The organism is Kitasatospora sp. NPDC058218 (assembly GCF_042882445.1).
In the GTDB taxonomy this organism is placed as follows: Bacteria; Actinomycetota; Actinomycetes; order Streptomycetales; family Streptomycetaceae; genus Kitasatospora.
The window spans coordinates 1-86512 of the sequence record NZ_JBHVWC010000046.1; the positions used below are offsets into that span (position 1 = coordinate 1).

The following is an 86512-nucleotide window of genomic DNA, read 5'->3' on the forward strand; positions in this document are numbered from 1 at the left end:
GTGCGGGCAGGTGACCTTCCTGGCGTCCCGATCGACGTTGAAGGCGCTCTGGGGGATGTGCTCGCCCTCATGTCGTTCGTGGACCGTGTCCAGGCCGACCGGCCCGAGCAGGTCGATGCCATGCTCGTCGCGGGCGGTGACGATGTGCGTGGCGGTGACGTAGCCGGCGTCCACAATGTGCTCATCCGGCAGTAACTCCCGTGCAGCCAGACTCTGATGGACCTCTTCGGTCACCTCGGTATCGCCGACCGCCGCGTCCGTGGTGACGACATGCGTGATCACATGAGGGGCGTGCGCCTCGCAGGTTTCGCTCAGATGGGTCTTGTAGCCGCACCAGCCCGAGCCCCGCTTCACGCTGTAGCGGGCATCCACGTCGTAGGGCGAGGCCAGGCGATGTCTGCCCGGCGGGAGGTCCTTCGCCTCCCGCCAGCGCACCCCCTCACCGTCGCAGTGGTACTGCTCGACCCAGGCCCTGCGCAGGACCTGGAGGCCGGAACCTCCCGCAGCCAGCCCGGGGCTCCTGGCCTGAAAGCCGCTTCCAGAAGAGCGAAGCCGTCCCGGCCGACCTCCTCGGACCACTCCTGCCGGACGTTCTCCCCCTTGGGGAAGCGGTAGGAGTCGATCCGGGCTCCGTAGCGCTCGACCCAGGCAGCGGGCTCCCGGCTCTCGCCGCCGGGCCGGCCACCGCGGAGCGCTACGCCTGGACCGCCGCCGTCGGACTCCCCGGCCGCGGGCTCGCCGCGGCCGTCGGCTACGGCCTCGACCTCCACCGCCTGGTCGCCGCCGACCACCCCGGCGACCACTACGCCGAGGTCCTCACCGCACTCGCCGCCGCCTGCCCCGTCGTTCCCGCCGGAAACCGGTAGGTCCCGGAATGCCCGGAGTGCCTGTGGTGCGAACCCACAGGTGGACCGGGGGCGGGAGGCTTTTCGCCCATCTGGTCGGCGGCTTCGCGCAAGATCAGCGGCCGATGCGGTGACGTGGTGAGCCGACAGCACGCGCCCCCGACATGCGTTCGCATGGGGTGCCGAAGATCCCCCCTTCGGGTGGAGATCGAAATCGGAGCCCGTTCGTTGGACCGCCCATCGCTGATGATGCATCAGGGCGTGGTCTCGCGAGGTGTCCCGATGGCGGCCGGGCGCGCGGTTTCCCGCCCCGGAGCATCCTCGCGGAAGCCCCCAACGGCCGCGCGGTCGCGCCGTTGAGCGGCTGGCACCTGACTGGAGGAGGAGCAGATGGAGAAGAGGCTGAAGGCATGGGGCAACAACCGTGCCGGCCAGCTCGGTGACGGTACGTGGACCGGCATCCGTACGACGGCCACCACGGTGCTCGGGCTGACCAGCGCGGAGGTGGTGAAGATCGCCGCCGGCGGGGTCGGTCCGGCGACCGGCCACGGCCTGGCGCTGCTGACGGACCGCACCGTGCAGTCCTGGGGCGCCAACGGCTCCGGCCAGCTCGGCGACGGTTCGGTGTTCAGTCACAACGCGCCCGGCCAGGTCGTCAACCTGAGCAACGCCACCGACATCGCCGCCGGCGGCACGCACAGCCTCGCCCTGCTCGCCGACCAGACCGTGGCGGCCTGGGGACACAACAACTACGGGCAGCTCGGTAACGGCACCAACATGGACAGCAGCGTCCCGGTCCGGGTCGAGGGCCTGAACAAGGTGATCGCGATCGCGGCCGGCCTCAACCACAGCCTTGCGCTGCGCGAGGACGGCACCGTGTGGGCGTGGGGCCACAACATCAACGGCCAGCTCGGCGACGGGACATCGGCCAGCCGGAACGTGCCCTCCCCGGTCACCAACCTCACCGGGGTCAGCCGGATCGCCGCCGGTGCCAACCACAACCTCGCCCTGGTCGGCCGGCCGAGCAGCACCACGAGGTCCACCAGCAGGAGCGCGGTGAAGGCCTGGGGCAACAACGCCACCGGCCAGCTCGGCGACAACAGCACCATCAACCGCTTCACCCCGGTCGACGCCCAGGGCATCTGGCTGGGCGGGGTCTCGCTGATTGCGGCCGGTGCCAACCACAGCCTGGCCGTCACCGACAGCGACAACAAGCTCAAGGCCTGGGGCCAGAACACCTCCGGCCAGCTCGGCGACGGCACCACCGACTACCGGATCACCCCGGTCCCGGTCCCGGGCCTGACCGGCATCCAGCTGCTGGCCGGCGGCCGCGAGCACACGGTGGCCCTTTTGGGGGACAACACCGTGCGCTCGTGGGGCAACAACGGCTCCGGCCAACTCGGCAACGGCACCACCAGCGACAGCAGCACCCCGGTGACCACGCTCACCGCGCTGACCGGCGTCGACAAGATCGCCGCGTCGCTCGGCGGCGACTTCAGCCTGGCCAACTGAGCCACCCCGCGCGGTCCCTGCCCGACAGGGCCGGGGCCGCGCGGCGCTCGGGCCGCGGGGGTGGTCTCGCTGACGAAGGTCGCGGCGATGTGGCCTCCACTGTGGTGCGGACGGCCGGTGTCCGCCGGGCCACGTGTCCGCTGGACTACGCCCGGGCCGGGTCGATGCCGAAGCGTTCCGGGTGGGTGGCCCGGGTGTAGGCGACGGCCGTGGCCACGGAGATTCCGAGCAGGTGCACGAGGTGGACGGGGTCGGCGGTGTGGCGGGCTTCGTCGAGGATTCGGTCTCTGCGCAGCCGCTGGGCGGGGACGCCCGCCGCGGTACCGACACGGTCCAGCAGGCCGGCGAGCCGGTCGGACGGCAGCGGGCGGGGAAGACGGGTCGGGGCGGGCGGCGTGAGCGAGCGGGCCGGGTGCGAGGCTCCATACGAACCCGTCGGGGCTCCACCGCCCCACCCGCCGGCCTCGCGCCCCGTGCCCTGGAGCGCCTCGCCGCGCAGCTGCGCCGCAACGGCACCGTCCTCCTGGCGTTGGTGAGATGACGTGGTGTCAGGCCGGCCGGTATCGGTGACGCAGAGAATTCTTCCGGGGGTGCCATGACTGTGCGCGTTCCGTGTGTCCACCGGCTCCCGGGTCCCTCGAAGGGTGCGCGGCCGGGTTCGACGACCTCCTCGGCTCGCCGGCCCAACGACGGGGATTTCGCGAGTACCTGACCGCCTGTTGCTGCCGCGGGGGTGTTGGACGCCGTAGGCGAGGATCTCCGTCCCCGCACGGTACCGAGACGCCAGCGGCCGACGCCGCACGGCGGGCCGACGGATCGACAGATGCCTGCGCGGTGACCACACTTCGGCCACCGGCGGCCGGACGGAGGCCGTCGCATCGCGCCATCCTGCCCGGGTGAGGCCGGTCACCGCCGTTGGGTCGGGGGCGAAGGATCTTCGGCCCGGGATCTGCACAGCGTGAAGATCCATCTGACTCTGACGATCTTTCAGTGGAGAAACGGGAGATCTTCCTGGGGCGTCCGAGGCGTGGTCCATCGATGGATGGCTGAATCCGTGCCAACCGTACGTACCCCCGCCGATCGGCAGTTCTCTAGGTCGACTTGCCCTGAAAGCATCGAAACAGCGAGCGCGATCATGGAATCGCCTCGCATTAACGTTTCTGCAAGCCTTTCTGAACGGCGCCCCAACACCAGGCGGGGTGCTCAAGGGGGTACCACCATGTCCGAAGACACCCATGCCTCGGAGCTGACCCGACGCCGGATGCTGCAGGGGGCCGCCGTGGCCCTGACCGCGGCGGCCGGCACCGTCGTGCTCGGCGTCGCCGGGCCGACCAGCAAGTCGGCGACGGCGGCGGACCCGGGGGCGTCCGACACCTTCGACGAGGTCTTCCAGGGCCGCCGCATCCAGGGCCGCCCGGTCACCGACGGCAGCAGCCACCACCACGGCGGCGCCGCCTACTCGGTGCGGATCGACGGCGACGAGCTGCACATGATGCGCAACGCCGACGGCACCTGGATCAGCGTCGTCAACCACTACCAGACCTTCGCCACGCCGCGCGCGCTCGCCCGCGCGGCCGTCACCGAGCTGCAGGGCGCCACGCTCGTGCCGATCGTGACGGTCTGAGCCACGAGTCCGAACACCCGGACCCGGAACACCACTTCACACCCAAGGGGGGACTCATGGCAGTCCGCAAGAACCAGGCTACCCTGACGGCCCAGGAGAAGCGCGCCTTCGTCAACGCCGTGCTCGAACTCAAGCGCAGCGGCGGGTACGACTCCTTCGTCACGACCCACAACAACTTCATCACCAGCGACACCGACAACGGCGAGCGGGTCGGCCACCGTTCGCCGTCCTTCCTGCCCTGGCACCGGCGCTACCTGCTGCAGTTCGAGGAGGCCCTGCAGGCGATCGACCCGACCGTCACCCTCCCGTACTGGGACTGGACGGCGGACCGCACCACCACCGCCTCGATCTGGGGCGCGGACTTCATGGGCGGCAACGGCCGCAGCAGCGACGGCCAGGTGACCACCGGGCCGTTCGCCTACTCCGCCGGCAACTGGACGCTGAACGTGCGGCCGGACAGCCGCAACTTCCTGCGCCGTCAGTTCGGGGCCTCGGTCGCCCAGCTGCCGACCCGCTCCGAGGCCACCGGCGTGCTCGCGATCGCCACGTACGACGCCGCGCCGTGGAACAGCGCCTCGGACGGCTTCCGCAACAACCTGGAGGGTTGGCGCGGGGTCAACCTGCACAACCGGGTGCACGTCTGGGTCGGCGGTCACATGACCACGGGCATGTCGCCCAACGACCCGGTGTTCTGGCTGCACCACTGTTTCATCGACAAGCTCTGGTCGGAGTGGCAGAAGCTGCACCCGACCTCGGGCTACCTGCCGACCGCCGGCACGGCGAACGTGGTCGACCTCAACGAGACCATGAAGCCGTGGAACAACGTCACCCCGGCGGACATGCTCGACCACAGCGCCCGGTACACCTACGACACCGGGTTCTGATCCGAGCGCCTGATTCGGGTCCGCCCTCCCGGGATCCGAACCGCCGACGGCCCCCGAGCACACGCTCGGGGGCCGTCGGTCGGGGCGGGGAGGGTCAGATGACCGTCTCCGCCTCCAGGTAGCGCTCCTGCGGCACGGTCTTGAGCTCGGCGACGGCCTCGCCGAGCGGCACCAGGTTGATGTTGGTGCCCTGCAGGGCGGTGATGTGGCCGAAGGCGCCCTTGTGGACGGCCTCCACGGCGTGCCAGCCGAACCGGGTGGCGAGCACCCGGTCGTACGCGGTCGGGGTGCCGCCGCGCTGGGTGTGGCCGAGGATCACCGGGCGGGCCTCCTTGCCGAGCCGGTGCTCCAGCTCGCGGGAGAGTTGGGTGGCGATGCCGGTGAACCGCTCGTGGCCGTAGATGTCCTTGCTGCCCTCTTCCCAGTGCATGGTGCCGGGCTCGGGCTTGGCGCCCTCGGCGCAGACCACGATCGCGAACTTCTTCTGCCGGTCGAAGCGCTCGCGGACGACGGCGGTGAGCTTGTCGATGTGGAACGGGCGCTCCGGGACGACGATCGCGTGGGCGCCGGCGGCCATGCCCGCGTTGAGCGCGATCCAGCCGGTGTGCCGGCCCATGACCTCGACGACCATGACCCGCTGGTGCGACTCGGCGGTGGTCTTCAGCCGGTCCAGCGCCTCGGTGGCGACCGAGACGGCGGTGTCGAAGCCGAAGGTGACATCGGTGGCGGCGATGTCGTTGTCGATGGTCTTCGGCACGCCGACGATCGGCAGACCCGCGTCGCTCATCAGCTTGGCGGCCTTGAGGGTGCCCTCGCCGCCGATCGGGATGACCGCGTCCAGGCCGAGGTCCGCGCAGTACCGCTTGGCGCGTTCGACACCGTCCCGCAGGTGGCTCGGCTGCACTCGCGAGGAGCCGAGGATGGTGCCGCCCTGGGCGAGGATGCCGCTCACCGAGTCCAGGGTCAGGGGGCGGTGGACGCCCTCCAGGAAACCTCGCCAGCCGTCCTCGAACCCGATGATCTCGTCGCCGTGGTCGACCACCCCCCGGTGGACCACGGAGCGGATCACCGCATTCAGGCCGGGGCAGTCACCGCCGCTGGTCAGCACTCCAATACGCATTGCTTTGCAACTCCCGAGCAGAACCGAGGAACGGCCGGACTACAGGCTGGGACGACGAACCGTCACCGTAGCGGTCTGCTCCCACGCCGTGATGGCGGGGAGATGACCGTGGAGTGAAGGACCGACCGATCCGGACAGAACGCCCGAAAACGGCCGTGCAGTCGAGCATACGACCCCTGCGTCCGGCCGGGCAGGAGCCGACGCGGGAGCGGCGCCGTCGGCGCCCCCGCGCGGAAGTGCAGCCTGCTGCCGAGGAGGGTGTGCAGCCGGCAGCCCCATTGTCGTACGTCCCGGCCCGTCCGTGGACCGGGTGACCGCATCGCGGGCACCCGGTCGGAGCGGGCCGGCGTACTACGCGGGGCGCGAAGTGGCCGCGATGCGCTCGGCGCGCAGCGCGTCGTACCAGGTGGTGTCGGCCGGCGGCAGGGCGTTCACGTCCAGCGCCAGCTTGATCAGCATGTCCGCGACGGCGGGGTTGCGGGCCATCACCGGGCCGTGCAGGTACGTCCCGAAGACGGTGTCCCGCCAGGCGCCCTCGGTGCCGTCCCCGGTGCCGTTGCCCCGGCCGGCGGTGACGTTGGCCAGCGGCTGGACGCCCTGGCCGAGGTGGGTGACGCCCTGGTGGTTCTCGAAGCCGGTCAGCTGCGGCAGGCCCAGGCGCGGGTCGACGTCGGCGAGCACGTCGCCGACGCAGCGGGCGCCCTCGCCACGGGTGGTCCAGACGTCGAGCAGGCCGAGGCCCGGCTCGCGCTCGCCGAGGTCGTTGACGAACTCGTGGCCGAGGATCTGGTAGCCGGCGCAGACGGCGAAGATGATCGCGCCGTTCTCGGCGGCCCGGACCAGCCCGCTGTCGCCCCGCAGGCGCTCGGCGGCCAGCCGCTGCGGGCGGTCCTCGCCGCCGCCGATCAGGTAGATGTCGCCACTGGTGGGCACCGCCTGGTCGGAGCGGACGTCGATCCTGGTCACGTTGAGGTGGCGCTGGCGGGCCCGGCGCTCCACGACCAGGGCGTTGCCCCGGTCACCGTAGGTGCTGAGCAGGTCGGGGTAGACCCAGACCACGCGCAGGCTGCTCTCACTCATCCTCGAAGGCCTTCCATCGTGAAGTGGGCTGCTGGGTTCGTCCGACAGGAGTGGTCGGACGAGCCCCCGGGGCCGGACATCAGCCGGCCACGACCTTCCGCAGCTGCTGGAAGGCGGTGTAGTTGGCGATCGCCTCGATCCGGCCGGGCGGGGCCATCCGGACGGCCTGCTCCAGCGAGTCCACCACGTGGAACTGCAGCCCGGCGACCTCCAGGCGGACGGCGAGGTCCAGCTTGCGCTGGCCCATCACGAAGACGGGGTGCCCGGCGAGGCGCTCGTAGTCGACGTCCCAGAGCCACGAGGTGTCGGTGCCGTCGGCGTCGAGCGCGTTGACGGAGAGGATGACCGGCGCCGGCGGGCCGTCGATCAGCGAGAAGGTCTCCAGCCAGCCGGCCGGGTTCTTGGCCAGCAGCAGCCGGATGTCGCGGCCCTGGTACTGGACCACGTCGTAGCGGCCGGCCACGGCCGTCACCGACTGCATCCGCTCCAGCGCGACCTGCGGCGGGACCCCGAAGACGGCGGCGACGGCGGCGGAGCTGGTGGCGTTGGCCAGGTTGGCGCGACCGGGCAGCTGGAGCTGGATCGGCCAGGCGCCGCGCTGCGGGTCGATCACGTGGGTGCCCTGGAGCGCCCAGTGCGGGTTGGGGCGCCGGAAGCCGCAGTCCTGGCAGAACCAGTCGTCGCCGGGGCGCTGCATCACGCCGCCGCAGGCGGGGCAGGACCAGGCGTCCTCCTTCCAGGCCTGTCCGGCGGCCACCCAGACCACCTTCTTGCAGGAGGAGGCGGCCCAGGTCACCAGCGGGTCGTCGGCGTTGGCGATGACCACGGCCTCGGTGTCCTGGAGGCCCTCGCGCCACTTCTCGGCCATCATCCGGGTCTCGGCGGCGCGGTCCAGCTGGTCGCGCGAGAGGTTGAGCAGCGCGATCGCCTTCGGGTTGGTGTCGCGGGCGACCCCGGCCAGGTACTTCTCGTCCACCTCGATGACGCCGAAGCGGGCGTCCGAGCCGCCGGCCAGGGCGGAGGTGATGCCGGCCGGCATGTTGGCGCCCAGGGCGTTGGAGACCACCGGGCCGGCGGCGCGCAGCGCCTCGGCGATCAGCCGGGTGGTCGTGGTCTTCCCGTTGGTGGCGCTGACCAGCACCACGTCCAGGTGGTCGGCGAGGGTGGCGAGCAGATCGGGGTCGAGCCTGAGGGCGATCTTGCCGCCGATCACCGAGCCGCTGCCTCGGCCCGCCTTCTGGGAGAGGGCGGCGGCCACCTTGCCGGCCGTGACCGCGATCTTGGCGCGGGCGGGCAGCGAGGCGTCGCGTGCGCCTGTGGGCTCCGATTCGGTGCCTGCCATGCTCAGTGGTTCCTCCTTGCTGCGGCACCGCCCGGGGCCGGATAACGGGCCGTCGGGCGGCGGGGACGGGGCCAGCCTACCGACTCCGCCGCTCGGCTCGACGCTCCGGACCCCGTGCCGCCTGCTGCGACGGCGCCGGTCGCCTCGCCGGCGCCGCCCTGACGCGACGTCAGAACGGGCGGTGTACGGAGGGGCCTTTCACTGCGGGGGACGCCTCTCCCGGGCCGGTCGGTTCCCCTCGGGGGCGGCCGGCGGGCGGGCCCGCGGAGGTGTCCCGCGGGCTCGCCGGGGCGTGCCCCGGGCCGGGGGGGCCCGGGGCCCGGGGGGTGGGGGCGGGCGGGGGGCGGGGCGGCCCGCCGCGCGGGGGGGGGGTGTTTGTTTTTGACCAACAAAACCAACGCCCGGGGGGGGGGCGGGGCGGGCGCCCCCCCCCCCCGGGGGTCGGGGCGGCGCGCCGTCAACGCGCGGACGGCAGCCCGATGGTGGCCACCATGTAGGTCTCCCCGGGCCCCGGCGGCCGCGTCCAGGAGCGGGTGGTGAAGGTGTGCAGCCGACCCTCGGTGAGGGCGAACCGGGGCAGGCTCACCCCGAACTCGGCGGCCACCGCCGCCAGGGCGCGCCGCTCGCCCTGCGGGCCGGTTTCGAGCTCTGACTCGTGCTGCGACTCGTGCTGCGACTCGTGCAGCGACTCGTGCTGAGACCCGCGCACGGACGGGCCGAAGAGGCCCTCCGGGTCGAGCACGGGCGGTATCGCGCCGCCGCTGCGCCGGATCTCCTCGCCCTGGACGGTGAAGGCGTAGCACTCCGCCCCGCCGTCGGCGACGGAGAGGTGGAACACGCCGCCGGCCGGCTCCGACCAGACCACCACCGCCCGGCCACCGCCCCGCGAGGCGGCCGCCGCCGGGGACTCGAACCGCGGCCCGTGGTACGGGGCCGGGTCCGCGTCGAAGGCGAAGCTCCAGCCGGAACCGCCCGCACGGCCGACCGCGGCCAGTGCGCGGTCGTCGTAGCTCGAACTCACCCCGCTGCCGTGCCGGTGCTGCCAGGCCTCCCGGCTCCCCATCGGGGCGTTCAGGGCAGTGTCCTGGGCACCCTCGGCTGCCTCGGCTGCCTCGGCACCGAGGCGGGCGGGCAGCTCGTCCGGCGCCACGCCCTCGACCAGCACGAAGCGGTACGACGCCCGGCGGCCACCGCCCGGCCGGCCCTCGGCCAGCCACGCGAGGCCGTCCTCGTCGTGCCGCCGCCCGACCGGCCCGGCGGCCGGGTCCGTTCCCTGCCCGGGCACGCCGCCGCCCCTCGGGGTGGCCAGCAGCTCGCGCCCGCGCTCCGGGGTGATCAGCGGCCCGAGTACGGCATCGGCGAGCAGGCCGATCGGCGCCAGGTGGTCCGGCCCGAGCGGCGTCCACTGCGGGAGCGCGGCGAGCAGCGTGTGCCAGGCGGCCTCCGAGCCGCCCCAGCGCGCCAGCTCGCGCGCGCGGTCGACGGCCGCGCCGAACGGGCCGGGGACGGTGTAGCGGAACGTCAGCTCCGCCACCTCCCGCAGGACCACGTCGGCCGCGGCGCGCGCCTCGTCGGAGGCGGGCCGCACGCGGTAGCCCCAGACCGCCGCGTCGTGCTGCGAGCCCACCTGCTCCAGAGCCAGCACGGGCACCACCTCAAGGGCGTAGAGCGGGTCGGGCGGCAGCTCGCCGTAGCTCACCGTGTAGGTCTCGCCCTGGAGTCGGCGCAGCTGGTCGAGCATGCCGACGGCCCGCGGCCGCCCGAAGTCCACGGCCTCCGCCAGCGCCGCTGCCGCCTGCTCGTACGCCCCGCGCAGGGCGTCCAGCCGGGCGGCCTCGACGGCGGCGTCCAGCCGGCGGGTGGTGTCGTTCTCGAACACCCCGCCGGTGCGGTGGACGGCGAGCTGGTGGAACTCGCGGTGCATCGCGACCATGAACTCCCGGAACGAGCCGTACCGGGTGGGCACGCTGTGCGACCAGACCTTGTGGAGGTGGACGGCCCACTCGCCGGCCTCGTCCACGTCCAGCGGATCCAGCAGGACGTACGTCATGTCCGACTCGACGTCCAGTTGGAGCGCGCGCTCCCAGAGCCCTTCGTGCTCGCCCTCGTCGAAGTACTCGCTGAACCCCGCGGAGTCCTCGTGCCAGCGGGCGCCCTCGGTGCCGGCCAGCCGGTAGACGAAGCCGCCCGCGTGCCGCCACCCGTCGGTGACCTCCAGGAACGCCCGGTACGACGGCGGCAGCCGCCGCCCCAGCCGCTGCTCGGCCGCCGCCAGCCGCTCCGCGGTGGCCGGCGCGAAGCCCAACCAGCCCGCGCTCCGGGCCAGTTCGTCATCCGGCTGCAGATCGGCGGAATCGCCGCACGCACCGGCCCACTCCTCGCTCCACCGGGCGAGGAAGGGGCGCCATTCGAAGGTCTCCTCGGTCATGGCGGTGATCCTTGCACGCACCACTGACAACGCCGACGCCGCGTCAGCCACCCGTCGGCGAAACGCCGCGCCCCGGATCACCGGAGCAGCGCGCGCACCCCGAGGACGATCAACAGGACCGGCACAGCACCGATCACCGCGGCGAGCGGGCCGAGGCAGAACACCATGAAGCCGTCGGCCCCGGCCTCGCCGCGCCACGCCGAGTAGAGCAACCAGCTCGCCAGCGCCCCGCCCATGGCGAGCAGGATGACCGCGAAGGTGCCGTACTTGAACAGCGTGAACGGCGAATCCTCGAAGGCGCGACCGGCCGCCAGCCGAACGTCGACCTCGTGGCCGGCGGGGTAGGACGTCTTGGCATCGCTCAAGGTGATCGTCCGCTCGGGCCGGGCCGCGCCCGCCGGCGTGTACCAGCCCTGGCAGTCGATGCCGGTGCCGTTGCCCTCGAAGTCCGTCGTGTAGTAGCACCTGGAAACGGCCACCACACCGTCGACGGGCCCGATGCCGGCCGCCGCCACGATGCGCGCGCCCGTCAGGCACCACACCAGCCAGAACGTCCCGGCCAGCACCGCCAGCCCGACCAGCAGGACGACGGCGCTGAACACCCACCGCTCGGCTCGCCGCACCATGGCGCCCTCCCCCGATGCCGACCGCGATGGGGCCAACGTACCCGACCGTCGGCCGAGTTGACCCGGATCGAGCGATCAGGAGCGGGTGGTCAGAAACGGGTGGTCAGACCGCGCGCCGGCCATGGACGAGGAGCGGGAGAGCACGACCGAGGCCGGCGAGGGCCTGGTGGACGCGGGCGTTCTGGGCGGGGCTCAGGAAGGCGGACAGGTGGGCGGGGTCGGCGAACAGGGCGTGGCCGGCCAAGTTGCGCAGGAGGACGAGGCAGCCGAGACGGCAGACGGGGGCCTGGACTTGGGCTTTGCCTCGGCCGGGGTACGTACAGCAATGATGCCCGTACGTGATTCCAAAGATCCCGATGCCCCCGCCCTCCTCTTCCCCGCCGACGCCTGGCGGTCCTTCCTCACCGCCATCCACGCGGGCGAGTTCGACACCGCCTGAGCATGCCCACCTGGCCCCGCCGCCCCCGTCGAGGGGCGGCGGGGCTTTCCGGGGCACGGTCACACCCAGCGGGTCTGCGCCCAGTCGTAGAGGCGGTGGGCGCTGTCACCGAGGCGGGTGGCGTAGAGCGTGCTGGTCGGCCCGCCCGCGAGTTCGTCGCTGGTGGTGGTGACGCCGACGACGGTGCCGATGCCGGTCCGGGTGTCGAACTGTGCGAGGTGGGGGCCGCCGCTCGCCCCGTGCCCCATGTCGCAGGGCTCACCCCACAGGAGAGGGGCCTTGGGGCCGGGCCGGGCCGGTCCCGCGCAGTGGATCATGCGCGATCCGGCGTACTTGGCCTCGAAGTTGTTGAGCCGGTCCTTCGGGTACCCGAAGGTGTGGACGAACTCGCCCTTCACGGGCTTGGTGAACGCGATCCGCTGGCTCCCCGTGACGTCCGCGACCCGTCGTCCCCCGGCCGAGGGGTTCGCGACGAGGATCCCCGTGTCGTACCCGGCGACGGCGACCACGTCCGAGGTCGTCGTCGCCGGATCCGCGTCCCAATGGGACGAGGTGGCCGCGTACTTGATGCTGAAGCCGCCGAGCGGTTTCGTTCCGTTGCGGTAGCCGGGCACGAAGTAGAGGTTGTTGTTCCACGTCCCCTCCGCCGTGGGATTCCCGACGGACCTCAGACAGTGCGCCGCCGTGATGACGGTGCTTCGGTTCGCACTGGTGACGACCGTCGCGGTGCAACTGCCGTCGTAGCCGTCGGAGAAGGTGAAGAAGAGTCGGCCGACGCTCTCGTTCACCGCTCCGCCGTGCGTCCACACGGCCCCGGGATCCGGTGTGTTCGCGGGGAGCGGGCGCGGATCGTCCGGCGTGTTGTCGTCCTCGGGGACGGGGGTGATCTCGGGGACCATGGCGCCGGCCAGCTTCATCCGGGCGGGGGTCCAGTAGGTGTCGATCCGGGTGCGCTCCTGCTCGGTCGTGGCACCGGCGTGCGTGGTGATCGGCGCCGGTTCGGCCGCGAAGGCGGCGGTCGGCAGCAGCACTGCCGCCGTGGCCGTACTCAGTAGGAGGGCTCCTGCCGTGGCGGTGCGGCGGGCGAACGTCCGGGGCGTCGTTGTAGGCATGTCCGGCACGGTAGGAGCGCGACGTCAGGTTCCCGTCCAGGGAGCGTCTCGTCCCTTCATCGATCACATCAGGATCCTGCAAAGAACGTCTCGTTCCCGTATCGGTCACCCGTGCCGCCCCGTGTCGACCAGTGGAACGCCCCCTCCCTCTGCGCCGGTTGGCGTGTGCGCGAGGTCGCCGCCCACCTGATCCTGGGATTTCGGGGTGGTGTGGGCCGACATCGGTGGAACAACGGCGCCGATTCTTCCCTGCCGGCCCCTCCGACCCGAGCTCACCACCGAGGAGCGGGTGGCGGTCGCGGGCGACCTCGACGTCCGGTGACCTCCGGGCCCGGTGAACCCCCGGAGCGGGAAGTCGACCTGGCCGACTTCCCACTCCGGGAGCGTCCCGGGTCCGCGTCCGCTCAGAGCGCGCGCTTCAGCAGCGCCAGCAGGGCCGCCCAGTGCCGGGCGTCCGCCTCGGCGTGGTACGCGGTGGAGTCGGCCTGGGTGAAGCCGTGCGGCGCGCCCTCGTACACCTCGCAGGTGTGGCGGACGCCGGCCTCCGTCAGGGCCTTCGCCAGGAGCTCGATCTGCTCGACGGGCAGCGTCGGGTCCTGGTCGGCGTGGCCGAAGTACAGCTCGGCGGTGACGCGGTGGGCGGCCAGGTGCGGGCTGTCCGCGGCCCCGGTGGCGAGGAGGCCGCCGTGGAAGCCGGCCGCTGCCGCGACGCGGTCCGGGTGGGCGGCGGCCGTGCGCAGCGCCAGGATGGCGCCGAGGCAGTAGCCCGTGATGCCCACCGGCCCGTCGACGGTCAGCGGGGAGTCGGCCAGCCAGCGGAGGTAGGCGTCGGCGTCGCGCACCGCGTCCTGGGCGGTGTGCGCCCGCATGAGCGCGCCCAGCCGCTCCAGCAGCGCGGGGTCGGCGGCCGGGTCGATCGGCGCGGGCGGTGCGGGCAGCTCGACCAGCGGAGCGCGGCCCTGCCGGTAGAACACGTTGGGCAGCAGCACGGTGTAGCCCTCGGCCGCGATCCGGTCCGCCATCGACTCCAGGAACGGGCGCAGCCCGAACGCGTTCATGTACAGCAGGACGGCGGGGTGGGCCAGGCCGTCGTCCGGGTGGGCCAGGTAGGCGTCGGCGATGCCGTCGGCCGTCGGGATGTCCACGGAGGTGCCGCGCACGGGGGTGCTCACGATCGGTGCTCCTCAGCTCGTCGTGCGGTCGTCGCCCCGCAGGCTACCGACCGCGCCCCGGGCCCGACACGGCATCAGGCCATCGGCCGGGCACGGGGGCCGCCTTCGAACCGGGCCCGGGCCGGCCCCCGGATCAGGCGTTCCAGCTGCGGCTGCAGAGCACCAGCCGGTACCCGTCCGGGTCGGCGACGGTCACGCCGAACTCGTCCCAGTACGGGTTGTGCGCGGTGACCCGGATGCCACCGGCGGCCTCCAGCCGGGCCACGGCGGCCTCGTCGACCGGCGCGCCCAGGTAGACGACGAAGAGGTCGTCGACGGTCGGCGTCGGCTCCAGCGGGTGCTCCGGGTCGTGGGTGAGCTCGAAGTGCCAGCTGCCGCCGGCCGGGCCGACCATGAGCAGGTCGTGCTCACCGGGGACGCGCTCGGTGCTGCGCCACAGGATGTCGAGACCCAGGCCGTCGACGTAGAACCGCTCGGCGGCGGCGAGGTCCCGGGAGGGGCGGGCGACCCGCACCCGCATCGTCGAATCGATCATGCGGGCGAGCGTACCCGTCCGCCGCAGGCGCCCCGACGCCGCCCCGACGGAGCATCAGAACCGCTGCCTCAGAGCTGCCTCAGAGCTGCCTCAGGGCTGCCGCAGAGCCACCCCGGAGCCGCCTCAGAGCCGCCGCAGGCGCTCCTCGTCCGGCGTCCGGGGGCAGGTGATGCAGGCGGAGTCCGGCCGGATCGCGTAGTAGAGGCAGCAGCCGAGCCGGGTGCGGGTCGGGTGGCTGCGCCCGTCCTCGCCGCGCAGGTGGCGGAAGTCGGCGGCACCGGGCAGCGGCTGGGTGCCCCCGGGCAGGACGGCCCCGGCGGCGGCGACGGCGGCGGACTCCTCGCCGAGCATCCGGCCGAGGTACCAGATGGCGGAGGCCAGGTCGTCCGTCACCATGCCCCACAGGGCCCGGGTGCCGCGCCGGGTGGCGCCGGAGAAGGCGGTGAGCAGTGGCTCGACGTGGGTGACGACGGAGGCGCGCAACTCGGCGCGCAGCTCGTCGTCGCCCGGGAGGGTGCTGTGGGCGCGCGGGCGGAGCGCGAAGTCACCGGTGGGGGCGTGCAGCCAGATGTCCGCGCGGTCGATGACGGGCACCCGCCGGGCGAGGTGCCAGGGGCCGGCGATCAGGACGCAGACCGACCAGAGGTAGTGGTGCAGCAGCCGGGAGGCCGTGACGTGGGGGCGCGGGGCGCTGCCGTGTTCGGCGGCGATCCGGGCCTCCTCGCCGGCCAGCGCGTCGGCCAGGGCGGCCGGGTCGGCCGCCAGTTCGACGGCGGAGTACCAGCCCCGGGCGCGCTCGGGGGTCGGTGCGCCGTCCGCGAGGACGTCGACCCGCAGGACCGGGCTGAGGTCCAGCAGCCGCCGGTAGTCCGCATAGAGAGGACACGGGGCGCAAGGGGCGGCGGGCATGGGTGTGGCCCCCAAGATCATCGGTACTCCCCGAGATCGGCTAAGGTGAGGCTCACCTTATACGTGGCATGCCCACTCTCGGGACCAGGAGACGCCCGGTCCAGGCCAAGTCGACCGGGACTTGACGGAATAAGGCATGCCTAACCTAATATTTCGCCTTGTGCTGAAAACCGAACCGCCGGCCGCCACGGCTCCGGTGGTCCCCCGACCCTCGACGGCGCGGCGACCGCTGCTGCTGGCCGCCGGCGTCTGTGCGCTCGTACTGTGCGCCGCGCTGAGCCTCGCGCTCGGCTCCCGCTCCATCCCGCTGTCCACCGTGATCGACGCCCTGACCGGCACCGGACACGGCGGCGACGCCGACGTGGTGACGGGCCTTCGGCTCCCCCGGACGATCATCGGGCTGGCGATCGGCGCGGCGCTCGGCGCAGCCGGGGCGGTCGCCCAGGGCGTCACCCGCAACCCGCTCGCCTCGCCCGTCACGCTCGGGATCAACGCCGGGGCGGGCTTCGCCGTGGTCGCCGCGATCTACACCTTCGGGCTCACCCGGCCGATCGAGTACCTCTGGTTCGCCTTCGCCGGCGCCTCCGTCGCGGCGGTGGCCGCCTACGCGATGTCCCGCCGGGGCGGCGACCTCGACCCGGTCCGGCTGGCCCTCGGCGGCACCGTGCTCACCGTGGTGCTCACCTCCTGGACCTCGGCGCTGATGCTGGCCAGTCACCGCACGCTGGACGAGGCGCGGTTCTGGCTGGCCGGCTCCATCGCCGGGCGGCACCTGGACACCCTGGCGCCCCTGCTGCCGTTCCTCGTGCTCGGGCTGGTCGGCGCGTTCGCCGTCGCCCCCTCGCTCAACGCGCTCGCCCTCGGCGACGAGGCCGCGCAGTCGCTCGGTGTGCCGGTGGCCCGAATCCGGGTGGTCGGCGGTCTGAGCGTCGTCCTGCTGGCCGGCAGCGCGGTCGCCGTCGCGGGGCCGATCGCCTTCATCGGGCTGGCCGCCCCGCACCTGGTGCGGCCGCTGCTCGGCAACGACCACCGCTGGCTGCTGCCGGGCTGCCTGATCACCGGTCCGCTGCTGCTGCTCTCGGCCGACGTGCTGGGCCGCCTGGTGGCCCGGCCGTCGGAGATCGAGGTCGGCATCGTGACGGCCTTCCTCGGCGCGCCGCTGCTCGCGGTGCTGGCCCGGAAGGTGGCCCGATGAGCGCCCTGACCTCCGCGGTGCCCACCGCCGCCGTGAGCACGGCGGCCCGCCGCCGGGCCCGCACCGCCGCGTGGTCGCTGCTGGCCGCCGCGCTGCTGGTGCTGCTGACCGGTGTCGCGCTCGGCACCGGCCAGGTGAAGATGTCGGTCTGGGAGGCGCTGCGCGCCCTGGTCGGGCTCGGCGACGCCGGGAACGTGCTGGTGGTGCAGGAGTTCCGCGCACCCCGGGTGGTCTCCGCGCTGATCGCGGGCGCCGGCCTGGCGGTGGCCGGCTCGATGCTGCAGCGGCTCTTCCGCAACCCGCTGGCCTCGCCCGACACCATCGGCGTCACCGGCGGCGCGTCCTTCGGCGCGGTGCTGATGCTCGCCACCGGCGCCTCGCAGGAGCTGATCCCGCTCGCCGCGCTCGGCGGCGGACTGCTCGCCGCGCTGCTGCTCGGCGGCTTCGCCTGGCGCTCGCGGATGGCCGTCACCCGGCTGGTGCTGGTCGGTCTGGCGGTCCAGCAGGGCCTGGCCGCCGCCGTGAACCTGATGATCGTCCGCTTCCCCGCCGAACTCGCCTCCTCCGCGATGCAGTGGACCACCGGCTCGCTGTACGGGCGGGACTGGACCGAGGTCTGGATCGGCGGCACCGCCATCGCGCTCACCACCGCCGCCGTGGTGCTCTGTCAGCGCAGGGTCGCCGTGCTCGACCTCGGCGACGACTCGGCCGGCGGGCTCGGCCTGAGCCCGAACCGCGACCGGCTCCTGCTGCTGCTGCTCTCCATCGCGCTGGCCTCGCTGGCCGCCGCGCTCACCGGACCGGTCGCCTTCGTGGCGCTCGCCGTGCCGCACCTGGTCCGCCTGCTGGCCGGACCGCCCACGCTGGGCACGCTCGGCCTCACCGCGCTCACCGGAGCCGTGCTGCTGCTCTCCGCCGACCTCCTCGTGCTCCATGTGATCCCCGTCCACGGCCTGCCGGTCGGTGCCGTCACCGCCACCCTCGGCGCGCCCTGGCTCCTGGTGCTGATGATCCGCCAGGGCCGGCTTCCCCAGAGGAGCAACCGATGACCCTCGACGTGGCGACCGCCTCCACCGCCCTCGACCCGGCGGCCAACCGCCTGGCCGCCCACGGCCTGCACCTGCGCTACGGCAACCGGGTGATCGTGGACGACCTCGACCTGGAGCTGCCCGGCGGCGCCGTGACCGCGATCGTGGGCCCGAACGCCTGCGGCAAGTCCACCCTGCTGCGCGGCCTGGTCCGGCTGCTCGACCCGGCCGCCGGCAGCGTCACCCTGGACGGCTCCGACATCCACCGGATGCCCGCCCGGGCGCTCGCCAAGCGGATGGGCCTGCTCCCGCAGCAGCCCGTCACCCCCGAGGCGATCACCGTCGAGTCGCTGGTCCGGCTCGGCCGCTTCCCGCACCAGCGGATGCTCAGCCCCTGGTCCAAGGCCGACCAGGCGGCCGTCGAGGACGCGCTGGCCCGCACCGGCACCGCCGAGCTGCGCGAGCAGCAGGTGGACCGGCTCTCCGGCGGCCAGCGCCAGCGCGCCTGGATCGCGCTCGCGCTCGCCCAGGACACCGAACTGCTGCTGCTCGACGAGCCGACCACCTTCCTGGACCTCCGGCACCAGCTGGACGTCCTCGACCTGGTCGCCGACCTGCACGCCGAGGCCGGGCGCACCGTCGTCATGGTGCTGCACGACCTCGGGCAGGCCGCCCGGTACGCGGACCACCTGGTCGTCCTCAAGGACGGCCGGCTGGCCGCCGCCGGGCCCCCCGCCGAGGTCCTGACCGCCGACCTGGTGGAGGCCGTCTTCCAGGTGCCCTGTCAGGTCGTGCCCGACCCGGAGACCGGCACCCCGCTGGTCGTCCCGAGAGCCCGGACGGGACGGGCCGCCGCCGCCCGCTGATCCCGCCCCACCGCCTCGCGGCCGGCCCCGCTCACCCGTGGACCGCGCCGCCGCCCCGCCCTGCCCGGAACCGTCCGGAACCCCCGCACCAGAGACAAGGAACCGTCATGACCCGCTCCGCCCGCGCCCGCAGACTCCCCGCCGCCGTCCTCGCCGCCGCGCTCTCCACCACGCTCCTCGCCGCCTGCGGCAGCAGCGGCGGCGACAGCGCCAAGCCCGCCGGGGACGCCGCCTCCGCGCCCGCCGCGGCCGGGTTCCCGCGCAGCGTCACGCACGCCGCCGGCACCGCCGAGATCAAGGCCCAGCCCAAGCGCGTCGTGGTCCTGGACAGCGGCGAGCTGGACGACGTCACCCTGCTCGGCATCACCCCGGTCGGCGCGGTCTCCCCGCACATGAAGACCGAGGGCGGCTTCCCGAACTACCTCAAGGACAAGATCAAGGACACCAAGGACGTCGGCCCGATGAACGAGCCGAACCTGGAGCTGATCGCCTCCCTGAAGCCCGACCTGATCCTCTCCTCGAAGGTCCGGCACGCCAAGGTCTACGACAAGCTCAACGCCATCGCGCCGACCGTGCTCGCCGAGACCACCGGCTTCCCCTGGAAGGCGAACCTCGCCCTCTACGCCCAGGCGCTCGGCAAGGAGGCCGAGGCCAAGAAGGCGCTGACCGACTACGAGGCCCGCGCGGCCAGGCTCGGCGAGGCGATCAAGGCCAAGAACGGCGGCACGGAGCCCACCGCCTCGGTCGTCCGCTTCGTGGCCGGCCCGACCCGCCTGTACGCCAAGGCCTCCTACAGCGGCGTCGTGCTGAAGGACGTCGGCCTGGGCCGCCCCGCCTCCCAGGACGTGGACCAGAACATCATCGAGGTCAGCGCCGAGCAGATCAACCAGGCCGACGCCGACCTGGTCTTCGTCACCGTCGCCGACGACCCGACCAAGACCAAGCAGAGCGAGGTCCAGGGCACGCCGGTCTGGCAGGGCCTGAACGCCGTCAAGAACAACAAGGTCTTCAACGTGCCGGACGAGACCTGGATGTCCGGCATCGGCGTCCAGGCCGCCGAGGCCATGCTCGGCGACATCGCCAAGGCCGCCGGCGTCGACGCGCCCAAGTAGCCCCACCCCCGGGCGCGAGGGGGCGGGCACCCACCGCCCCGCCCCCTCGTTCCCCGCCCCTCGCACCCTCGTGGCCGGCCTCCCCGCCCGGCTCCCAGCCCCCTCGTCCCCAGTCACGGAGAGGCCCGACATGCGGCTCTACCTGCTCGCCCTCAACCCGACCGACTCGGTCACCCAGGGTTTCCTGCCGGCCGCCGCGCGGCTCGGACTCGACGTCACGGTGCTCACCGACCACGCCGAGCCCCACCGCCGCGCCTACGCCGCGCTGGCGTCCGCGCCGGACGTGGTGGAGTGCGACGTCCGGGACTTCCGCGAGGTGATCGGGCTGATCTCCCGGCGGGACGCGCCCGACGCGGTGTTCAGCAACAGCGACCACCTGCAGACCCAGACCGCCCTGGCCGCCGAGTACTTCGGTCTCGCGGCCAAGGACTGGAAGGCGACCCTGCGGGCCAAGAACAAGGGCGAGCTGCGCCGTCACCTGGCCGCCGCCGGCCTGGACGCCGTCCGCTCCTTCGAGCTCGACCCCGGCCAGGACCCGGCCGTGCTGCGGGAGTTCGCCATCCCGTTCCCGGTCGTGGTCAAGCCGCGCGAGGGCGTCGCCAGCGAGGACGTCTCGCTGGTCGCCGACGCCGAGGAGCTGGAGCGGCGCTGCACGCAGATCCAGCACCGGCGCCCCGGCGCGGCCCTGGTCGTCGAGGAGTTCCTGGACGGGCAGTTGTGCACCCTGGAGACGCTCGGCGACGCCAAGCGGCGCCACGTCCTCGGCGGCTTCCGGACCAGGCTCTCCCCTCCCCCGGACTTCATCGAGGAGATGCTGGAGTTCGTCCCCGCCCACCCGCGGCCGGTGGTCGAGCAGGTCCTCGCCCAGCTCGACGCCGTGGGCGTCGGGCTCGGCGCCTGCCACACCGAGTTCGTCGTGCAGCCGGACGGCCGGGCCCGGATCATCGAGGTCAACTACCGTGCCATCGGCGACCAGTGCGACCTGATGCTCGCCGAGATCCTCGACATCCCGCTGTTCGAGCTCATCCTCGCCGCGCACCTCGGCCAGGAGCTGCCCGAGGACCTCGCCGAGCGCTGCGCGGCCACCCGGCGACGAGCCCGCAACGAGGCGGTCTGCGCGGACCGGCCGGGCACCCTCACCGCCGCACCCGGCCCCCACGACGAGGAGCGCGACGGCGTCCGGCTCGCCTACTCGCCGATGCGCCCGCTCGGCGAGCGCCACGAGCACTACCGCACCAACCGGGACTACCTCGGTGTGATCTGGGCCGTCGGCACCGACCAGGGCGCCGTGGACGCCGCCGTCGCCCGCTTCGTCGCGGCCAACCGCTGGGAGATCACCCCGTGAGCGCCGCCACCGGCCCCGACGCGCCGCCCGACACCCGGCCCGTCGCCGAGCAGTTGACCCTGCGGGTGCTCTCCGCGCTGCTGCGCGAGGACGTGCTCGGGCTGCGCACCCGCAGCACCCCGCAGGACCGGGCCGACGGCCGGTGGCTGGTGCTGACGGACACCGCGCTCGCCCTGCCCGTCGCCGCGGAGGGCTTCCAGAGCGAGTACGCGGCCCGGCTCCCGCTGCTGGAGCTGGACGGCACCCCGCTGCTCGGGCTGGACGCCGTCCTGACGGCCCTGACCGCTCTCGCCGAGGCCGAGGACCGGCCCGGCTGGGCGGCCTTCACCGAGGAGTGCCGGCAGACCCTCGCCACCATGGAGCTGCACGAACGCGCCCGCACCGAGGTGCACACCGCCCTCACCGACCTGTACGGCGCGGACCCGGCGAACTGGAGCGGCCCCGCCGCCACCCTGGGGCACGACGCCCTGGCCGCCCACCTCGACCACCCGGTCTACCCCACCGCGCGCGGCCGCTCCGGCCTCACCGAGCCCCAGCTGCGCGCCTACGCACCGGAGTTCCACCCGGCCTTCGAGCTGCGCTGGCTCGCCGTCCCGGCCGGCACCCTCACCGTGCACGGCGACCGGCCGCTGCCCAGCTGGTGGCCCACCCCGAGCTGGCTCGGCCTCGACCTGGCGGGCGGCGACGACGCCTGGACCACCCTGCCCGTGCACCCGCTCACCGTGGGCGAGCCGCTCACCGAGGCACTGCGCGCCGCCGGCCTGGAAGGCCGCGCCGTCCTCGCCGACCGCCCGTACCTGACCGTCGTGCCCACCCTCTCCATGCGGACGGTGGCCGTCGCCGACGACCCCGCGCACCACCTCAAGCTCCCGCTCGCGACCGCCACCCTGGGCCGACTCAACCGCCGCACCATCAAGCCCGGCACGCTGCTCGACGGCGCGGCCGGCCAGCGGCTGATCGAGGCCGTACTGGCCCGCGAGCCCCGCTTCGCCGACCGGATCCTGCACGCCGACGAGCAGAGCTGGGCGCACGCCGATCACGAACTGCTCGCCGTCCTGCTGCGCCGCTACCCCGCCGACGCCGGCCTGGAGAGCGCCGTCACCGTCCCGCTGGCCGCCCTGCTGGCCACCGCTCCCGGCGGACGCCTGGTGATCGACCACCTCGCCGACCGCTTCCACGGCGGCGACCCGGTCGCGCTCTTCGACGCCCTGCTGGAGCTGCTGCTCGACTGGCAGGCCACCCTCTTCGGCTACGGCATCGCGCTGGAGTCCCACCAGCAGAACACCTCCCTGGTGTTCGACCGGGACGGCGGCCTGCGGCTGCTCTACAAGGACGACGACGGGCCGCGGGTCCACACCGGCCGGCTCGCCGCCACCCTGGGCGACAGCGCGCCCGACCGTGCGGAGTTCGACGACGCCCGGATCTTCGGCGACGGCGACGGGCCGCTGACCGATGTCTTCGCCACCATCACCGGCCACCTCTGCACCGGCGCGCTGGCGTTCGGCCTCGCCACCCACGGCCGCGCCGAACTCGACGACCTGCTCGCCCTGTTGCGCAAGCGCCTGACCGAGGCCACCGACCGGATCGGGCCGGCCGGCGAGCCGCTGCGCGCGGCCCTGCTGGACGCCGAACGGCTGCCGGTCAAGGCGATGGTGACGGCCGGGACGCTGCTCACCAAGCAGCGTTCGGGCGCCGCCGACATCAACAAGCACTACACCGACGGGCCCAACTACCTCCGCACCGGCGCCACGGGCACCGCCGGAGCCACCCGATGAGCGTCGACACCCTGCCGCAGCACCCCGCCAGCACCACCGCACGCCCCGAAGGGCTCGGCCGGCGCCAGGTGCACGCGGTGGCCGCCTGCTACTTCGTCGCCTCCTTCGCCGCCCTCGGCCTGCCGCCGTACCTGACCGCCATCCTGCCCGCCCTGGGCGACCCGCAGGGCCGGTGGGCGGGCGTGCTCTACATCGTCCCGACCGTCTTCAGCGCCCTCGGCGGCCCGCTCTGGGGCCGGCTCGCCGACCGCTTCGGCCGCAAGCGGCTGCTACTGCGCGCCCAACTCGGGCTCACCGTCTCGTTCCTGCTCGCCGGCGCCGCCGACAGCCTGCCCGCGTTCACGCTCGCCCTCGTCCTCCAGGGCTTCCTCGGCGGCACCTTCGCCGCCACCAACGGCTACCTCGCGGCCGCCCTCGACGGCTCGAAGCTCTCCCTCGCGCTGACCCTGATGCAGGGCAGCGCCCGCGCCGCGCTGGTCGCCGCGCCGATCCTGGTCGGCGCGCTCTCCCCGTGGATCGACCCGCACCGGCAGTACCTGCTGATGGCCGTACTGCCGCTGACCGCCGCCGTGTTCCTGTCGCTCCTGCCGGAGCCGACCCGCACCGCCGGGAGCGGCGGCGAGGGCGCCGACACCGACACCCGCGCCGGCGACGCGACGACCCCCGCCGTCGAGGCCCCCCAACCGGCCCCGATCGGCCTGCTCTACACCTTCGAGTTCGCGTTCGTCTTCGCCACCATCATCTCCTTCCCCTATCTGATATCCCTGGCGCAGGAGCGGCTCCCCGGAGTCTCCGGCACCACCACCGGCATCCTGTTCGCCCTGCCGCACCTGTGCTACCTGGCGTTCGCCGCCCGCACCCACGCCGCCTTCCTCACCCGCCCGCACACCGGCATCGCGCTGGGCTTCGGCTTCGTCGCCCTCGGCCTGGCCGGGCACGCCCTCGCCCACTCACTGGCGGCGTTCGTCGCCGTCCGCCTGCTGCTCGGCGCAGGGCTCACCCTCGGCCTGGTCTGCCTCTCGGTGCTGGCCGCCGAGGCCGCCCGGGGCCGGGCACCGGGGCGGATGTTCGGCACCCTCGAATTCATCTCCAAGGGCGGCGCCGTGGCCGCCGGCGCCGTGGCCGCGCTGGTCAACGGCCGCTTCGGCGCCGCCGCCCCCGTGCTGGTCGGCACCGCCGCCGCACTGCTCGCCGCCGCCGCGGCCACCGCACTCGTCCTCCCGTCCCGCACGCGCTGGAGTAGTCGCCGATGAATCACGAACTGCCCACCCCCGACCACGCGGTGGCCCACACCCTGCTCAACTGCCTGCTGCGCGAGGTCTCCGGCCCGGAACACCAGAGCGCCGTCACGGACGGCCGGCTGCTGCTGCGCCTGCCCCGGCGCGGCGTCCTGCTCCGGGTCGCCCTGCGCCGCACCTCGCTGCTCGGCGCGCACCGCTTCACCGGCCCGGTGGAGGAGGAACGGGCCACGGGCTGGGCGCCGTTGGCCTGGCAGGAGCTCGCCGGGCACGTCCAGGACGAGCTGGAGCTGCGCACCGGCACGGTGAACGAGGAGTTCCTGGACCAGCTGGCGTCCAGTCACGCGGGCGTGCGGGCCGGACTGGAGGACCGGCCGGCGCCGGGCCCGGACCGCTACCTGGAGTCCGAGCAGGCCCTGCTGTTCGGCCACCGCTTCCACCCCGCGCCCAAGTCCCGCTCGGCCGAACGCGGCGACTGGCGCTCCTACGCTCCCGAGTCGCGCGCCGAATTCCGGCTGCGCCACCTCGCCGTGCGGCAGGAACTGATCGCGCAGTCCTCACTGGACGCCTCGGCGACGGCGCTGCTGGACGGCCTGGGCGAGGTCCCCGCCGGCTACCGGCTGCTGCCCGCCCACCCCTGGCAGTACGAGCTCCTCGCCGACCACCCGCTGCTGCGCGGCGCCCTGGAGAGCGGGGACGTCCTCGACCTCGGGCCGGGCGGTGAGCCGTTCGCCGCGACCGCCTCGGTGCGCACCCTGTACGGCGCGGGCGCGTTCCTGAAGTTCAGCCTCAACGTGCGGATCACCAACTGCCTGCGCAAGAACGCCGCCTACGAGCTGACCGGAGCCGTCGCGCTGACCCGGCTGCTGGCCCCCGCGCTGGGCGACCTCGCCGAGCGCTACCCGGACGCCGCGGTGCTGCGCGAGCCGGCCTTCCGCACGCTGGCCCTGCCGGGCGCGGACGGCCTCCCGGACCGGTCCCTGTTCGAGGGCTTCGGCCTGATCGTCCGCGAGGGCTTCGCCGGCGTGCTGCGCCCCGGCGTCACCCCGCTGCTGGCCGCCGCCGTCGCCGACGAGCACCCGACCAGCTCCGCGCACATCTCGCGGCTGCTCGGCCCGGACGCCGGCGCCGAGGAGGCGCTCGACTGGTGGACGGACTACCTGCGGCTGCTCGTCCCCCCGGTGCTCGCCGCCTACTTCGACCACGGCGTGGTGCTGGAGCCGCACCTGCAGAACGTGCTGATCGGCGTCGACGACGCCGGGCGGCCCGCCCAGGTGCTCTTCCGCGACCTGGAGGGCACCAAGCTCGTCCCCGAGCGGAACGCCGCGCTGCTCGCCGCCCTGCCGCCCGAGGTGGCCGGCCCGATGGCCTACGACGCCGAGCGCGGCTGGGACCGGGTGGTCTACTGCCTGCTGGTCAACCACGTCGCCGAACTGCTGGCCGCGCTCGCCGACCGCCACCCGGCCGCGGAGGCCGCCCTGTGGGAGGCCGTCCGGGGCGCCCTGGAGGAGTACGCCGACGCGCACGGCCGCCCGCCCCGGCTGCGCGCCCTGCTGGCCGGGGTCCCGCTGCCGGCCAAGGCCAACCTGCTCACCCGCTGGGAGCGCCGGCCCGACCGCGAGGCGGGCTACGTCCGCCTGCCGTCCCCGCTGGCCGGCTGCGTCCTGGCCGAGGCGGAGGCGGCGCGGCTGCCCCTGCAGGCCGGCCGCACGCCGGCCTGGAGCAGCCGGTGAGCACCGCCGTCCCCGCCGTCCACCCGCACGGGCCCGCCCCGGCGCCGACCGCCCCCGCCCCCGCCCCCGCCCCCGCCCCCACCTGGAGTACCCGATGACCGACGCCGTACGCCGGCACGTCGCCACGCTCGCCCCGGAGGCGCTGCCCGCGTACGTCTACGACCTGGCGGCGTTGCGCGCGCACGCCGCCGCCGTCCGGGCCGCGCTGCCGGCACGCGTCGAGCTGTACTACGCCGCCAAGGCGAACCCGGAGGCGCCCGTGCTGGCCGCGCTGCGCGCCGCGGTCGACGGCTACGAGGTCTCCAGCGGCGGCGAGCTGGCCCACGTCCGGCAGGCCGTTCCGGACGCGCCGCTGGCCTTCGGCGGGCCGGGCAAGACGCCCGCCGAGATCGCGGCCGCCCTCGACGCCGGGGTGCACCGCTGGCACGTCGAGAGCGAGCAGGAGCTGCACCGGCTCGCCGCCGCCCTGACCGACCGCCCGGACGCCGGGGTGGACGTCCTGCTGCGGGTCAACCTGCCGGTGGGCGCGGGCGCCCTGGACGCGGTGGCGCTCGCGATGGGCGGCCGCCCGACCCCGTTCGGGCTGGACCCGGACCGCGCCGAGGCCTGCGCCCGCCTGCTGACCGACCCGCTCGGGCCGCTCGGCCCGCTGCTCCCGCGGCTGCGCCTGCGCGGCGTGCACGCCCACCTGGCGAGCGGCCTGGCGGCGGCGGAGCAGCTGGCCGTCGCCGAGCAGATCGTCGACTGGTCGGCCCGGACGGCGGACCGGCACGGATTCGCCCTGACGGAGGTCAACGTGGGCGGCGGCATGGCCGTCGACTACGCCGACCCGGACGCGCGCTTCGACTGGACGGCCTTCGGCGAGGGCCTGGCGAAGCTGCTCGACCGCCACCCCGGGCTGACCCTGCGGATCGAGCCCGGCCGCGCGCTGACCGCCCACGGCGGCTGGTACGCCACCGAGGTGCTGGACGTGAAGCAGAGCCACGGCGAGGACTTCGCGGTCGTCCGCGGCGGCACCCACCACCTGCGCACACCGGCCACCCGGGGGCACGACCAGCCGTTCGCCGTCCTGCCGGTCGACGCCTGGCCGCACCCGTGGCCGCGCCCGGCCGTCACCACCGGCCGCGCCACCCTGGCCGGCCAGCTCTGCACCCCGAAGGACGTCCTCGCGCACGCCGCCCCGGCGGCGCGGGGCCTGCGGACGGCGGACCGGGTGCTCTTCGCGATGGCCGGCGCCTACGCGTGGAACATCTCCCACCACGAGTTCCTGATGCACCCCCGCCCGGGCTTCCACTACCTGGACGAGGACGGCGCGGCGGACCGGCGCACCGACGGCTGACCGCCGCGAACGGCCGGGCCGGGCGGCGCCGCCCGGAGCCCCCGGCGGCGGGCGCTCCAGGGGCTGGCGAAGGTCCACACCGCACTGACGTGCGAAAGTGGTAGCCAGCGAAGGGAGCGCGCAACGTGCTGATGGACAGGGTGGCGGAGATTCTCGCCGAGACGTCGGCCGAGGTGGTGGAGCCGCGGTTCCGCGCGCTGGCCGCCGGCGAGGTGATGGAGAAGGCCCCCGGCGAGGTCGTGACCATCGCCGACCGCGAGGCCGAGGTGATCATCGAACGCCGGCTGCGCGAGCTGCTGCCCGTCCCGGTGGTCGGCGAGGAGGCCGTCGCCGCCGACCCGGACCTCGCACGGGCGCTGCACTCGGAGCCCGCCGCCTGGCTGGTCGACCCGGTCGACGGCACCTCGAACTTCATCGCCGGCCGCCCCGACTACGCCGTGATGGCCTCGCTGGTCCGCTCCGGGCAGACCGTCGCCTCCTGGATCTGGCAGCCGGCCACCGCCACCTGCTACACCGCCGAGCTGGGCTCCGGCGCCTGGCGCAACGGCCACCGCCTGACCCGGACCCCCGCGGCCGGCGCGCCCACCCGGTGGCGCGGCGCGCTGAAGAGCCGCTTCCTGGAGCCGGAGCTGCGCCGGAGCCTGGAGGCGAACGCGGCGGCCGGCCTCGGCGAGATCACCCCCGGCCGCAACGCCGCCGGGGTCGAGTACCCGGACGTCGCCGAGGGCGCACTGGACTTCATCCTCTACTGGCGCACCCTGCCCTGGGACCACGCGCCCGGCTCGCTGCTGGTCACCGAGGCCGGCGGGGTCTCCGCCCGGCTCGACGGCACCCCCTACCGGCCGGAGGCGCCGGGCTGCCAGGACGGCCTGCTGGTCGCCGCCGACCCGGAGAGCTGGGAGCGCACCCGCGCCGTCCTGCTCGGCCACTGAGGCCCGTCCGACAGGTCCGAGGCGTCCGGCAGGCGCGGCCCGTCCGGCAGGCGCCCCGACAGGCCCTCCGGCAGGCGGGCCCGGCTACCAGAGCACCGGGAGCCGCTCCGGCAGGCGCTTGATGAAGCCGGGCCGCCAGGCCAGCTGCTCGACCGGCAGCGCGAGCCGCAGGCCCGGCAGGCGCTCGACCAGCGCCGTGATCGCGATCTCGGCGTGCGTGCGGCCGAGCGCCGAGGCCGGGCAGAAGTGGCGGCCCGCGCCGAAGGCCAGGTGCGGGTTGTCGGCCCGGTCGAAGTCGATCCGCTCCGGCTCCGGGAAGACGGCCGGGTCGTGGTTCGCCCCCTCGACCAGGACCAGCACCAGCTCGCCCGTCTTCACCAGCACCTCGCCGACCTCGACGTCCGCCAGCGCGATCCGGGGCAGCGCGTCGCCGATCGACAGGTTGACCCGCAGCAGCTCGTCCACCGCCGGCGCGATCAACGCCGGCTCGCGGCGCAGCCGTTCGGCCAGCTCGGGCCGGCGGGCGAGGTGGAGGACGGCATGCAGCAGGAACGACGAGGTGGAGACGGCGCCCGCGCCGAACAGCGAGAGCGCGACGGTGGCCAGCAGCTCGTCCCCGACCCGGTCCGAGACGTCCGGGGAGCGGCGCAGTTCGGCGAACCGGCCGAGCAGGCCCTGCGTGGGCTCCGGGTCGGCGCCGAGCCGGTCCCGCACGTAGGCGAGGTCCTTGTACCAGTTGGGCGCGGAGCCCTCGAACGGCACCGGGCTGGTGAGGAAGGCGACGTCGATGCCCGCCATCAGCCGCCGCCAGTCCTCGACGGGCAGGCCGAGCAGCCGGCAGTGCAGGGCGGCGGAGTAGGGCTCGGCGAAGCCGTCCCGCAGATCGGCGGGGGCGCCCTGCCCGACCAGGGCGTCGATCAGCCGGTGCGCCTCGGCCCGCAGCCAGCCGTCCAACTCCTTGTCCGCACGCGGCGAGAGCGTCTTCATCACCGCGTTGCGCAGGCCGGCGCTGTTGATGTTGCCCATGTTGTTCACCACCTCGGGCGGGATGGTCAGCGCGTACTGGCGCGGGACGCCGGGGTTGGCGGTGTCCTTGAGGCTGAAGCGCTCGTCCTCCAGCACCTGCTTGGCCAGCGCGTAGCTGCTGACCAGCCAGGCCGGGTCGCCGGTCATGGTGCGGACCCGGGCGACGGGCTGCTCCGCGCGCAACCGGTTCGCCTCCTCGGGCAGGACGTCGCCTCGGCGGGAGAGCGGGAAGGTGAGTTCGGGCACGGGTGTACTCCCTGGGATCGGGCACGGAGACGGGCACGGGCACGGGCGGGCGGGGCAGGTGACCGGGGACGGGCGGGCGGCCGGACGCGGGTGCGAGCACGGACGGATGGCCGGACGCGGGGCGGCAGTGTCGGCGGGTGGGCGCGGTCAGGCCGCGCGGTTCTCGGCGACGGCGCCCACGACGGCCGTCGGTGCGGCCGGGCGGACCACCGCGTAGGCCTGGCCGGGCGCCGCCCGCAGGCCCTCCTCACGGCCGAACAGCACCGGGGTGAGCGGGAGTCGGAGGTGGTAGCAGCTGACCGAGGAGGGCACGCCCAGCAGCGCCGGGGTGTCCAGGAAGAACGGCAGCTCGGCGGCTATGTACCGCAGGCCGGCGGCGAGTTGGGGTTCGTTCGGGGCGAGCCCCTCGTCCAGCCGGGCGGCCAGGAAGCCGCGCGCCATGGCCTCGGCGGCCGCCCGGAACTCCCGGTCGCCGCGGAGCGCCTCGACGGCCTGCCGGTGCAGCCGCCGGTAGGCGGGGTGACCGGTGAACTCGGAGAGCGCGTGCGTCCGGACGCCGTCACGGGGGCCGGCCTCCTCGACGCCGCGGGCGATCCGCCGCGCGGTGGCCTTGATCTCCTTGTCGGCGCGCCGCCGGGCGTGCTCGGGGGTGTAGCCGAAGGACTCGTACTGGGCCTCGACGTGCAGATCGGCTTGGACGATGTCGATCCGCTCGAAGAACTCCAGCCCCCACCCGATGAGTTCGGCGATCCGGCGGTGACTGAAATAGCTGTTTCCCGGACTGACGCCGATGAGCAGGTGCTCGCCCCGGCGCCAGATCTCCCGGCAGCGGCCGGAGAACGGAAAAGCCTCGTACGCGGTCGGATCGACGGGTGTGGCACGTTCGCCCGGGAGGGTTTCGCGCATGCCTTGCCTCCGCTTCGCAGGAATGGTCACAGGACTGACTTCAGGTGGTCCGCGCGGTTTTACCGGGATTCACAGAAGTGCACGACGGAGAGGCGGAGTTCACCCGGAGGTAGGGGTGGGCTCACCGCATGCGGATGACGCGCGCCTGGTCAGGCGGCCTGCCCCGGGGAGCCGTGTGCTCTTGGTGGGGCGGCGACCACATGAAGTTACCGCCGCCGTTCGGGATCACCGCAAGCCCTGCCGAGGGGTTGGCGGGTTCTGATCACCGGGCGGCCTGAATCAGCCTGTACTCCTCCGGAAAGGTATGTCCACGGAGGCTTTCCGGGGGCGGCCGAATATCCCCCGGACAGCATGGCACGCCAGTGTGGCTTCCTCCAACATCCGCCCCTGAAAAGGGCTTTGTCTTTGCGCCGGTGGGTCGGCCGCGCGCGGTGGCTAGCCGGCCGCGATGTCCCGCCCGGTCCGGACCACCCGGCCCAGCAGGGCGCCGACCTCGGCGGCGGTGGTGTGCGGATTGAGCAGCGTCAGCTTCAGCCGGACCCGGCCCGGCCCCTCGCCGGGCAGTTCGGTCCGGCCGACGACGGCGCGACCGGTGCGCAGCAGCGTCCGGCGCAGCTCGCCGTTGATCGCGTCGAGGGCGGCCCGGCCGGCGGCGTCCGTGTCCGGGTGGCCCGGCGGGCGGTAGCGGAACACCACGGTGGTGAGGACGGGTTCGGCGTACAGCTCCAGCTCGGGCTCCGCCCGGACGGCCTCGGCGGCGTCCAGCGCCAGCTGGTGGCAGGCGTCGACGAGCCGGCCGAGTCCGGCGCGGCCGAGGGTGCGCAGGGTGACGGCGATCTTGAACGCGTCGGCCCGCCGGGTGGTGCGCAGCGAGCGGCCCAGCAGGCTGGGGTAGCCGGCCTGTTCGTCGTCGGCCGGGTTGAGGTACTCGGCGCGGCGGGCGAGCGAGACGTAGGTCTCGGCGCGGCGGACCAGGAAGATCCCGGCGGCGGCGGGCTGCCAGCCGAGCTTGTGCCAGTCGAGCGAGACGGAGTCGGCGCGGGCGATGCCGTCGAGCAGCGGGGCGAGGCGGTCCGAGAGCAGCGCGCCGCCCCCGTACGCGGCGTCCACGTGCAGCCAGGCGCCGTAGCGGGCGGCGAGGTCGGCGGCGGTGTGCAGCGGGTCGATCGCGCCGGTGTCGGTGGTGCCGGCCGTGGCCACCACGGCGATCGGGGTCTGTCCGGCCCAGCTGACCTCGGCCAGGGCGCGCGCCAACCCGTCCGGGTCCATCCGCAGTTCGCGGTCGACGGGGACGGGGACAACGGCGCGTTCACCGAGGCCGAGCAGTGCCGCGGCGCGCTGGACGGAGAAGTGCGCGGCGCGCGAGACGATGATCCGCGGCTCGACGCCGGCCGGGATGCCGTCCAACTCGACGATGCCGTCGAGCTTCTGGTCGCGGGCCAGCATCAGGCCCATCAGATTGGACTCGGTGCCGCCGGAGGTGAGCACCCCGGCCGCGCCGGCCGGGTCGTAGCCGACCAGGGCGGCGAGTTCGGCGAGCAGCGCCGTCTCCAGCGCCGTCGCGGCGGGGGCCTGGTCCCAGGAGTCCTGCGAGGGGTTCAGGGCGCTGACGGCGAGGTCGGCGGCGGCCGCGACGGCCAGCGGCGGGCAGTGCAGATGGGCGGCGCAGGCGGGGTCGGCGGGGTCGGCGGCGCCGTGGGCGAGCAGTTCGGTGAGCCGGGCGAGCGCCTGCGGGCCGTGGGCGTCCGCCAGCCCCGCGACGGCCAGGGCGGCGAGTTCCTCGGGCCGGCCGGCGGGCAGCGGACCGGCCCGGCGGGCGGCCCCGGCGCCCAGTGCGTCCAGCACGTCGGCGAGCAGGGGAGCGAGCGCCGCCGGGCCGGCGACGCCGCCCGCCAGCGCCGCCGGCGAGGCGGCCGGGGCGGGCCCGGGAACGGCGGCGAGCCGTGCGCCGGGATCGTCGGCGGGGTGGCCGGGGTCGCCCGGGGTGGTCACCGTGCCCCCGCCGCGGCCGCCGCGATGGCGTCGGCGAGGCGGTCGAGCACGGCGGCGGCCTGCTCGTCGGTGACGGTGAGCGGCGGCAGCAGCCGCAGGACGGCGTCGTGCCGGCCGCCGAGTTCGACGATCAGGCCGCGGGCCAGGCAGGCCTCGCGGACCTTGACGGCGAGCGCGGGCGCGGCCGGGCGGGCCCCGCAGGCGTCCGGTTCGGCCTCCGGGTCGACGAGTTCGACACCCAGCATCAGCCCGCGGCCGCGCACGTCGCCGATCACCGGCAGCTCGCCGGCCAGTGCCCGCAGCCGCTCGACCATCCGGGCGCCGACCAGTTCGGCGCGCTCGGCCAGGCCGTTCGCGGTGACGTACCGCAGGGTGGCCGCGCCGGCCGCCATGGCGAGCGTGTTGCCCCGGAAGGTGCCGGTGTGCGCGCCGGGCCGCCAACTGTCGTACTCCTCGCGGTAGACGACGACGGCGAGCGGCAGGCTGCCGCCGATCGCCTTGGAGAGCACCATGGCGTCCGGGACGATGCCGCTGTGCTCGACCGCCCACATCGCGCCGGTGCGGCCGACCCCGGTCTGCACCTCGTCGACGATCAGCGGGATGCCGCGCTCGGCGGTGATCCGGCGCATCGCGCGCAGCCAGCCGTCGGGGGCGGGGACGACGCCGCCCTCGCCCTGGACCGCCTCCAGGATCATCGCTGCGGGCCGGACCACGCCGCCCGAGGGATCGTCCAGCAGCCGCTCGGCGTAGGTAGCGGCGAGCTCGGCGCCCGCCTCGCCGCCGACGCCGAACGGGCAGCGGTAGCCGTACGGGTAGGGCAGCCGGACCACCTCGCCACCGCCCGGCAGGGGCTCCTTGACGGCGACGTTGCCGGTCAGCGCGAGGGCCCCGGCCGTCATGCCGTGGTAGGCGCCGGTGAAGGCGAGGGCGCCGGAGCGGCCGGTGGCGGTCTGCATCAGCTTGAGCGCGGCCTCGACGGCGTCCGTCCCCGCGGGGCCGCAGAAGTGCACCCGGGCCCGCCGGCCGAACTCCTTCGGCAGGCTCTGGAACAGGGCGGTGGTGAAGTCGTCCTTCTCGGCGGCGGCGAGGTCCAGCAGGTGCAGCGGCGCGCCGCTGTCCAGGGTGCGGCGGATCGCCTCCAGCACCACCGGGTGGTTGTGGCCGAGCGCGAGCGTGCCGGCTCCGGAGAGGCAGTCCAGGTAGCGGCGGCCGTCGGCGCCCTCGACCGTCATGCCGTTGGCGCGCACCGGGACGATCGGGAACGAGCGGGCGTAGGTGCGGGCGGCGGACTCACGGATCCGCTGGCGGCGCAGGATGGCGTCACCCGGGGCCTGGGCGGGGACGGCGGCGGACCCGGTGGCGGGGACGGCGGCGAGCGTCAAGGCGAACTCCCAAGAAGTTAGGTAAGCCTAACTTTACTTCCCTGACCTGGCCGGATACGCCCCGGGTGGCGAGAACCACCCGAGCGGGTGACGCGGGGCCCGCCTCCCCAACGAGCGGAGCGGCCGCGGGTTACGGCCGGCGCGCTACCCTCGCCCCCATGTCGCCCTCACCCTCGCCCCCGCCTGGCGCTCCCGACGCTCCCGACGCCGAGTACGCCGCCGAACTGGCCCGCACCCGCGCGTTCTTCGGCGCCCGCGCCGCCGGCTGGGACGCCAAGTTCCCCGGCGACGGCCCCCGCTACGCCGCCGCGATCGCCGAACTCGGCCTGCGCCCGGGCGACTCCGTCCTGGACGCCGGCTGCGGCACCGGCCGCGCACTCCCCCTGCTGCGCGCGGCGGTCGGCCCCGACGGCCGGGTGTTCGGCGCCGACATCACCCCCGAGATGCTGCACGAGGCCGACGCCCGCCACCCCGGCACCGCGTCCCTGCTGCTCGCCGACTGCGCCCGGCTCCCGCTGCCCGACGCCGCCCTGGACGCCGTCTTCGCCGCCGGCCTGATCTCCCACCTCCCCGGCCCCGCCCTGGCCCTGCGCGAACTCGCCCGCGTCACCCGCCCCGGCGGCGTGCTCACCCTCTTCCACCCCGTCGGCCGGGCCGCCCTGGCCGCCCGCCACGGCCGCGAGCTCACCCCCGACGACCTGCGCGCCGAGCCCAACCTGCGCCCGCTGCTGACCGCCACCGGCTGGCGACCGGCCGGCTATACGGACACGGACGACCAGTACCTCGCACGGGCGATCCGGGTCACCCCGTAGTTGACACCGCCGGTGGTAACCTGGCCGCATGTCCGAGCAGATGGATGCCGAGCCGACCTCGCGCCCGGTGAAGAAGTACAGCGTTTCCATGCCCGAGGACGTGGCCGAGGAGGTGCGCGCCATAGTCGGCAAGGGCTCGTTCAGCGCCTACGTGACTGCCTCTGTCCGGAGACAGCTAGAGCGCCGACGCCTCGCCGAACTCGTGGAAGACCACATCGCGAACTTCGGCGAGCTCCCGGAGACATCACGGGCCCAGGCCGCCCGAAACTTCGAAGAGGCAGAGCGGAGGCACGCGCAATGGCTCGCCGAACAAGCGGACGAGACCCGGGCCAGTTGAGCGAAGGCGCCCTGGTGCTCGATTTCCAGGGCCTGTCACTGGCAATCGAGGGCAGCCCCGTTGTCGGTGCCCAGTTGGAACATGCACGAACGCACGACATCGAGGTCGTCGTCAGCACGCTGACCCTGGTCGAGGCCATGAACCCCCAGCGGTTCCAACCCCGCTGGCACTACGTCATCTCCAAGATCCGCGTCGAGGAGGTCACTCGACAGCTCACCGACCAGGCCGTGGCTCTGCTGAGATCTGCCGGACTGCACGGCCACAAGTACGCCATCGATGCCGTCGTCGCCGCCACCGCCATGGCGCAGCACGGGCCCACCATGCTCCTCACCAGCGACATGGACGACATGGCGAAGCTCTGCGACAAGCGGATCATGCTGATCCCGGTCTGACGCCTCCCCCGCCGCCCGTCCAGCGGTAGCAGAGCTCCGGGCGGCCGACGTTGCCGTACTGCGGCTCGCGGGCGGCGAGTCCGGTGTCGACGAGGTGTTCGAGGTAGCGGCGGGCGGTGATCCGGGAGACCCCGGCGGCGGTGCCGGCGGCCGCCGCGGAGATCCCGGTGCGGGCCTCGCGCAGGACGGCGGCGACGGTGTCCAGGGTGGGGGCGCTGAGCCCCTTGGGCAGGGCGGTGCGCTCCGGGGTGCGCAGCAGCGCGAGCGCCTGGTCGACCTCGTCCTGACCGGTGGCCTCGCCGGTGCGGCCCAGGGTGTCGCGGTAGCGGGCGTAGCGCTCCAGCCGGTCGTGCAGGGCGGCGGCGCCGAACGGCTTCAGCAGGTACTGGACGACGCCCGCCGAGACGGCCTGGCGGACCATCGCGAGGTCCCGGGCCGAGGTGACGGCGATGACGTCGGTGGTGTGGCCGGCCGCGCGCAGGGTGCCGCAGAGCTGCAGGCCGTGCCCGTCCGGCAGGTAGAGGTCGAGCAGGGTGAGGTCGACGGGCCGGCCGGCCGCCCGGGCGCGGTCCAGGAAGCGCAGCGCGTCGGCGCAGCTGTGCACCGTCCCGGCGGCGCGGAAGCCCGGTTCGCGCTGGACGTAGAGGGTGTGGGCGGCGGCGGCCACCGGGTCGTCCTCGACCACCAGGACGGAGATGTCGGGCCGGTCGGCGGGTCGCTCGGCCGGGCGGTTCACGACGCCACCGCTTCGGCCGCCCCGTGGCGCCGGGGCGGCCGGCTCAGCGGCAGCCGGACGGTGAGCACCGCGCCGCGGTCCCGGCCGACCTCGACCGTGCCGCCGTTGCGCCGGGCGGTCTGGGCGACCAGGGCGAGCCCGAGGCCGTGCCCGCGGCCGTCCTGCTTGGTGCTCCAGCCGCGCCGGAACACGTCCTCCACCGCGCCCGGGTCGATCCCGGCGCCGGTGTCGGCGACCCGCAGCAGCAGGTGGCCGCCGTCGACCCGGGCCGTGACGGTGACCTCGGGCTGGTCCGGATGCTCGGCGGCGCCGGCGATCGCGGCGTCCACCGCGTTGTCGACCAGATTGCCGAGGACGGTGATCAGGTCGCGGGCGGCGAGGCCGGGCGGCAGCACGCCGTCGTCGATCCGGCTGTCCTCGGTGAGCGTCAACTCCACGCCCCGCTCGGCCGCCTGGGCCGCCTTGCCGAGCAGCAGGGCGGCCAGCACCGGCTCGCCGACGGCCGCGACGACGCGGTCGGTGAGCCGCTGGGCGAGCGCGAGTTCGGCGGTGGCGAACTCCACCGCCTGCTCGTGGCGCCCGAGTTCGATCAGCGAGACGACGGCGTGCAGCCGGTTGGCGGCCTCGTGCGCCTGTGCGCCGAGCGCCTCGGTGAAGCTCTTCACGGAGTCCAGTTCGCCGGTGAGGGACTGCAGTTCGGTGTGATCGCGGAGGGTGACGACGCGGCCGAGGCCGGTGCCGATGGTGGAGGTGTTGAGCACCAGCACCCGCTCGGCGGTGAGGTGCACCTCGTCCCGGACCGGCGCGTCCCCCAGCACCGCGGCCACCAGGGCCTGCGGCAGCCCCAGCCCGTCGACCGGCCGCCGTTCCACCTCGCCCGCCAGTGCCAGGAGTTCACGGGCCGCGTCGTTGCAGAGCACCACCCGGTTCTTGCGGTCGAGCAGCACCAGGCCCTCGCGCACCGAGTGCAGGGTCGCCTGGTGGTACTCGTAGAGGTGGCTGAGCTCGGCCGGCCCCATGCCGTGGGTGTGCCGCCGCAGCCGGGAGTTGGCGAGGTAGGTGCCGAGCCCGCCGACGGCGAGCGCGGCCACGGCGACGCCGACCAGCGCGAGCAGCGGCCCGCGCAGCTGCGCCGAGATGGACTGCACCGTGATGCCCGCGCTGACCAGGGCGACCACCCGGTGCCGGTCGTCCAGGACCGGGGTGACCACCCGCACCGACGGCCCGAGCGTGCCGGTGTACGTCTCGCTGCGGGTCTCCCCCGCGAGCGCCCAGTCGATGTGCCCGAGGAAGGTCCTGCCGATCTGCTCGGGCAGCGGGTGCGTCCAGCGCACCCCCGCGGTGTCCATCACCGTGATGAACGAGACCCCGGTGCCCACCCGCACCTGCTCGGCGTAGGGCTGCAGGACGGCGGTCGGGTCCGGTCCGGCGACGGCGGCCCGCACCGACGGCGAGTCGGCCACCGAGCGGGCGACGGCGGTGACCTGGCGGCGGGCGGCGTCCTCGGTGCGGTCGGCGGTGAACAGGTAGGCCAGCACGGCGCCGCCGGCCACCACGGCGGCGACGATCACCACCTGGACGACGAAGAGCTGTCCGGCCAGGCTGCGCACCGGCCGGCGCGGCGAGGGGAGGGTGCGCGCGGACATGCCTGACAGTGTGCACCACCGCCGGCGCCCGGCAAGGGCCCCGCCCGGTCCGGCCCGACCCGGTGCGGGGTGTGAACTCTATGAACGCAAACGTGACCTCCGTCACGGCGCGGCCCATAGTCGGAGCGGCCCACCACCCGGGGCCGCCAGGACTGCAGGGCGAAGGAGCCGCAGATGTCGACCACTGGAGCAGGACCGCAGGCCGGAGGCAGACGCCGGGACCGCACGCACTACCTCTACCTCGCGGTGATCGCGGCGGTGGTGGCGGGCGTGGTGGTCGGACTGGCCGCGCCGTCGTTCGCGGTGGAGCTGAAGCCGATCGGGACCGGCTTCGTCAATCTGATCAAGATGATGATCAGCCCGGTGATCTTCTGCACCATCGTGCTGGGCATCGGCTCGGTGACCAAGGCGGCGAAGGTCGGCAAGGTCGGCGGGCTGGCCCTGGGCTACTTCCTCGCCATGTCGACCGTGGCGCTGGCCATCGGCCTGCTGGTCGGCAACCTGTTGGAGCCCGGCGGGGGGCTGCACCTGACCACCGCGCTGGCCAAGTCCGGCCACGCCCAGGCGGCCGCCGGGGGCGCCCAGTCCACCGCCGACTTCCTGCTCGGGATGATCCCGACCACCATGTTCTCGGCCCTCACCGAGGGCAAGGTGCTGCAGACCCTGCTGGTCGCCCTGCTGGCCGGCTTCGCCCTCCAGGCGATGGGCCCCGCCGGCGCACCGGTGCTGCGCGGGATCGAGCACCTGCAACGCCTGGTGTTCCGGGTCATGTCGATGATCATGTGGGTGGCGCCGATCGGCGCCTTCGGGGCGATGGCGGCGGTGGTCGGCGCGACCGGTACGGCCGCCCTGAAGAGCCTCGCCGTGATCATGATCGGCTTCTACCTCACCTGCGGGCTCTTCGTCGTCGTGGTGCTCGGCACGCTGCTGCGGCTGGTCGCCGGGGTGAACGTGTTCACCCTGCTGCGCTACCTCGGCCGCGAGTTCCTGCTGATCCTCTCCACCTCGTCCTCGGAGAGCGCACTGCCCCGCCTGATCGCCAAGATGGAGCACCTGGGCGTCAGCCGCCCGGTCGTCGGCATCACCGTGCCGACCGGCTACAGCTTCAACCTGGACGGCACCGCGATCTACCTCACGATGGCCTCGATCTTCATCTCCGAGGCGATGGACAAGCCGATGTCCGTGGGCGAGCAGTTGTCGCTGCTGGTCTTCATGGTGATCGCCAGCAAGGGCGCGGCCGGGGTCACCGGCGCCGGGCTGGCCACCCTCGCGGGCGGCCTGCAGTCGCACAAGCCGGCGCTGGTGGACGGGGTCGGCCTGATCGTCGGCATCGACCGCTTCATGTCCGAGGCCCGGGCGCTGACCAACTTCGCGGGCAACGCGGTGGCCACCGTGCTGATCGGGCACTGGACCGGCGAGTTCGACCGCGAGCGGGCCCGGCAGGTGCTGGCCGGCTCGCTGCCGTTCGACGAGCGGACGCTGGTGGACGCCCACGGCGCACCCGGTGCGCCGGATGCCGACGCCGCCGACACCCCCGACGCGCGGCCGGAGCCCGTCCCCGCCCAGGGCGGCGCCCCGAGCAGGACGGCCGTCTGAGCCACCGCCGCTCCCTCAGTCCCCCCGGTCCGGCGCCTCGCCCAACCCCCCGAGCGGCGCCGGGCCGGGGATTCGCACGTCCGCCCCGTCCGCCCCCGCCCGCGTCCTTCCCAGCCCGTCAGCGTCTGCCAACGCCCGTCAGAGCTCGTCGGAGCCACTGACCGCCCAGCTCAGGCCGCTCGCCGGATCCTCCAGCGCGACATGCAGATGGCGCAGCCCGTCCTCCGGATCGCACCAGGTGAAGCAGCGCATCCGGGCCACCAGGGCATTCACCTCCGCGCGGTGCGGCCCGCCGGCTCCGGCCATCGCACCGAGCGCCCGCCACAGTGCCAGCCGGCCCTGCGCCGAGCCGTGCGCCCGGTCCGCCACACCGGCCTGGAGCAGCACCGGGTAGGCGAGCGCGAAGGGCAGGTACCCGCCGGTGACCCGCCGCTGCGGGGCCAGCAGCGCGGCGGCCTTCGACGCCGGGCCCCGGGCGCAGACCACCTCCACCCAGTCCGCCAGCGCGGCCAGCGCCCGGGTCGCCCGCTGTCCGCGCAGCCGGCCGCCCGGCTCGGGCAACAGGACCGGGCCGAGGCCCTCGCGGGTGGCGGGCAGCGTCAGCAGCGCGCTGCGCGACCCGCCGGCCGGCAGGTAGTCCCGGACCCGTACCCCCTCGCCCCAGCCGGCCGACTCCCACGGCTCCAGCTGCAGCGGGACGCCCTCCGGATCCGGCTCGGCGCCGTAGGAGAGGTCCTCGCCGATCAGGATCCGGGTGTGCGCGACCAGCCGGCGCACCGGCGCCGGGCCGAGCAACGGGGCCAGCCGCAGCCAGGAGTGCCGGGTGGCGAGCACCTCCCAGAGCGGCCCGGCGTCGTGGTCCGCCGGGCCGGCGGCGGTACCGGGGCCCCCGTCGTGGTCGAACAGGCGGACGGCCAGTTCGGGCGGCGCGGTGTACGCGATCAGATGGCCGAGCGACGCGGTCTCCGCCGCCGCCCGGCCCTCGCCGTCGCGTGCCACGGCGAGGGCCCGGGCCCGCCGGTAGTGGCCGAGCAGCTCGGACCAGCGGCCGTCCTCGGCCAGGGTGCGGAGCCGCTGCTCCTCGTAGGCGATCACGATGCGCAGCGTACGGGCCGAGGCCTCCGCATCAGCTGACGCACCATCAGTTCGGTGCGTCGGCCCCTCCCCGCCACCGCCCGGCGGCACGCGGCGGGCCGTCGTGGACGGGGCGGGCCCGGCCGGCCTCGTGACGGCGCTCGCGGCCGCGCTCGCCCGGGTGTTCGACCGCATTCGGGGCGGGGCGCCCGCCCGGGCGGCCACCCCCGCACCCGGCCGGCCGCCCCGACCCAGGCCCACCCTCACCCTCGCCCTCGTTCTCGCTCTCGCTCTCGCTCTCGCTCTCGCTCTCGCTCTCGCCGTGCCGGTGTCCGCCCTCGCCGTCGAGGACCGACCGGAGCCGGGCCAGCGCGCGCCGCCGGGTGACCGCCAGCGTGGAGCGGTGCAGACCCAGCAGGGCGGCGGCCTCGTCGAGGCTGTACCCGTCGAGGTCGACCAGCTGCACCACCCGGGCCTGCTTGGCCGTCAGACAGCTCAGCAACCGGACCACCTCCCAGCGCGCCAGCAGCTCCCCCAGCCCTCCGCCACCCGGGTCGGCCGCGGCGTGGTCGTCCGCCACCGGCTCGGACAGCAGCACCCGGCGGCGTTCGCGCCGCCACTGGTCGCGCACGAGGTTCGCCATGGTGGTGAACACGTAGGCGTAGGGCTGCGGATGGCCGAGGAACCGCTCGGGGCGGCGCGCGATCCGCAGGTACGCGTCGTGGACGACGTCGTCGGCGGCGATCCGGCTCCCGGTGAGCGAGACGGCCGCACGGTGCAGCCGGGGCAACAGATCCGTGAACACCCGGTTGAATTCGGCGGAGTTGGGGGCGGATCCGAAATCCGGCTCCCGCCCGCCCCGGCACCGACCGCTGAACTCCATGCCGCCCCCTCGGAAATCGGCACCCCGGAGGCACGGTCGACGACCCGATCGCCAACCCACCTGTGACACACATCACATCATAGTTCGTCGTCTCACTCTGCGCAGTCATTCGTATGCAATGCGTCACCGTTCGGGCGGAGTCGGGGAGTTCCGGGCTCCGACACACCCGGCCGGGGCGGGCACCACGAACAAGGAGAGAGCATCCATGTCCGGTTGTATCGCCAGGAACATCGCCAAGTTCGGGATGGTGGCCGCGGCCGCCCTCGGCGCGCTCGGCACCACCACCCTGCCGGCCGTCGCCGCGCCGACCGTCGCCGACCAGTCCATCTCCGCCGGTTCGGGCGCCTCGGCCCAGGCCGTCACCGCCTCCTACCGCTGCGTCATCACCGCCGACTACGGCTGGCGCTGGGAGGGCAACTGCCGGATCTACTCGGGCGAGCTGCGCACCATCACCTACTGCGCCAACGGCACCTCCACCACCGGGCTCTGGATCGGCGCCCGGACGGAGCCGTGGGCGGTCTGGGGCAACTGCCCGAACTCCAGCTGGACCAGGATCGTGTTCCAGACCCGCGGCTGACCTGCTCGCACCACGTCACAGGGTGCCGCCCGTCCGCGGGCGGCACCCTGTGACGCTCCCGCGCCGCTCCCGGCGCTCGCGCAGGGCACTCACGCACGGGCGAGCGGCGGGCGCCCGGCCGACGGGCCGACCGCGTCAGGCCGCGCGGTGGTGCTGCTCCGGCCTCGGGCGCGCGGGGGCCGTCGGGAACTCCTCGATGGTCAGCTCGCCCGCCTCCCGCCGCACGGCGCGGTCCCGGGTCGTCGGGGAGAGTGCGACGAAGGCCGCGGTGATGAAGAGGAACGACCCGATACCGACGACGAGCGGGAAGACGAACTCCATCGGACCGGCCCCTTCGAGCCCGGCCCCTTCGAACCCGGTCCGGGCCGGGTCCAGGTAGGCGTGGACGGCGGCCATCCCCGTGTAGTGCATGCAGCTCACCGCGAGACCCATGACCAGCGAGGCGGCCGTCGCGGCGGCCACGTTGCGGATGGTGACGGCGGCCCAGAGCGCGCCGGTGGCGGCGCCGACCGCGATCAGGACGGACAGCGCCACCGTGCCGGGGTCGTAGCGCAGGCCGCCGTGCATCCGCAGGGCCGCCATGCCGACGTAGTGCATCGCGGCGACGCCGAGACCGGTGACGAGCCCGCCGGTCAGCAGTGCGAGGCCGCGGTGGCGCCCGTACCCGACGGCGAACACCCCCAGACCGGTGACCACGACGGCCACCACCAGACCGAGCACCGTCAGCGGGACGCTGTAGCGCAGCTCGGTGCCGTCGACGGCGAAGCCGAACATCGCCACGAAGTGCATCGTCCAGACCCCGCAACCGATCGCGGCGGCCGCCGTGAGCAGCCAGTTCCGGCGGGCGGCACCGGTCGCGGCGAGGCCGCGCAGGGTGCAGCGCAGGCCGATCGCCGCGCCGGCGCACGCCACCGCGTACGAGAGCGCGGGCGTCAGCCAGCCGGAACCGAGATGGCTCGTCGTGCCCATGGGACCTCCGGTCGACCGGTCGGGCCCGGGGCGGTTCACGCCGCGTCCGGGCGCCCTGGGCCGGGCGGACTCCGCACGGCCGGCCGACGGGTGACCGGTCCGGGGGATCGATCATCCGTCATATGCCAGCAGCACGTGCGCTTCCGGTCCGGGGTGCGTGGGACGCTATCCGGGGGCAGGAATTGGTCACCCGAAGATGTGAGAAGCTGCCCACAGAGTGCGGGTGCTGTGTTCGAATGAGACGGTCCTGTGCCCGCCGCACACCGTGCACGAGCGGCTCCCGCGGCGCACCGGGCGCGCCCTCGGCGGCCTACTCGTACTCGGTGCCGCCCTTGCGGGTCAGGTAGGCGTCGCCGACCACCTTGGCGATCGCCCGGCCGCCCACCACCGGGCTGTACCGCTCGACCACCGGGCGGACCACCACCCCCTCCCGCAGGTGCAGTTCACGCCCGGAGACCGTCTCGCGCCCCTGGGCCAGCGCCAGCACGGTGTCCGGATCGAACGGACCGCGCCACAGCTCCGGCACCAACGGCAGCTCGCCGTCGAGCAGTTCGGCCGCCGACAGCCAGCGCAGCTGCCCGTCCACCACCGCCGAGACGTCGAACGCGGCATAGCCGGGCAGCTCGGAACGGCCGGACTCGCCGTACGTCAGGTCCTGCACGCCGGCGCCGAACACCTCGCCGAAGACGCCCACCCGCTCGGCCCCGAGCCGCTCCGCCAGCCGGGCGGCCACCGCCGGTACGCCGTGCGCCCGCACGGCCCGCCAGTACAGGTTCCGCTCGTCCTCGACCAGCGCCAGCCCCTGGGCGCCGATGCCCTTCGAGGACACCTGCACCTCGCCCCCGGCGGCGTGGTAGGTGACGAGGCAGCAGCTGCCGTGCAGCTTCTCGGTCAGCACGACCGGCTCGCCGGGCTCGAAGATCCCGGGGAAGCGCTTGAGGTTCTCGATGTCCACCCACGGCAGCAGGTCCGGCGCGCGGACCACCTCGCCGTTCATCGAGGTCGGGATCGGCGGCTGCCACTTGACGATGCCCAGCCGCTCGGCGAAGTCCTCGCCGCGTTCGGCGGCGGCCGCCAGATCGGTGCCGGCCAGCGCACCGGGCCGGCAGACGATGCCCTGGGAGAGCTCACCGCGCAGCCGGACGGCCTTGACCCGGTCGGCCCCGCTCCCGGCGAGCCGCCCGGTCAGGCCCAGCTCCTCGATCAGCGCGGCGGGCAGCACCGCCTGCTCGGGGATGTAGAGGGCGTGGTCACCCGTCCGGTACGCGCCCTTGGCCACCACCGCCCGGTAGAGCCCGACCTGCGCCAGCTCCAGGGCGTCGGCATTGGGATGCGCCAGGATGGTCAGCCGTTCGGCGGTGACACGCAGTGTGGACATGGGTGGGCTCCTCCCCTTGGCTCGGCCGGTCGGCCGGCGGTGCGGTGTGCGCGGCGGTGCGGTGCGGTACCTGCGCGTGCACGGACATACGGCTGTACGGGCGTACGGGTGCGCCGTGGTGGGACCTCTTCGTGCTCGCGCCCGGCGCTCACTCTCGCCGCTCGGGGCGCCCGCGCGCCAAGGGTTTTCCGGGCCCGGGGCGGCTCCCGGGCAGGCCGTCGCCCCGGTCGGTCCGGGGGCGCGCACAGGGCGCGGCGGGGGCACGCGCTCCGGCCGGAACGGGTGGGCCGTCCCCCCGGTTTGAGCCTTCCCACAGGTCGGGCGGCAAGCCCGGTGGTATCCGCCTGTGCAATGCGACAGGCGATTTTCCGCTGGTATTTGCAGCACTATGATCGGCGTAATGGCCGCACTTGCGGCAGCACCCCCGCGCCCCTTCCGGCGCGCCCAGGAGGGGAAAGACCGATGAGCACCCGTACCGCCAGCACCCGCAGACTCGCCGTCGCCGCCGCAGCGGCCCTCGCCCTCAGCCTCGGGGTCACCGCCTGCGGCAGCGACGGCGGCGACAAGGCCTCCGGCGGCTCGTCCAGCGCGGCATCGACCACCGGGGCCTCGTCCACCGGGGCGTCGTCCGGCGCCGCCAAGGTGTCCGGCCCGATCACCGTCTTCGCCGCCGCGTCGCTCAAGGAGACCTTCACCGACCTCGGCAAGAAGTTCGAGGCGGCCAACCCGGGTGCCAAGGTCACGTTCAACTTCGGCGGCAGCTCCAGCCTCGCCACCAGCATCAACTCCGGCGCCCCCGCCGACGTCTTCGCCGCCGCCAGCCCCGCCACCATGAAGACGGTCACCGACGCGGGCGGCGCCACCGGCGAGCCGAAGACCTTCGTCAGGAACACGCTCACCATCGCCGTGCCCAAGGGCAACCCCAAGCACCTCGCCGCACTGAACGACCTCGCCGCCCCCGGCGTCAAGGTCGCGCTCTGCGCGAAGGAGGTGCCCTGCGGCGCCGCCGCCCAGACCGCGCTCAAGGCGGCCGGCGTCAACCTCACCCCGGTCACCCTGGAGCAGGACGTCAAGGGCGCGCTGACCAAGGTCGAGCTGGGCGAGGTCGACGCGTCGCTGGTCTACCGGACCGACGTGAAGGCCGATGCTGCGAAGATCGACGGCGTGGACTTCCCCGAGGCGGCCAAGGCCGTGAACGACTACCCGATCGCCGCCCTCGCCAAGGCCCCCAACAAGGACGCCGCCGCCGCCTTCGTCGCGTACATCCAGTCGCCCGAGGCGCAGCAGGTGCTCACCGCGGCGGGCTTCCAGGCACCGTGAACCGCCGCACCACCCGGGGCCACGCCTCCGGCGCCGACGCGCGCGCCGTCTCCGGTGCCGAGCCCGCTGCGCAAGCGGGCCTGCCGCACCGGCGGCGGCGCGCCCGCCGCGTCCCGGTCGCGCTGCTGCTCCCGGCGCTGCTCGGGCTGGCGTTCCTGACCCTGCCCCTGGTCGGGCTGCTGGTCCGGGCCCCCTGGAGCACCCTGTCCGAACAGCTCACCAGCACCGAGGTGTGGGACGCCCTGCGGCTCTCGCTGTTCTGCGCGACGGCGGCCACCGGGGTGTCGTTGGTGCTCGGGGTGCCGCTGGCCTGGGTGCTGGCGCGGACCGACCTGCCCGGCCGCCGGCTGGTCCGGGCGCTGGTCACGCTGCCGCTCGTGCTGCCGCCGGTGGTCGGCGGTGTGGCGCTGCTGCTGGTGCTCGGGCGGCGCGGCATCGTCGGGTCCTGGCTGGACTCCGCCTTCGGGATCACCCTGCCGTTCACCACCACCGGTGTGGTGATCGCCGAGGCGTTCGTCGCGATGCCCTTCCTGGTGATCAGCGTGGAGGGCGCGCTCCGGGCCGCCGACCCCCGCTACGAGGAGGCGGCCGCCACCCTGGGCGCCTCCCGGCTGACCGCCTTCCGCCGGGTGACCCTGCCGCTGATCGCCCCCGGCATCGGGGCCGGCGCGGTGCTGGCCTGGGCCCGGGCGCTCGGCGAGTTCGGCGCGACGATCACCTTCGCGGGCAACTTCCCGGGCCGGACGCAGACCATGCCGCTCGCCGTCTACCTGGCCATGGAGTCCGACCCGGAGGCGGCGATCGCGCTGTCGCTCGTCCTGCTGGTGGTCTCCATCGCCGTCCTGGCCGGCCTGCGCGACCGCTGGTTGTCCACGCCGTGAGCGGCGCCCGGAGCACCGGCGACACCCCCGTGCCCGCCGCCCGCCCCCGGGCCGCCGGGCGCGCCGCCGCCCCGTACCTCCCCCAGGACACCGCCACGATGACTGCCGCGAAGCACGCCCTCGACGCCCGCCTGCGGGTCGACCGCGCCGCCTTCAGCCTCGACCTCGCGCTCACCGCCGCCCCCGGCGAGGTGGTCGCCCTGCTCGGACCGAACGGCGCCGGAAAGTCCACCGCGCTGCGCGCGCTCGCCGGGCTGCTCCCGCTCACCGGCGGCCACCTGCGGCTGGACGGCCTCGTGCTGGAGGACCCGGCCCAGCGGCTGCACACCCCCGCCGAGGAGCGCCCGGTCGGCGTGGTGTTCCAGGACTACCTGCTCTTCCCGCACCTCAGCGCGCTCGACAACGTCGCGTTCGGCCCGCGCTGCCAGGGCCGGCCCAAGCGCGAGGCCCGGGCCGAGGCCGCCGGCTGGCTGGAGCGGATGGGCCTGGCCGAGCACGCGGGCAGCCGCCCCGGCCGGCTCTCCGGCGGCCAGGCGCAGCGGGTCGCACTGGCCCGGGCGCTGGCCGTCCGGCCCCGGCTGCTGCTGCTCGACGAGCCGCTGGCCGCCCTGGACGCCCGCACCCGCCTCGACGTCCGCTCGCAACTGCGACGCCACCTGGCCGAGTTCGAAGCGGTGGCGGTGCTGGTGACGCACGATCCGCTGGACGCGATGGTGCTGGCCGACCGGTTGGTGGTGATCGAGGACGGCCGCGAGGTGCAGTCCGGCAGCCCCGCCGAGATCGCCCGGCGGCCGCGCACCGACTACATCGCCCGCCTGGTCGGCCTCAACCTGTACCAGGGCCGCGCGGACGGCCGCCGGGTCACCCTGGCCGACGGCGCCGTGCTGGCCACCTCCGAGGAGCTGACCGGCCCGGCCTTCGTGGCCTTCCCGCCGGCCGCCGTGACGCTGCACCGGGAGGCGCCGGAGGGCAGCGCGCGCAACGTCTGGGAGCTGGAGGTCGCGGGCCTGGACCTGCACGGCGACCAGGTCCGCGCCGACCTGGTCGGCACCCTCCCGATGGCGGCCGACCTCACCCCCGCCGCCGCGGCCGAACTGGACCTGGCGACCGGCACGACCGTCTGGGCCTCCGTCAAGGCCGTCCAGACCCACGCCTACCCGGCCTGAGCCGGCCGGGCCGCTCCGGCGGGCGCGGGCCGTGCGCGCCCGGCTACTCCGAGGGCTCCACGAAGCCGGACTCGTACGCGGCGATCACCGCCTGGGTGCGGTCCCGGGCCCCGAGCTTCGCCAGCACGCTGCTGACGTGCGTCTTCACCGTCTGCACGCCGAGGAACAGGTGCTCGGCGATCTCGGCGTTGGTCAGCCCCCGGGCCACCAGGCGCAGCACCTCGCTCTCGCGCTCGGTCAGCGCGGCGCGGGCCATCGCGTCCCGGGCCGCCCGGTTGCCCTGACCGGCGGCGAGGCGGCGGATCGCGGTGGGGAAGAGCAGCGACTCGCCGGCCGCGACCAGGCGGACGGCGTGGGCGATCTCGGCGGGGCGGGAGCGCTTCAGCAGGAAGCCGTCGGCACCCGCGCGCAGGGCCTGGTAGACGTAGTCGTCGTTCTCGAAGGTCGTGACGACCAGGATCTTCGGCGACTGCCCACCGGGTACCTCGGGTGTCACCGGGCGCACCAGCGCACGGGTCGCCGCGAGCCCGTCCAGCTGGGGCATCCGCACGTCCATCAGCACCACGTGCGGGCGCAGTTCGCGCGCCATGGCGACCGCCTCGGCACCGTCCGCCGCCTCGCCGACCACCCGCAGGTCGCCCTGCGCCTCCAGGACGGCCCGCAGCCCGGCCCGGACCAGCTCCTCGTCGTCGGCGAGCAGAATGTCGATCATCACGCGCCCAAGCGTAGGGGCATCCGCACGGCCAGCACCCACTGCCCGGACTCCGCCCCGGCCGACGCCTCGCCGCCGAGCAGCGCGGCCCGTTCCCGGATGCCACGGAGCCCCTTGCCGCCCCGGCGCGGTGTCGCGCGGGCGGCGGCCGGCACCAGTGCGTTGGCGCAGCGCAGTTCCAACTGTCCGTCGTGCAACGCGATCCGGACGGTGATCGGTTCGCCGGGCGCGTACTTGAGGGCGTTGGTGACGCCCTCCTGGACGATGCGGTAGCCCTCGCGGGAGAGCACCCCGGGCAGGTGCGCCGCCGGCACGTCGATCCACGCCTCGACCGGGCTGCCGGCCGAGCGCGCGGTGTCGAGGAGCGCGGGCACCTGGTCGATGCCGGGACGCTCGGTGGCCACGGCGTCCGCACTCCCGGGAGCGCCGTCGGCACCGGCTCCGTCGCGGGTCTCGCGGAGCAGGACGAGCGTGCGCTCCAGGTCCTCCATCGCCTGCCGGCCGGTCTCCTCGATGACTTCGAGCGCCCTGGCGACGAACTCCGGATCGTCGACCACCCGCGCCGCGCCCGCCTGGATGACCGTCACCGTCAGGGCGTGGCCGATCGAGTCGTGCAGCTCCCGGGCCAACCGGTTGCGCTCCAGCAGCCGTTCGGCCCGCAGCTCGGCGGCGGCCAGGCGTTCCGCCGGGGAGGGCCCCAGCAACCGCACCGCCATGGCGAGTTGGAGGCGGCCGGCCCAGACGATCAGCCAGCCCAGGGCGAACAGCAGCGGCGGCGCCGCGAGCGGGTACCAGCGGATCCCCCGATGCTCCGGCAGCCGGAGGCCGAACACCTCCGGCGCGGGGTCGAGGAGCAGGTCGAAGGCGGCGGCCGGGACCAGCACGGAGAGGCAGCCGACGGCCGCTCCGAGTGCCACCCGCCCGATCAGCCACGTCGCCGTCCGGCGCCGGTCGGCCCAGGTGCGGGCCGGTTCGGCGGCGATGTCCTGCTCCCGTGCGGGCATCAGCAACAGCCGGGCCTGCACTCCCTCGGCCCGGCGCATCGCGGGCACCAGAGCAGCCACCACGAGCAGCCCGGCATCGAGCGGAACGGCCCGCGCCAACGCCTCGGTGAGCCTCCACCCGTCCGTCCCCGGATAGACCGTCAGAACGGCCCCGGCGAAGACCAGGCCGATCATCAGATGGAGCCACCGCACATAGGTGGCACCACTCAGCAGGGGGGCGAGGATCCTGGGCATTCGGTCATCCTGCCAGCCCAGCGGGCCGGACGCCCTCCCTCCCGGGAGGGAGGACGCGCCCCTCCCCGGCGGGATCCGTCGAGGCCGCCCGCTCCGGTCGAATGGAGCCATCGACGCAGAAGGAGGAGGGCAGCCGTGATCCAGGTTCAGGGCCTCACCAAGGAGTACGACGGCACACGAGTGGTCGACGACCTCGACTTCGAGGTCCGGCCCGGCGTGGTCACGGGCTTCCTCGGGCCGAACGGCGCGGGCAAGAGCACCACCCTGCGGATGGTCCTCGGCCTGGACCGGCCGACCGCCGGCCGCGCCCTGGTCAACGGCCGCCGCTACGCCGAACTGGCCGACCCGCTGCGGCAGGTCGGCGCGCTGCTCGACGCCCACGCCCTGCACGGCGGCCGCACCGCCCGCGGCCACCTGCGCTGGCTGGCCGCCGCGGGCGGCCTGCCGGAGCGCCGGGTGAGCGACGTGCTCGGCCAGGTCGGCCTCGGCGACGCGGCCGGCCGCCGGATCCGCGGCTTCTCGCTCGGCATGCGCCAGCGCCTCGGCGTCGCCGCCGCGCTGCTCGGCGATCCGCCGGTGCTGATGCTCGACGAGCCGGTCAACGGCCTCGACCCGGAGGGCATCCGGTGGATCCGCACCCTGCTGCGCGGGCTCGCCGCCGAGGGCCGGTCGGTCCTGGTCTCCTCCCACCTGATGAGCGAGATGGCGCTCACCGCCGACCACCTGGTGGTGATCGGCCGGGGCCGGCTGCTGGCGGACGCGGCCACCTCCGACTTCATCGACCGCCACGGCCGCACCCGGGTCCGGGTCCGCGCGGTGGACCGGGCGAAGCTGGCCGCCCTGCTGGGCGGTTCCGACCTGGCCGCCGAACCGGTGGACGGCGGCGCCTGGGAGGTCAGCGGCGCCGCCCCGGAGCGGATCGCCGCGCTGGCGGCGGCCAACGGCGTGGTGCTGTACGAGATCGCCGTCCGACAGGACTCGCTGGAGGAGGCGTTCATGCGGATGACCGCCGACAGCGTCGAGTACCGGGCGGTGGCGGCATGAGCGCCACCGGCCACCCCCTCCGCACCGGCACCGGCACTGCCGCTGCTACCGCCACTGCCGGGCCGGAGTCCACCGGGACGGGCTTCGCGCACGTCCTGCGGTCCGAGTGGATCAAGCTCGCCACCCTCCGCTCGCTCTGGCTGACCCCGGTCCTCGCGGTGCTGCTGACCGCCGGGCTCGGCACCGCCGCGGCCGCGGCCTTCGGCGACCGGGACAGCGGCCTGTCCGACGACCCCGGCCTCGGGATCCACTACGGCCTCAACTTCGGTCAGGCCGCCCTGACCTGCTTCGGCGTCCTGCTGATCGGGCAGGAGTTCAACACCCGCATGATCGGCACCTCGCTCACCGCCGTCGCCCGCCGCGACCGGCTGTACGCCGGGAAGCTCACCCTCGGCGCGCTCGTCGCCCTCGCCGCCGGCCTGCTCGGGACCGCCGGCTCCATCGCCGGCAACGCGGCCTTCTCCCCCGGCGCCTGGCACGGCCCCGCCCTGTTCCGCAGCGCCACCGCCGGGGTGCTGTACCCGGTGCTGCTCGTGGTGTTCTGCTTCGGCCTGACCGCCGTGCTGCGCAACCTCACCGCCGCGATGGGCCTGCTGGTGCCGACCGTCTTCCTGCTCTCCCCGCTGCTCGGCGACGTGCCCGGGGTCCGCCGCGTGGTGCAGTTCCTCCCCGACCGGGCCGGCCAGTACGCGCTGCGCTACGCCGACGACCCGCAGGTCGCCTACGGCCACTGGACCGGCCTGCTGATCATGGCGCTCTGGGCGGGCGCGGCCGCGTACGCCGGCCTGCGCTCGGTGCGGCGGTACGCGGTCCGCACCGGGTGACGGACGACCGGCGGCCGTGTCCGTCACCCGTCGGGCCCGCGCTCAGCCGCGCAGTGCCGGGTGCTCCGCGACCACCGTGCAGCTCCCCGGGGCGATCTCGGTGAACCCGGCGTCCTGGACCAGCGGCAGACCGCTCGCCACCAGCTCCGTCCAGGCCTCGGGGGTGGCCGTCCGGACCGCCAGCGCGAAGCCGGACTCGGCCCACTCCTTGCGCTGCGCGTCGTCCAGCCGCCACCAGGCGAGCTGGGCGGCGTGGCCGGTCTGGGCCATCGTCTTGCCCGCGCTCATCTCCAGCTCCGGGTTCAGCCAGAGCACCGGCAGGCCGGCCCCGGGCGCGGGGACGGGGCCGCTCTCGTCGAGATCGGTGCCGGAGACCTGGAGCTTGGCGAGCTCCTTGGGCCAGCCGTCGAGCGGAACCGGCGGGAAGACCCGCACCTCGGCCTCCTGCCCGGCCACCGTGATGCCCGGCAGCTCGCCCGCCCGGCGCCACTCGCCGCCCCGCGCCCGCCGGACGACCTTGCGGATCCGGGCGTCCTCCCAGGCCTCGACCCGCTCGGCCCACTCGCCGTCCGGCCCGGTGACCCGGGGGTCGGACAGCAGGGTGAGCACGGCCCGCGCCGAGGTCTCCAGCGCGTCGGTCCGCCCGGGCGGGGTGGCCCGCTCCAGCCGGACGACCAGCGGCAGCACGTACTGCGGCCGGGCGTCGCGGTCCTCGGGAGCAGGGGCGGGGACGGGGGCGTCGAACGGAGAAGTCACCCGTCCAGCATGCCAGCACCCACTGCGCGGCGATCACGACAGGTCGGCCGGTCCGGCCCGCGGGGCCGGGCGGGGGGGGCGGGAGGGCGGAGTTCGGCGGGCGAGCGGCGGACGGTCGGTCAGCGCAGACGCCGGCGCAGTTCGTCGACGGCGGAGCGGATGCCCGCGCTGTAGACGTCCTCCGGCAGCGCGTCGAGGCTCCGCACAGCGCGCTCCAGCTGCTCGCGCGCCCGCTCCGGCTCGCCGAGCTTGAGGTGGTCGGAGGCCAGGTTGAGGTGCAGGGACGGATAGAACGCCCGGACCTGCAGGGCCGAGGCGTAGGTCTGCGCGCGCTCGGCGGTCAACGAGTCGGCGGCCTCCAGCGCCCGGCGGTCCCACTCCAGCTCGGCGCGCGGATCCTCCTGCAGATCGGCCAGATAGTGGGCGAGCACACAGCGGTGGAACACGTCGCCGCGCTCGCCGAGCGCGTCCCAGAGCCGCTCGAAGCTCTCCCTGGCCTGCGCCGTCCTCCCGCGCTGCGCGGCCTCGACGCCTTCGAGGCCCAGCGTGAGCCGCGCCAGCACACGGTCGTCGGCGGCGAACGCGGCGGCGGTGAAGGCATCCGCGCCAGGGGCGTCGGCGGAGACGTCGGTGGCACCGGACCCGACCGCGGACCCGTCAGAGCTGTCGGACATATCGGACATGACCGCAGCCTAACCGTCGCCCGCACGCCCCGCCGGGCCGGGCCGGGCCGGGCCCGTACCGCCGCCGACCGGGGCCGCCGGCGGTACGCCGCGTCAGCGCCGGTAACCGCGCTGCGAGTCCCGTTCCTCGGCGTCCTCGTACACCAGGAACCAGCCCTCCGGGTGGGTCGCCGCGAGCAGCAGCTCGGTGCGCTGCTCGGCGCTCAGCTCCGGATCGCCGTCGTCCGGCCCGAAGACGCCGAACAGCTCGTCGTGGCAGCCGTCCCAGTCGTAGTCGTAGAGGTCGGCCGGCAGGTCGCCCATCATGTCGGCGACCGACTCGGGCTGCGCGCCGAGCAGCGTACGGGCGTCCACCAGGGCCATCCGCAGCGCGATCTCCTCCGCCAGGCAGCGCGGCAGCGGCCACTCGCCGAGCGCGAGGTCGTCGGCGAGGTCGTCGAAGGCGCGGGCCATCGCCCGGCGCCAGCTCCGGTGCTGGCGCCAGGTGCGCTGCGGCAGCCGGGCGAAGACCGTCCAGTCCGTCTCGTCGCCGTCGGTGACCGGCTCGTCCTCGTGCTCCTCCAGGTCGTCGTACCCGGCGTCGGCCAGGCCGAGCAACTGGGCGTGGAGGAGGCAGGCGGTGCGCGGGGTCAGCGTCCAGTCGCCGGCCCCGCCGCCGCCGTCCTCGTCCTCGCCGCCGTCCAGCGGGAACAGCTCGGCGAAATCCGGCGCGAAGTCCTCGGTGACGCTGATCTCCAGCGTCCCGCCGATCGCCTCGACGCCCGGAATCGCGGCCACCAGCCGGTCCGGGTGCAGCAGCGCGCCGAGCGCCGCGTTGGCGTCCTCGGACACCTCGCGCAGCAGCTCACGGCGCTGGCCGGCCGGGTCGATGCCCTCGAAGTCCAGCTCCTCGACAGCCGCGATCGCGGCCGCCCGCAACGCCGGCCAGTTGGTGATCCGCAGGCCCAGCACCACCGTCGCCTCGATCTCCTGCGCACCGGAGTCCTCCGCCGCGCCCGGCCCCTGTGGATGATCGCTTCGCTCGCCCATGGGGCTACGGTACGGCCTTTCCGTCGCCCGATCACCGGTCCGTCCGGCATCTCGACGCCTTCTCCGCCGGTTCCCGGCCATGCCTCTGCCCACCGGCGGTGCGCAGCCCGCAGGATGGGCCCCATGGCTAACATCGACGAATTCGGCGGCGGGCAGCGTCCGGACGCCCAGGTCCTGGTCGTGACCACCAACGACATCCCCGGCTTCCGGGTCGACCACGTCATCGGCGAGGTCTTCGGCCTGACGGTCCGCAGCCGGCACATCGGCAGCCAGATCGGCGCCTCCCTGAAGTCACTGGTCGGCGGCGAGCTGCGGGGTCTGACGAAGACCCTGGTGGAGAGCCGCAACGAGGCGATGGAGCGGCTGGTCGAGCAGACCAAGGCGCGCGGCGGCAACGCGGTGCTGATGTTCCGGTTCGACGTCACGGAGGCCGCGGACTCCGGCACCGAGGTCTGCGCCTACGGCACGGCCGTGGTGATCTCCCCGGCCACCTGAGCCGGGGGTCGGCGGCCGGGGCCGGGGCCCGGCTCGACGTGCGGGCCCGGGGTTGGTGGGCGGCCTGCCGTCCGCACCGGGAACACTCCCCCGCCGCCGTATGTTTCACCGGCGTGACTGTTTACGGTGCAACCACTGCCGGGACCACCGAGACCGGTGCCGCCCCGCTCGATGCCGGCGACACCGGCGCAGCCGCCGGTACCCGGCGGGTCGACGTCCTGGTGGTGGGCGCCGGGCAGGCCGGCCTGTCCGCCGCCTACCACCTGCGCCGCCGCGGCTTCGCGCCCTACCGGGCCGACACCGACGGCGGGTTCGTCGTCCTCGATGCAGGCACCGCCCCCGGCGGCGCCTGGGCGCACCGCGCACCCTCGCTGCGGATGGCCACCGTGCACGGCTTCCACGACCTGCCCGACTTCGAACTGCCCGAGCCCGACCCCGGCGCGCCCGCCCGTGAGGTGGTCCCGGGGTACTTCACGGCGTACGAGGCGAAGCACGCGCTCCCGGTGGTGCGCCCCGTCCACGTCCGTGCGGTGCGCTCGGCGTCCGACCGGCCGGACGCCCGCCTGCTGGTCGAGACCGACGCCGGCACCTGGTCCACCCGGGCGCTGATCAACGCCACCGGCACCTGGACCCGCCCCTTCGTGCCGCACTACCCCGGCCACTTCGCCGGCCGGCAGCTGCACTACGCCGAGTACCGGGGGCCGGAGGAGTTCACCGGCGAGCGCGTCCTGGTGGTCGGCGGCGGCGCCTCGGCGGTCCAGGTGCTGTCCGAGGTCGCGGCCGTCGGCGAGACGGTCTGGGTCACCCGCACCCCGCCCGTCTACCACGAGGGCCCGTTCACCCCGGAGTACGGCCGCGCGGTGGTCGCCAAGGTCGAGGAGCGGGTCCGCCAGGGCCTGCCGGTGCGCAGCGTGGTGAGCGTCACCGGGCTCGGCCCCTCGGTCGCCTACCGCCGCGCCGAGGAGCTGGGCGCGCTGCACCGCCGCCCGATGTTCGACCGCCTGACCGAGCACGGGGTCGCCCGGGGCGAGCAGGAGCTGCCGGTCGACGCCATCGTCTGGGCCACCGGCTTCCGCCCCGAGGTCGGCCACCTCGCACCGCTCGGGCTGCGCTCCCCCGGCGGCGGCATCGCCCTCACCGGCACCCGCGCCACCGCCGACCCCCGGGTCCACCTGGTCGGCTACGGCCCGTCCGCCAGCACCGTCGGTGCCAACCGGGCGGGCCGGGCCGCTGTCCGTGACATCGTCGCGCTGCTCGGGTCACCGGCCGGCGAGGCCGCGGTGCCCGCTCAGCGGTCGTAGTCGACCGTCACCCGGTCGGTGAGCGGGCGGGCCTGACAGGTCAGCACGTAGCCGGCGGCCAGCTCCTTCTCCTCCAGCGCGAAGTTGCGGCGCATCTCCACCTCGCCCTCGGTGACCAGGGCGCGGCAGGTGCCGCAGACCCCGCCCTTGCAGGCGAACGGCAGATCGGGGCGGGAGCGCTGGGCGCCGTCCAGGACGGAGCGGTCGCGCGGCAGCGAGAGCGTGCTGCCGCGCCCGTCGAGGACGACGGTGACCTCGCTGTGCGCGACGCCGTCCGCCCGCTCGGGCTGCTCGGTGCGCTCGGCGGCCGGTTCGTCCTCGGCGTGGAACAGCTCCTGGTGCACCCGCACCGCCGGCACGCCCATCCCGGCCAGCAGCTCCTTGGCCCCGGTGACCATCCCGAACGGCCCGCAGAGCCACCAGTGACCGACCGCCGGGACGTCCACCAGCGCGGTCAGCAGCGCCTCGACCCGCTCCGGGTCCAGCCGCCCGCTGAGCAGCTCGGCGTCCCGGGTCTCCCGGGAGAGCACGTGCACCAGCTGGAACCGGCCCAGGTAGCGGTCCTTGAGGTCGGCCAGCTCGTCGGCGAACATCACGGTGTCGCTGCGCCGGTTGCCGTAGAGCAGGGTGACGGTGGAGGTGCGGTCGGCGGCCAGCACGGAGGCGGCGATGGAGAGCATCGGGGTGATGCCGGAGCCGGCCGCCAGCAGCACGTGGTCGGCGGGCTCGTCCAGCGCGGGGGTGAAGAGCCCGGACGGCGTCAGCACCTCGACCTCCTCGCCCGCGTGCGCCTCCCGCACCAGCCGGCGGGAGAACAACCCGCCGGGCACCTCGCGGACGGCGATCCGCAGCGGACCGCCGACGGGGGCGCAGATCGAGTACGAGCGGCGCTCGTCGGCGCCGTCCACCACCTGGCGCAGCGTCAGCGTCTGCCCCGGACGGAACGCGAACTCCTCGGCGAGGCCGTCCGGCACCTCGAAGGTCACCGCGACGGCGTCCTCGCAGAGCCGCTCCACCTCGGCGATCCGAAGGTGGTGGAAGACCGGGCGGCGGGCGGGGCGGACGGCCGCGTCCGGGCCGGCGGGCTGGTCTGAGCGGGCAGCCGTGTCCGGGCGGGCGGCCTGATCGGGGCGGGCGGCCATTCAGATCTCCTTGACGCGTTCGAAGGGCTCGCGGCACTCGCGGCAGCGCCACAGCGCCTTGCAGGCGGTGGAGCCGAAGCGGGACAGCTCCTCGGTGTCGGTGCCGCCGCAGAGCGGGCAGGCCACCAGGTGACGGGTCGGACCGAGGGCCAGCAGGCCGGGGGACGACTGGCGCGCCGACGCGGGGCGGGGCGGGGCGATGCCCGCCTCGGCGAGCTTGCGGCGGCCCTCCTCGGTGATCAGGTCGGTGGACCACGGCGGATCCAACCGCAGCCGGACCCGTACGTCCGGATAGCCCGCCGCCCGCAGCCGGCGGTCCACATCGGCCGCCATCTCGGCGACGGCCGGGCAACCGGAGTAGGTCGGGGTCAGCCAGGCGGTCACCGTCGGGCCGTCCTCCTCGACCCCGGCCAGCACCCCGAGGTCGGCGAGGGTGAGCATCGGCAGCTCCGGATCCGGGACGGTCGCCGCGACCTCCCAGGCCCGGCTGCGCGTGGTCGTCACCATGTCGCCCCCGGGTGCGCGCGGGCCACCACCTGGAACTCGGCCAGCAGCGGGCCGAGCGCCTCGGTGTGCACGCCGTCCCGCCCGGCCCGGCCCCCGACCGGGGCCAGCCCCGGCACCTCGGGCACGGTCAGCCCGGCCTCGGCGAGGACGGCTGCCAGCGAGCGCAGCACCGGCTCGCGCAGCGTGGCCGGATCCACCCCGACCCGCAGCTCCACCGGATGCGCCGTGAACAACTCCTCCACCAGCGGCCAGACCGCGTCCAGACCGGCCTGCATCCGCTGCGCCGAGTACGGCGTCCCGTCGCCGAGCCGCAACGTCCAGGCGGTGGCGTACTCGCGGTGGTACTCCAGCTCCTTGACCCCTCGGGCCGCGACCGCCGCCAGCACCGGGTCGCGGTGCCCCGCCAGTGCCTCGTACAGCGCGCCGCGCGCGGTGGCGAAGACCAGCAGCCGGGCGGTCGAGAACGCGAAGTCCCCGTTCGGCGCCTCGACCAGGCGGACGTTGCGGAAGTCGCGCTCCTCGCGCCAGTACGCCAGGTCGTCCTCGGAGCGGCCGGAGCCGTCCGCCTGGCCGGCCCGGGTGAGCAGCTGGCGGGCCTGGCCGAGCAGGTCGAGGCCGAGGTTGGCGAGCGCCACCTCCTCCTCCAGCTCGGGAGCCCTGGTGCACCACTCGGTGAGCCGCTGGGCGAGGACGAGGGCGTCGTCGCCCAGCATCAGGCAGTAGGCGGCGAGGTCGGCGCCGTCCAGTCCGGGCGGCACGGTGGTGTCCACGCCGAGCAGCGGGTCGGCGAAGCCCGTCCCGTAGGCCCAGCGGCCCTCGCCCTCGGGCTCGGCGGACGCCTCGGAGAGGCTCAGGTAGACGTGGTCGTCTGTCATGGTTCTGCTGCTCCCCGTCAGATGTGCGGGACATCCTCGGGGATGTCGTAGAAGGTCGGGTGGCGGTAGACCTTGTCGCCGCTGGGGGCGAAGAACGGGTCGCGCTCGTCCGGGGTGGAGGCGGTGATCGCGACGGAGGGGACCACCCAGAGGCTGACGCCCTCGTTGCGCCGGGTGTAGAGGTCCCGGGCGGCGAGCAGGGCCATCCGGTCGTCGGACGCGTGCAGCGAGCCGACGTGGACGTGGTTCAGCCCGCGCCGCGGGCGCACGAACACCTCGTAGAGCGGCCAGCCGGCCTTGGACTCGGTCACTTTCCGTTCTCCTCGCTCTGCGCGCTCGGCGCGATCTGCCCGCTCGGGGCGTGGTCCTGCGGTCGGGCCTGGCCCTGCGGGCGGGCCGGGGCGGGCTCCTGCGGGCGGCTCGGGGGGCTGCTCTCCGCCCGGCGCTTCCGCGCGTAGGCGGTGGCGGCCTCGCGGACCCAGGCGCCGTCCTCGTGGGCGGCCCGGCGGCGGTCCACCCGCTGGGCGTTGCACGGGCCCTGGCCCTGGATGACCCGGGTCAGTTCGGACCAGTCCGGCTCGCCGAAGTCCCAGCCGCCCCGCTCCTCGTTCCAACTCAGCTCGGGGTCGGGGAGGGTGACACCGAGGTGCTCCGCCTGCGGGACGGTCATGTCGACGAAGCGCCGGCGCAGCTCGTCGTTGGTGTGCCGCTTGATCCGCCACCCCATCGAGCGGGCGGTGTTCGGCGAGTTCTCGTCCGAGGGGCCGAACATCATCAGCGAGGGCCACCACCAGCGGTCCACCGCGTCCTGGACCATCCGCCGCTGGGCCTCGGTGCCACGCATCAGCGTCATCAGCAGTTCGTAGCCCTGGCGCTGGTGGAAGGACTCCTCCTTGCAGATCCGGACCATCGCGCGGGCGTACGGCCCGTAGCTGCACCGGCAGAGCGGCACCTGGTTGCAGATCGCGGCGCCGTCGACCAGCCAGCCGATCACGCCGACGTCGGCGAAGGTGAGGGTCGGGTAGTTGAAGATCGAGGAGTACTTCTGGCGGCCGGAGATCAGCTTCTCGGTCAGCTCCGCCCGGTCCACGCCGAGGGTCTCGGCGGCGGCGTAGAGGTAGAGGCCGTGGCCGGCCTCGTCCTGGGCCTTGGCGAGCAGGATCGCCTTGCGGCGCAGCGACGGGGCGCGGGTGAGCCAGTTGCCCTCGGGCTGCATGCCGATGATCTCGGAGTGGGCGTGCTGGGCGATCTGGCGGATCAGGGTGGCCCGGTAGGCGTCGGGCATCCAGTCCCGGGGCTCGATCCGCTGCTCGGCGGCGACGACCGCCTCGAACCGCTCCTCCTGCGTCTGTGCGGGGACCGGTTCGGCCACCTCTGTTGTCACCACGGGCCCCTCTCGCGTCCTGTCCCTGCGTCGCGCGCCCGGCAGCCGGTGCTCCGGTGTGTCCGGTGCACCGGCGTCCGGCAGCGTGCCGTGCCGGGCCCGGTCGCCGCCCTCACGGCAACCGACTGACCGTTCGGTCGGTTCCATTGTGCGTGGTGAGGCGGCACCGTGACAAGGGAACCGGACCGCCACAGGTCCGCGGGGCCCGGTTCGCCGCCTACCGAGGGTGGCCGCTCCCGACCGGAAGCGGCCACCGTGGGTTCACTCGTGGATGCACTCGTGGATTCGACCGCCCGGTCGGGCGTCGGACCGGCCGCCGGATCGGGCGTCGGACCGACCGCTCGGCGGTTCCACCGACCGGCCCTACCGACCGCCTCTACCGACCGCCTCTACCGACCGACCCGGAGGCGGCCCAGCTCCTCGACGCGGGCGGCGCGCTTGGCGAGGACCTGCTCCTTGCGCTCCTCCATGCGCCGCAGCGCGGCACGGCGGCCGCGGTGCGAGAGCCGGTCGATGTAGAGGCCGCCGTAGAGGTGGTCGGTCTCGTGCTGGAGACAGCGGGCGAAGTAGCCGCGACCCTCGACGACCAGCGGGCGGCCATCCAGATCGCGGCCGCGGACCACGGCGACGTCCGGGCGGTCCAGCTCCATGTACGGGCCGGGGACGGAGAGACAGCCCTCCTCCGCCCCGACCAGCCTGCGCGTGCCCGCCGCGGGCTCGTCCAGCACCGGGTTGAGGACGTGGCCGACGTGTCGCACGCCGTCCTCGTCGAGGCAGTCCCAGACGAAGGCCTGGAGGTCCACCCCGATCTGGTTGGCCGCGAGCCCGACCCCCTCGGCCACCCACATCGCGGCGAACATGTCGTCCACCAGCCGTGCCAGCTCCGGTGCGCCGAACTCCTCCTCCGTCACCGCCCGGCACCTGCGGTGCAGCACCGCCTCCCCGACGACGGTGATCCGCCGGACCTCCCCGCGCCACGTCTCCGGCGGCACCTCCGGGTACGTCGCGACCGGCTCGCCCTGCACCCGTACGCGCGACCGCGCCACCGCGTCCACCGATGCCTGCAGCTGCCCCGCCATCCCGCTCCTCCGTTCTCCGTCGGGTCGTGCGCTGCCCGCCCGGGCTGGCGGGCGTGCAGCGGCACGACCCGCTGCTCGTACTTTGCAAAGCAACGTCTTTGCAAACAGGTATGCGCCATCGGGGCGTCTACCGACACCCGGTCTGGAGTGGTGAACTTGCCAAGCACTTTGCAAAGTAGCATCTTTGCAAAGTGACCATCGACAAGAATCCCGCGGGCGCCTCCCGCTCCGGGGCGGGCTCACCCGCACCCGTGACCCCGCCTCCGGTTGCCACCGCACCCGTCGGCGCCGCCGGGGCCCGGGCGCCGCGGAGCCCCGCACCGCTGCCGCACCACGCGGTGCGCGTCGCCCTGCTGGACCTCATCGCCGAGTGGGGCAGCATCACCTCCAACCAGGCCGCACAGCTGCTGCACCAGAGCTCCGGCACCTGCTCGTTCCACCTGCGCCGGCTCGCCCGCTACGGCCTGATCGAGGAGGCCCCCACCGGGGACGGCCGTTCCCGCCCCTGGCGACTGCGTTGGGAGGGCTCGCTGATGCCCCCGGGAACGGCCGAGGAGCCGGCCCACCGCACTGCCGCGCCGGCCGCCTCCGGGGCGAGTGCCTCCACGGGTTCCGCGCCCGAGCCCGCCACCGACCCCGAGGACGCCGACTACCGGCACTGGCTCGCCCACCGGTCGCTCGCCCCCGCCGAGTGGCAGCGCGACCAGGCCTCCAGCGACGTCCTCCACCTCACCGCCGACGAACTCGCCGACCTCGGCGCCGCCGTCCGGGCCCTGCTCGCCCCCTACCGGCACCGCGGACCCGGGCCCGACACCCGCCCGGTGGCCGCCGTGACCCGGCTCTTCCCGCTGATCGACCCGGGCAGCGAGGCAGGGCGGCCGACCGACCGGTGAGCAGAGCGGAGGCGACGCGGCGCCGCTCCGCACCGGGCGGCCCGGCCCGCAACTGCGCCCCGCCGTAGCCCCGAACGGCGGTGGGCCCGCCGTCCGAACGAGCTCGGACGACGGGCCCACCGGGCCTGGCCTGCCGCTACCGCGGCAGCGGCGTGCTCACCCCTCCGACCGGTCCCGCAGACGCGGCAGCGGTACGGCGAGGAGCGCCGCCAGCAGCGCGATCCGGGGGGCCAGCTGGTCGATCCGGATGTGCTCGTGCCGGGCATGCGCCCCGGCCCCGACCGCGCCGAAGCCGTCCAGCGTGGGCAGGCCGCGCGAGCCCGGCAGGTTGGTGTCCCCGGCACCACCGGCCGGACCGCCGTCCAACTGCTGGCCGAGCACCGCCGCGAGCGATCGGACGTGCCGCAGCAGCGGGTTGGCGGTGCGCTCCGGCCACGCCGGCCGACTGGACAGCACCTCCGTCCGCACCCGGGCCCCGGGCCGCAGCGCGGTGAGCCGGGCGAGGCTGTCGAGCGTGCGGCGCTGCGCCTCACCGGTGGAGAAGCGCAGGCCGAGTTCGGCCTCGGCGCGACCGGCGACCACATTGGCGCGAGTACCGCCGCTGATCCGCCCGGCGTTGAGCTCGGTGCCGGGCTGGCAGGCGAGGTCACGGACCGCGACCAGCTGGTCGACGAGCTCGTCCACCGCGGAGACGCCCTCGCCGGCGTCGTTCCCGGCGTGCGCCTCCCGCCCGGTGACGGTGAGCCGTACCCGGGTGCTGCCCCGGCGGGCGGTCTTGAGCCGACCGTCCGGGTGCGGCGGTTCGAGCCCCAGGACGGCCGCCGCCCCGCGCAGTTGGCGTTCGACCAGGCGCCGGCCGTCTGGGCTGCCGACCTCCTCGTCCGAGACCACGACCAGCCGGACGGTGCGGTGCGGGCGCTGGCCGAGATCGGCCAGCAGGGCGAACGCACCCTCCAGGACGGCGAGTCCGCCCTTCATGTCGACGACGCCCGGGCCGCTGAGGGTGCCGTCCTGTTCGGTGACCGGCCAGTCGTTGAGGATGCCGGCCGGCCAGACGGTGTCGTGGTGGCCGACCACGAGGAGGTGCGGCAGGCTCTCGTCCTGGCCGTCCCACTGGAGCACCAGGTGGTCACCGGCGGGGCCGGGTTCGCGCCGGGCGGTGGCACCCGTGGCGCGGAACCCTGCGGTCAACTCCTCGGCGAGGGCGTCGAGTCGAGGCGCGTCGCCACTGGGCGACTCGATGCGGGCGAGGTCGGCGCAGCGGCGTCGGACGGCTCCGGCCAGGGTGCGGGCGCGGGAGCTGAGGGCCTGGGGCAGTCCGGGAAGCGCGGCGGTGGGGCCGGGTTGGGGGTCACCGTCGGTGGCCGCCGGGGCGGGCGACGACACGGTTGCCGTAGGGCCGGGTGCGGCGGGGCGGGCCGGCGGGGCGGGCTCGACCGGTGTCGCGACCGGGGCCGGGGCGGCCTGCACGGCCGGTGCGGCCTCCACGACAGCTGTGGCTGTGGCGAGGATCACAGGGGTGTTGGCGGGCGCGGGGGTGCTTGGGGCTTCGGTGGTCACGGTCGGCACGACGGGCGGCCGGACGGTTTGAGGACTCAACGCTCGCCTCCGCGGCCGCCGCCGGTATTCAGCGGCCGGACCGGCCGGCCGGACCAGCCCGGGTGCCCGGACCAGCCGGGACGCGCGGCCCCGGCCCTGCGTACGGTCCGCCAGGTCGGCCCGTCTGGCCCAAGTACGGTGGAACGGCTGGGCGGCATGCTTGGCATTGCGTCCTCCTCGCTCGATCCGGAGGCCCCGGTCGGCCCGGAGCCCCCGTGGACGGCGGCTTCGATGCGGCGGGCGCAGCAACGGCACCGCCACAGGGAAGCCGAGATGTGAGCCTAGAAGAACCGTTCGGTTTCCTGCGAGGTGGCCCTGCTCCCAGCGCGCCGGGCCCTGCCTCGGGCGCCCATCGGAGAACAGCGGCGGGCGCACGGCGCGCGGGCCTGGATCGGCGCGCGAGCGCGGTCGCCGGATCGCGCCCATCTCCACCATGGACCCCGCGTCCGGGTTCGGCAGCGCAAACGGCCAAGGCGCGGGTTTTCCACGCCGGATGGGTGACAGCGGCTCAGCGTTCGGTACCAGGAAGCGGGTCGTCGGCGACGGCGGGGAGCGACAGCCGAGCGCGGCGGCGGAGCGCACGGCGGAACCCACGGTGGGGGCGGTCACGGTGGGGTGTGCTGCGGTGGAGGTGGCCGGGGGGAGCGTGTGGGTGGGGGGGTTGGCCGGTTCGGTCTGGCTCCGGGCGGGCGCCGGAGCCGGGCGAGGTCAGCCAAGGTCGTCGGTGACTCCGGCGTCGCGGGCGAGCAGCGCGGCCTGGACGCGGTTGCCGACGCCGAGCTCGGCGAGGATCCGGCTGACATGCGCCTTGACGGTGCTCTCGCGCATCCCGAGTACGGCGCCGATCTCGGCATTGGAGAGTCCGGTGGCCAGTTCGCGCAGGACGTCCGTCTCGCGCGGGGTCAGCCCGGCTGTCCGGCTGCGTGCGGAGACCGAGCGGGGTGCGCCCGTGCGGTGGTAGCGGTCGATGAGGCGGCGGGCGGCGGCCGGGTGCAGCATGCCCTGGCCGCCGGCCACGACGTGGACGGCGCGGGCGATCTCGGCGGGCGGGGTGTCCTTGAGGAGGAAGCCGTCCGCGCCGGCGGCGAGCGCCTGGTAGACGTACTCGTCCAGGTCGAAGGTGGTCAGCGCGATGACGCGCGGGGCGTCGGGGAGCTCGCGCAGCCGACGGGTGGCGGCGATGCCGTCGAGGCGGGGCATCCGGATGTCCATCAGGGCGACGTCGACGCGCCGGTGGCGGGCGAGTTCGACGGCCTGCAGCCCGTCGGCGGCCTCGGCGACGACCGTGAGCGCTGGGTCCTGGGCGAGCAGATCGACGAGGCCGAGGCGGACCAGTGCGTCGTCGTCGACCACCATGACGCGGATCATGAACCCTCGCTCGGTGGCGGCTGGGGTGGCTGGGGCGGTGGGATTGGCGTCGGTCTCAAGGGCGGCGGGAGCGGCCCGGTCCGGGCCGGGTGGGGCGGCGGGCGCTCGGGCGAGGGGAGCCGGGCGGCGAGGCGGAAGCCACCGTGGCCGTCGGCCCCGGCGTCGAGGTGCCCGCCGAGCGCACCGACCCGTTCGGCGAGCCCGACCAGACCGTACCCGCCGCCGGTAGCGGCCCCGGACGGCTCCGGTCCGCCCGCGTCGTTGCACACCTCGACGGTGGTCGCCGGGGCGCCGTAGCGGACCCGGACCGTCACGGGGGCCGCGTGCGCGTACTTGCGGGCGTTGGTGAGCGCCTCCTGGACGAGCCGGTGGACGGCCAGGCGGTGGGTGGTGGGCACGGCCTCCGGGTCCCCGTCGAGGGTGAGTTCGACCGTCTGCCCGGCGGCGGTGGCCTCGCCGACGAGTTCGGTGAGGTCGCGCAGGGCCGGTGCGGGTATCGGTGCGGCCCCCGGGGAGGGACGTGGCGCGGGCGGTCCGTTGGGAGACGGGGCCCGTGCCGGGGCGCTCCCGGGGACCTGCGTATCGGTCGGGGCGTCGAGCCAGTCGGGCAGGTGGGGCTCCTCCGGCGGCTGCGGTTCGGCTCGGAGCGCGCCCAGGACGTCCCGCAGGTCGTCGAGCGAGCGGGCGGCGGTGGTGCGCAGGAGTTCCAGCCGGTGAGCGAGCCGGTCGGGGTCGTCGGCGACCGTGCCGGCCCGGGCCTGGTCGCGCAGGACCCCGGCGTGCAGCACGAGCAGGCTGAGGCGGTGGGCCAGCACGTCGTGCATCTCCCGTGCGATCCGGGCGCGTTCGGCGGAGCGGGCCTGTTCGGCGCGGAGTTCGCGCTCGCGCCGGAGCACGTCGAGCTGGGAGTGCAGGGTCTCGATCAGGACGCGGCGGCCGTGCAGCCAGAGGCCGAGGGCGAGCGCGGCGGCTTCGATGAGCAGCTGTGAGCCGGTGGTCCCGGCCCAGTCGGCGAGGGAGTCGGCGCGGGCGGCGCTGATCAGGGCGATGGTGACGCCACCGGCCGCTGCCGGGCCGACGCGGCCGGTCGAGGCCAGGTGGTAGACGCTGAACAGGCCGGGGAAGGCGCGGTTGAGGAGCCCTGCGGTGAGGACGGGGAGGACGGCGGAGGCGACCGGGTGGCGGCGGGCGAGGAGGAGGGACAGGGCGGCGAGGCCGGCGGCGGCGGTGCGCAGGATCCGGTGGGGGCCGTCGGCGTTGTTCCACTGGGTGCCGCCCTCCTCGACGACGAGGGCGAGCACGGCCAGCAGGAGCACGGTCTCCGTCCAGCGACGGCGACCGGGGGCGTACCAGCCGAGCAGGGCGGCGGGTGGCCGGGGAGCGGGGTGACCGTCGGGCCGGCGGTCCGGGTGGCGGGTGTCGCCCGAGCGGTTCGGGCGGATTCGGTGGCGCGGGTGGTCCACGCGGCCTGTGGTCACGCGGTCTCCTCCCGTTGGCCTGGGCTGATGCTAGGGCCCGTCCAGGGCGCCCGACCCCTGACGAACGACCAGCGGCACCCTCGACTTTCGTCGGGGTCCGGCGCTGCCCATCGACAGATTCGGACGGATGTGGGCGCCTCTAGCGTCGGTTCCATGACGACAGATCAGCTGTATCCCCGCACCCGCCCCCGCCCCTGCGACACCGGTCCGGACCGAGTCGGCGGCGACCGGCTGCTGTTCCTCGCCGAGGCGTTCCGCACGTTCCACAGTACGGGCGCGCTGGCACCGAGCGGGGCGGACTTGGTGAACGCCATGGTGGTTCCGGTGACCAGTCGGCCGGACCGGCCGCTCTCGGTCCTGGAGGTCGGCGCCGGCACGGGGGCGGTGACCCGGCGGCTCGCCCAAGTGCTGCGCCCGGGCGACCGGTTGCACGTCGTCGAGGCGAACCCGCGGTTCGCCGGGCGGCTGCGCCAGGATCCGGAGCTGGCCCGGCGCGGGCCGGAGGTCGGGCTGCGGCTGTCGGCGTGCCGGGTGGAGGAGCTGCCGGAGTGCCGACCGCCGGCGCCGGACGGCGGCGGGCCGGTGGGCGAGCGGTACGACGTGATCGTCTCGGGCCTGCCGTTCACCAACTTCGAGCCTGCGCAGGTCAGACACCTCCTGGAGCTCTATCTGCGGCTGCTGGTGCCGGGCGGCGAGCTGACCTGGTTCGGTTACCTGGGCACGACGGCTGCGCGGACGCTGGCCTCCGGGCCCCGGCGGGGCGCGCGGCACCGGGCGGTGATACGGCTGCTGCGGCAGTTCGAGGCGACGTACGGGCTGGGCACTCGGACGGTGTGGCGCAATCTGCCGCCGGCGCAGGCCCATCTCCTGCGCGCCCCGGGTGGCAGGGCGGACGCCCGGACGCCCACCGCGGCAAGCGGCGCAGCGGGCAGAACGGGCGAAGCGGCAGCGGGCGGAGCGACGGCGGCCGGCACGACACCGGCCGGAGCACCGGCAGGCGGAGCGACAGCCGGCGGAGCCACGGTGGCGGGCGAGCCGACGGGCGGGGTGGCCACCGGCGCTCGATGATGGACCGGGGCCGGGCCCGGCTCCGTGTCCGGCAGCGAGGAGCCTGCGATGACCGTCACGGTACGCGATGCCGAAGCCGAGAGCCGCTTCGAAGCCCGGGTGGACGACGCCCTGGCGGGGTTCGCCGAGTACATCCGCAGCGACCAACTGGTGGTGTATCCGCACACGGTGGTCGAGCCGGCGTTCGAGGGGCAGGGGATCGGCGGCGCGTTGGCCCGGGCCGCGCTGGACGACGCGCGCGAGCGCGGACTGGCGGTGCTGGCGACCTGCCCGTTCATCAAGGGCTGGATGCTGCGCCACCCCGAGTACACGGATCTGGCCTACGAGAACCGCAGCCGGGTGAGTGACTGATGGGTGCCGACGGGGACGAGACCGGGGCCCGCCGCCGGGGCGCCCGGACGTACGAGGGCGCGGGGATCGAGGTGACCTTCGATCCTCAGGTCTGCCGGCACGCGGCCGAGTGTGTGCGCGGCTTGCCGTCGGTGTTCGACACCGCGCGGCGGCCGTGGATCAGCCCGGACGCGGCGGAGCCGGGGCTGGTCGCCGAGGTGGTGCGGCGCTGCCCGACGGGCGCGCTGACCTATCGACTGGCGGGCGGCGGCACGGAGGCCCCGGACCGGCCGACGACGGTGCGGCGGACTGCGGACGGGCGGCTGCTGGTACGGGGTGAGCTGCGGGTGACGGGTGCCGGGGGTGAGGTCCGGGAGACGCCGAGGGCGATGTTGTGCGGGTGTGGGAGCAGCGGCGGGCAGCCGTACTGCGACCGGAGCGGGGCGTGCGGCGGGGTGGCGGGCGACCGGGGCGGCAGCGGCGACCGGGGCCGCAGCCAGGGAGGAGGCGGCGAGCAGGAGGGCGGCACCGGCGCGTGACGGGCAGCCGCCTGCCGACACCACTGGCAGGCGACGGATTTCCCACAACGGGTGACGGCTGACAAATGACAGATGACGGCTGACAAACTTTGAAATCTGTCAGTCGCTGTGCCACAGTGGAACCGGCAGGCCCCCGTACCCCGAGCGGTCGCGGCCCCTTGCCTCACCCCTCACCCTCCTCACCCCGCCAGGAGCCCCCTCGTGTCCACCACCCCCCGGATCCCCCAGCGCCGGCTCGGCGCCACCGGCCCCACCACCTCCGTCCTCGGCCTCGGCTGCATGGGCATGTCCGACCTGTACGGTCCGGCCGACGAGACCGAGAGCATCGCCACCATCCACGCCGCGCTCGACGCGGGCGTCACCCTGCTCGACACCGGCGACTTCTACGGCATGGGCCACAACGAGCTGCTGATCCACGACGCACTGCGCGGCCGGGACCGCGCGAGTGTGCAGATCAGCGTGAAGTTCGGCGCCCAGCGCGGCCCCGACGGCCAGTGGCTCGGCTACAACGCGAGCCCGGCCGCCACCAAGACCGCCCTCGCGTACACGCTGCGCCGCCTGCGCACCGACTACATCGACGTCTACCGCCCGGCGCGGCTGGACCCGGCCGTCCCGGTCGAGGAGACGGTCGGCGCGATCGCCGACCTCGTCAAGGCCGGTTACGTGCGCCACATCGGCCTCTCCGAGGTCGGCGCCGACTCGCTGCGCCGGGCCTGCGCCGTCCACCCGATCAGCGACCTGCAGATCGAGTACTCCCTGCTCTCGCGTTCCATCGAGGCCGAGATCCTGCCCACCGCCCGCGAGCTGGGCATCGGCGTCACCGCGTACGGCGTGCTCTCGCGCGGGCTGCTCAGCGGGCACTGGAAGAACGAGCGTGCTCTGGCCGGCACCGACTTCCGCGGCCACAGCCCCCGTTTCCAGGGCGACAACCTGACCCACAACCTCGACCTGGTCGAGGCCCTGCGCGCGGTCGCCGCCGAGCGGGGCGCGAGCGTCGCCCAGATCGCGATCGCCTGGGTCGCCTCGCGCGGCGGGGACGTCGTGCCGCTGGTCGGCGCCCGGCGTCGCGACCGGCTCACCGAGGCCCTCGGCGCCCTGGACGTCACCCTCACCACGGCCGACCTCGCCGCCATCGAGGCCGCCGTTCCCGCCGGGTCCGCCGCCGGGGACAGGTACGCTGCGGCTCAGATGGCCCACCTCGACAGCGAGCACTGACCGGCACGCCGGCGGTCGCCGGTTCGCCGCCGGGACGGGGCCTCACCGGCGGCGCCTCCCCCCGCGCCGCCGGGCCGGGCGCCCGCCCGGCACCGCACCGCCCGCCAGCCCGCCAGCCCGCCAGCCCGCCAGCCCGCCAGCCGCAGCACCGTCCGCCACCCCGGTGACGGACGCACCACCCCGTTAGGACGTACCTCCCCGTGGCCACGGACAGCGCACTCACTCCCGAGCAGATCCTGGGCGCGACGGAGGAGGTCCTCCGGCGGTTCGGCCCGGCCAAGGCCACCGTGGTGGACGTCGCCCGCACCCTCGGTGTCAGCCACGGCAGCGTCTACCGCCACTTCCCCAGCAAGGCGGCGCTGCGCGAGGCCGTCACCCAGCGCTGGCTCGACCAGGCGCACGACAGCCTCGCGTCCATCGCCGCCGAGCCCGGACCGGCGGTCGAGCGCCTGCACCGCTGGCTGGAGACGCTGTTCGCCGCCAAGCGGAAGAAGGCGCTGGACGACCCGCAGCTGTTCGCGACCTACCTGGTGCTGGTCGCGGAGACCAGCAGCACCGTCGAGGCCCACGTCGACACCCTGGTCGAGCAGATCGGCCGGGTCGTCCAGGACGGGGTGGACACGAAGGAATTCGGGCCGACTCCCGTGAGCCCGACCGCCCGGGCCCTGTTCGAGGCCACCGCACACTTCCACGACCCGGCCTACGCCGCCGAGTGGTCCGACCCGCAGGCGCCGGAGCGCTTCGAGGCCCTCTGGAACCTCCTCCTCGGCGGCCTCCTCGCCCGCTGACCGGGCCCACCCCCTCGCCCGCCCCGGGCCGGGCCCGGCGCCCCTCCACCGGAAAGCGTTCGCCCGACCGGGCCGCCACCCGGCAGACTGGCCCGCACGATCGATCCCCCGAGGAGGACGACATGCGTGCCACCGGACCGGCGCTCGACAGCCTGCGAGGACTGGCCCTCGGCGACGCCTTCGGCGACCGCTGGTTCTCCGTTCCCGTCGACGAGGCCCCCGCCGCGCTCGCCGCCCGGCTGCCCCGCCCGGCGCCCTGGCACTGGACGGACGACACCGCGATGGCGCTCGTCCTGGTCCGCAATCTGCTTGACCATGGCGAGGTCCACCAGGACGCGCTGGCAAGCGGGTTCGCCGAGGAGTACGCCACCGAATACGGCCGCAAGTACGGGCCGTCGATGCACGGCGTGCTGCGCGCGATCGGCGAGGGTGCCGACTGGCGGGCCGTCACCGCACAGCAGTTCGGTGGCCAGGGGTCCTACGGGAACGGTGCCGCGATGCGGGCCGCCCCGCTCGGCGCCTGGTTCGCCGACGACCTGGACACCGTCGCCCGGCAGGCCGAACTGCAGGCGCTCACCACGCACTTCCACCCGGAGGCGGTGGCGGGCGCCGTAGCGGTCGCACTCGCGGCGGCACTGGCCGCCCGCAGCAGGGGACAGCACCCGCCCGAGCCGGCCGAGCTGCTCATCGAGGTCGCCGACCGGCTGCCCGACAGCGACGTCCGCTCCGGCCTGCGGATCGCCGCCCGACTGCCCGGACACACCAGCGTCCGGCACGCCGCGCACGTCCTCGGCTCCGGCCTGCTGATCTCCGCCCCGGACACCGTCCCGTTCGCCCTCTGGTCCGCCGCGGCGCACCTGGACTCCCTGCCGGACGCGATCTGGCACACCCTGGAGGGGTGGGGAGACATGGACACCACCTGCGCGATAGCGGCCGGCGTGGTCGCCGCCCGGACCGGTCTCGCCGGTGTCCCCGCCGGCTGGCTGGACGCCCGCGAGGAGCTGCCGGCCTGGGTGGCCGCATCGTGACCGCCCGGTCCTGACCGGGCGCTCCCGACCATCCGGACCCGGCCGGGCGCTCCCGACCGTACGGACCCGACCGGACGGTCAGCTGCGGGAGTTGCCGAAGAAGATCCGGTAGAGGATCAGCAGCACCAGCGCGCCGCCGATCGCCGAGCCCCAGGTGGCCAGGTCGAAGAAGTGCGCGGACACCGGCCGGTCCAGGATCCGCGAGGAGATCCAGCCGCCGACGAAGGACCCGGCGATGCCGATCAGGGTGGTCACCACGAGGCCTCCCGGGTCCTTCCCCGGCAGCAGCAGCTTCGCCAGCGCCCCGGCCACCAGACCCAGCACGATCCACGCGACTATGCTCATGCGTCCTCCACCTCCGTCACGGCGGTCCCGAGTGGCCGCTCCACCGGCGAGGACGCCCCCGTGCGCCCCCGCGGTTGCGATGCGCCGGGCGTGGCACCCACCGGCCCGGCCGCCCGCGCCGCGATACTGCGGCCATGCGCATCCTGATCGCCACCGCCGGCTCCCGGGGCGATGTGGCCCCCTTCACCGGCCTCGGCGCCCACCTCCGCGCGGCCGGTCACCAGGTGGCGGTCGCCACCCACGGCACCTTCGCCGACCTGGTGCGCGCCGCCGGTCTGGAGTTCCGCCCGCTCCCGGTCGACCCACGCGCCGAACTCGCCTCCGACCGCGGCCAGCGCCTGCTGCGGACCGGCTCCGGACCGCTGTCCGTCATCCAACTCCTGCGCCTGGGCCGCTCCTTCATGCCCGCTCTCGGCGACGGCATCGTCGCGGCCACCGCCCTGGGCACCGACCTCCTGCTCACCACCAGCGCCACCACCCCGCTCGGCCAGGTCGCCGCCGAGGCAGCCGGCATTCCCAGCGTCGGCCTCTATCTCCAACCGATCGCCCCCACCCGGGAGTTCGCGCCCTCGGTGACCGGCACCCGGTCCCTTGGCCGTACCGGGAACCTGCTCGCCGGCCACGCCGTGGAGGCAGCCACCGACCGTCTCTTCGCCCCCGCCGTCCGCCGGTTGCGCCACCGGCTCGGCCTGCCGCCGCGCAGCATCGCCCGGGCCCGGCGCGCCCACCCCGTCCTGCACGGCTTCTCCCCCGCCGTCGTCCCGCGCCCCGCCGACTGGCGCCCCGGCCTGGACGTCGCCGGCTACTGGTGGCCGCACCCCGATCCCGACTGGCAACCCCCGGCGCGCCTCGTCGACTTCCTCGCCGCCGGCCCGCCACCGGTCTTCGTCGGCTTCGGCAGCCTGGTCGTCCCCCACCCGGAGGCGCTCAGCGCCACCGTTCTCGCCGCCCTGCGCGCGGCCCGGGTGCGGGCCGTTCTCCAGGCCGGCTGGAGCGGCCTCGGCGCGGCCGACTCCGACGACGTCCTCACCATCGACGACACCCCGCACGACTGGCTGTTCCCCCGGATGGCCGCCGTCGTCCACCACGCCGGCGCCGGCACCACCGCCGCCACCCTCCGGGCCGGCACGCCCGCCGTCCCCGTGCCCGCCCAACTCGACGCACCGTTCTGGTCCGACCGCCTCACCCGCCTGGGCACCTCCCCCGGCCCGGTCCCGCTTCCCGCGCTCACCGCCGCCCGCCTCGCCGCGACCGTGCGCCGCGCGCTCGACGACCCGCGCCACCGCGAGCGCGCCCGGGCCGTCGCCACCACGCTGGCCGGGGAGGACGGCACCGTCAAGGTCCTGGCCACCGTCGACCGCCTCTCCTCCTGAGCCCGCGCACCGGGCCCGGCCCGGTACGCGGGCCGGTACGCGGGCCGACACGCGCACCGGTTCAGCGCCGCCGCCGGCCCGTCCCCCGGCTCAGCGCGGCGTGGAGGACGAACGAGGCGCCGAAGCCGACCGCCCAGCCGTAGTCGGCGAGCGGCTTGAGGAGGGGCACCAGGCCGTCGGCCGGGAACGGGCCGCCGTAGGAGCCGCCGACGGCGAGCAACCCGCCGACGAGCAGGGCGGTGACGGCACGCCAGTTCCAGCCGGCGGTGTACCAGTAGGCGCCGTTCGGACGGTAGAGCTCGGCCAGCAGGAGGCGGGTGCGCCGCAGCAGCCAGTAGTCGGCGATCAGGACACCGGCCACCGTGCCCAGCAGACCACCGACCGTACCGAGCCAGGTGAAGATGTAGACGTGCGGGTCGGCGATCAGCTTCCAGGGGAAGAGCGCGATTCCGACCACGCCCGTGATCAGCGCCCCGGTGCGGAAGCCGACGAAGCGGGGCAGCAGGTTGGCGAGGTCGTACGCCGGCGAGACGACGTTCGCCGCGAGGTTGACGGAGAGCGTGGCGACCAGGACGGTCAGCAGGGCGAACAGGATGCCCACCGGGCTCTCCATCTTCGCGGCGAGCGCGATCGGGTCCCAGATCGGTTCGCCGTAGACGGCCTGGGAGCCGGAGGTGACCAGCACCGAGAGCAGCGCGAAGAGGGTCATGGTGGTGGGCAGCCCCAGCGCCTGGCCGCGGATCTGGGCGCGTTGGCTGCCGCCGAAGCGGGTGAAGTCGGGGATGTTGAGCGCCAGGGTCGACCAGAAGCCGATCATGCCCATCAGGGCCGGGAAGAAGACCTTCCAGAAGTCGCCGTCCCAGCCGAGCCGGGAGGGCTGGTCGAGCAGCGGCCCGAACCCGCCCGCCTTCACGGTGATCCAGGCCAGCAGGGCCAGCGCCCCGACGATGACGAAGGGGGCGGCCCAGTTCTCGAACCGGCGCAGGGCCTCCATGCCGCGGGCGATCACGGCCATCTCGATCAGCCAGAACAGCAGGAAGGAGAGCCACTGCGTCCACGGGTGGCCGCCGAACTCGGCCGCGGTGCGCCAGGATTCGCCGAGCAGCCGGCCGGCGAGCAGGAAGATGCCCTCGCCGCCGATCCAGGTCTGGATGCCGAACCAGGCGCAGGCGACGGCGGCCCGCAGGAGCGCGGGCAGGTTGGCTCCGCGCAGACCGAAGGAGGCACGGGCGAAGACCGGGAACGGGATGCCGTACTTGGTGCCCGCATGGCCGGCGAGCAGCATCGGGACGAGCACCACGAGGTTGGCCAGGGCGATGGTGAGGACGGCCTGCTTCCAGTCCATGCCGAGGGCGACGAGGCCGGAGGCGAGCGTCCAGGAGGGGATGTTGTGGGCCATGCCGACCCACAGGGCGAGGAAGTTGTAGGTGGTCCAGGTGCGGCGGGCGACGGGGACGGGCCGCAGGTCGTCGTTGGTGAAGCCGTTGGCGGGCAGCACGGGGGCGGCGGGGTCGAGCTCGACCCGGCCGTCCCCGTGCTCGCGCTGACCGGCGGCGGGTGCGGGTGCGGCCGGGGGCGGCGGATCACCGTTCACCGGGGCGGGCCTCCTCTCAGAGCCGGGGGATGACGTCGGTGCCGTAGGCGTCGATGGTGGCTTCGACGGCGTCGTGCATGGCGTAGACGGCGAACTGGTCGACGCCGAGGGCGCGGAGGTGTTCGAGCCGGTCCCGGTGGGCGGCGACCGGGCCGATGAGGCAGAAGCGGTCGACGATCTCGTCGGGGACGAACGCGGTGTCGGGGTTCCCGGCCCGGCCGTGGTGGCTGTAGTCGTAGCCCTGGCGGCCCTTGATGTACTCGGTGAGGGCTTCGGGGACGAGGGCGGAGTGCTCGCCGTAGTGGGTGACGAGGTCGGCGACGTGGTTGCCGACCATGCCGCCGAACCAGCGGCACTGTTCGCGGGCGTGGGCCAGGGCGGCCGGGGAGTCGTCGGCGGTGACGTAGGCGGGGGCGGCGACGCAGATGGTGAGGGCGTCGGGGTCGCGGCCGGCGTCGGCGGCGGCGCCGCGGACGGCCTTGATCATGTACTCGGTGAGGTAGGGGTCGGCGAGTTGGAGGATGAAGCCGTCGGCCTGGCGGCCGGTGAGGGCGAGCGCCTTGGGGCCGTAGGCGCCCATCCAGATCGGCAGCGCGGCGCCTTCGCGGACCCAGGGCAGGTGCATCTCGGTGCCGTCGACCTCGACGGTGCGCCCCTCGGCCAACTCCTTGATGGCGTGCATGGCTTCGGAGAGCCGGGCGAGGGTGGCGGGGCGGCGGCCGGCGACCCGCATCGCGGAGTCGCCGCGGCCGATGCCGCAGACGGTGCGGTTGCCGTACATGTCGTTGAGGGTGGCGAAGAGGGAGGCGGTGACCTCCCAGGTGCGGGTGGAGGGGTTGGTGACCATGGTGCCGACGGTGAGCGTCGTGGTCTCGGCGAGGATCCGGCTGTAGATGACGAAGGGCTCCTGCCACAGCACGCAGGAGTCGAAGGTCCAGCCGTGGCTGAACCCGGCCTGCTCGGCGCGGACCATGCGGTCGATGAGCAGGCGGGCGGGCGGGTCGGTCTGCAGGACGAGGCCGATGTCCATCGAGGGGCTCCAGGGAAGGGTGGGGCCGCCCGGGGCCGATGGGCCGGCCCCGGGCAACGGCGGTGCGGGGTAGGTCAGGTGAGGTACTGGCAGGTGTCGCGGCGCAGGAAGGCGCCGTGGCCGGCGCGGCCGAGCCAGGTGCCGTCGTCGAGGATCACGGTGCCGCGGGAGAGCACCGTGCGGGCGCGGCCGGTGAGCCGGCGCCCCTCGTAGGCCGAGTAGTCGACGTTCATGTGGTGGGTGGCGGCGGAGACGGTCTGCACGGCGGTGGGGTCGTAGACGACCACGTCGGCGTCGGCGCCGGGGGCGATGGTGCCCTTGCGCGGGTGCAGGCCGAACATCCGGGCGGGAGTGGTGCAGGCGATCTCGATCCAGCGGCGGCGGGTCAGGTGCCCGTCGACGACGGCCTGGTGGAGGAGGTCCATCCGGTTCTCCACACCGGGCAGGCCGTTGGGGATCTTGGAGAAGTCGCCGCGGCCGAGCTCCTTCTGGCCGGCGAAGCAGAACGGGCAGTGGTCGGTGGAGACCACCTGGAGGTCGTTGGTGCGCAGCCCGCGCCAGAGCGCCTCCTGGTGTTCGCGGGGGCGCAGCGGTGTGCTGCAGACGTACTTGGCGCCCTCGAAGCCGTCGGCCCCGGTCTCGGCGAGGTTGTCGGTGGAGAGGAAGAGGTACTGGGGGCAGGTCTCGCCGAAGACGTTGAGGCCGGCGTCGCGGGCCCGGACGAGTTCGTCGAGGGCGGCGGCGGCGGAGACGTGGACGACGTAGAGCGGGCTGCCGGCGACCTGGGCGAGCTTGATGGCGCGGTGGGTGGCCTCGGCCTCCAGGAGTTCGCGGCGGACCTCGCCGTGGTAGCGGGGGTCGGTCCGGCCGGCGGCGAGGGCCTGTTCTACGAGGACGTCGATGGCGATGCCGTTCTCGGCGTGCATCATGACCAGTCCGCCGTTGGCGGCGCCGCGTTGCATGGCGCGCAGGATGCGGCCGTCGTCGCTGTAGAAGACGCCGGGGTAGGCCATGAAGAGTTTGAAGGAGGTGGATTCGCCGGAGTCGACGAGGGCGTCCATCTCCTTGAGGACCGCGTCGTTGACGTCGGAGACGATGGTGTGGAAGGCGTAGTCGACGGCGCAGTTGCCGTCGGCCTTGGCGTGCCAGGTGTCGAGGCCTTCGCGCAGGGAGCCGCCGACGGGTTGGACGGCGAAGTCGACGATGGTGGTGGTGCCGCCCCAGGCGGCGGCGCGGGTGCCGGTCTCGAAGGTGTCGGAGGCGGCGGTGCCGCCGAAGGGCAGTTCCATGTGGGTGTGGGCGTCGACGCCGCCGGGGATGACGTAGTGGCCGGTGGCGTCGATGACGGTGTCGGCGGTCCAGGCCCGGGCGGTGTCGCTGTCGGTGGCGGCGAGGGCGGCGATGCGTTCGCCCTCGATCAGGACGTCGGCGTGGATCTCGTCGGTGGCGGTGATGACGAGGCCGCCGCGGATGACGGTACGGGTCACGGTGTCGGCCTCCCTCACGCCTCGGTCAGCGGGCCGTAGGCCTCGGGCCGGCGGTCGCGGTAGAACGCCCACTGCTGGCGGACCTCTTCGATGAGGCCGAGGTCGAGGTCGCGGACGACGAGTTCCTCCTCCTTGTCGGAGGCGGGGTCGCCGACGAACTGGCCGCGCGGGTCGACGAAGTAGGAGGTGCCGTAGAAGTCGTTGTCGCCGTACTCCTCGGTGCCGACGCGGTTGATGGCGGCGACGAAGTACTCGTTGGCGACGGCGGCGGCGGGCTGTTCGAGCTGCCAGAGGTAGGCGGAGAGGCCGCGGCTGGTGGCGGAGGGGTTGTAGACGATCTGGGCGCCGGCCAGGCCGAGGGCGCGCCAGCCCTCGGGGAAGTGGCGGTCGTAGCAGATGTAGACGCCGACCTTGCCGACGGCGGTGTCGAAGACGGGCCAGCCGAGGTTGCCGGGCTTGAAGTAGTACTTCTCCCAGAAGCCCTTGACCTGGGGGATGTGGTGCTTGCGGTACTTGCCGAGGTAGCTGCCGTCGGCGTCGATCACGGCGGCGGTGTTGTAGTAGACGCCGGGCTGCTCCTCCTCGTAGACGGGGACGACGACGACCAGGCCGAGTTCGCGGGCGAGGTCCTGCATCCGGCGGACGGTGGGCCCGTCCGGGACGGCCTCGGCCCAGCGGTAGTGCTCGGGGTCCTGCACCTGACAGAAGTACGGGGCGTTGAAGACCTCCTGGAAACCGATGATCTTCGCACCCCGGGCGGCGGCCTCGCGGGCGTAGCGCTCGTGGAGGGCGATCATCGTCTCCTGATCACCGGTCCACCGGGTCTGCACGAGGGCGGCACGGACGATCTGCGACATGGGTACCTCCGCAACTCCGTGGCCCGGCCGGGGGTCGGGCCTGCGGTCTGAGGGTTGACGGGGCGGATCTGCCTCTGGTTTCCGCACGTGTCGACATGCGGCGGCGCACACATCTACGTGCGTAGAACGTGGTCCGTCGACCGTAGGCCCGGCCTCGGTGGCCTGACAATACGTCGGACGTAACGTGGCGGGGGCGATCCTGTTACGCGGACACGCGGGGGCTTCCGAACGGGATGAAACACTCATCTACCCCACTGGCGCACTCCTTACTCATTCGGGTGAATCCGGGTGCGAAGCGCCGCGTGCCGGGGTAAGACGCCCATGGCGCTGCTCCGGTCCGTCACCGAAGCGTTCCGGACGGTGAGTTCCGGGCGGTGGGTTCCTGGCGGCGGATTCCTGGCAGGGAGTGCCTGACGGTGGGTTCCTGACGGTCGTTCCGGACGGCGATCCGGGCGAGGTCCACGGGGGAGGTCGACGTGACGGCTGCATCCGAGGCGTCCGGGCCGCGCGGCGATTTCGATCCGCCCGGGCCGCGCGACGGTCCCGAGGCGTCCGGGCGCCGCGGCGCGCTCACCGGCGCCCCGCCGGGCCCGGTGCCGCCGTGGGCCGGCCTGCTGATCGCCCTGGCCGTGCCGGTGCCGCTCGCGCTGGGCGGCGCGCTCTTCGCCCGGTGGGCGCCCGCGGTGCGCGGCGTGCGGCTGCAGCTGGCCGGTTCCGCGGCCGCCGCCGAGACCGTCGTCGCCGGGCGGGCCGCCGACCACCGGGCGGCGCTGCGGGCCGAGCCCTGGCTGCTCGGCGGCTCCACCCTGACCCTCGTCGCGGCCGGACTGCTGGGCTGGTACGTGCTCACCCGGCCGCACTGGCGGCTGGCCGCGCTCGCCGCCGGGGGCGCCGGGCTGCTGGCGGGCGCCCTGGACGTCGTGGAGAACGCCCTGCTCGGCGCCGGTCTGGACGGGCTCGGCGCCGGGCCGGCCGGCGCGCGCTCCGGCTCCGACGCGCCGTTCGCCGCCGCGGCCGCGCTCGCCACCGTCAAGTGGCTGCTCCTGCTGCCGGCCGGGGCGATCGCGCTGACCGTCCTCGCGATCACCCTGCACCGGGCGGTGGGCGGCGTCCTCAGGCGCCCGCCCGCACCGGGCCCCGAGGCGGGTGCCGCCGCAGCCGCCTCGGGCGGCGAGGCGGCCGCCGGGCCGGAGCTGATCCCGCCGTGGCCGGTGGCCACCGCCCACGGCGGGCGCTGGCCGCCCGGCCACCGCCCGCACGGGCCGCTCGACCGCCACGCCCGCTGGCGCAACGGCGCCCGGGTGCCACCCGGCCGGGAGCCCGCCCGGCTCGGCTTCTGCGTCTCCGGCGGCGGCATCCGCTCCGCCTGCGTCACCCTCGGCGCGCTGCAGGCACTGCGGCCCTGGCTCAAGCAGGCCCGCTACCTGGTCTCCGTCTCCGGCGGCGGCTACACGGCGGGGGCGCTGCAACTGGCGCTCAGCGACTCCGCGCCCGGCGGCCCGGTGCACGCCGTGTCCGGTCTGACGGCGGACAACGTCCTGGAGCCCGGCTCACCGGAGGAGGACCACCTGCGCCGTCACGCCAAGTACCTCGCCGACGGGGCCGGCCAGTGGCTGGTCGCCCTCGGGACGCTGCTGCGCGGCCTGGTCGCGGCCCTGACCCTGCTGCTCGCCGCCGTCCTGGTGCTCGGCCTCGGGCTGAGCCGCTTCTACCACCTCGTCCCGCTGACCGACCTGGACGCGCTGGCCGCCGTCGGTCTGCGCACCGGCGGGGGCACCGGGCCGGGCGCCCTCGCCGTCCGGGAGCCCGCCGTCCTGGCGCTGCTCGGGCTGCTGGCGAGCGCCGCGCTCTGCTGGCTGCTCTGGCTGCTGGCCTTCTCGCTGCTCGGCTGGGGCGCCCCCCTGCCGCGCACGCTGCGACGGCTCTCGCACGGCGCCCTCGCGCTGGCCGCGCTGCTGGCCGTCGGGGTGCTGCTGGTGCCCGGGCTGGCCTGGGGCGCGGTCTGGCTGCAGCAGTCCCTCGCCGTCGGCTCCCGGCAGACCGGCGCCGGCCTCAGCCTGACCGTCCTGCTCAGCTACGTCAGCCTGCTGCTCGGCATACTGTGGCGCGGGCGCCGGGCCGTCGAGCAGGGCGCGGCGGCACTCGGCGGCCTGCTGCGCGGCACCCGCCGGCTCGGCGGCGGGATGGCCGACCGGCTCGTCCAGTACCTGGTGGTGTGGGCGGCGCTCACCGCGCTGTCGGCGGGTGCGCTGCTCGCACTCGGCTGGGCGGTCGCCACCGGCCACGCCTGGCCCGTCGCCGCCCAGGTGCTGCTGCCGCTCGTCCTCGGCACGGTCGGCCTCAACCTCGACCAGACCTGGATGAGCCTGCACCCGTTCTACCGCCGCCGGCTGGCCTCCGCCTTCGCCGTCCGCCGCGCCACCGAGGACGGCGAGGTGCTGGCCCGGCCGTACCGCTTCTACCGCGAGCAGACCTGGCTCAGCCACTACGGCGCCCGGCACCCCGGCGTCCCGCAGGTGGTCTTCGCCGCGGCGGCCAACCTGTCCGGCAGCTCCCGCACGCCCCCCGGGCGCCGGGCGGTCTCGTTCACCTTCTCGCACGACTACGTCGGCGGACCGGACGTCGGCTACGCCCGCACCGACCTGCTGGAGCGGCGCACCCGGCGGCACATCGCCAGGGACCTCACCGTGCAGTCCGCGATGGCCGTCTCGGGCGCCGCGTTCTCCTCGGCGATGGGCCGTCAGTCCCGCGCCTACCAGGGCCTGTTCGCCGTCACCAACGCCCGCCTCGGCACCTGGCTGCCCAATCCGGCCGCGCTCGGACCGCTCTGGGCGCCGGACCGGGACTGGCGGCTCCCCCCGCAGCCCGCCGTCCGGCGGCTCCCCTACCAGCTGCGCGAGCTGTGCGGGCGCTACCCGATGGACGACCGCTTCCTGCTCACCACCGACGGCGGGCACTACGAGAACCTCGGACTGGTCGAGCTGCTCCGCCACCGCGTGCGGACGGCGGTCTGCATCGACGCCAGCGGGGACGCCCCCGCCGCCGCCAGTCTGGCGGCGGCGATCACCCTCGCCCGCGAGGAGCTCGGCATCGTCATCACGCTGCACGAGCCGGACCTGCTGATCCCCGGCAGCACCGACCGGCCGCTGCGCGGTCTGGCGGCACGACTGGCGGAGCGGCTCTCGGCCCGGGCGGTGATCACCGGGGACATCCGCTACCCGGACCCGTTCGACGTCCCCGGCGGTGACGTCCACGGCCGCCCCGGCGGTGACGCCCACGGCCACGGCGACGGCGACGGCGATGGCGACGAGTGGCGGCACCACGGCACGCTGATCGTCGTCCAGGCCGTCCTCACCCCCGGCATGCCGTACGAACTGCACGCCTACGCGGCGGCCAACGCGGCGTTCCCGAACGACAGCACCAGCGACCAGTGGTTCGACCACCGGCAGTTCGACGCGTACCAGACGCTCGGCCGCCACCTGGGTGAGCAGGCGGCCCCCGCGGTCAAGGCGGCACTGGCCGAAGCGGGGCCCGCCGCCGGGCCGGCTCCCGCCCCGCCCCACGCGCCGGCCCCGGTACCGACCCCCGTACCGACCACTCCGACGGCCCCGACCAGCGCGGCAGCGCGCCCGGCCGCGGCGCCTCCCCCGCCCCGGCGCGCCACGCACGAGTGAACGGGCGCGCTTGACTCGCGCCCGTCGCGTCGGGAAAGATCCGGCGCATGGACTCCGGCACCACTCTGGTTTGCCGCCTGCACGTCGATCTGCGACGCCAGGCGAGTTCCATCTGTGCCTGTTGACCTTGACCCTCCCCGCCGGTCCCGCCCTGTGACGTCTGCCAGGGCCCGCGCCGCGCACCCGTACCCGTCTTCCTGACGCGCCCCGGCGCACCCGTGCCGCCCGGCACGCCTGCTTCCGCTGCCGGGCCCGGCCGTCCCCCTCCGCTCGCTCCGCCTTCCCCGAGGACGCCCACATGAGCCTGGACCTCGCCCCCGGCACGCCGGCCGGCCCGCCCGGCACCGAAGCCGCGACCGCCACAACGTCCACCGCGACCGCCGTCACGGAAGCCCGCGCCCCGCTCACCCCGAAGTCCCTGCGCGCGATCGTCCGTGACCTCGCCGAGCAGCCCGACCAGTGGATCCACCACGTCCGGCTCTCCACCGAGGAGCGCTGGTACCGACGGCTGGTGGCCGACGAGGACCACGAGGTCTGGCTGATCAGCTGGCTGCCCGGCCAGTCCACCGGGTTCCACGACCACGGCGGCTCGCGGGGCGCGTTCGCCGTCGCGCTCGGCGAGTTGGAGGAGCTCTCGCTCGGCGGGCCGGAGCAGGGCCTGCTGATCCGCCGGATCGCGGCCGGCACCGCCCGCGCCTTCGGCCCGGAATACGTGCACGACGTCCGCAACACGGCCGCCGGCCCCGCGGTCACGCTGCACGCCTACTCGCCGCCGTTGAGCTCGATGGCGCACTACGAACTGCGGGCCGGCGGGCTGGTCCGCACCTCGCAGGAAGGACCGGAGCAGTGGTGACCACGATCGACGACCTGGTGGAGCGCGCCCGCGAGGGGGTCCACCGGCCCCGCGCCCGGGAGGCCTACCAGGCGCAGCTGGACGGCGCGCTGCTGGTGGACATCCGGCCGGCGGCGCAGCGGGCGGCCGAGGGGGAGATCCCCGGCTCTCTGATCATCGAGCGCAACGTGCTGGAGTGGCGGCTCGATCCGACGGGCAGCCACCGGATCCCCGCGGCCACCGGTTACGACGTGGAGGTGATCGTGGTCTGCTCGGAGGGCTACGCCTCCAGCCTGGCCGCCGCCTCGCTGCGCGAGCTGGGGCTGGACCGGGCCACGGACCTGGACGGCGGTTTCGTCGGCTGGGCCGCCGCCGGGCTGCCGACGCGTCAGGGCGGCTGAGCCGCCGACCCGGCACGACCCGTCACGGCCCACACCCGGGAGCCCGGCCCGGAGCCCGTACCCCGGAGCCGGGACCGGGGCCTGGGGCGGTCGGCCCGGTGGCACCGGAGCCGGTTTCGGCTCCCCTCCGGCCGGCCGCCCCAGGCGGACGGTAAATCAGGGACAGGAGATGATTCAGGTCATAGTCTGATCGGAGTTTCCGCCGGTCCGATGCTGGGCAGCCACGCGGGCGGAAGAACGCCCGGGCAGTTGATCCGACAGACAGGGCCACTTCACGGGCCATCACTTGTCGACAAACCGCCACGACCGACAGACCGACACCGTCGGCGCCACCACCGGGAGGCGCCGAGACAGAGGAAACTCCCCGTGATCAGATTCGACGGCGCCGGCAAGCGCCACCCCGACGGCACCATCGCCGTCGGGGGCCTGGACCTCGACGTGCCCACCGGCCGGATAACCGTCCTGGTCGGCCCGTCCGGCTGCGGCAAGACCACGCTGCTGCGCATGGTCAACCGGATGGTCGAGCCGACCTCGGGCCGGGTGCTCCTGGACGGGACGGACGTCGCCGAGCTGGAGCCCGCCAAGCTGCGCCGCGGCATCGGCTACGTGATCCAGCAGGCCGGACTCTTCCCGCACCGCAAGGTGATCGACAACATCGCCACCGTCCCCTACCTGCTCGGCTGGGACCGGAAGCGGGCCCGGGCCCGGGCCGCCGAGCTGCTGGAGCTGGTCGGGCTGGCGCCGGAGACCGGCAAGCGGTACCCGTTCCAGCTCTCCGGCGGTCAGCAGCAGCGCGTCGGCGTGGCCCGGGCGCTGGCCGCCGACCCGCCGGTCCTGCTGATGGACGAACCGTTCAGCGCCGTCGACCCGGTGGTGCGGGCCGGGCTCCAGGAGGAGCTGCTGCGGCTGCAGTCCGAACTGCACAAGACGGTGCTCTTCGTCACGCACGACATCGAGGAGGCCGTCCGGCTCGGCGACCAGGTCGTGGTGCTGCGCGAGCAGGGCCGGATCGCCCAACTGGCCGATCCGCACACGCTGCTCACCGCCCCCGCCGACGACGACGTCGCGGCCTTCCTCGGCCGCGACCGCGGGCTGCGCGGGCTCGGCCTGCGCCCCGCCACCGCCGTCGCCGTCCGCCCGGTGGCCGACGGACTGCGCCACGGCGGGTGGGAGCTGGCGCTGGACGACGAGCGCCGCCCGATCGGCTGGATCGACCGGGACGCCCCGACCACCGCCCTGCACCCGGCGGCCGGGTACCGCCCGGAGACCGACACCCTGCGCACCGCGCTGGACGCGGCCGTGCTCTCCCCCGCCGGCGTCGCGGTCGCCCTGGACGCCACCGGCCGGGTCACCGGCACGGCGAGCCGCGAGGCCGTCCTGACCGCCCTCGCAGCGGCGCCCGCGACCGTACCTGCGGCGCCCGCAGCCGTACCGGAGGTGAGCGCGGCCGTACCCGCGGTGGGCGCGGCGGTGGCCGAGATCGGCGCGGCCGACGCGACCCGGTCTCCCGGGGCACCCACGACGGGCGAGACCCGCGGAGCCACCGGTGGACGATGAACCGATCGTCCGGTGGTACTGGATCGGCGACCACCTCGGCTATCTCGGCGACCTGCTCGCCGACCACGCGGTGATCGCCCTGCTCCCGGTGCTGATCGGTCTGCTGCTGGCCGTCCCGCTCGGCCTGGCCTGCGCCCGCTTCCCCCGGCTCTACCAGCCGCTGGCCGCCGTCTTCAACGTCGTCTACGCGCTGCCCTCCCTGGCGGTCTTCGTGGTGCTCATCCCCTACACCGGGCTGGCCACCCAGGCCACCGTGATGATCCCGCTCACCTTCTACGCCGTCGCCGTGCTGCTGCCGACCACCGTGGACGGCCTGCACGCCGTCCCGGACCCGGTCCGCCAGGCGGCGACCGCGATGGGGTACGGCCCCTGGCACCGGCTCGCGGCCGTCGAACTGCCCGCCGCCGTGCCGTACCTGGTCGCCGGGCTCCGGGTCGCGGCGGTCTCCAGCATCTCGCTGGCGAGCGTCGGCGCGCTGGTCGGGCGCGGCGGACTCGGCTACCTGTTCATCGACGGCTTCCAGCGCACCTTCCCCACCCCGATCGTGGCCGGCATCGTGCTGATCGCCGCGCTGGCGCTGGCCGTGGACCTGCTGCTGCTCGGGGCCCGGCGGCTGCTCGCGCCCTGGGCCGTCCGGGAGAAGGGGGCCGGCCGATGAACTGGCTCTCCTGGCTGGGGGACTTCTTCTCCTCCCCGGACCGCCGCAGCGGCCCGGACTCGATCGTGCACCGCATCACCGAGCACCTGCTGCTCTCCGGCGAGGCGCTGCTCTACGCGGCCCTGCTGGCCGTGCCGCTCGGCCTGCTGATCGGCTACACCGGTCGCGGCGCCACCGTCGTCACCTCGCTGGCCGGCGCCGCCCGCGCGCTGCCCACGCTCGGCCTGGTGACGCTCGCGGTGCTGCTCGCCGGGGTGGGCGACACGGCCGTGCTGATCCCGCTGGTCGCGCTCGCCGCGCCGCCGCTGCTGGTCGCCGCCGTCGAGGGGGTGCGCGGTACCGACCCGGACGTCCGGGACGCGGCGCGCGGCGTCGGGCTGACGCACCCGCAGGTCCTGTGGCAGGTCTGCCTGCCGTCCGCGCTGCCGACCCTGCTGGCCGGGTTCCGGACCGCGACCGTCCAGGTCGTCGCGACGGCCACGGTCGCCGCGTACGTCGGCCTCGGCGGTCTCGGCCGGTACGTCATCGACGGGCTGGCCACCCGGAACTTCGCCGTGACGGTGGGCGGCGCGCTGCTCGTGGTGCTGCTCGCGGTCGGCGCCCAGCTGTTCTTCGCGCTGCTCGCCCGGTACGCGCTCCCGCCCGGGCTGCGCGCCCAGCGCCGGTCCCGCTCGTCCCGCTGATCCCGCCTCATTGCTCCCGCTGATCCCACTGACTCCGTTCGTCCCGCCGATCCTCATCCGCTCCGAAAGGACACCTGTCACCATGTCGACACCTGCACGCCGCCGAAGCGGCCACCGGGCCCTGCTCCTGGGCACGATCGCCGCGCTCGCCCTCGGCGCGACCGCCTGCTCCTCCTCCGGCGGCGACCCGCTGGGCGGCGGCTCCTCGACCTCGGCGGCCGGCGCGACAGCCGGCGGCGGCTCCGGCTCGACCGTGGTCATCGGCTCGGCCAACTTCCCCGAGAACGTGCTGCTCGGCTCGATCTACTCGCAGGCGCTGAAGGCCAAGGGCGTCAAGGTCGAGGAGAAGTTCAACATCGGCAGCCGCGAGGTGCTGTACGGGCAGCTGCAGAACGGCAGCCTGACGGTGCTGCCCGAGTACAACGGCGCGCTGCTCGCCTACCTCGGCGGCAAGGCGACCGCGCCCACCAAGGACGAGGTCAACGCGGCGCTGGCGAAGACCCTGCCCGCCTCGCTGGCCATCCTGGACTCCTCGCCCGCCGAGGACAAGGACACCCTGAGCATCAGCCAGGAGAGCGCCGACAAGTACCAGCTGAAGAGCATCGAGGACCTCGCCGCCAAGGCGGGCGAGTTCACCATCGGCGGCCCGCCCGAGTTCAAGACCCGCCAGGAGCAGCCGCTCAAGGACGTCTACGGGCTGACCTTCAAGGAGTGGAAGCCGACCGGCGAGACCACCGGCAACGCGATCAAGGACGGCTCGATCCAGGTCGGCAACGTCTTCTCCACCGACCCGAAGATCGCCCAGCTGAAGCTCGTCGCGCTGGCCGACCCGAAGAACCTGTTCGGTGCGCAGAACGTCACCCCGCTGGTGAACAAGGCCGCGATCGACGCCCCCGCCGCCGCCGCGCTGAACGCGGTGTCGGCCAAGCTCGACACCGCGGGTCTGGCGGCGCTGATGAAGAAGGTCGCCGTCGACAAGGAGGACCCGTCCGCCGTGGCCAAGGAGTGGCTGAAGGCCAACGGCCTGGGCTGAGCCCGGCGCACGACCGGTCGGGGGGGGGGCCCGGGGGGGGACGGGCCCCCCGGGCCCCGCCCGGTCGGCGCCGGGGGAGCGTCACTGGTGGGGGGGGAGCCCG

The 86512-nt window shown here is 74.7% G+C and carries 81 protein-coding genes and 2 pseudogenes; 43 read left to right on the forward strand and 40 right to left on the reverse strand.

The genetic code is table 11. The features are described from left to right. Positions 1-435, reverse strand: a pseudogene (locus ACFVYI_RS26965) (IS1182 family transposase); the annotation flags it as partial. Positions 436-1235: 800 nt separating this feature from the next. Between ACFVYI_RS26965 and ACFVYI_RS26970 the strand changes: the two are divergent. After that, positions 1236-2357, forward strand: coding sequence for an RCC1 domain-containing protein (locus tag ACFVYI_RS26970; protein WP_387890099.1), 1122 nt, complete (start codon positions 1236-1238; stop codon positions 2355-2357). 145 nt (positions 2358-2502) lie between these two features. Here the strand turns inward: ACFVYI_RS26970 and ACFVYI_RS26975 are convergent, their stop codons facing one another. After that, positions 2503-2979, reverse strand: a complete 477-nt coding sequence (locus tag ACFVYI_RS26975; protein WP_387890101.1) for a hypothetical protein — start codon at positions 2977-2979, stop codon at positions 2503-2505. 597 nt (positions 2980-3576) lie between these two features. Here ACFVYI_RS26975 and ACFVYI_RS26980 point away from each other — a divergent pair. Continuing rightward, positions 3577-3981: a tyrosinase cofactor gene (locus tag ACFVYI_RS26980; RefSeq protein ID WP_387890104.1), complete on the forward strand. Its 405-nt coding sequence runs from the start codon at positions 3577-3579 to the stop codon at positions 3979-3981. A 56-nt stretch (positions 3982-4037) separates the two neighbouring features. Continuing rightward, positions 4038-4865, forward strand: coding sequence for a tyrosinase family protein (locus ACFVYI_RS26985; protein ID WP_387890106.1), 828 nt, complete (start codon positions 4038-4040; stop codon positions 4863-4865). A gap of 94 nt (positions 4866-4959) precedes the next feature. Here ACFVYI_RS26985 and ACFVYI_RS26990 read toward each other — a convergent pair whose 3' ends face one another. From ACFVYI_RS26990 to ACFVYI_RS27010, 5 genes are all read right to left on the reverse strand, one after another. Then, complete coding sequence (locus tag ACFVYI_RS26990) at positions 4960-5985, reverse strand: 6-phosphofructokinase (RefSeq protein ID WP_380575072.1); 1026 nt, start codon at positions 5983-5985, stop codon at positions 4960-4962. Positions 5986-6336: 351 nt separating this feature from the next. Next, positions 6337-7065, reverse strand: coding sequence for a type 1 glutamine amidotransferase (locus ACFVYI_RS26995; RefSeq protein WP_387890109.1), 729 nt, complete (start codon positions 7063-7065; stop codon positions 6337-6339). Positions 7066-7144: 79 nt separating this feature from the next. After that, positions 7145-8407, reverse strand: coding sequence for a MurT ligase domain-containing protein (locus ACFVYI_RS27000; RefSeq protein WP_387890111.1), 1263 nt, complete (start codon positions 8405-8407; stop codon positions 7145-7147). Positions 8408-8864: 457 nt separating this feature from the next. Further along, the gene (locus ACFVYI_RS27005; RefSeq protein WP_387890114.1) at positions 8865-10835 is read right to left on the reverse strand and encodes an SMI1/KNR4 family protein; all 1971 of its coding nucleotides are present in this window, start codon (positions 10833-10835) and stop codon (positions 8865-8867) included. A gap of 77 nt (positions 10836-10912) precedes the next feature. Next, complete coding sequence (locus ACFVYI_RS27010) at positions 10913-11461, reverse strand: hypothetical protein (protein ID WP_387890117.1); 549 nt, start codon at positions 11459-11461, stop codon at positions 10913-10915. A 121-nt stretch (positions 11462-11582) separates the two neighbouring features. On the opposite strand from ACFVYI_RS27010, the gene ACFVYI_RS27015 reads away from it, so the two are divergent. Then, entirely contained in the window at positions 11583-11900 is a 318-nt protein-coding gene (locus ACFVYI_RS27015) for a DUF397 domain-containing protein (protein WP_387890119.1), read from the forward strand. A 59-nt stretch (positions 11901-11959) separates the two neighbouring features. Here ACFVYI_RS27015 and ACFVYI_RS27020 read toward each other — a convergent pair whose 3' ends face one another. Next, on the reverse strand, positions 11960-13012 hold the full coding sequence (locus tag ACFVYI_RS27020; protein ID WP_387890121.1) for a trypsin-like serine peptidase: 1053 nt from the start codon (positions 13010-13012) through the stop codon (positions 11960-11962). Positions 13013-13123: 111 nt separating this feature from the next. On the opposite strand from ACFVYI_RS27020, the pseudogene ACFVYI_RS27025 reads away from it, so the two are divergent. Next, positions 13124-13243, forward strand: a pseudogene (locus ACFVYI_RS27025) (maleylpyruvate isomerase N-terminal domain-containing protein); the annotation flags it as partial. 173 nt (positions 13244-13416) lie between these two features. Here ACFVYI_RS27025 and ACFVYI_RS27030 read toward each other — a convergent pair. From ACFVYI_RS27030 to ACFVYI_RS27040, 3 genes are all read right to left on the reverse strand, one after another. After that, positions 13417-14184, reverse strand: coding sequence for a dienelactone hydrolase family protein (locus tag ACFVYI_RS27030; protein WP_387890123.1), 768 nt, complete (start codon positions 14182-14184; stop codon positions 13417-13419). A 133-nt stretch (positions 14185-14317) separates the two neighbouring features. Continuing rightward, positions 14318-14719: a VOC family protein gene (locus ACFVYI_RS27035; RefSeq protein WP_387890127.1), complete on the reverse strand. Its 402-nt coding sequence runs from the start codon at positions 14717-14719 to the stop codon at positions 14318-14320. Positions 14720-14842: 123 nt separating this feature from the next. After that, positions 14843-15628 carry an iron-sulfur protein gene (locus ACFVYI_RS27040; protein ID WP_387890128.1) on the reverse strand — a complete coding sequence of 262 codons (786 nt, stop codon included), beginning with the start codon at positions 15626-15628 and terminating at the stop codon, positions 14843-14845. A gap of 196 nt (positions 15629-15824) precedes the next feature. Between ACFVYI_RS27040 and ACFVYI_RS27045 the strand changes: the two genes are divergently transcribed. From ACFVYI_RS27045 to ACFVYI_RS27090, 10 genes are all read left to right on the forward strand, one after another. Continuing rightward, positions 15825-16823 (forward strand): FecCD family ABC transporter permease, encoded by a 999-nt coding sequence (locus ACFVYI_RS27045; RefSeq protein WP_387890264.1) that lies wholly within the window; start codon positions 15825-15827, stop codon positions 16821-16823. Then, positions 16820-17872: a FecCD family ABC transporter permease gene (locus ACFVYI_RS27050; RefSeq protein ID WP_387890130.1), complete on the forward strand. Its 1053-nt coding sequence runs from the start codon at positions 16820-16822 to the stop codon at positions 17870-17872. Before ACFVYI_RS27045 ends, ACFVYI_RS27050 begins: the two co-directional genes overlap by 4 nt. Further along, positions 17869-18717: an ABC transporter ATP-binding protein gene (locus tag ACFVYI_RS27055; RefSeq protein WP_387890132.1), complete on the forward strand. Its 849-nt coding sequence runs from the start codon at positions 17869-17871 to the stop codon at positions 18715-18717. The genes ACFVYI_RS27050 and ACFVYI_RS27055 overlap by 4 nt, the downstream gene beginning before the upstream one ends. Positions 18718-18824: 107 nt before the next feature. Continuing rightward, positions 18825-19829 carry an ABC transporter substrate-binding protein gene (locus ACFVYI_RS27060; RefSeq protein ID WP_387890134.1) on the forward strand — a complete coding sequence of 335 codons (1005 nt, stop codon included), beginning with the start codon at positions 18825-18827 and terminating at the stop codon, positions 19827-19829. Positions 19830-19959: 130 nt separating this feature from the next. Continuing rightward, positions 19960-21174: an acetyl-CoA carboxylase biotin carboxylase subunit family protein gene (locus ACFVYI_RS27065; protein ID WP_387890136.1), complete on the forward strand. Its 1215-nt coding sequence runs from the start codon at positions 19960-19962 to the stop codon at positions 21172-21174. Next, positions 21171-22949: an IucA/IucC family protein gene (locus ACFVYI_RS27070; protein WP_387890137.1), complete on the forward strand. Its 1779-nt coding sequence runs from the start codon at positions 21171-21173 to the stop codon at positions 22947-22949. Before ACFVYI_RS27065 ends, ACFVYI_RS27070 begins: the two co-directional genes overlap by 4 nt. After that, complete coding sequence (locus ACFVYI_RS27075) at positions 22946-24202, forward strand: MFS transporter (protein ID WP_387890139.1); 1257 nt, start codon at positions 22946-22948, stop codon at positions 24200-24202. Before ACFVYI_RS27070 ends, ACFVYI_RS27075 begins: the two co-directional genes overlap by 4 nt. Next, a complete protein-coding gene (locus ACFVYI_RS27080; protein WP_387890142.1) occupies positions 24199-25920 on the forward strand; it encodes an IucA/IucC family protein in 1722 nt (573 codons plus the stop codon). The genes ACFVYI_RS27075 and ACFVYI_RS27080 overlap by 4 nt, the downstream gene beginning before the upstream one ends. Before the next feature lie 94 nt (positions 25921-26014). Then, positions 26015-27259, forward strand: coding sequence for a type III PLP-dependent enzyme (locus ACFVYI_RS27085; RefSeq protein ID WP_387890145.1), 1245 nt, complete (start codon positions 26015-26017; stop codon positions 27257-27259). Between the two features lie 131 nt (positions 27260-27390). Further along, entirely contained in the window at positions 27391-28191 is an 801-nt protein-coding gene (locus ACFVYI_RS27090) for an inositol monophosphatase family protein (RefSeq protein WP_387890266.1), read from the forward strand. Positions 28192-28275: 84 nt separating this feature from the next. Here the strand turns inward: ACFVYI_RS27090 and ACFVYI_RS27095 are convergent, their stop codons facing one another. From ACFVYI_RS27095 to ACFVYI_RS27110, 4 genes are all read right to left on the reverse strand, one after another. Continuing rightward, entirely contained in the window at positions 28276-29463 is a 1188-nt protein-coding gene (locus ACFVYI_RS27095) for a cytochrome P450 (protein ID WP_387890147.1), read from the reverse strand. Between the two features lie 147 nt (positions 29464-29610). After that, a complete protein-coding gene (locus ACFVYI_RS27100) occupies positions 29611-30369 on the reverse strand; it encodes a tRNA-dependent cyclodipeptide synthase (RefSeq protein ID WP_387890149.1) in 759 nt (252 codons plus the stop codon). Between the two features lie 435 nt (positions 30370-30804). Beyond that, on the reverse strand, positions 30805-32361 hold the full coding sequence (locus ACFVYI_RS27105; protein WP_387890151.1) for a pyridoxal phosphate-dependent decarboxylase family protein: 1557 nt from the start codon (positions 32359-32361) through the stop codon (positions 30805-30807). Further along, entirely contained in the window at positions 32358-33743 is a 1386-nt protein-coding gene (locus ACFVYI_RS27110; protein ID WP_387890154.1) for a diaminobutyrate--2-oxoglutarate transaminase family protein, read from the reverse strand. Before ACFVYI_RS27110 ends, ACFVYI_RS27105 begins: the two co-directional genes overlap by 4 nt. Positions 33744-33901: 158 nt before the next feature. Here ACFVYI_RS27110 and ACFVYI_RS27115 point away from each other — a divergent pair, with 158 nt between their 5' ends. From ACFVYI_RS27115 to ACFVYI_RS27125, 3 genes are all read left to right on the forward strand, one after another. Beyond that, on the forward strand, positions 33902-34555 hold the full coding sequence (locus ACFVYI_RS27115; protein ID WP_387890156.1) for a class I SAM-dependent methyltransferase: 654 nt from the start codon (positions 33902-33904) through the stop codon (positions 34553-34555). A 28-nt stretch (positions 34556-34583) separates the two neighbouring features. Beyond that, entirely contained in the window at positions 34584-34892 is a 309-nt protein-coding gene (locus tag ACFVYI_RS27120) for a hypothetical protein (RefSeq protein ID WP_387890159.1), read from the forward strand. Positions 34893-34966: 74 nt separating this feature from the next. Next, positions 34967-35284 carry a DNA-binding protein gene (locus ACFVYI_RS27125; protein WP_387890162.1) on the forward strand — a complete coding sequence of 106 codons (318 nt, stop codon included), beginning with the start codon at positions 34967-34969 and terminating at the stop codon, positions 35282-35284. On the opposite strand, the gene ACFVYI_RS27130 is transcribed toward ACFVYI_RS27125, so the two are convergent. Next, on the reverse strand, positions 35265-36020 hold the full coding sequence (locus tag ACFVYI_RS27130; RefSeq protein ID WP_387890164.1) for a response regulator: 756 nt from the start codon (positions 36018-36020) through the stop codon (positions 35265-35267). The genes ACFVYI_RS27125 and ACFVYI_RS27130 overlap by 20 nt on opposite strands. Beyond that, positions 36017-37666, reverse strand: coding sequence for an ATP-binding protein (locus ACFVYI_RS27135; RefSeq protein ID WP_387890166.1), 1650 nt, complete (start codon positions 37664-37666; stop codon positions 36017-36019). Before ACFVYI_RS27135 ends, ACFVYI_RS27130 begins: the two co-directional genes overlap by 4 nt. A gap of 174 nt (positions 37667-37840) precedes the next feature. On the opposite strand from ACFVYI_RS27135, the gene ACFVYI_RS27140 reads away from it, so the two are divergent. Beyond that, entirely contained in the window at positions 37841-39262 is a 1422-nt protein-coding gene (locus ACFVYI_RS27140) for a cation:dicarboxylate symporter family transporter (protein ID WP_387890168.1), read from the forward strand. A 138-nt stretch (positions 39263-39400) separates the two neighbouring features. On the opposite strand, the gene ACFVYI_RS27145 is transcribed toward ACFVYI_RS27140, so the two are convergent. Both ACFVYI_RS27145 and ACFVYI_RS27150 read right to left on the reverse strand, forming a co-directional pair. Further along, a complete protein-coding gene (locus tag ACFVYI_RS27145; protein ID WP_387890171.1) occupies positions 39401-40357 on the reverse strand; it encodes a hypothetical protein in 957 nt (318 codons plus the stop codon). Between the two features lie 46 nt (positions 40358-40403). Continuing rightward, positions 40404-41141: an RNA polymerase sigma factor gene (locus ACFVYI_RS27150; RefSeq protein ID WP_387890174.1), complete on the reverse strand. Its 738-nt coding sequence runs from the start codon at positions 41139-41141 to the stop codon at positions 40404-40406. Between the two features lie 283 nt (positions 41142-41424). Between ACFVYI_RS27150 and ACFVYI_RS27155 the strand changes: the two genes are divergently transcribed. Continuing rightward, positions 41425-41796, forward strand: coding sequence for a hypothetical protein (locus tag ACFVYI_RS27155; protein ID WP_387890177.1), 372 nt, complete (start codon positions 41425-41427; stop codon positions 41794-41796). A gap of 135 nt (positions 41797-41931) precedes the next feature. Here ACFVYI_RS27155 and ACFVYI_RS27160 read toward each other — a convergent pair whose 3' ends face one another. Next, on the reverse strand, positions 41932-42765 hold the full coding sequence (locus tag ACFVYI_RS27160) for an MHYT domain-containing protein (RefSeq protein WP_387890180.1): 834 nt from the start codon (positions 42763-42765) through the stop codon (positions 41932-41934). Positions 42766-43075: 310 nt separating this feature from the next. Then, positions 43076-44143 carry an RNA ligase (ATP) gene (locus tag ACFVYI_RS27165; protein WP_387890182.1) on the reverse strand — a complete coding sequence of 356 codons (1068 nt, stop codon included), beginning with the start codon at positions 44141-44143 and terminating at the stop codon, positions 43076-43078. Between the two features lie 462 nt (positions 44144-44605). Here ACFVYI_RS27165 and modA point away from each other — a divergent pair, with 462 nt between their 5' ends. The 3 genes from modA (at position 44606) to ACFVYI_RS27180 (ending at position 47510) form a co-directional block, all read left to right on the forward strand. Beyond that, a complete protein-coding gene (gene modA / locus ACFVYI_RS27170) occupies positions 44606-45463 on the forward strand; it encodes a molybdate ABC transporter substrate-binding protein (RefSeq protein ID WP_387890184.1) in 858 nt (285 codons plus the stop codon). A gap of 80 nt (positions 45464-45543) precedes the next feature. After that, on the forward strand, positions 45544-46344 hold the full coding sequence (locus ACFVYI_RS27175) for an ABC transporter permease (RefSeq protein WP_387890269.1): 801 nt from the start codon (positions 45544-45546) through the stop codon (positions 46342-46344). 98 nt (positions 46345-46442) lie between these two features. Next, positions 46443-47510, forward strand: coding sequence for an ABC transporter ATP-binding protein (locus tag ACFVYI_RS27180; RefSeq protein ID WP_387890270.1), 1068 nt, complete (start codon positions 46443-46445; stop codon positions 47508-47510). A gap of 43 nt (positions 47511-47553) precedes the next feature. Here ACFVYI_RS27180 and ACFVYI_RS27185 read toward each other — a convergent pair whose 3' ends face one another. Together ACFVYI_RS27185 and ACFVYI_RS27190 are read right to left on the reverse strand one after the other, a co-directional pair. Beyond that, positions 47554-48222, reverse strand: a complete 669-nt coding sequence (locus ACFVYI_RS27185) for a response regulator (protein ID WP_387890272.1) — start codon at positions 48220-48222, stop codon at positions 47554-47556. After that, positions 48222-49460: a sensor histidine kinase gene (locus ACFVYI_RS27190; protein WP_387890187.1), complete on the reverse strand. Its 1239-nt coding sequence runs from the start codon at positions 49458-49460 to the stop codon at positions 48222-48224. The genes ACFVYI_RS27185 and ACFVYI_RS27190 overlap by 1 nt, the downstream gene beginning before the upstream one ends. Before the next feature lie 135 nt (positions 49461-49595). On the opposite strand from ACFVYI_RS27190, the gene ACFVYI_RS27195 reads away from it, so the two are divergent. Together ACFVYI_RS27195 and ACFVYI_RS27200 are read left to right on the forward strand one after the other, a co-directional pair. Then, positions 49596-50504 carry an ABC transporter ATP-binding protein gene (locus tag ACFVYI_RS27195; protein ID WP_387890190.1) on the forward strand — a complete coding sequence of 303 codons (909 nt, stop codon included), beginning with the start codon at positions 49596-49598 and terminating at the stop codon, positions 50502-50504. Beyond that, entirely contained in the window at positions 50501-51328 is an 828-nt protein-coding gene (locus ACFVYI_RS27200) for an ABC transporter permease (RefSeq protein ID WP_387890193.1), read from the forward strand. Before ACFVYI_RS27195 ends, ACFVYI_RS27200 begins: the two co-directional genes overlap by 4 nt. A gap of 42 nt (positions 51329-51370) precedes the next feature. On the opposite strand, the gene ACFVYI_RS27205 is transcribed toward ACFVYI_RS27200, so the two are convergent. From ACFVYI_RS27205 to ACFVYI_RS27215, 3 genes are all read right to left on the reverse strand, one after another. Next, positions 51371-52084, reverse strand: coding sequence for an aminoacyl-tRNA hydrolase (locus tag ACFVYI_RS27205; RefSeq protein ID WP_387890196.1), 714 nt, complete (start codon positions 52082-52084; stop codon positions 51371-51373). 119 nt (positions 52085-52203) lie between these two features. Further along, the gene (locus ACFVYI_RS27210) at positions 52204-52767 is read right to left on the reverse strand and encodes a hypothetical protein (protein WP_387890197.1); all 564 of its coding nucleotides are present in this window, start codon (positions 52765-52767) and stop codon (positions 52204-52206) included. 93 nt (positions 52768-52860) lie between these two features. Beyond that, positions 52861-53796, reverse strand: a complete 936-nt coding sequence (locus tag ACFVYI_RS27215; RefSeq protein ID WP_387890199.1) for a hypothetical protein — start codon at positions 53794-53796, stop codon at positions 52861-52863. A gap of 123 nt (positions 53797-53919) precedes the next feature. Between ACFVYI_RS27215 and ACFVYI_RS27220 the strand changes: the two genes are divergently transcribed. Continuing rightward, positions 53920-54291 (forward strand): YbjQ family protein, encoded by a 372-nt coding sequence (locus ACFVYI_RS27220; RefSeq protein ID WP_387890200.1) that lies wholly within the window; start codon positions 53920-53922, stop codon positions 54289-54291. 218 nt (positions 54292-54509) lie between these two features. Then, positions 54510-55592, forward strand: a complete 1083-nt coding sequence (locus ACFVYI_RS27225; protein WP_387890275.1) for an NAD(P)-binding domain-containing protein — start codon at positions 54510-54512, stop codon at positions 55590-55592. Here the strand turns inward: ACFVYI_RS27225 and paaE are convergent. The 6 genes from paaE to def all read right to left on the reverse strand — a co-directional run bounded on the left by paaE (position 55580) and on the right by def (position 60579). Further along, the gene (gene paaE, locus ACFVYI_RS27230; protein ID WP_387890202.1) at positions 55580-56734 is read right to left on the reverse strand and encodes a 1,2-phenylacetyl-CoA epoxidase subunit PaaE; all 1155 of its coding nucleotides are present in this window, start codon (positions 56732-56734) and stop codon (positions 55580-55582) included. The two genes, ACFVYI_RS27225 and paaE, sit on opposite strands and share 13 nt — an antisense overlap. Beyond that, complete coding sequence (paaD, locus tag ACFVYI_RS27235) at positions 56735-57241, reverse strand: 1,2-phenylacetyl-CoA epoxidase subunit PaaD (RefSeq protein ID WP_387890205.1); 507 nt, start codon at positions 57239-57241, stop codon at positions 56735-56737. Beyond that, positions 57235-58116 (reverse strand): 1,2-phenylacetyl-CoA epoxidase subunit PaaC, encoded by an 882-nt coding sequence (gene paaC / locus ACFVYI_RS27240; protein WP_387890208.1) that lies wholly within the window; start codon positions 58114-58116, stop codon positions 57235-57237. Before paaC ends, paaD begins: the two co-directional genes overlap by 7 nt. 17 nt (positions 58117-58133) lie before the next feature. Next, complete coding sequence (gene paaB, locus ACFVYI_RS27245; protein WP_387890211.1) at positions 58134-58427, reverse strand: 1,2-phenylacetyl-CoA epoxidase subunit PaaB; 294 nt, start codon at positions 58425-58427, stop codon at positions 58134-58136. After that, on the reverse strand, positions 58424-59488 hold the full coding sequence (paaA, locus tag ACFVYI_RS27250) for a 1,2-phenylacetyl-CoA epoxidase subunit PaaA (protein WP_387890277.1): 1065 nt from the start codon (positions 59486-59488) through the stop codon (positions 58424-58426). Before paaA ends, paaB begins: the two co-directional genes overlap by 4 nt. Positions 59489-59889: 401 nt before the next feature. Beyond that, complete coding sequence (def, locus tag ACFVYI_RS27255; protein ID WP_387890213.1) at positions 59890-60579, reverse strand: peptide deformylase; 690 nt, start codon at positions 60577-60579, stop codon at positions 59890-59892. A gap of 191 nt (positions 60580-60770) precedes the next feature. Between def and ACFVYI_RS27260 the strand changes: the two genes are divergently transcribed. Then, positions 60771-61472, forward strand: a complete 702-nt coding sequence (locus ACFVYI_RS27260) for an ArsR/SmtB family transcription factor (protein ID WP_387890214.1) — start codon at positions 60771-60773, stop codon at positions 61470-61472. Between the two features lie 156 nt (positions 61473-61628). Here the strand turns inward: ACFVYI_RS27260 and ACFVYI_RS27265 are convergent, their stop codons facing one another. The 3 genes from ACFVYI_RS27265 to ACFVYI_RS27275 form a co-directional block, all read right to left on the reverse strand. Beyond that, complete coding sequence (locus ACFVYI_RS27265) at positions 61629-63032, reverse strand: M20/M25/M40 family metallo-hydrolase (RefSeq protein ID WP_387890215.1); 1404 nt, start codon at positions 63030-63032, stop codon at positions 61629-61631. Positions 63033-63779: 747 nt separating this feature from the next. Further along, complete coding sequence (locus ACFVYI_RS27270) at positions 63780-64439, reverse strand: response regulator (protein WP_387890217.1); 660 nt, start codon at positions 64437-64439, stop codon at positions 63780-63782. Then, the gene (locus tag ACFVYI_RS27275) at positions 64436-65917 is read right to left on the reverse strand and encodes a sensor histidine kinase (RefSeq protein WP_387890220.1); all 1482 of its coding nucleotides are present in this window, start codon (positions 65915-65917) and stop codon (positions 64436-64438) included. Before ACFVYI_RS27275 ends, ACFVYI_RS27270 begins: the two co-directional genes overlap by 4 nt. Before the next feature lie 153 nt (positions 65918-66070). On the opposite strand from ACFVYI_RS27275, the gene ACFVYI_RS27280 reads away from it, so the two are divergent. The 6 genes from ACFVYI_RS27280 to ACFVYI_RS27305 all read left to right on the forward strand — a co-directional run bounded on the left by ACFVYI_RS27280 (position 66071) and on the right by ACFVYI_RS27305 (position 70885). Next, the gene (locus ACFVYI_RS27280; protein ID WP_387890222.1) at positions 66071-66985 is read left to right on the forward strand and encodes a class I SAM-dependent methyltransferase; all 915 of its coding nucleotides are present in this window, start codon (positions 66071-66073) and stop codon (positions 66983-66985) included. Between the two features lie 48 nt (positions 66986-67033). Then, a complete protein-coding gene (locus tag ACFVYI_RS27285) occupies positions 67034-67336 on the forward strand; it encodes a GNAT family N-acetyltransferase (RefSeq protein WP_387890225.1) in 303 nt (100 codons plus the stop codon). After that, positions 67336-67854 carry a (4Fe-4S)-binding protein gene (locus ACFVYI_RS27290; RefSeq protein WP_387890228.1) on the forward strand — a complete coding sequence of 173 codons (519 nt, stop codon included), beginning with the start codon at positions 67336-67338 and terminating at the stop codon, positions 67852-67854. Before ACFVYI_RS27285 ends, ACFVYI_RS27290 begins: the two co-directional genes overlap by 1 nt. 201 nt (positions 67855-68055) lie before the next feature. Next, on the forward strand, positions 68056-69069 hold the full coding sequence (locus ACFVYI_RS27295; RefSeq protein WP_387890230.1) for an aldo/keto reductase: 1014 nt from the start codon (positions 68056-68058) through the stop codon (positions 69067-69069). 200 nt (positions 69070-69269) lie between these two features. After that, entirely contained in the window at positions 69270-69857 is a 588-nt protein-coding gene (locus ACFVYI_RS27300) for a TetR family transcriptional regulator (protein WP_387890232.1), read from the forward strand. A gap of 122 nt (positions 69858-69979) precedes the next feature. Further along, positions 69980-70885, forward strand: a complete 906-nt coding sequence (locus tag ACFVYI_RS27305; protein ID WP_387890234.1) for an ADP-ribosylglycohydrolase family protein — start codon at positions 69980-69982, stop codon at positions 70883-70885. A gap of 78 nt (positions 70886-70963) precedes the next feature. Here the strand turns inward: ACFVYI_RS27305 and ACFVYI_RS27310 are convergent, their stop codons facing one another. Then, entirely contained in the window at positions 70964-71230 is a 267-nt protein-coding gene (locus tag ACFVYI_RS27310) for a GlsB/YeaQ/YmgE family stress response membrane protein (protein ID WP_387890237.1), read from the reverse strand. 134 nt (positions 71231-71364) lie between these two features. Here ACFVYI_RS27310 and ACFVYI_RS27315 point away from each other — a divergent pair, with 134 nt between their 5' ends. Beyond that, positions 71365-72603 (forward strand): glycosyltransferase, encoded by a 1239-nt coding sequence (locus ACFVYI_RS27315; RefSeq protein ID WP_387890240.1) that lies wholly within the window; start codon positions 71365-71367, stop codon positions 72601-72603. Positions 72604-72664: 61 nt separating this feature from the next. On the opposite strand, the gene ACFVYI_RS27320 is transcribed toward ACFVYI_RS27315, so the two are convergent. The 4 genes from ACFVYI_RS27320 to ACFVYI_RS27335 form a co-directional block, all read right to left on the reverse strand. Continuing rightward, entirely contained in the window at positions 72665-74197 is a 1533-nt protein-coding gene (locus ACFVYI_RS27320) for an NCS1 family nucleobase:cation symporter-1 (RefSeq protein ID WP_387890242.1), read from the reverse strand. 16 nt (positions 74198-74213) lie between these two features. After that, the gene (locus tag ACFVYI_RS27325; RefSeq protein WP_387890244.1) at positions 74214-75227 is read right to left on the reverse strand and encodes a TIGR03842 family LLM class F420-dependent oxidoreductase; all 1014 of its coding nucleotides are present in this window, start codon (positions 75225-75227) and stop codon (positions 74214-74216) included. Between the two features lie 74 nt (positions 75228-75301). Further along, on the reverse strand, positions 75302-76714 hold the full coding sequence (gene hydA / locus ACFVYI_RS27330) for a dihydropyrimidinase (RefSeq protein WP_387890246.1): 1413 nt from the start codon (positions 76712-76714) through the stop codon (positions 75302-75304). A gap of 14 nt (positions 76715-76728) precedes the next feature. Continuing rightward, a complete protein-coding gene (locus ACFVYI_RS27335; protein WP_387890248.1) occupies positions 76729-77571 on the reverse strand; it encodes a nitrilase-related carbon-nitrogen hydrolase in 843 nt (280 codons plus the stop codon). A 476-nt stretch (positions 77572-78047) separates the two neighbouring features. On the opposite strand from ACFVYI_RS27335, the gene ACFVYI_RS27340 reads away from it, so the two are divergent. From ACFVYI_RS27340 to ACFVYI_RS27375, 8 genes are all read left to right on the forward strand, one after another. Then, positions 78048-81245 carry a hypothetical protein gene (locus tag ACFVYI_RS27340; RefSeq protein ID WP_387890251.1) on the forward strand — a complete coding sequence of 1066 codons (3198 nt, stop codon included), beginning with the start codon at positions 78048-78050 and terminating at the stop codon, positions 81243-81245. Positions 81246-81292: 47 nt separating this feature from the next. Beyond that, a complete protein-coding gene (locus ACFVYI_RS27345) occupies positions 81293-81370 on the forward strand; it encodes a putative leader peptide (RefSeq protein ID WP_101948289.1) in 78 nt (25 codons plus the stop codon). A gap of 173 nt (positions 81371-81543) precedes the next feature. Further along, positions 81544-82098 (forward strand): cysteine dioxygenase, encoded by a 555-nt coding sequence (locus tag ACFVYI_RS27350; RefSeq protein WP_387890253.1) that lies wholly within the window; start codon positions 81544-81546, stop codon positions 82096-82098. Next, complete coding sequence (locus ACFVYI_RS27355) at positions 82092-82478, forward strand: rhodanese-like domain-containing protein (RefSeq protein WP_387890255.1); 387 nt, start codon at positions 82092-82094, stop codon at positions 82476-82478. Before ACFVYI_RS27350 ends, ACFVYI_RS27355 begins: the two co-directional genes overlap by 7 nt. 366 nt (positions 82479-82844) lie before the next feature. After that, complete coding sequence (locus tag ACFVYI_RS27360; protein WP_387890257.1) at positions 82845-84035, forward strand: ABC transporter ATP-binding protein; 1191 nt, start codon at positions 82845-82847, stop codon at positions 84033-84035. Then, positions 84025-84693 carry an ABC transporter permease gene (locus tag ACFVYI_RS27365; protein WP_360632364.1) on the forward strand — a complete coding sequence of 223 codons (669 nt, stop codon included), beginning with the start codon at positions 84025-84027 and terminating at the stop codon, positions 84691-84693. The genes ACFVYI_RS27360 and ACFVYI_RS27365 overlap by 11 nt, the downstream gene beginning before the upstream one ends. Beyond that, positions 84690-85376 carry an ABC transporter permease gene (locus tag ACFVYI_RS27370; RefSeq protein WP_387890261.1) on the forward strand — a complete coding sequence of 229 codons (687 nt, stop codon included), beginning with the start codon at positions 84690-84692 and terminating at the stop codon, positions 85374-85376. The genes ACFVYI_RS27365 and ACFVYI_RS27370 overlap by 4 nt, the downstream gene beginning before the upstream one ends. An 82-nt stretch (positions 85377-85458) precedes the next feature. Further along, a complete protein-coding gene (locus ACFVYI_RS27375; protein WP_387890262.1) occupies positions 85459-86409 on the forward strand; it encodes an ABC transporter substrate-binding protein in 951 nt (316 codons plus the stop codon). Positions 86410-86512 lie beyond the last annotated feature (103 nt).

What these genes read in the sequence shown, in the direction of transcription:
- def (WP_387890213.1), bottom strand. Translation starts at nt 60,579, where the DNA reads ATGGCGGGGCAGCTGCAGGCATCGGTGGACGCGGTGGCGCGGTCGCGC.
- ACFVYI_RS27185 (WP_387890272.1), bottom strand. Translation starts at nt 48,222, where the DNA reads ATGATCGACATTCTGCTCGCCGACGACGAGGAGCTGGTCCGGGCCGGG.
- ACFVYI_RS27065 (WP_387890136.1), top strand. Translation starts at nt 19,960, where the DNA reads ATGCGGCTCTACCTGCTCGCCCTCAACCCGACCGACTCGGTCACCCAG.
- ACFVYI_RS27190 (WP_387890187.1), bottom strand. Translation starts at nt 49,460, where the DNA reads ATGCCCAGGATCCTCGCCCCCCTGCTGAGTGGTGCCACCTATGTGCGG.
- modA (WP_387890184.1), top strand. Translation starts at nt 44,606, where the DNA reads ATGAGCACCCGTACCGCCAGCACCCGCAGACTCGCCGTCGCCGCCGCA.
- ACFVYI_RS27035 (WP_387890127.1), bottom strand. Translation starts at nt 14,719, where the DNA reads ATGATCGATTCGACGATGCGGGTGCGGGTCGCCCGCCCCTCCCGGGAC.
- ACFVYI_RS27310 (WP_387890237.1), bottom strand. Translation starts at nt 71,230, where the DNA reads ATGAGCATAGTCGCGTGGATCGTGCTGGGTCTGGTGGCCGGGGCGCTG.
- ACFVYI_RS27140 (WP_387890168.1), top strand. Translation starts at nt 37,841, where the DNA reads ATGTCGACCACTGGAGCAGGACCGCAGGCCGGAGGCAGACGCCGGGAC.
- ACFVYI_RS27100 (WP_387890149.1), bottom strand. Translation starts at nt 30,369, where the DNA reads ATGCGCGAAACCCTCCCGGGCGAACGTGCCACACCCGTCGATCCGACC.
- ACFVYI_RS26995 (WP_387890109.1), bottom strand. Translation starts at nt 7,065, where the DNA reads ATGAGTGAGAGCAGCCTGCGCGTGGTCTGGGTCTACCCCGACCTGCTC.
- ACFVYI_RS27050 (WP_387890130.1), top strand. Translation starts at nt 16,820, where the DNA reads ATGAGCGCCCTGACCTCCGCGGTGCCCACCGCCGCCGTGAGCACGGCG.
- ACFVYI_RS27280 (WP_387890222.1), top strand. Translation starts at nt 66,071, where the DNA reads ATGACGACAGATCAGCTGTATCCCCGCACCCGCCCCCGCCCCTGCGAC.
- ACFVYI_RS27270 (WP_387890217.1), bottom strand. Translation starts at nt 64,439, where the DNA reads ATGATCCGCGTCATGGTGGTCGACGACGACGCACTGGTCCGCCTCGGC.
- ACFVYI_RS26970 (WP_387890099.1), top strand. Translation starts at nt 1,236, where the DNA reads ATGGAGAAGAGGCTGAAGGCATGGGGCAACAACCGTGCCGGCCAGCTC.
- ACFVYI_RS27055 (WP_387890132.1), top strand. Translation starts at nt 17,869, where the DNA reads ATGACCCTCGACGTGGCGACCGCCTCCACCGCCCTCGACCCGGCGGCC.
- ACFVYI_RS27200 (WP_387890193.1), top strand. Translation starts at nt 50,501, where the DNA reads ATGAGCGCCACCGGCCACCCCCTCCGCACCGGCACCGGCACTGCCGCT.
- ACFVYI_RS27010 (WP_387890117.1), bottom strand. Translation starts at nt 11,461, where the DNA reads ATGGTGCGGCGAGCCGAGCGGTGGGTGTTCAGCGCCGTCGTCCTGCTG.
- ACFVYI_RS27375 (WP_387890262.1), top strand. Translation starts at nt 85,459, where the DNA reads ATGTCGACACCTGCACGCCGCCGAAGCGGCCACCGGGCCCTGCTCCTG.
- ACFVYI_RS27220 (WP_387890200.1), top strand. Translation starts at nt 53,920, where the DNA reads ATGGCTAACATCGACGAATTCGGCGGCGGGCAGCGTCCGGACGCCCAG.
- ACFVYI_RS27285 (WP_387890225.1), top strand. Translation starts at nt 67,034, where the DNA reads ATGACCGTCACGGTACGCGATGCCGAAGCCGAGAGCCGCTTCGAAGCC.
- ACFVYI_RS27090 (WP_387890266.1), top strand. Translation starts at nt 27,391, where the DNA reads ATGGACAGGGTGGCGGAGATTCTCGCCGAGACGTCGGCCGAGGTGGTG.
- ACFVYI_RS27005 (WP_387890114.1), bottom strand. Translation starts at nt 10,835, where the DNA reads ATGACCGAGGAGACCTTCGAATGGCGCCCCTTCCTCGCCCGGTGGAGC.
- ACFVYI_RS27135 (WP_387890166.1), bottom strand. Translation starts at nt 37,666, where the DNA reads ATGTCCGCGCGCACCCTCCCCTCGCCGCGCCGGCCGGTGCGCAGCCTG.
- ACFVYI_RS27160 (WP_387890180.1), bottom strand. Translation starts at nt 42,765, where the DNA reads ATGGGCACGACGAGCCATCTCGGTTCCGGCTGGCTGACGCCCGCGCTC.
- ACFVYI_RS27325 (WP_387890244.1), bottom strand. Translation starts at nt 75,227, where the DNA reads ATGGACATCGGCCTCGTCCTGCAGACCGACCCGCCCGCCCGCCTGCTC.
- paaD (WP_387890205.1), bottom strand. Translation starts at nt 57,241, where the DNA reads ATGGTGACGACCACGCGCAGCCGGGCCTGGGAGGTCGCGGCGACCGTC.
- ACFVYI_RS27290 (WP_387890228.1), top strand. Translation starts at nt 67,336, where the DNA reads ATGGGTGCCGACGGGGACGAGACCGGGGCCCGCCGCCGGGGCGCCCGG.
- ACFVYI_RS27080 (WP_387890142.1), top strand. Translation starts at nt 24,199, where the DNA reads ATGAATCACGAACTGCCCACCCCCGACCACGCGGTGGCCCACACCCTG.
- ACFVYI_RS27350 (WP_387890253.1), top strand. Translation starts at nt 81,544, where the DNA reads ATGAGCCTGGACCTCGCCCCCGGCACGCCGGCCGGCCCGCCCGGCACC.
- ACFVYI_RS27370 (WP_387890261.1), top strand. Translation starts at nt 84,690, where the DNA reads ATGAACTGGCTCTCCTGGCTGGGGGACTTCTTCTCCTCCCCGGACCGC.
- ACFVYI_RS27015 (WP_387890119.1), top strand. Translation starts at nt 11,583, where the DNA reads ATGGACGAGGAGCGGGAGAGCACGACCGAGGCCGGCGAGGGCCTGGTG.
- ACFVYI_RS27180 (WP_387890270.1), top strand. Translation starts at nt 46,443, where the DNA reads ATGACTGCCGCGAAGCACGCCCTCGACGCCCGCCTGCGGGTCGACCGC.
- ACFVYI_RS27155 (WP_387890177.1), top strand. Translation starts at nt 41,425, where the DNA reads ATGTCCGGTTGTATCGCCAGGAACATCGCCAAGTTCGGGATGGTGGCC.
- ACFVYI_RS27060 (WP_387890134.1), top strand. Translation starts at nt 18,825, where the DNA reads ATGACCCGCTCCGCCCGCGCCCGCAGACTCCCCGCCGCCGTCCTCGCC.
- ACFVYI_RS26980 (WP_387890104.1), top strand. Translation starts at nt 3,577, where the DNA reads ATGTCCGAAGACACCCATGCCTCGGAGCTGACCCGACGCCGGATGCTG.
- ACFVYI_RS27345 (WP_101948289.1), top strand. Translation starts at nt 81,293, where the DNA reads ATGGACTCCGGCACCACTCTGGTTTGCCGCCTGCACGTCGATCTGCGA.
- paaE (WP_387890202.1), bottom strand. Translation starts at nt 56,734, where the DNA reads ATGGCCGCCCGCCCCGATCAGGCCGCCCGCCCGGACACGGCTGCCCGC.
- paaC (WP_387890208.1), bottom strand. Translation starts at nt 58,116, where the DNA reads ATGACAGACGACCACGTCTACCTGAGCCTCTCCGAGGCGTCCGCCGAG.
- ACFVYI_RS27305 (WP_387890234.1), top strand. Translation starts at nt 69,980, where the DNA reads ATGCGTGCCACCGGACCGGCGCTCGACAGCCTGCGAGGACTGGCCCTC.
- ACFVYI_RS27165 (WP_387890182.1), bottom strand. Translation starts at nt 44,143, where the DNA reads ATGTCCACACTGCGTGTCACCGCCGAACGGCTGACCATCCTGGCGCAT.
- ACFVYI_RS27040 (WP_387890128.1), bottom strand. Translation starts at nt 15,628, where the DNA reads ATGCCCGCCGCCCCTTGCGCCCCGTGTCCTCTCTATGCGGACTACCGG.
- ACFVYI_RS27020 (WP_387890121.1), bottom strand. Translation starts at nt 13,012, where the DNA reads ATGCCTACAACGACGCCCCGGACGTTCGCCCGCCGCACCGCCACGGCA.
- ACFVYI_RS27120 (WP_387890159.1), top strand. Translation starts at nt 34,584, where the DNA reads ATGTCCGAGCAGATGGATGCCGAGCCGACCTCGCGCCCGGTGAAGAAG.
- ACFVYI_RS27315 (WP_387890240.1), top strand. Translation starts at nt 71,365, where the DNA reads ATGCGCATCCTGATCGCCACCGCCGGCTCCCGGGGCGATGTGGCCCCC.
- ACFVYI_RS27210 (WP_387890197.1), bottom strand. Translation starts at nt 52,767, where the DNA reads ATGTCCGATATGTCCGACAGCTCTGACGGGTCCGCGGTCGGGTCCGGT.
- ACFVYI_RS27215 (WP_387890199.1), bottom strand. Translation starts at nt 53,796, where the DNA reads ATGGGCGAGCGAAGCGATCATCCACAGGGGCCGGGCGCGGCGGAGGAC.
- ACFVYI_RS27115 (WP_387890156.1), top strand. Translation starts at nt 33,902, where the DNA reads ATGTCGCCCTCACCCTCGCCCCCGCCTGGCGCTCCCGACGCTCCCGAC.
- ACFVYI_RS27000 (WP_387890111.1), bottom strand. Translation starts at nt 8,407, where the DNA reads ATGGCAGGCACCGAATCGGAGCCCACAGGCGCACGCGACGCCTCGCTG.
- ACFVYI_RS27075 (WP_387890139.1), top strand. Translation starts at nt 22,946, where the DNA reads ATGAGCGTCGACACCCTGCCGCAGCACCCCGCCAGCACCACCGCACGC.
- ACFVYI_RS27335 (WP_387890248.1), bottom strand. Translation starts at nt 77,571, where the DNA reads ATGTCGCAGATCGTCCGTGCCGCCCTCGTGCAGACCCGGTGGACCGGT.
- ACFVYI_RS27085 (WP_387890145.1), top strand. Translation starts at nt 26,015, where the DNA reads ATGACCGACGCCGTACGCCGGCACGTCGCCACGCTCGCCCCGGAGGCG.
- ACFVYI_RS26985 (WP_387890106.1), top strand. Translation starts at nt 4,038, where the DNA reads ATGGCAGTCCGCAAGAACCAGGCTACCCTGACGGCCCAGGAGAAGCGC.
- ACFVYI_RS26990 (WP_380575072.1), bottom strand. Translation starts at nt 5,985, where the DNA reads ATGCGTATTGGAGTGCTGACCAGCGGCGGTGACTGCCCCGGCCTGAAT.